This is a genomic window from Paraburkholderia sp. SECH4, assembly GCF_030511745.1.
GTDB classification, from domain to species: Bacteria; Pseudomonadota; Gammaproteobacteria; order Burkholderiales; family Burkholderiaceae; genus Paraburkholderia; species Paraburkholderia madseniana.
The window spans coordinates 1-115,343 of the sequence record NZ_JALOCP010000021.1 but is presented as its reverse complement, the minus strand read 5'-3'; the positions used below and the strand labels follow the sequence as shown (position 1 = coordinate 115,343).

The window sequence follows — 115,343 nt, the reverse complement described above, 5'->3', positions numbered from 1 at the left end:
CTCCTTTAAGCGGACCGGCGGCAATCCGTGCAGGCGGCGCCGGTCCAGTCGGGAAACGCGCTAGTTCTTGCCTTCGGCCTTGAAGACCTTGTTCCAGTCTTTGACCAGAAGATCGAGCGCTTCCTTGGCCGTGCCCTTATCGGCCACCACGTAATCATGCACGCGCTTTTGCATGTCGAGCAGCAGTTCGGCGTAAGCGGGCTCCGCCCAGAAGTCCTTCACGATCGCCATCGACTTCAGGAAGGCCGGTGCAAACGGGGCGCTCTTTGGGAAGTCCGGGGCATCGACCACCGACTTCGCCGCCGAATAACCGCCCAATTGCCACCATTTCTTCTGGACATCCGGCTGCGCGAACCATTTGATGTACTCGAGCGCGTCGTCTTTATGATCCGAGTACGAAACGACCGAGATGCCCTGCCCGCCCAACTGTGTGAACTGCTTCAATTCACGCGGATTGACGAAGAACCCGATCTTGTCGCCGCCGACGTTCGGGTCTTTATAGAGTCCCGGGAAAAACGCAAACCAGTTCATCTGCATCGCCACCTGGCCTGACTTGAACGCGTCGAGTCCTTCCTGCATGTACGCGTTGGTCATTCCCGGTGCCGTGCAACACTTGTAGAGCGCCTTATAGAACTCCAACCCCTTGATCGCGCCCGGTGAATTGACGAAGCCGTCCAGGTGATAAGGCTTCTTCGGGTCTTCGTATTCGAAGCCGAAGTTATAGAGCGCGTTGGTCACGCCCATCGTGATGCCTTCGGAACCGCGCTCGGTGAAGATATACGCGCCGTACACGGTCTTGCCGTCGATCTTGCGGCCCTGGAAGAACTCGGCGGTTTGCTTGAGCTCATCCAGCGTGGTGGGCGGTTCGAGTTCGCGTTTATATTTTTGCTTGAACTCCGCGCGCAACTCCGGGCGCGCGAACCAGTCCTTGCGATATGTCCAGCCGACCGCGTCGGCCATTGCCGGCAATGCCCAGTAGTTCGGCGTATTCTTCGGCCACTCCGAGTAACCGACCACGGTCGCCGGCACGAAGTCGTCCATCGATATCTTGTTCTTCACGAAGAAATCGTTGAGCTTGACGTAGTGCCCATTAACCGCCGCGCCGCCAATCCACTGGCTATCGCCGATGATCAGATCGCATAGTTTGCCATGCGAATTAAGTTCATTGATGAAGCGGTCGGCGTAACTGGTCCACGGCACGAACTCGAACTTCATCTTGATGCCGGTCTTGCTCGTGAAATCTTTCGACAGTTCGACGAGTGCGTTGGCTGGATCCCATGCCGCCCAACATAATGTCAACTGCTTGCCCTGCGCCTGCGCGCCCGTCGCCATGCCGAATCCCAGCGATACGATGGCTGCCGCCACTACCCTTGCTGACGTAAGACGTAACATGTGTCTTCTCCTTGTCTTTCTCGGGTCTCCAACCTGATATGGAACAGCGCCCATGCGCCGGGCACCGCGTTTCGGCTCCAGCGGATTCAGACGGCAATCCGCGTGTCGCGAGCTTCAGGCATGCGCATTCTCACGAAGATAAATTCGGGTTTCCGGCGTTGGGATGGCGAGCGCGCCACGCACGTCGTTAAGAAAATTAATCGCGGCAAGGCCGGCCCAGTGCACGATGCCTCGCACGTCCTGATCGAGAATCACATCGATCGCGCGTTCGGTGAGCTGGCTGCGGGTCTCCGCGGTGCATTCATGGCCGATCACAATCAGACGGGCCTTGTCGCCGGATTCCTGCAATGCCGCGGCAATCCCGGAGATGCCGCCGCCCGTCGCATAGACGCCGACCAGATCCGGATGGCGTGCCAGCAAACCCTGAGCGGCGAGACCCGCACCGTCGTCGTCTTCGGCGAAATCGGGCTCGGCGATCCAGCGCAGATTGCGAAAGTCCTCTTCCAGAACCTGCGAAAAACCAGTGCGCCGCTCCAGTTGATCATGCAGGCGTGACGAGGCGGAAAGCACCGCCACCGTGCCAATGCGGGAACCGAGAAATCTGCCCATCAACAAACCGGCCGTACGACCGGCGACCCGGTTATCGACGCCGACATACGCGGCGCGGCGGCTCGACGGCAGATCGGAGAACACCGTGACGACAGGCACGTTCGCCGCGCTCATGTCTTCGATCAGACGTTCTACCCATGGATAGTCGAGCGGCACGAGCACGAGCGCGTCGTAGCTGGCCACCTGTTCGGCGAATGTGGCCGTGTCGCGCTGACTGGAAAAATCGCAGCGATAGAACGAAGGGATGATGCGGTGTTCGCGAAAGAAGCTGGCGGAGAGCGCGATACCGCGCTCGACATGATCGAGAAAGCGCGAGTTGATCTGGGGAAGCACAAAGGCGACGCGAAACGAACCGGCCTTCGCCGGGCGGCCGCGACTCGCGCGTTCGTCGCGCAGCGTGGCCAGCGCAAGGTGAACGCGCTCGGCAGTTTCCGGACGCACGGCCTGATCGTCGCGCAACACACGATCGACCGTGGCCACGCTAACGCCCGCACGACGCGCAATCATCATACGTGTAGCCGGCATGTGTCTCCTCCGGTGCCGAGCCAGAAGTCGTTTTGTTTTATGAAGGTAGCTTTTTCTGCGCGAAATGCAAGTTTTTTTACTTCGTTAAATCCATCATTTTTGATGGCATGGTGCGGCGCACATGAAGGTGTGAAGCAATTGGCAATGCGATGCCGAACGCTCGCCATGCTGAATCACTTGCACCGCACAAGCGTCAGTTCCCATCCGTCTCGATAGCCGGTTCGCACAGAATCGGAAAGTTGACCGAGTTCGCGATATAGCACTTCTCATGGGCCGTATGATGCAAACGCCCAGCCAGCTCCAGGTCGCCGCCTGCCTGAATGACGACGTGCGGCCGCAGAACGATCTGTGAAAAGCGGCCCTGCTCCGGACTATCGAGCATCGTGCCTTCCGCGTTGTCGCGATAGCTCAAAACAACGATGCCCGCATCCGAACAAAGATGCAGATACCAGAGCTTGTGACAGGCGGACGCTGAGGCGACCAGCAGATCTTCCGGGTTCCACCGGTTCGCGTCGCCGAGAAATGCGGCGTCCGATGACCCGGGAATGTCAGGCTTGTTTCCCGCGGCGATGATGTGGTCTCGACCGTATTCACGGTATCCCGAGGTGCCGCTGCCGCGGCTGCCTGTCCATTGCACCGATACCGCGTATTTGTGCTCGCCGTACGCCATGCCAATCTCCTTCGCTGTTGACCCGGATTTGATTTCGCAACAGGCGCATTCTAAATGCGCGCACCCGTTTTGGTATACCATTATTCCAAACGACAGGAACTCGACGCACATGGACCACAAACTGGATTCGACGGCCGATGCCATCGCCGCCTCACTACGCGAACTGATCGCGACCGGCGAACTGGAGGATGGCGCACGGCTGGTCGAGCGCGAACTCGCCGATCGCTTCGGCGTGAGCCGGGTGCCGATGAGAGAGGCGATACAAAAGCTCGAGGGCGAAGGACTGGTTGAACTCATGCGCAATCGCGGGGCGGTCGTGCGCACCTTGACCGAGTCGGACCTGGACGAGATTTACGGCCTGCGCATCTTGCTCGAAGGCGACGCCATTTTCCACGCGGTCAAACGCATGGACAGTGAGACGTTATCCCGCGCCGAACTCGTTCATCGGCTTCTGGGAGATGCCGATACCGCGCAAAGACAGGGTGAACTGAATCGCGAATTTCATGAACTGCTATACCGGCCGTGTGCAAACAGCCGGCAATTGAAAGCGATCCGCGAGCTGCGCGCTCAGGTCGAGCGCTACGAGCGATTGCAAAGCACGCTGCTCGCCGATACACCGGCGTTCCAGGACGAGCATCTCAAGATTCTCGAAGCATGCGAGACCGGCAACGCACGCCTCGCGCGATCGATGACGGCGGAACATCTCAAGTCGGCGAAGCGCATCGTTCTGCAACTGGTTCGGGCTGAGTGACGACTACTGTCCGAACGCTTTTCCCGTCACGTTCGGTGCGCGAGGATCCGGGCTCATATTCAGGCTGGTGCCGTTCGCCCGCATGTTGTTGAGCGCCGGGCCGGATCCAGTGCCGCCGGCTCCTCCGATCGCTGGGGCGTGGCCCAGGGTGCCCAAGCCTGGCGTTGGGCTCAGCCCGGCCGCGCCCGCCCCCAAACCCGTTCCCTGCCCTGCACCATTCATCCCACCTGCCTGCAAACCGACCATACCATTGGCGTTAAGGTTTGCCGATTGAGCGCAAGCCGCGCCCGTCAGACCCATCATCAGCGCTGCGGCCAACAGGGTCTTTGTCACGATTTTCATAGCCCACTCCATCATGCCGTCGAATTGCCCGACCCATGCTCCCCGCACATCGTAGCGAGGTCGAGCCAACGACGCTCGCAAAGGAACCCGGTCAAACGGTAAGACCGCCCGCCAGCCACTTTTGTTCATCGCTGAAAGCATCCGGTTTCCAGACAGCAACCGGCGCGCGTCTGGCGAAGATTCGCCACAATCGTCTGCAGCGCTTCCTCGACGAATTTACCGACGAAATCTGACCGGCCCATCTTCGTCGGCAATTTGTACAAATGCTTACAAAGCAGCGTGCGTCTGGCGTCCACCGGCCGCGCTGCTGCCGCGTTATTGCAGGCATCTACCCGCGGAGCCCGCAATGAACACGAACCTCACCTCCAGTAATTCGCAGCGCAGCCGTATCCACCCCCTGGTCGCCGGCGCAGCAGTAGCCGTCATCCTCGCGAGCGCCACCGGCATCGCAGCGATGACTGGCCTTCTGCCTACCTCGCACGCCGTTACCGAGCCCGCGCAGCCGGCCACCACGGTCGCCGCGCAGGTTGCCAGCGCTCCGGTCGCCGCGCCCCAGGCGGCCCCGGTTCAGCAACCGGTTCAGCAAACGGTCCAGCAAGCCGCACCGGCACGGCCGCGCGTGCATCACACGCACAGCACGCCCGCCGCGGAGACACCGAGGTACGCAAACAATCAGGGCTACCAGGCACCCTATGAACCCGCGCCGGCAAGGCCGGTCGCCGACCCTTATGCGGGCGAAGTCGTCGCCATCAACACGGTGCAGGCGCCTGAGCCGACCACCGGGCTCGGCGCGCTGGGTGGCGCGGTCGCCGGCGGCCTCGTCGGCAATCAGATCGGCGGCGGACGGGGCAAGATTCTCACCACCATCGCAGGCGCTGTCGGCGGGGGTCTTGCCGGCAACGGGATCGAGCACGCCGTGCGCAAGCAGACCACCTATCAGGTCCAGGTGCGTATGCAGGACGGCAGCTACCGCAACTTCAGCTACCCGACGCAACCGGACGTTCAGATCGGCGAGCGGGTCCACGTATCCGGCGATTCGTTGACGGCTTCTTAACGGGCGAACGCGGGGCAAACGCGGGGCGAACGCATCTGGCGATGTGCTGACGGCTTCGTGAGATTGTGCGCCGGCATGTCGCCCGATGCCGGTTGGCAAAAATGTGGCGCAGCGCCGTGCGCGTTATGATCAACCGTTACGCCAGAACGGCTGATCGCGCACGATGGAGCACGCCTACATCCACCTTTTGCATCTGCTTGCCGGCCATCCGGCGTGGATGCTCACGGTCGTCTTTCTTGCGGCCTTCCTGGAGGCCGTCGCCGTCATCGGCACCTTCATCCCGGGCAGCACTGCGATGTTCCTCGCCGGCGCACTGGCCGGCACCGGCTCACTGAGCCTCGGCTGGGTGTTCCTGTGGGCGATCGCCGGCGCCATCGCCGGGGACGGCATGAGCTTCTGGATCGGTAGCCGCTACAAAGACAGGATCGTCCAGTTCTGGCCGTTTCGCACCCACCCGCAGATACTCGACGCCGGCCACCGTTTCTTTCAGAAACATGGTGCCAAAGGTGTCGTGTTCGCCCGCTTCGTCGGACCACTACGAGCGATCGTGCCGGTGGTGGCAGGCATGCTGGGTATGACGCCGCTGCGCTTCTACGGCATGAATGTACTGTCGGCGCTGCTGTGGGCTCCCGCGCATATCCTGCCGGGCGTGGTCTTCGGCGCCTCGGTGCTGCTGGCCGGCGCGGTGTCGTTCCGCCTCGTTGTCATCATCGCGTTGCTGGTGGGCATCGTCTGGCTGAGCTATCGCGCGATGGAGTTCCTGGTCTCGCATGCCGGTGCGTGGTCGAGCGCGGCGGGACGCTACCTGGGAAGCTGGGCGTGCCGCCACCCAGGCCCGTTCGGCCGATTCGCGCGGCGGCTGCTCGACCCCGAACAGCCGGATGCCAGCAGCATCGTGTTGACGTCGCTGGTCGTGCTCGCGGCGGGTGCGCTCTTCTTCGGCGTGCTCGATGACGTCGTCAGCGGTGATCCGCTGGTGAGCGTGGATCTGTCCGTCTATCACTTCCTGCAATCGGTGCGCACGCCATGGAGCGACACGGTCCTTGCAGGCGTGGCGACACTCGGCAGCGTCTTCACGCTGACGGCGGTGGTCGTGACCGTGGTGGTGTGGATGCTGCTCGAGCGGCGTTGGCGCGCCATCGGCTACTGGCTCGCCGCGGTCGTGTTTTCCCAATTGCTGATTTTCGCCCTGCAGTTCGCCATGCACCGCGCGCCGCCCAATGAACTCCTGTCCGACGCGTACGTGTTTCCGAGCAATCACGTCGCCGCGACGGTGATCGTCTACGGCTTCCTCGCGTTCCTGCTCGTGCGACGGGTCGGCATGCTGGAAGGTTTGCTCGTGGCGACCGCGAGTATGGTGGTCGTGATCATGGTCGCGCTCGCAGGACTTTACTTCGGCAGGTACTGGGTCTCCGACGCGATCGGCGGCGCCGCGCTCGCGTACATTTGGGTAGCCATCGTCTCGCTGACGGCGATATTACGGTATCCGGAAGTGCCGCCCTCACGCGGCTTCATGCCGGTCGTGGTTCTGGTGGTCATGCTCGCGAGCGTGGGCCTGCAACTGAGCGTCAATCCCCTGGCAGCGGCGCCGGACCACATGCCTCACCCGCAGCCCGTGCTGGTCACGCAAGCGCAGTGGACAGTGTCGCTGTGGAAAAGACTGCCATGCTATCGCTCGGACATGGGCGGCGACCACAAGGAACCGCTCACGCTGCAATGGGTGTCGAACCTCGATTCGATCAGGGGGCAACTGCGCGCCCAGGGATGGATCGAGGGCACGGACCTGTCGGCGCGCAGCCTGCTCTCGCTTGCCTCGCCGAACGTCGCGGCGACATCGCTGCCGGTATTGCCGAAGCTGAACAACGGCGTGCCTTCGTCGCTGGTCCTCATGCGCCCCGGCGACACGCGCGACGAACGCGACGTCCTGCGTTTCTGGCCGAGCGGCTATGCCGTGGAGAACGGCGCGTCCGCCACGCCGCTGTGGGTCGGGTCCTTTGCGCACGAACGGCTCGCCCGGGCATCGTGGCCGATTAACATTCTGCGAGTCGACAAGGAAGAGTCATCGCTCGATGCGCACACAAGAGCAAGCGCCGATCTCGGCGCGGCGCTCGTGGCCAGGGTGAGTTGTCAAGGCGTGCCAGTGTCGCTGCTGGCCTCGCCGGTGGAATGAGCGGCGCGTTGCCGATGGTCTGCCTGGGTCTGCCTGGATGTGCGGGTTCGCCGTACCGATCAGGAAATCGCTCTGCGCTCAATCACTTGGCGGCTTTGGCCAGGACTTGTCCACAAGGATATGAACATTTTCTGTGGATAACCTGCGCTATTCGACTCGCACATGCCGGTCGACGTCCATTCGGGAGGCAGCTCGCACGAGCGTCGTACAGCCTGCATCGCAGATGCCGTCCTACGCGCGACGTCATGCTCGAGCGCCCTTCAAGGCGACGCCGGGCGGATCGCGCTGGCAATATCGCGGCTCACCGTTCCGAGCGCCCTGCTGTATGCCGCGACCACACCATCGAAGCCGGCGCCGGTGCAAGGCTCGTGGACCGTGCTTCGGCCGCTTAGCGCCGGTTTCTTCCCCGGCGACGCGACCGACCACAACACGTCAACCGTCACCGCGTCGCCAAGCGCCGCATCGAAGCGCTGGATGTCGAGTTGTACCCGGTAAGCCGACGCCGGATCGCCGCCCATCGCATAGGTGGAGACAAGCGGGACGTTCAGCAACTGCCCCAGGTCGGCGCCTACCACACGCGGGATCTGGCTTTTCAAAGGATCGGCCCAGCGGGCGAATTCGTCGATATCCACCTTGTTGTCACCGGAGCGCACCACGATCTGCGGCCGGTCGACGAGATCGGGCACGGTCACCACCGTGATCAGGACCGCAATCGGCGCTGCAGGCGGCATGTCCGTCTGCGCGGCCGCCGGGCTCAACGTGTAGAAGTCCGACTTGGGCGACGAAGCGCAACCGTACAACGCGGCGAGCGCCAACGCCACTGCTACGATTAAGGATGGGCGCATCATTTCTTATCCTCCAGCTTGCCGCGGATCAGTGCCTCTGGATGGCGCTCGAGATAGTCCGCCAGCGTGCGAATTCGCGGTACGGGCCTATGCAATTGCTCGTCAGACAGGCGGTACACCGTCGAGCGCGGCGCGCACCGTCTTCACGAACAGTTCATCGTTGAAAGGCTTGCGCAGCCAGGCAACCGTACCGGCCGCGAGCGCATGCTCGCGTACGCTGATCTCGTCGTGTGCAGTAGTGAAGATCACGGGCATGCCTTTGCCGGACAAGCGCCGCTGGACTTCGAGTCCATTGAGCCCGGGCATCTGCACGTCGAGAATGACGCAGTCGGGTCGATACGACGGCATCGAGGCGAGAACGTCGAGGAACGCGTCGCCGCTGGCGAACGTTTCGGCAGCGATCCCGATGGAGCGAAGCAAGCGCTTGATCGCCCGGCTCACCGATTCATCGTCATCGACAACGACAACGAATGGTTTGAGTTTTCCCATGGAGAGTAGTCCGGTGTCCGGGAATACGCGGGTCAGCGCACTCCCCCAGACGAAAGCCTACGAGGCGGAAAGGTTCACGGATATTGGACCTTGGTCCCGTGTCGATGGAGTAGGGATCAGGTGCGGGCCGGGTGTGGACCGTGCGGACCTTTTGCGAACCGCACACGGATCGGCCGTGCGGCCCTTCGGCGACACGCGCACCTGAGCAGGCCCCGAACCGGGCCACACTACGGCTAACGGACTGCAATGACTTCAGCGCGAAACGTGGGTTTCGCCCGCACCGCCGAGACCGACTTTGTCCGCGACGCGCACGAGCTGGGCCAGCGAAGTGACTTCCATCTTCGCCATCACGCGCGCGCGATGAGCCTTGATGGTCTTTTCGACCGTGCCAAGCTCGCTTGCCACCTGCTTGTTCAGGCGGCCCGTGACCACGAGCGCCATGACTTCCTTTTCACGCGGCGTGAGCTTGTCCAACCGGCCACGGATCGCATCCAGCTCGCAACGCGCCGCGCGGGTCTCTGCAACGCGTTCGAAAGCGGCTTCGATCGCGCGGAGCAGATCGCAATCGTTCACAGGTTTTGCCAAAAAATCGGTGGCCCCTGCTTTCATCGCGCCCACTGTCATGGCGATATCGCCATGACCCGTGACGAAGATGATCGGTAGCATCGCTTTGAGTTCGCGCTGCAATGTCAGCCCGTCCAGGTCAGGCAATTGCACATCGAGAATCAGGCAGGCCGGAGAATCGACCTCGCGCAACCGTTCGAGAAACGCGCGGGCATTGCCGTATGCTTCGACACGGTAACCAGCGGAGTGGATCAGACGCGCCAACGCACGGCGCACGGAATCGTCGTCGTCGACGACAAAGACAAGTGAATCGGATTCAGTCATGGCCTTTATCGCGACTTATCCTCCGGCGTGGCATCGCCAACCGGCAATGCCACGTAGAATGTCGCGCCTCGATCGTTGTTATTTTCGGCCCATAGTCGCCCGCGGTGCATGTCGATAATGGAACGGCTGATCGACAATCCCAAACCGAGCCCTTGGGGTTTTGATGTAAAAAACGGCTTAAAGATCTTGTCCAGCTTATCGGCGGTCAGTCCATGGCCCCGATCGCGAACAGCGATCAACACCATGCCGTTGTCGGCCGGTTTGAGCGTGACGCACACCATACGGTCGACGGGTGGGACCTCATTCATCGCGTCGAACGCATTCAGCAACAAATTCAGCATGACCTGCTGCAATTGAACCCGATCGCCGCGCACTGGCGGCAATGTCGAGTCGATATCGAGCGTCACGCGCGTACCGCGCACGATCGCATCGCTATGCACCAGCGCCACCACATCGCGCATCACGCCGGCGAGGTCGAGAGGAATCACCTCGAGACCACCCTTCTTGACGACCGCGCGAATCCGCCGGATCACCTCGCTGGCCCGGTAATCGTCCTGGACAATATCGTTAAGAATATCGCGCAACTCGGCCAGATCGATCGGATCGGCCATCATGAAACGCTGCGCAGCCTGCACGTTGCTGAGTATCGCGGTAAGCGGCTGATTCAACTCATGTGCGAGCGAGGAAGCGAGTTGTCCCATCGTCGATACGCGTGTCAGATGCGCAAGATCCTCGCGCTGACGGCGTAACTCATACCGGTCCGTCTTGTCGATGATGAATGCGAGCGTGACGTTTTCACCTTCGAAACGAAATGCACACAGGTCGATGTCGGCACGAAACTCGGTGCCGTCCTTACGGCGCGCGCATAGATCGTCCAGCGGCAAGAACCTGCACAATTGCTGCGTGGCTGGGGGAGCATCCCAGCGTGACGCGTGGCTGTCGAAACGCAGCGCGTGAATCAGCATTTCCACCGGCTTGCCTGGCAGCTCGTTACAGTCATAACCGAAGAGCCGATCCGCTTTCGGATTGACCATTGCCATCACGCCGCGCCCGTCGAGCATCAGCGTCGCTAGCGGCAATAACGCCAGTACCTCACGAAAATAATGCTCGCCGCTTACCTGTTCGTCATTGTCATCGTCAGCGTGTGAATCGTGCACGAGCACCGCTCGCGCGACGTCATCATGAGTTCTCCTGCGCGCGGTTCTCGCGGAGGTCATCATGCGAAGCCGATCCGTAAAACGCCGTCTCGCGCGCGATGCCGGTAGACCGCTATCTGGCGCACCGAAAACCGCGGGAGGGGTGAGAAATTGTTCGGGACGCTGACGTTCCGATTGACGGGGTTGATTTAAGGAATCATGTAGAGCCGCTTTATCCGCCAGTTCGAGATGCGCTGAATGCGCCGCATGCTCACCGGGCATCCCGCGGTCGCGAGAATTCGCTCCGGCAATTGGCGGATTAACACTGCTGAACGCCGCAGATGCGCGATGCCGCAATCCGAGCACCAGCAACCCGAGAATGATCGCGGTTTGCAAAATGACGATAGCAGGCATGACGAAGCTCATGTCCGAACGGCCTCTCAAGATTCGGCACCGCGAGATTGGTTGCCAAAAGTCTTGCTGAACATCGGCGCGAGACTGCGCCTCTTGAACAGCAGGCTCATCGTCTCTTTAGACAGTTAACAAGTCGACGAAGATACGCGCTGTCTGTGGACGCATGCGGAACGAGTGCACCGGTAGGAGTTACATCTGCGGAACGCTTTCAACCGGCAAAATTAATCCTAGTACGGACGGTTAAACATGTAAACGTGATTGAGGTATTTCTTTTGCACATATTTCGGTCCGCCGACGAATGTGACCAAATTCAACCTGTCCAAGTGCTTCATCGATTGGTAACACAGTTTCACATCCCATCAATTGCACCCGTGACCATTGGCCGTGCGATAGCAGGTCTGTCCGCTCGGACTCTTATATACGCCCTTACCGTTTTTGGTCTTGGCTTCCCCGCCTTTGCTCGTCGTTGTTGTCGTGACACCGTTCTGATTCTTTTGCGCCTTCCATGCGTTGCCGGTGTTCGGGTTATAGCCGCCGGCCGCCTGCCCGTTATTGCATTCGGTCATACCTCGCGCATTAGTGGTGCATTCCGCGAATACATTGGATGAAAGCGCAAAGGCTATCAACACGAACAACACTTTCATGGTCGTCTCCTGAGGCAGCAGGCACAAGCACATGCACGGCTACGCCTGCCACGACTTCCAGATTAGCCTCATCCGCTCGCATGCATATTGGACCTTAGTCCTATTGCAGGCAGCAGCATAAGTGGATTTGACCACTATGCCGCATGCAACGAACGATTCGAATCGCACAGTCCCGAAATCACGGCGCTTTCGGTTCGCGTGGCTCTGCTGTGCTCGATGTCCGCACTGTCGATTCACGCACAGGAGATGGAGCCGCGAGCCTATTCTGCTGTGCCGGTGGCTACCAATTTCGCGGTATCCGACTATGCACGTTCGAGCGGCGACGTATCGTTCGATCCATCGTTGCCAATCACCAATGTGCAGGCACATATCAACATCTTTTCGCTCGGCTATTCGCACAGTTTCGGGGTCGCGGGACGTACCGTGAGTACCGCGGTGTCGGTGCCCTATGCGAACGCGAATGCGAACGGCGACGTGAAGGGTGTTTTTCAGCAGCAATACCGCTCGGGTCTCGGCGACGTGCACTTCAAGATCGCGGCGAACCTGCTCGGCGACCCGGCGCTCTCTCCGGAAGAATTTGTGCGACGCGCACCCAGCACGATACGGTGTCACGCTGTCCGTGCCGCTGGCAGCGAAATGGTCCGCCAAACTCGCGTGGTCGCGTGGCCTGGTAACGCGTGTGGGCGGCAATTTCCAGACAATCTCGATCGCGCTTCAATACCACTGGTTCAATTGAGCCCTGTCTGGCAATGCAACTGTGTAGCGGATTCGCAAAAAACGCAGCGCCTGACTCCCACTACCTAATGCCTTTTACCTAGTGTTTTATGCCTAGTGTTTAATGCTTAATGCCCGAGAATATCGAGCGCCGCGCGCATCGGTGCGAAAGATATTTTTACTATTCCGCCGAGCGGCGTATTCATTTCCATGATCAGGAAGATTGCACCGGAAGTCGACAGTGCACACATCACGAGCGCCGTCATCGTCGTGCCGTTGCGAGGTGCAAACAGGCCAAACGTGCCAAAGAGGATCGCCAGCCACGACACCAGAACCACGAGCAACGGTATCGGAATCGAACCCGTTTGCTGAAGAAGCGCGAGCCATCGCGTAGCTAATACATCGTCGACGATTTGCAGCGCCCGCGCCTGCAATTGACGCTGCGTATCGGTGTGCGGCGAGAGTTCCTCCACTTGACGCTGAAATGCTTCTCCGCGGGCCACGGCTTCGGGGCTGCTCAATCTGGCCAGTTGAGCGGGATCGCCGGAAGACATCGCCGCAACCGAAGCCTCGGTTGTGCGTTTAAGCGCGCTGCGAATCTCCTGAGTCTCCGGACCATAGTGGGCCAGCACGCGATCAAGACGAACGATAGCGGCAGCGCTATGCAAAAGCTCCGTATTCATGGTGTCGAAAGAGCCTTTTGCCGACGAAATCAGCAGGCCCAGCACCAATGCGGCCATGGTTGCAACAAGACCGGTCGCCAGTTTGACCACACCGGTGGATTCATCGCTGAGGTGGTGCTGTGGCAGCACGCGGCGCAGATACGAACCAAGCAGCGCACTGCCGAAAACGCACGCGAATACGACTGCCGCATCGACGAGGTGGTTCACCCTGCGGTCCTCCGTCTCTGGTTGCGCACGTGGCGATTCGATATCTTGCGCTCCGCGCTGCAACGTGCAATTGGACCAAGGTCCAATTGTCTTTACGTGCGCGCAACACCACTATTTATTCCACTCGAAGCGTCCCGCAACCGGTATGGGCCGCACCATCACCGCCCTTCGAGGCCGCGAACAATCCGACGCGCCACGGACACAACAACTTCAGCAACAGGCCAAAGCGGTTCTGGTATTCCCCGATATTCTGAAGGTGGGGTTCATTGCCGGCGCGCAAGGCGGCAAGGGGGGTGATGTTCGCCCCCGACGGAACGGTAATGGGCTACTACACCGCGAGAGCAGTCTCCTGGGGATTGCAAGCTGGCGGACAAACCTTCTCTGAAGCCATGTTCCTGATGAGCGATTCAGCCATCAACTACCTCAACGCGAGCGACGGATGGTCGGTCGGCGTCGGCCCGAGCGTCGTGGTCGTGGACGCGGGAATGGGCAAATCGATGACCACCACGACCCTGAAATCCGACGTCTATGCGTTCATCTACGGTCAGCAATGATTGATGGCAGGTCTCGGCGTGCAAGGGCAAAAAATCAGCAAATACACGCCGTGATCCGGCGCGCGGCTCCCCTCGCGCAAGCTGAACGTTGCGCGTGAGGAGCCTTGTCTGGTATCGCGGTCCGATGAAAATCGCCCCATATGACTGGGCGATGCCGCCTTATTGTTTGATACCTTCAGCCTGGATGTGCAGCACCGTTTGCATCCTGAAGCCGTAAGTCTTGCCCATGTCAACGCCAAAGTCCGACCGGTCGAAACTCGCGGTCGAATCTGTGCCGCACACTTCGCGCTTGAGCAGCGGGTTCTGGAAGCACTTGAACGACTCGATCTTCAGATTCAGCGGCTTCGTCACACCGTGCAGGGTCAACTCGCCGATCACTTCGACCGGCACATCGCCCTTGAACGTCATCGACTTGCCCTTATAGACAGCGGTCGGGAATTGAGTGGCATCGAAGAATTTCGGGCTCTTCAACGCCGTATCCAGCGTATTGTTGCCGATATCCACTGACGTCATGTCAATAGTCGCTTCCAGCGTGCCGGTCCTGGCTTCGCGATCGATCTTCACTGTGCCGCTGCTCTTGTTGAACTTGCCGCGCCAGATCGAGACGCCACCGAAGTGATCGGCTTCAAAGCTGGGGTACGTGTGCGTGGGATCCAGTTGATACGTGGTCTCCGCTGCCTTCGCGCCGAACGATGTGCCTGCTGCCAGAGCGGCGATCGCTACGGTCAAAAGTTGCTTCTTCATTGTGATCCTCCTGGGGAGTCTGAGCGGTTTTGCTGCTTACTTTTTGGCTTCAACAATGTGAAACCTGATCGACACTTCGTCGGCGACGACCGACGTGTCTTTCCATTCGCCTGAGCCGATGTCGAACTGGCTACGCTTGATCGGCAAAGTGCCGTCGAAGGTTTGCGTCGCACCCTGCTGCGTGACGGTGACCGGCACCGTCACGTTTTCAGACTTACCCTTGATGGTCAGCTTGCCGCTGACCTTGAACTGGTTGCCGCCAGCCGGTGCAATGGTGCTCGAGACGAATGTGGCGTTGGGAAACTGCGCCGTGTCGAACCAGTCTTTGCCGCGCACCTGTTGGTTGTAGCTTTGGTCGCCGAGATCGTAGCTGGCGGTGTCGATGGTCAGTTGCGCGCTGCCCGCCGTCGGCTTGGCCGGATCGAAGACGAGCTGCGCAGTGAACTTTCTGAACGTCCCGTCGACAGGCACGTTCATCTGCTTCGAGGTGGCGGTTACTGTGCTTTTCGACGTATCGACCTGCGCATGCGCAACACCCAGAAAGGGCGACACGGCAGCCGTAGCGGCCAATATCAGTTGACGGAATCGGGGTTTCATATCTGTCTTGAGCCTCTTGCTACTTTGGAAAATGGATCATGCGGGCGAGCAAGCCGTCACGATCAACTGTGTGGATAAACGATGGCGAATAGCGTATTCAAAGAGAACATATTGTTATCCTCACGATGCAATCGAGCGGCCGCAGGACATTTAGAACAGGTGTCGAATACCCACCATCGCACCGGTTTGACTCACGCCTGGCAATGGCGTCGAAGCGGGCGGCACCACGCCACCGTCAATCGAGAACGCTGCGTTACGCTGGTTAAACACGTGCCCTGCCGTGACGTACACCGCAGTGCCCTTGGACAGGAAGTACATGGCGCGCGCGGCGATCACGGAGCCCCCCGCGGCATTGCTGTTCACGGTGATATGGCCGAACTGTGCGTCAAGCGAAATATATGGAACGGGCAAGTACGATCCACCGACCCACCAATAGTTGCTGGTCGCGTTGAAGACTTTCGGCGTCTGTGCTCCGTGATTGATCCGGTGTTGGAATCCCGCTCCAAAAGTCGAATTGCCAAACTTCACGTAGCCGTCGATGACGGCGCGTGTATCGGTTTGCGAGCTAAGTGGCAAGGGCGAGCCAGTGCCGCCCCCACCGTAGTTGCGATCGATGGCCGCTGCCGCACCCCATTTCCCGGCGTCATATTTCACCATCGCGGACATTGATTTGCAGGCCCGCCAGTCAGTCGGCGATTGGCCGGCGCACCCTCCGGCCGGCACACTATCGGCCACGTCACGTCCCAGTGAATACATCGCGCTCACAGTCAGTCCCGACGACGTGAAGGTATAGGCGATCGAATTGTCAACGCGCGGCTGGGTCAAGTAGGGGTCAAGATCGGCGGCGGCAAAGATATTCGGCGCCAGCGTGTCGCCCGTTAATACCGCCCAGAAGATTTGCGAATATTGCCGCCCGAGGGTCAAGGTCCCCCACCGCCCCGCAAGCCCGACATAGGCCTGCCTGCCAAACAGACGTCCCCCTTGATTCAGCGTGCCCTGTCCGGGAGCAAACCCCGACTCCAATACAAAAACCGCACTCAGACCACCACCCAGATCCTCTTTGCCACGAAGGCCCCACAGCGATGGTAGCGAGGCTGTGAGAGACGGCACGTGCACTGAGCTGGATTTTTGAGCGCCGACGTTCGTCACATATTCGACGCCGGTATCGATGATCCCATATAGGGTGACCGAGCTCTGCGCATGCGATACTCCCGACGCACATGCCGCAAGCGACGGGAGCGTCCACCAAAGCAGCCGGTGCCATGAATGCCCACCTCTGGCCCGATTCAACCGTGCGCTCATTTTCTCGTCTCCAATGTTGTTGAAATCTCAAGACGACGGCACCCCTGCGCCGTCGCGCGTCGAGCCTGCAGCGTGGGGCTGACCGAATATTGATTTGATTCGATTCAGCCGGCTCGGTCAGCGGCTGCTGATCGAACCCATTGCGCGGTTTATGTCGCTATGTCCTGTCACTTTCGCGGCGAGATCATCGACGGCCTGCGGGAGCCGGTCGCCGCGCCACGCGACATGCATGTCGGGCCGGACAAGGACGAGGTCGCGCTCATAGACGGTGCGAAGCGCCGAATCCGCGAGCACGAGCACGTCGAGCGGCGCGCCGAGCGCTTCGAACGCGGCGAGAAGCGGGCCCGCATCATGCCCACCCGTGACGTCGATCAACGTGTAGCGCTCCGGCCGTAATCGGTCCTGGATGGCGCTTCCGTCGGTGAGCCACATATGGGGAAGCCGCGCGCCCGGCCACGTCGTGGGAAGATAGGCACGCAGATCGTGCTGCGGCCCTCCCGGTACATTGTCGATAATGGGCGAGTCCACATAGCGATAGCCCAGTTCCGCTCCGATCATCTCGTTCGACTTGCGCTGCTCCACGTTCGCCACAACGGCCAGGTGAGCACGAGCAGTCGACCCTGCGGGCGTATCGTCCCCGATCTCCGGGCGCACCTCGGCCAACCATGCGCGATATCCAAGCGACGCGTAGCGCGATGCGCCGACGACCCGCTCGCCAATCTGGCGCCGTTCAGCTTCATAGGAGGCCAGCAACCCCGGGCCGCCCCACCCTTGCAGCGTAGCGGCCAACTTCCAGGCAAGATCGGTAGCGTCGCCAACGCCGGTGTTCATGCCAAGACCGCCAGTAGGAATCACGAGGTGCACCGCATCGCCTGCGAGAAACACCCGTCCCTTTCCATAGCGTTCGGCCAGCAGCAGATTCTGCCGCCATTCCGCGCAATACAGCATCTCGTAGGGCAACGCATCGCCGATGATCCGCTCGAACATCCGCCGCATCTCGTCATCGCTCTCGACGGCGGAATGGACCGTCCAATGTCGTGTGGAATCCTGCATGATCATGAAAGTGGGAGGCCCGCCCGCCACCAGATAGTGCCGCCCCCGGCTCGGCCCGTTGCCCATCGGAAGCCGCTCGTAGAGTTGCTCGCAGTAGAACAGGCCCTGCCTCAATCGCGCAATGTCGCCCTCGCCCTCCAGACGGATGCCCAGTTGCTTGCGTACATGGCTCGCGCCACCGTCGCAGCCCACGAGGTAGGCGGCCTTCAAGGTTCTTCTCACACCGTCGGCGGCATTGACCGCGACCAGAACACCATCGTCCTGCTCGGTGAATTCCAGAAACGTCGTACTCCGCATCACCGTGACCGCCGGCAATTGCTCGGCCACCTCAAGAAGAAGCGGCTCCAGTGTGTACTGCGAGATGAGCTGATAGGGCTCGAGCGGAAGGCTGCCGTCGTGGCTCTCGTGCGTGAGCGCGCGAGCCTCCGCCACCGACGGATAGGGCAAGCGCAGAATCGGAGGCTCGGTCATGGAGCGGATGATCTGGATGTCCATGGGGACGTCTTCGGGCATGCCGGCAGCCCGGATGCAGTCCGCGAGATCAAGCCGCCGGAAGATCTCCATGGTGCGCGCGTTGCAACGCTCCATTTTCGGCAGAAACTGAGGCTCTGCCTTTTGCTCGACAAGCACACACGCTATGCCGCGCTTGCCAAGGTCGATCGCAAGTGTCAGTCCTACCGGGCCAGCGCCGACAATGATGACTTGAGTGTCCAAATCCGATCTCCGTTCGCGTAAATCGTCGCTACAATTGTTATTTTTATTAGTAATGCCAATGAAGTTATTGAAGGACGAACTCTGAACCTTTCATATCCAACCAGGCTCGATTGATCCGACTCCTCCCTCACGTCTGCCCTGGTTCAGCGTATGACGCGTTGCTCACTCAGAAAGGAAGCTGACTATCCGAATTCGCCCGGGTAACATTTATTTGATTTTTCAACTACATTTGAAGTGGAGTATAGTTGATTTTTCAAATATACGTACCCATGTAAACCCGCAACCCACCGATGACCATGAAGACACCCAAGCGACCACAAGAACTCGAGCAGGCGATTCCGTTCCTGTTGACACGTGCCGGAGGCCGGATGGGCAACGCATTCGCGAAGGCACTGAAACCGTTCGGCCTGAACCTCAGCGAGTGGCGGGTCTGTGCCTCGCTGCTGTACGTTCCGCACCAGACCTTGTCTGAATTGTCGGTGCACGCGACATCGGATATTTCCGCGCTGTCGAGGATCATTGACCGTCTTGAGAGCCAGGAGCTGGTCAAGCGCGAGAAGAGCACGACGGATGGACGATCAATCAGGATTGCCCTGACAAGCAAGGGAGACGAACTGGCGCTGCGCATCGTCCCGGTCGCGAAGCAACATGAGTCGGTGATACTGAGCGGTTTCACGGCAAACGACGTCCAGGTTCTTCGCACCATGCTGCTCAAGGTGTACGAAAACGCTGGCGCACTTGATGACCTTGTTTGACTTGACTCGACTCGTTCGCGGCTGGAGTGTCATTCTTCGTCCCGTCTTCTTGTCGGCACTCATCCCAAAAAGTAGTTATAATTGAGCGCGTAATCACTCTATATTTATGCAGGCATACGATGGCACGCCCTTTGAGTCCGGAAAAACGCGGCGCCCTGCTGCTGTCCGCAACGCAGACCGTTGCTGAACAGGGCGTGCTGGCCACCACGGCGGGCATCGCCCGGCGCGCCGGTGTGGCCGAAGGCACCTTGTTCACCTACTTCGAGAGCAAGGACGCCTTGTTCCAGGAACTGTACCTGCACCTGAAGCAGGATCTGGCGCGATCCGTGATGCCGGACTATCCGCACGAGGCGGGCTATCGCCAGCGCATGCAGCACGTCTTCGAGCGCTATGTGAATTGGGGGCTGGCCAATGCGGCTGGGCGGTTCGCCCTCTCGCGGCTTTCGGCTTCCGGCCACATACTCGACGACACACGAGCACAGGGAATGGGGCCGTTTCTGGCGGTGTCCCAGATGATGGAAGACGCCGTGCGCGATGGCGTACTGGTGGACGCCTCGATCGCATTTCTTTCGTCCATAATTGAGCACATCGCCGACACGACGATCGAGTACGTCGACAAGCACCCCGAGAGCGCCGAACGTCACCTGCAACTCGGCTTCCATGTCGCCTGGCGGGCAATCACGGTTTAAAAATTTTCGATCATTATTGAGCGCGTACGCGCTCATTATTTGTAAGGAGAACGGTATCATGGCAAATCAGAAGTGGTTCATTACCGGCGCGTCCGGCGGTCTCGGGCTCGCCCTCACGGAAAAAGTACTGGCCCAGGGGCATCCTGTGGTTGCAGCCGTGCGCCGTGTCGAAGCGATGCAGGCGTTGAAGCAGGCCTATCCGGATCTGCTCCAGGTGGAGTCGGTCGACCTCGCCGATCACGAACAGGTTCGGGCCGCCGCAGCGCGCCATTCCGATGTCGACGTGGTCGTCAACAACGCGGGCGGCGCCGTGATCGGCGCGATGGAGGAAATGAGCGAGGCCGATATCGAGCAGCAGATTGCGCTGAATCTGCTGGCACCTATCCACGTCACGCGCGCCTTCCTCGGCGCGTTGCGCGCCAGGAAACGCGGCACGTTCATCCATGTCACCAGCGTCGGCGGACGTGCGGCCTTCCCGGGAGGCGCGCTGTACCACGCCGCGAAGTTCGGTCTGGAAGGTTTTGCCGAAGCGGTGAGCCAGGAAATCGCCGAGTTCGGTATCAAGACCATCATCATCGAACCGGGCTCCATCAAGACCGGCTTCGTGGCCAATATCCGCTGGACCACAGAACTCGATGAATACAAGGACAGCGCGGTTGGGAAGCTGCGCCGCTGGATCGCGGAGAACGGCGACGCATACGCTTCGGGCGACCCCGTGAAAATGGCCGACGCCATCTATACGGTCAGCCAGATGCCGGAGCCGCCGCTGCGCACCGTCCTCGGCGGAGATGCCTATTCGGTGCTGGAAGCCGGCTACACCAGGAGTCTGGCCGCGCTGCAGGCGCAAAAGGACATTGCAGAGTCCGTGATGTTCGAGGGCAAGACCGGCTTCGTGCCCGAGTGAGCGGTGCCGCTACCCCTCTGACGAGGGGTGCGGCGTCTCGTCGAAGCTATGGCATTGCTGCCGTCTTTCATCAATGGATAGGCGTCAGCAGTGCGTAACTTGCGTCAAGCGCGGCGGTAGAGCTGCGACCTGGACCCCAGCCGAGTGCTTCGCGATAGCTGCCGAGGTGTACACCGTGCGGAAGACGTGCTTCGTCCACCTCGACGGCGGCATCGGCCTGCGGCGCGACGAACAGGGCATCCGCCGGACAGTACAGCTCGCACATGAAGCAGGTCTGACAGTCGTTCTGCCTCGCGATCCGCGGAATGCCGCCTTCCACCGCCTCGAACACGTTGGTGGGACATGCGCGCACGCAGATATTGCATCCCGTGCAGCGCGATTCGCTCAAAATTTCGATCATGCATGGGCCCCTTGATGTTCAGCCGGCACCAACCCCGTGTCCACCTCCTTCCTGCGGACCCATACGTCGTCGAGACCTCCGCTGATCAACCTGTGGCGCTGCCCGGCATCGATCGACTTATATTCCGCGCGTCGATGCATGCCGCGCGTCTCGGTACGTACCTGCGCGCTGCGATACATCCAGCGCGCGGTCGCCACCATCGCCGCCGCCTCTCGCGCACGCACGACCTCGTGCGCATCGCGTGCCGGCGAGCTTGCGCGCAAGCTCGCCCACAGTGCATCGAGGCGGCTGAGCGAATCATCCAGCAGGTCGCCGCTGCGCGTCCAGTTACGCTCATAGGGGAACACCTCGTCTTGCACGGCCTTCACGACACTCGCGCTGTCAAAGGACGTGTTGTGCGACGTGTCGCGCAAGCCGACATCGCCCGCGCAATAGAGTCTGCCGATGCCGATGCCGATGCCGGTCCCGGTGCGACGCTTCGCGAGCGCGTGGTCAGCCGCACCGGCACCCGCCCAGAAACCCGACGACATCGCCCATGCTGCGTTATGGCTGCCGCCTCCGGTGAACCCGCCGCAAATCATCTCGCGAGTCGCGGCGTCGCCTGACGCATAGAGACCTTCCACCGACGTCGAACAATCGCGGCCCGTGACATGCAGGCCACCGGTTCCGCGAACCGTCCCTTCCAACCTGAGCGTTACCGGGAAGTGCTGGGTGAAGGGATCGATTCCCAGCCGGTCGAAAGGCACGAAGAAGTTCGGTTGCGCCGTGCGCATCCACACGCGAACCTGTTCGTCGGCTCGATCGAGACACGCGAACACGCGGCGCATCTGCAGCTCGCGCGCAATGACGCTGCGCCCGAATGCCGAGCCCGCTCCCTCAAGCTTCACGCCCTGTTCGTCGTAGAACGTCGCCCACTTATAGAAGAGAGATTTGGTGACCGAAGCGAATGCCGGACCAAGACCATAGGCATTCGAGAACTCCATGCCGGACATCTCCGCGCCCACCTCGGCGGCCATCAAGTGGCCGTCGCCAGTCAGCACGTTGCAGCCGAGCGCGCGGCTCTGAAACGCGCAGCCGCCCGTTGCAATCACCACGGCCTTCGCGCGCACGACCCACGTTTCCCCGCTCTGGCGCTGCACGCCGCGCGCGCCGGCAACCGCGCCGCCCCCATCCACGAGTAGTTCGAGGGCCGGGCTGTGATCGAGGATGCATGCACCGCTCTCCTTCACGCGCTTGCGCATCAGCCGCATATAATCCGGCCCCTGCAGCGATGTGCGCTGCGCCTCGCCGTTTTCGTCGACGGGAAACGGATAGCCCCATTCCGCAAGTTGGTGGACGTTCACCTAGGTTTGCTCAAGGACGCGATCCATCCAGTCGTGTTCCGCAAGCTGGCCTCCCAGATCAAAACGGCTCTGTTTCGCCCGCTCGCGCGTATCGCTCAGCGGCGAGACATACCAGATCGCGGTGCCTGACGGCGCCGTCGCGCCCGACGTCCCGCAGAAGCCCTTGTCCGCGAGCACGACCGTCGCCCCTCTCGCTGCAGCGCTAATCGCGGCCCAGGTGCCGGCCGGACCGCCACCGATGACGAGCACATCGACATCATGACGCGTGGCTGCGGTTGCATCGTCCAGCGCGCCGCCGCTCACAATCGGTTGACTCATGTAAATCTTCTCCCATTAGGGCGAGATCCAAACGGCTCGCGTTCCAACGTCCCGCCGGCTGACGTCCGGCGGCTCACAAGAAAAAACGTCCTTAAAGCGGCCCTTCATCCATGCCGCGAAACGCGTTTATCGTTTATCGTTTATCGCCCGAGACATTTCATTCGCACAGCTCGCGTTTATCGATACTCGCCTCAAACACTCCGAACCGGACTGCCGCATGCAAGCTTCACCCCGAAACCTTTCCCCGGTCGACCGCGCTGAAGACATCTCCGCCAAAGCAGCGGCAAATCTGCCATTGCAGTCGAGCGGCCGCGACCTGTCACACAGGCAGCGGGAGATCATATGGACTGCGTTCCGTAACCATGAAGCCCTGCGCGCGTGGCCGGAAGCCGTCCTCGACGCCCTCGTCGAAGCTGGCTATCTGCGCACGTATGCAGATGGCGAGCTGATTTATCTCGCCAACGATCCTTGCACGGATGTCCACATCATTCTTTCCGGCATGCTCGAATGGGGATGGCCAAGCGCTCAGGGCATTCGAGCCGTCGAGACGTTCATCCCGCCGGGCGAGCTGGCCAATCTCACCGCCGTGATGACCGATCAGCGCTCCATTCATAACCAGCGGGCGCGCGGACTCACCCGGCTTTTTCACATTCCCGCAGATGCGTTGAACGCCGCACTCGAACGCGATCCAACGCTCAACGCAAGCCTGCTCCGGCTACTTGCCACGCGTGCACGCCACCTTCACGACTGCCTCGGCAATCTTGGTTTGATGTCGTTTCGCGCGCGCCTCGCCGGCCATTTACTCGCACTCGGCAAACGCTACGGCCACACTGATAACGATGGCGTGACGCTCGGCATCCGTCTGTCGCAGGAAGATCTGGCTGCGCTGCTCATGGCCTCACGCCAGCACGTCAACAAGGAGCTGCGCTGGTTCATAGACCGGCAACTCGTGCGCGTCCGGTACGGCCGAATCACCTTGGTAGATACCGCCGAACTCGAGTCCATTGTCAGGCAACCACCTGCCCATTCGATTGAACCGTTCGAGCCGCACCGCCCCGCTTGAGCAGCCGTACCAGATCGCTAACGGTACGACCTTTCGCGGTCGTATTCGAACGACGACGGGGTCATTATCCAGGTTGGCTGATTGGGCAATCTGTCGTTGACACGACAGTGCTTTGCTGTTTTTCTTTTATCTAAATCTGTCGCAACCCACTAACACTCAACGCAATCGATCCGATTTCTCGTCGAAGCGCGGCTAAGGAAAACAAGCATCAGACACGATGCCAATGCGGGCACCGCAGCCGCGACAAACAACGCGGTATTCGACCATTGCAGCCTGATCAGTTGTCCGGCCACGACAGGACCGATAATTGAGCCTGCCCGGCCGATTCCCAGACTCCAGCCGACCCCGGTGGCCCGCAGCGAGGTTGGATAGAGCGTCGCGGTCAACGCGTTGACCGCCGGCTGCCCACCGACGATGCAGATTCCGCTTATCAGCACGACGGCATAGCGCAACCCCGTTGATAGATCGGGAAGACCAACCGATGCCACCGAAAATGTCGCCACCAGAAAACTGAGCGCCAGGACACGATAGAAGCCGAAACGGTCCATCAACGGGCCCAGCAGCAGCGCACCCGCAGTACCGCCGATCTGCAACGAGGTGCCGATGAGTACAGCCGTCGACACCCCGTGGCCAACTCGCAAGGAAAGCATCGGAAGCCAGTTCGACAGGAAAAAGAGATCAAGCAGGTTCGCGAAGTTGATCCCCCATAGCAACAGCGTAGTCGTGCCGCGACCGTGGCGAAAGAGCTCGCCAACGGAGGCCTTCGCTTGCGGCTGCCCGCGAACGGCAAAGCGGGTCCCCGGTGCAAGCTGGACGTTCGGCGCGATTCGCCCAAGCCACTGAGCCACCCTTTCCAGGCTGCGCTGTTTGACCACCAGCAGTTGGAGCGATTCCGGCAGATACCTGGCCATCGGGACGGCAATGAGCAGCGGCAATACGCCCCCAACGAAGAACACCGATCTCCAGCCCATCGACGGCAGCAAGGCTGCGCAGAGAAGTCCTCCAGCAATTGCCCCACCCGTGAAGCCACACGAGACCCATGTCATCAGCGACGCCCGATATTTCTGCGGACTGTATTCGCTGACCAACGCGATAGCGTTACCCATCACGCCGCCGATACCGAAACCGGTCAGGAAACGAAGGACAAGAAATTCCGGCACACTCTGAACCAGGGTGGTACCGAGCATGCATAGCCCATAGAAAACAGTCGCGCCGATGAGCACCGGCCGACGCCCCGCGCGATCGGCCATGGCGCCGAGAACGATGGAGCCCGCGAGCATCCCCAGCAAACCGGCACCGAAGATGGGGCCGAGTTCGGCCGGGCTGATGCCCCACGCACGGACAATCGCAGGCGCGACAAAACCCATGGTCTGCACGTCGAACCCATCCATCACCACCGAGCAACCGATCATCACCATGATCCATTTCTGGAAGGTGCTCAGTGGCTGGCTATCGATCAACGCGCCAATGTCGACGATCGAAGCAGGCGCCTGTTCGACTCGCTGCGCAGTATCGGGGGTCACTATTCACCTCACTCCGTTTGCGCATCAAATCGTGCGCCAATGGGTCATTTCTGTCTTCTCGACGTTGCCGGGCGACGCGGATCCGTGCCCGTATGCGGCGAGCCCGGCACAACAGCTTTCTAGAACGGATAAGCCGGAAGTTCGTCGCGGCTCGTCACCCACTGCCATTCCGTGAACTGGTCGATGTTGGTCAGGGTGCTGTAGTTGTGCCCGTTGCCGGACAAACCCAGACCGCCCATCGGACCAAACACCTCGTGCATGACCGTCTGATCATTGATGTGGACGATGCCGGCGTGCAGTCGGTCCGCAATCCGCTGGGCGCGACGCAAATCCGAAGAAGCCACTGCCGCCACCAGGCCATACCGGTTCTGATTGGCGAGCATTACCGCTTCGTCATCGTTCTTGAACACGGTCACCGCGGCGACGGGACCAAAAATCTCTTCCTCGAACGCAGGCATCCCCGGCGCGACGTCCACCAAGACGGTCGGGTTAAAAAACAGCCCGGCGCGAGTCCCACCGGCGAGAAGCTTCGCGCCCTTGCTGACAGACTCCGCGACGATGCGATCGACGTTCGCGGCCTGCCGTTCATTGATGATGGGGCCGAGATGGACATTGCCCTTGAAAGGGTCGCCAACCGATAGAGCCTTAGTTCGCCTGACGAGGCTTTCAATGTAGGCGTCAGCAATGCGTTCATGAACGAGATGCCGGCCCGCGGACATGCAGACTTGCCCCTGATGCAAAAACGATCCCCACGCTCCTGCGCTCGCCGCAGCTTCGACATCGACGTCGTCAAGCACGATGTAGGGATTCTTGCCGCCGAGTTCGAGGCTCGCTCGCTTGAGCAAACCGCCTGCTACGGCGCCGATCGCCTGCCCAACCCGCGTGGATCCCGTGAAGCTGATCATGTTGACAAGCGGATCCCGGACCAGCGCGTCACCGGTTTCCGCCGCACCGGGGAGGACATGGAACAGCCCCTCGGGCAGCCCCGCCGCCTCGAAGAGCCGCGCATACAGGACACCGCCGCTGACCGGCGATTGCGGGTCGGGCTTGAGCAGCACTGCATTGCCGGTGGCCAACGCAGGAGCGATGGCGCGCGCCGCCAGAATGAACGGGGAATTCCATGGAGTAATGACGCCGACCACGCCCATTGGAATTCTGCGCGCTACGCTACGCCGCTCCTTCACGTCGCTTGTCGTGATCATCCCGGTTGGCTGGCTGCCCAATGCTGCAGCCTCGAGAATCTCGCGTATCGCCAACGTCACCTCCAGTTGCCCCTTGGGCCGTATCGACCCGGTCTCGCGGACAATCTGAACGGCGATCTCCTCTTTGTGCACCTCCAGCAAACGGGCGACCTCGCGCAACACATCCCCTCGCTGAGGCCCCGGCGTCGCGGCCCAGGCGCGTTGCGCATCGGTCGCGATCGCGGCGGCCGCGGACACATCGGCAGCCGATGCGCAGCCAATCGATCCCATTTCCGCGCCGGTCGCCTTCTCGGTCACCGGGATTGTCCCCGCGCCTCCGGTCTTCCATCCGCCGCTATAGATTTTGTTACGCCACACATCTGCTGGTGCCAATTCAGTCACGGACATTCGATTTCTCCTGTTCCTTGCATCATTCAAGACCGAACAAACGCAGTGCGTTTTCCCGTCCAATCTTCACGCGATCGGTTTCGCTGATCGAGCATGTGTCGAACCACTGGGACGCCTCGTCATGCGTTTCGAACGGATAGTCGACCGAATACATGATCCGGTCGCTGCCCATTTCCAGCATCGTGGACAGCAGCGTCTGGGTTCTGAAATTTCCGCTCGTCGTGACGTAGACGTTCTCCCTGAGGTATTCGCCCACGCTGCGCTTGCAGGGCAATCCTCGCGGCGCCTTTTGAAGAATGTGGTCGACACGCCAGACGTTGAACGGAATCCCTTCGCCGAGATGGCCAAGAATCATCTGCAACCCAGGATTGCGGTCGAAGAGACCGGACGTCATCAGCCTCAGTGCGTGAATGCTCGTTTCAACCGCGAACGCCCAGGTCGCCGCGGTCAGCCACGGAAAACCATCGTAGATCGGTTCGCGGGAAGGCAACGGATCGCGAGGATGCATATAGAAAGGCTTGCCGAGCGCCGCCGCACTCGCCCAGAAATCGGCGTACTGCGGGGCGTCGTAGTACACGACATTTTCCGCATCGCCCACCTGGGAAAAGCCGTTCACCATGAAGCCGTGGAATCCGAGATCCTTCACGCTCCGCTCGAGTTCACGTGCCGCCGCTTCGGGGTCCTGCATAGGCAACGCGGCAAATCCACCCAAACGGGATGGATGGCGGCCAACATGTTCTGCGAGGACATCATTGGCCCGTCGCGCAACATCGATCGCCTGCTTGATGTCCGGGATACCCTGGATGCCGGGCGAGTTGAGCGACAAGATTGAATACTCAGTTCCGCCCTGCTCCATCCGCTCGAGTCTCTGCTGCTCGATGTCCATCAGATTGGACTTCAGCATTTCCCAAACGGCGGCAGGCGCATAAATTTTCGACTGCTCGATAGTGAGGTCTATCGCAAAGTGTTCTTCAAGTGCAATCTTGTTTCTCATTGATCGGCTCCAATTCAAGGCATCGCAACCTCATCTGCAAAGGGAAGATGAGGCGCATCACACGGGTTTGTCCCAGAAGCTAATTTATTTGATTTTTCAAATATGTTGAGACCGAGTGTACTTGATTTTTCAAGTATGTGTGCACCGCGTAAACCCTGAATCGACTGACTGGCACCCGCACGCAACCCAACGGTCGAGCCGCTGACCAAAGTGGGCCGCTACGAAGCCTAAGGAAGGGGGAGGACGATCATGCAGGCTGATGTAATGACGCGAATGTTCGAGTCACTCAGGCTGCACGGTATGGCACGGGCGCCGAAAAAAAAGCGGTGCGACTCCGATATAACCGGAGTCGCACCGCGACATGCAGAGTTACCTTCGCAAGGTGGAGCAAAGTCCCGTCAGGGTTGCAACCCTGACGGCCCCCCACACCCGTTCAGGCGAGATCGAAGCGGTCGAGGTTCATCACCTTGACCCACGCCGCGACAAAGTCGCGAACGAATTTCGCCTGCCCGTCCTCGCTTGCATAGACTTCGGACAGCGCCCGCAACTGGGCGTGTGAACCGAACACCAGATCGACGCGGCTACCGGTCCACTTCAACTCGCCGGTTTTGCGGTCGCGCCCTTCAAACACGTCCCGGGAGACCGGTTTCCATTCCGTACCCATGTCGAGCAGGTTGACGAAAAAGTCGTTGGTCAGCGTTTCCGGCCGCTTGGTGAAGACACCATGCGAATCCTGCCCGCTCTGGACCTTCAGGGCGCGCAAGCCGCCGATGAGCGCCGTCATCTCGGGTGCGGTCAGGGTCAGCAATTGCGCCTTGTCGATCAGCAACGCCTCAGCCGGGACACTGTACTTGCCCTTCAGAAAGTTGCGGAAACCATCGGCGACGGGTTCAAGCGCTCCGACGGATTCCACGTCGGTCTGATCCTGCGAAGCGTCCGCGCGTCCCGGCGCAAACGGCACGGTCACCGGATGGCCTGCGCTTTTTGCGGCCTGCTCGATGCCGGCGCTACCGGCCAGCACGATCAGGTCGGCCAGCGATACCTTCTTGCCGCCGGACGGTGCGCCGTTGAACTCGCTCTGGATCCCTTCGAGGACCTTCAGTACCTTCGCCAGTTGCTCGGGCTGGTTGACCGCCCAGTCTTTCTGCGGAGCGAGGCGAATGCGTGCACCGTTGGCGCCGCCGCGCTTGTCCGAGCCGCGGAACGTAGATGCCGACGCCCATGCCGTCGACACGAGCTGCGAAACGGACAGCCCTGACGCCAGAATCTTCTGCTTGAGCGAGGCGACGTCCTGATCGTTGACCAGTGCGTGGTCGACCGCCGGGATGGGGTCCTGCCAGATCAGTTCTTCAGCGGGCACTTCCGGTCCAAGATAGCGCACGCGCGGTCCCATGTCGCGGTGAGTGAGCTTGAACCATGCACGGGCGAAGGCATCGGCGAGCTGGTCGGGATTGGCCAGGAAGCGCCGCGAAATCTTCTCGTAGACGGGGTCGAAGCGCAGCGAGAGGTCGGTGGTGAGCATCGTCGGCCGCTGCTTCTTCGAGGCATCGTAAGCGTGCGGAATCGTTTCGCCGGCATCCTTGGCGACCCACTGGTTGGCGCCGGCGGGGCTCTTGGTCAGTTCCCATTCGTACTTGAACAGGTTCTCGAAGAAGCCGTTGCCCCACTTCGTCGGTGTGGTGGTCCAGGTGACTTCCAGTCCGCTGGAGATCGCGTCGGCGCCCTTGCCGGTGCCGAAGCTGCTCTTCCAGCCCAGCCCCTGGTTCTCGAGGCCGGCGGCCTCGGGCACCGGACCCACATTGTCGGCAGGACCGGCGCCGTGCGTCTTGCCAAAGCTGTGGCCACCGGCGATCAGCGCGACCGTTTCCTCGTCGTTCATGGCCATGCGCGCGAAGGTTTCACGAATGTCATGTGCCGCGGCGAGCGGGTCAGGATTGCCGTCGGGACCTTCCGGGTTGACATAGATGAGGCCCATCTGCACGGCGCCCAGCGGGTTTTCCAGGTTGCGTCCGTTGTCGTCGCGGCTGACTTCGCTGCCGTGCAGTGCTGGATCGGCCACGACCACGCCTTCGTCGTCACTGCCGGCAGCACCCTTGCCGTAACGGACATCGCCGCCCAGCCAGGTCTTTTCGTTGCCCCAGTAGACGTCCAGGTCCGGCTCCCAGGTGTCGGCGCGACCGCCACCGAAGCCGAAGGTCTTGAAGCCCATGGTCTCGAGCGCGACGTTGCCGGTAAGAATCAGCAGATCGGCCCAGGAAATTTTCTGGCCGTACTTCTGCTTGATCGGCCACAGCAGGCGGCGAGCCTTATCGAGGCTGACGTTGTCCGGCCAACTGTTGAGCGGCGCGAACCGCTGCTGGCCACGCCCGGCGCCACCGCGGCCGTCGCCGATGCGGTACGTGCCGGCACTGTGCCAGGCCATGCGGATGAAGAACGCACCATAGTGGCCGAAGTCTGCCGGCCACCAATCCTGCGAGTCGGTCATCAGTGCCGCAAGATCCTTCTTCACCGCAGCCAGATCGAGGCTCCGGAACGCCTCGGCGTAGTTGAAGCCGTTGTCCAGCGGGTCCGACTTGCTGGAGTGTTGGCTAAGCAGATCCAGCCGTAGCTGCTTTGGCCACCAGTCACGGTTGGTCGTGCCACCTCCGGCGGCATGATTGAACGGGCACTTTGCATCGTTTGACATGCACTATCTCCTTGGGGAATGTACCCACTACCAGTTCTTCCACGGCGCCTGGCTTCTACGGTGCATCGCCGAACCAGCGCCGGCGGGCGGTCGGGAAATCACATGATGGGCTCTTTTTGATGTATTGGCACTTTCACCCGGCACGCATAGCCTTCGTCCGATGAGGACGTCGTTGCGTGTATTGGACCGGGATGGCCCGCGTCGGCAGGCCTACTGCACATAAAAATATATGTGAGGGAGGCCATTAACAGAATGCGATTTTTGCAATGCTATTGATAGAACATAACTATAACGTGACAGATGCCTTTCATATTTACAGTGACGTGCGCCTTCCCGCGCCGTGGAAAGTGCGGACCTTTTTGTATGTCGATAACTATTGTGGGCACACAAATAAGCATGAACTTCAATTTCTTATCGGAAGGCGCTTCTAGGCCGTTGGCACCAGAGCCAAAAGGACGGAAAGTCTGCACTTTTGGCCGCATTGCAACGAGGAGCCACCAACCGGCGCACGAAACGCTGCACTTTCTTTACGGTGCGGGCGTTTTCGCGTTGCCGTTTATTGGGGCGCCAACAAAGGGGCGTTTCTTTGCCGAGAGTAACGTTGCATAACGGCGCCGGGGTTCGATTTCGAATGCAAAGTGTTTGTGACCAAGACAAGGACATGCATGCGTCGCGCAGGCCAGACAGTGCAGCAATTGGTGCACTGCGACCACTAATGTCAAGAAGATCGAGGATTCCGGCAGTTTTTCACTTGAGATCCCCGGCGGGCGAGCAATCGCGTCCGAATCGCCCTCCTTTCCTTGCGTGCCAGGCATCCGTCGCATGCGCGGTTTTCCTAGTAGGCCTCTGCGTCAGCGTGAGTCCAGCGATAGCAGAACATCTCGGCGTATTCTCCGAGACGATCAGTCGTTTCGAACGAGGCGCGAACTGGCCTACCATTCCACGGCTGCTCGAGCTTGCGGAGCTTTACAACGTACCGGTCGCAAAGCTGCTGGGACGAGGCTCAAACAGGGCCACTGATATCGGTTGCACGATCGCTGACCAGCTTGAGCGGTTGAGTGCTGAAGATCGAACCTGGGTCGGAAATCTCCTTAAGGATCTGTGCGACCGCCTGCCCCAGGCACCCGCTCGCAAATCAACTACACGTGCCAGGGACCGTCGTTAGGCGATCTCCGTCTCGCTGCCTGGACGGCATTGTCGAAAACTCGCAAAGGCGGTACGCATCGGGGACGCAGGCACATGGGTCGACGCGGCTCCGAGCCCAACCTGACGAGGTCCAGACGAGGCATTGCGCTATTGCCCATCACGAAGTTCGGGACCCGCGCTTGATCCGAAACGGCAGGCCAGACGGGCGCCGTCCTCCCGCCATCTGCTCCTGCGCACAACCCCTCCCTTTCAGGATTTGGTAAATTCCTCCCGTTTTTTGCTCCGACATCACCTGACGAATCCGCAATGATCCTTTCCCGGCAACTCCTTGACCTGTCCCAGAACCACCCCGTATCCAGCGATAACGTGCATTACATCCGGATTGACGAGATTCCTGAACCCACCCGTACAGAGTTTCGCGCCTGGCTCCGGCTGGCGCAGTGTCCTGTGATCAGCGGCGAAGGTCCGTGCGCGTACGCGCACGATTTTGAGCATTTTCGGCAGCGGCGTGAAAAACTACAGGGTCGGTGATCGTCGGAGCCTGGTCGAGCGCCGGCTCGCTACACCGGCTTCATTCGACGCGTCCGGGTCGAACGCTGACGCACACGATCGGCGCGGAAATCGGCGGCGTGGATCTGTCCACCGAACTCTCGGATCAACAGTTCGACGAGATCCGTCATGCGTGGCTGGAGAATCTGGTCGTCATCTTCCGCGACCAGCAAATGACGTCCGAGCAGCACAAGCGCCTCCGCCGGCGCTTCGGCGCGTTGCACGTGCATCCGCTCAACGCCGTAAAGCCCGGCAAAGACCCGGAGATCTTCGAGGTCAAGGCTGGCAAGCATTCCAGGAGTGTGGCTGGCGAGGGCTGGCACACGGATGTGTCGTGCGACGCCGAACCGCCGATGGGCTCAATGCTCTACGTCACGCAGATGCCAGAGGGAGGCATCGGCGGCGACACCATGTTCGCCAACATGTACCTCGCCTACGACATGCTGTCGGATCGACTCAAGAGTTTGCTCGAGGGCATGACCGCTATTCACGACGGCGCGATTCCGTACGTCGGCAACTACAAGCACAAGGCACCGGAAGGCGGGTTTCCGACCGCGGAGCATCCGATCGTGGTGCGCCATCCTGAGACGGGCCGCAAACTGCTGTTTGTCAATCGGGGCTTCACGTCCCGCATCGTCCAGCTCACCAGCTACGAGAGCAGGTGCGTGCTCGAGATGCTCTATCGAATGATTGAACTGACGCCACCGCTCGTCTGCCGGATTCCCTGGACGCTGAACTCAATGGTGTTCTGGGACAACCGATGCACACAACACCATGCGGTCTGGGACTACTACCCGCTCAACCGCTACGGGCAGCGCGTCACCATCGCCGGTCAGGCGCCGAGCGCCTGAGAAAGCTATGTAGAACGGAACAATCATGAAACCCATTGCCATCGTTCCTCTTGCCTCGCTGCGCGCCGAGGCCGCAGCAGCAACCGCCGCCACTGCCGCCGCGCAAGCACGCGAGTCAGGTACCGCTGCGCGGTGGAGCGTGGAGGCCATCCTGGCGCTCTACGGCCTGCCCTTCCTGGACCTGATTTTTCGTGCCCAGGAGGTGCATCGGCAGCATTTCGACTCCAATGAGGTGCAGCTTTCGACGCTACTTTCGATCAAGACGGGGGGTGTGCGGACGACTGCGGCTATTGCCCGAGATGGGAGAGCGCGATCTGCGCCGGCGCGCGCGAGATCTGCATCAGCCCTTCGAGCGGGTGGGCGATGTCCTCGATCAGGAAAATAGCGCCGGACACCGATAGCGCACAGACGAAAAGCGTCGCAATAGCAGTTCGGATGTTGGCGCTGACCAGTCCGAAACCGGCGAAGAGGATACCAAGCCAGAGTACCAGCACCGCCATGAATGGCGCTGGAATCGCGCCCTGCCCCGGCTGGATCAGCATCCAGTGCGTTTTCGCCAGGTCGTGACTGCGGGCGAGAGCCTCCGATTGAAGCATGCGCTGCATGTCGTTTCGTGGTGCCAGTTCCCGAAGCTTTTGCTGAAATTGCACTACGTGCGCCAAGCTCTCCGGCGCGTCCACGTTGGCCTTCCCGGTACCTCTCCCGGAATAAAACAGATCCACTGCTGAGGCGTAGGTGCGGTGCAGGGCCTCGCGGGCGTCTTTCGCCTCCGGGCCATAATCGGCCAGCGTGCCATCGAGCATGATGACCGTAGCGGCCGTCTCCGTGAACTCGTCGTTGAGCCGGTCGAAAGAAACCTTTGCCGAGGCGATGAGAAGACCAAGGACGAGAGCGGCGAGCGTCGCCATCAGCCCGGCTCCCAGCTTCACGATGGCAGTCGAATCCTCGCTCAGGTGATGGTCGGGAAGGAACGAACGAAGCGACAAGCCGAGCACCCCGCTGCCGAAGACGCACACAAACACGATCGAGGCGACTACCAATGAACTCACGATTGACCCCGCTGGACGTTCCTCAAGGTGCAGGCACCACGCGGTAGTAAACACCGTTCGCGCCGTAGGCGGGCTGGAACCACGTATTACCGCATAGGTAGTATGTGCCGCCCTGAACCGCGGGCCTTATGCAGCCTGCCGGTAGCGCCGCGTAGATCGCACCCATGGCGAACGTCGTACTGACGGGTGCGGGTGCAGGCGGGGCTGTCGTTGCCCCAGCGACGTAGCCTGCGTTGTAAGCATTCGACGCAGCGGCGTTCGTGTTGGCCGAAGCTATGGCCGCGCCCGCCGCCACACCGACTGCTACGCCCGCTGCGGCTGCGCCGGCGGTAGACCAGCCGCCGCAGTTGTAGCAGCTAGATCCATAATTGTTCACTGTGACCGGAGGATGGTAGGCGGGGTACCTGGCGCCGTAATAAGCGCTATGGTAGGCGGTCGCACCCGAGGCGCTCGTGTAGCTCGTATAACCCGAGCCTGCGGCATGGTAAGCCGAACCGCCATACGCGTTGGTGGCGCTGGTGCCCTGGCCATAGGTGTGGGTCGCGCTCCCGCCATATCGGTTGGTGAAGCTCGTCTGTCCAGATCCTTGTGCGTGCGTTGCGGTGTCGCCGTAGCGGCCGGTCGCGGTCGTGCCTTGGCCGTATGTGTGCGTTTCGCTGCCGCCCCACGCGTTGCTGCGGGTTGTCGACCCCGAACCGGGCGCATGCGACGTGCTGCCTCCGTAATAGTTGGCATGCGACCATGCACCGGCTGCACCCGCTGTGAGCGCCGGGACGAGAAGACCCACCAGACGGATGACGGCTTTCTTCACGATGCGTCTCCTTATTGAGTCCCGGCGTGCTTGCTTCTCGGCGGCGGCTTCATTCCTGGCGCATCGCTCGCGTCCGGACGCGCGAACGCAATGCGGGCCGCGCCAGCTGCTTTGGCGGCATTAAAGGTATCCGCCGGAATGGCGGGATCCAGTTGCCAGTCGGAGAGTTCTAGTACATGGCGCAACTGGGCACGATCATTGAGGTAAATGGCGTAAATACGGCGCGGAAGCTTGTCCTGCGCTCCGATCCAGACCTGTATGAACACATCCCCAGTGACATACGCCACCATGTCCGTTGTCGTGCCGCCGACCACGTTCGATTGACCGATGTAGAAAGCGATCTTCAGTCCGTCGGCGATGTCCTTGTAGGGATCCGCGACGATCACATCGGTAAACGGGAAATAGATTGCCCCGGAATCGAAGGCCACCTGTAACGCGGCGTCGATTGTCGGGGGCGCGTCGGCGATCGCGACCAGGTTCTCCAACGGCGCGAATGCCGTCATGGTTTTGCCGTCGTAATAGAACTCTGACGGTGGCCCGTCGCCGGATGTGATGACCCTAAGCTTGTCCGGCCGCCGGACTGTTACCTCCGACCTGGTGGAATAGACGAGCGGCGGACCGAGGCGGCTCGGACTCTCATAGGAGACGACCGAAGTGAACGACATCGACCTGGCGGCGGCAAGGCGGGCGCTCGCCGCCTTGAGGATGTCGATCGCGCGTGGCTCGAGTCCGGGCTGGAACGCTGGCGCGGCAGGCTTCGCCGCCGGCCTGGCGGCTGCTTTCTGCGTGTGCTGTGTTTGCTGGGCGTTGCCGCTTGCAGCGAGGAAAACGCTCAGCATAACGATGGTTACGCCCCACTTCAATTTCTCGCAGGTCATCGCGGCCTCGGTAAGTAACCCGGTTTCACGGCGTGCCCGACGACATCATGGAATCATGCCGCATTCAAACATCTTGTTGGCAATCGGTGCTGCCACCCTATTGATGAAAGCGGCGCGCATCTGCGGATCGTCGCGCAGCATCTGCATGGCCTCCTGCTCTCTCTCGGGCTTGGGTCGCCCCTGTTTCTGGGCTTTCTCCTGCCACAGTTGCTCGCAGGACGATTGCTGGTACTTTTGAACGAGCTTGTCGGCGACCATGTCCATCATCGGGTATTGAGCGGTGGCGGCGTTCGCGAACAGCAACGCAGGTACCATCGCAAACCACAGGAGACGCTTGATCATGAGCTTGTCCTCATTTCGTCAAAAAATGCGGCACTCGGGAAAGGGCCTGGGATCATCGCTTCCAAAGGGATGGCCTGGTTCTTGATTTTTTCGGGCGCCTCGTCCGCGAACGCGCGGTCAACCGTTTTCGCCTCTAAGATAGACTATGACACCAGCGTGGATGCGCATATTGGACCATGGTCCAATATGCGCTCAATGAAACCGGTCGCTTGTCGTCTATGCGCGATTGATTCCTCCCGGATCCGAGGAGGGGTATTGGGTCGCTAGACCCAACGTGGACGAACGGCGTCGCCAGTTCAGCCTCCGCTTTCAAGCCGTATCCGGTGGACGCTGGCGAAGCCAACCACATCGGGAGAGGAACATGAGCAAGCTGGCCGCCAGGATCAAGCATGAGTTCATGGAGATCCTACCGCCGACGATCTTCTTCTTCGTCATCCTCCACATCGTCGCGATCATTCGCGCGCTGACGACCTGGGGCACCGGGATCTCACTGCCGACATCGGCCTCCGTGACCATTACCGCCCTGATTCTCGGCAAATCGGTACTGATCGCCAACATGCTGCCTTTCATCAACCGCTTTCCCGAGAAGCCGCTGATATGGAATGCCAGCTGGAAGACGGCGATTTACACCCTCGTAGCGTTGTTCGTGCACTACCTGGAGCACCTGTATGACTACTGGAAGGAGGCCCCCGGCCTGGTTGCCGCCAATCATAAATTGCTGGCCGAGTTCAACTGGCCGCATTTCTGGGCGATCCAGATCCTGCTGGTGACGCTGATCGCCAACTACTGCGTGCTCGCTGAACTGGCTCGCGTGATCGGCCGCGACAAGCTCAAGGCGATGTTCTTCGGTCCCATGCCCACGAAACCGACCGGGCAGGCTGTTGGCTAGGTCAGCTTCAGGCAGGACGCGATAGTTTCCTGCAGGCAGGCGATCAAGGGCGTCTCTCGCGCCCCGAGAGGCGCTGCGCACCAGAAGGATTACTTCACGAATGACGCCCGCGAGGTGAAGTGGCGCGACCATCATCGAACTGAACTACGTCGGTGTGCAGGCCGCGAAGAGCACGAACACGTCTTCGTGGTTGACGAGCGTTGTGGACATCGCGCCAGTCTGTGTATCAAGCGCGACACTCCAGGCATAGCCCAGTTCCGTCCCTTGGAGAAGCAATTGTCCATTGCTCGGTTCCATGAACCGGATCTCGGTGCTGCGGTTCGGCCCGACTATGGTTTTCTTCGCAAAGTTGATACGCATGAACTGCGGCGCGCCGAGAATCGCCGGTAGCGTCCGATAGCAGACTTCCCCTACGTCGCAGAAGTGCGCGTCGATCGTCGCACACAGCAGCGGCTTGCTGCCGTCGAAGTCTGCACTGAGCACCCATGAAGGCGTGGCGCAAACAAGGACCGCCACGGCTGTTACCCGCAAACTCTTCAGCATGATTGCTTCTCCTGCCTGTCGTGAATCAGTGAGCGACCAGCGGACCAGGGATCGGGTGGGTGAGGTACGGCGCCTACTCGACGGTGTAGCCGCGACCGGTCATGCATGCTCCCACTGCGCGGTTGTATGTCGAAAGCTGACTCGACGCCTGCTGCTGCATGCCTTGCTGCTGCATGGCCATTTGCTGCTGCTCGCGCCGCATTCGCATGCCGCTGCCCATCGCGCCGACGAGCGCACCGATTCCTGCTCCCTCGCCCCAATGGCCGCCGGCCGCTCCGGTGACCGGGATCGTCCTGGTGACGGAGATGACGGGAAGCTTCACTCTGCTCTTCCCGATGCTCACAGCCTGCTTCACCGCGATGATCGTCCCCATTCTGTTGCGCTGTGAGCCCGTCTACGATTCGCTCGGCGAACGCGCAGCCCATGAACGACAAATCGCCGAGAAGTTCACCGAATAAAAAGGCTAGATTCCACCCACCTGCTCCCTTACGACCCTGGCCATCACGCGCCAGCGGTCGGTTTCCAGCACGGCATTCGCGTCGACGCGCGCGAACAGGTCCAGCAGAGGGGCGACGAGACCCGTCCAGCCCGTCTGATGACTCGCCCCAAGGCCCGCGCCATTGTCACCATGGAAGTACTCGTAGAACAGGATCAGGTCGCGCCAGTGCGGGTCGTCCTGGAATCTGGCCGTCCCGCCGTAGACAGGCCGCCGCCCTTTCGCATCGCGCAGAAACGTACCGGTCAGCCGGCGGACGATTTCCTGCGCCACCTCGAACAGCGTCATGTGCGGCCCCGAACCGGTTGGACATTGAACCTTGAACTCATCGCCGAAAAAACTGTAGAGATTCACCAGTGCCCGGACGATCAGCAAATTGACAGGCATCCACACCGGACCGCGCCAGTTGGAGTTGCCGCCGAACATGCCGGTATTCGATTCTGCCGGCAGGTACTGCACCTTGTACTCCTGACCACCGACATTAAGCACGAATGGATGGTCGAGGTGATAGCGAGAGAGGGAACGAATGCCGTGCGGCCCCAGGAACTCGTTCTCGTCGAGCAGGTAGCCGAGCACGCGCTCGAGTTTGCGCTTGTTGAGGATCGACAGAAGCCTTCGTTCCCTATGGCCGATGTAACCCGCATCGGTCGGGGCCACATGGGCAACCAGCTCGGGGTAGCGTTTTCGAAACTGAATGATCAGCTCCATCAGCTTCGGATAGCGAGTGACAGATTCCGCCTCGAATACAGTCGATGCGCACAGCGGCAACAGCCCCACCATCGACCTTACCTTCAGACGCATCGTCTGGCCGTCGGGGAGCCGCAACAGATCATAGAAAAAGCCGTCCTGCTCGTCCCACATCTCGTCCTGATGTTCGCCGCGACGGTCCATCGCATAGGCAATCCACATGAAATGCTGGACGAACTTGAAGGCGGCCTCCTCGTAGATCGGGTCGTACTCGGTCAGGATGATGGCGATCTCCAGCATGCTCTGGCAATAGAATGCCATCCACGCCGTCCCATCCGCCTGCTCTAGCGATCCGCCGGTCGGAAGCTGCGCGCTGCGGTCGAATACGCCGATGTTGTCCAGACCCAGGAATCCGCCGGCGAAGACGTTGTGCCCCGCTGGGTCCTTGCGGTTGATCCACCAGTTGAAATTGAGCATCAACCCCTGAAACGAGCGCTCAAGGAATCGCAGGTCGGCCCGTCCCAGCTCTTTCTCGTACTTGTACAGCCAGAGCGTGGCCGCGGCATGCACCGGCGGATTCACGTCGCTGAAGTTCCACTCGTAGGCCGGAATCTGCCCGCTTGGATGGAAATACAGGCTGCGCAACATCAATAGCAGCTGCTCCTTCGCGAAATCGAAATCAACCAGCGCGAGAGAGATCGTGTGGAAGGCCAGGTCCCAGGCCGCGTACCACGGATACTCCCACTTGTCCGGCATGGAGATCACGTCGGCGTTCAACATGTGAAACCACTCCGTATTGCGCACGTCGCGACGGGCGGCCTCGATCAATGGATGACTCCGATGCTCGCGCAGCCAGAGCTCGAGATCGAAGTAGTAATACTGCTTGCCCCACAGCATTCCCGCCAACGCCTGGCGGTGTACCCGGCGCTGATCTTCGGTCAGCGATTTGGGCGCGATCCGCTGGTAGAACTCGTCAGCGTCGGCGATGCGGGTATCGATCATGTTCCCGAAGTCGCCGAAGGCATTGTCCATTCTGGTTGCCGTCAGGCGCAGCTGGATGGTGTCGCTGCCGCCGCCGGATACGTCACAAACGTAATGGGCCGCGGCCTTGGTTCCCGTCCTGGCGGGATTCACTGCGTCGCCTTGCCCCGAGATGACGTACGCGTGGAACGCATCCTTGACATAGGGAGATGCGTTGGGTTGGTTCCACAGAAGCCTCGCATTGCTCTCGTTTTCGGTGAAGAGCGTCTCCGGGGCGCCATCGCAATGGAGCCAGTATTCGCCTAGCTCATGGTGAGTGGCACAAATGGCGCCGGGACCCGCCTCGCGCAGCGAGGGCTTGCGATTGTCCTCGCCCCACGACCAGGTGTTGCGGAACCATAGTGTCGGCAAGACCCGAAGCCGGGCCGAGTCCGGGCCGCGATTGTGAACGGAAATGCGAATGAGGATATCTTCCGGACCCGCCTTGGCGTATTCCACGAACACGTCGAAATAACGGTCGTCGTCAAAGACGCCCGTGTCGAGCAGTTCGTACTCGAACTCCTCACGTGATCGTCTTCGGTTGATCTCGACCAGATCCCGGTACGGATACTCCCGTTGCGGGTACTTGTAGAGGTACTTCATGTAGGAGTGGGTGGGCGTGCTGTCGAGGTAAAAGTAGTATTCCTTGACATCCTCACCATGGTTGCCCTCCCTGTTGGTGAGGCCGAAGAGGCGCTCCTTCAGAATCGGGTCACGCTCATTCCACAATGCCAGCGCAAAGCACAGCCGTTGCTTGTCGTCGCACAATCCGCCGAGTCCATCCTCGCCCCACTTGTAGGCGCGTGAGCGCGCCTGGTCATGGGTGAAGTAGTTCCAGGCATCGCCGTTTTCGCTGTAGTCCTCCCGGACCGTCCCCCACTGTCGCTCACTGAGATAGGGTCCCCATTTCTTCCATGGGACTTGAGCCTCACGCGCGGCGTTCAAGCGCGCCTGTTCCGCTACGTCCACGAATACGGGACCCATGCTTTTCCTCCGTGCGGATGGGCTACGGGCGGATCGAAGCGGAGATGTCGCGGCTGACCGTGACGAGGGCCCGGCTATAGGCAGCCACCAACGCATCGTAACCGGCGCCTGCACAGTGCTCTTGCACAGTGCTGCGTCCGCTGCGCGGCGAACCTTTCCCGGGCGGCGACACCGACCACAACACGTCGACCGTGGCCGCATCGCCGAGCGTGCCGTCAAAGCGCTGGACATCGAGCTGCACCCGGTAGGCCGAGGCCGGATCGCCGGCCATCGGGCGGGTGGACACGAATGCGCTGCCAAGCAGACGCGCGAGATCGGCGCGGACCACGTTCGGTATCTGGGTTTTCAAGGGATCCGCCCAGCGGGCGAATTCGTCGATCTCGACCTTGTTGTCACCGGAGCGAACCACGATCTGCGGCCGGTCGACGAGGTCAGGCACCGTCACCACCCCGATCAGCACCGTGACCGGAGTGGCGGCGGGGGCGCTCGCCTGCGGCGCCTGGGGACTCAATGTATAGAACTCCGACATCGGCGACGACGCACAACCGCACAACGCGGCGAGCGCCACCGCCATGGAAATGGGTAAGGATCGGCGCATCATTTCTTATCCTCCAGCTTGCCGCGGATCAGCGCCTCTGGATGGCGTTCGAGATAGTCCGCGAGGGTACGGAAGGCCGCCGCAGTGCGCGCGAGTTCACGCATTGCATCGGTGGTGCCCTGCTGCAACTGCGAGTTCGGCTGCAACGCACCGTTCGCCGAGTCCAGCGCCGTCTGCGCGGCGGCGAGCGTGTCCCGAGCCTGCGGCATCACCTCGGTGCGCAGCTGTTTGAGAAGTGAATCCGCATCCGCCAGCGTCTTTTGCGCGTCCTTGCCGATCCCTTCGAACGGGATCTTGTTCAGCTTGGCCACCAGACTGGTGACCGAATCCTGCAGTGACTGCAGTCCGCCAGGCACGGTCGGCAGTTCCGGCGGGTTCGCGCTCCAGTTCACCTCGGCTTTGGGCGCAGCGGGGAAGAAATCGAGCGCAACATACAACTGTCCGGTCAACAGGTTGCCGGTTCGCAACTGCGCTCGCAGGCCCTGCGAGACCAGCCATTCCGCCATCCGGTGGGGATCCGATGAGAGCCGGCCTCCGGACCCGCCAGACTGGTAACGCGATGTGAACCGCTCCGGATAAAGGCGCACCTCGACCGGAATGCTGAACTGCTTCTTGGCTTGATCGAAACGCGTATAGATCGCGGCCACCTCGCCCACCACGATGCCGCGGAAATCGACCGGCGCACCGACCGTCAACCCGCGCACCGAGTCGTTGAAATTGAAGACATAGCTCTCGATGATGCGGTCATGGCGCTTCATCGCCTCCGCGCGATCGTGGAACAGCATAAATTCGGTACGAACGGCAGCCTCGGACTGACCGGTCGTCTCATCCGGCGTCTGGAACGCAAGGCCGCCGATCAGGATCGCGACCACAGATTGCGTGTTGACCTTGACGCCATCGGTACCCAGGGACACGTCGACGCCGCTTGCGTGCCAGAACCGCGTATCGTTCTTCACGTACTTGTCATAGGGCGCGTTGACGAAGACCCGCAGCGTGACACCCTTGCCGTCCGCGTCGAGTGAATACGAGGTGATCTGTCCCACCTGCAGGCGTCTGAAGAAGACCGGGGAGCCGATATCGAGCGAGCCCATATCCTCGCTCTTCAGCACGAACTCCCGCCCGGGCACGCCGCTGGCGAAAACCGGCGGCGTCTCGAGACCGACATAGTCGCGCCGCGACTTCGTTGAGGCACCCAGATCCATGCCAATAAAGGAACCGGACAGCAGCGTACCGATGCCTGACACGGTGCCCCCGGAAATCCGCGGGCGCACGACCCAGAAACGCGTATCGTCGACCAGCATGCTTGACGCGTCCTTGACCACCTCGGCGGTCGCGACAACGCTGCGGTGGTCTCTCGACAAGGTCACGCTCTTGACCACACCGACATCCACGTTCTTGAACTTGATTTTGGTCTTGCCCGCTTCGAGACCTTCGCCGGTCGTGAAGCTGATGGTGACCGTCGGCCCCTGTTCGAGGACCGCCTTGACCGCGAGCCAGCCGCCGATCAGCACCGCAATGATCGGCACCAGCCAGACGATCTGCATGCGCCAGCGCGAGCGAGGCGTGGCCACCGCTTCAGGAAGCTCTGGTGGCACGGGAGGTCTAGACATGATGATCCTCCATCGCGTCCCAGATCAGGCGCGGGTCGAACGACATGGCCGCGAACATTGTCAGCACGACTACCGAACCGAACGCGACCGCGGCCGGCCCGGCCTGAATCGTGGCCAGCGCGTTGAACTGCACGAGCGCGACCAGAATGGTGATGACGTAGATATCGAGCATCGACCAGCGGCCCACCAGCTCCACCAGCCGATAGATGCGGGTTCGTTGCTGCAGGAGCATGACCGAGCGTCGCTGCGTGGAGATTACGAGGTACATCAGCGCCAGTATCTTCAGCATCGGCACCGCGATGCTGGCGATGAAAACCACCGCGGCGAGCGGCCATGAACCCGAGGTCCAGAGATAGACCACGCCGCTCAGGATGGTGTCCTTCTCCGAGCCGAACAGCGAACTGGTGTTCATCACGGGCAGCGCATTCGCCGGGATATACAGCACGATGGCGGCAATCAGGAAGGCCCAGGTGCGCGCGATACTGTCGGGTTTGCGCGCATGCAGATGGGCGCCGCAGCGCGGACACGCGGCGCCGTGCACATGAGCCGTCGACTTCACCAGCAGGCCACAGCTATGGCAGCTCAGCAGGCCGCAACGCAGGGCGGTATGGGCTGACGCGGCAGCGTCCGCCTCTGTCTTCGAGGCCGCATCGTCGAAGCTGCCCATGCGCCGCCAGAGTGCATGTGGATCGAAGGCGGAGCCGGCCGCCGCCAGCAGCAGCATGAGCGCGCCGAACGACCAGAGCGCGACACCAGGCACGACGCTCGCAATGTGCGCGAGTTTCACGAGAGCCACCAGCATGCCGAGGATCAGCACCTCGGTCATGCCCCACGGCTGCGCGAGATGCATCAGGCGAAACACAAAGTCGGCGTGATACGGGCGGCGGTTCAGTTGCAACGGCACCAGCAGATACGCCATCGCAGTCATCTGCATCAACGGCATCAGGAAAGTGGTCGCTAGCACGAGACCCGCGATCGGCCACATGCCGTCTTTGTAGAGCACGCGAACCGCACCGAGCAACGTCGTCTCGACGAGATCGCCGTTCACCGCGAGTCCGACAATCGGATAGAGATTGCTGATGAAGAACAGCACGACGCAGGTCAGCGTGAAGGCCAGTGCCCGGTCGGTGCTGTCGGGATGCGCGCGATAGAGCTCCGCGTGGCAGCGGCAGCAGCGCAGTGTGCCGTCGGGCGGCACCGCGGATTCGCGCTGCAGCAGATCGCATTCGTGGCAGGCGACGAGAGGGATCGGACCGGCCTCGTTTGCCTCGTTTGTCGTTGCGGTGGTCATTTAGGCTGCTCCGCGCCGGGCGCCGTGGTTGTCGGAGTCGTCGACGGATTCGTTGATTGAGTCCCCGACTGATCGCCAGCCTGACTGGCCACCTGTGCCACCGCCTTCTGCCCCATCACTCGCCCCGTCATCGCCTCGGCCTGCACAACCCAGCCGCCGCCCATCGCCTTGTAGAGACCGATCAGCGAGTTGAACATCAGGCCATTGGTCTGCGTGTAGCCAAGCTGCGCGTTGAACAAACTGCGCTCGGCATCCAGCACCTCGATATAGCTCGTATAGCCGCCTTCGAAACGCAGCCTCGCGAGCCGCGCATACGTACGCAACGCCTCCACCTGGCGCGCCTGCACGACCAGTTGCTCGCGCGACTTCTGCAGCGCGATGAGCGCATCGTCGACTTCCTGGAACGCGGTCTGGATAGCCTGCTGATACTGGACCAGCGCCTGTTGCTGTTGCGCCTCTGCCTGGCTGACCTGCCCGCTGATGCTGCCCGCCGTAAAGATCGGCACCGTCAGCGAGCCGGCGTACGACCAGACGCGCGCGGGTCCGGTGAACAGTTTCGAGAACTCGATACTCGTGGAGCCGAACAGGCCCGTCAGCGAAATCTGCGGAAAATACAGCGCACGTGCGGCACCGATCAGGGCATTGGCGGCGACCAGGTTCTGCTCGGCCTGCAGCAGATCGGGACGGCGCTCGATCAGATCGGACGGCAGACCTGCCGGTACGGCGGGCAGCACCAGTTCGGTCAGTTCGCGTCCGCGCAGGATCGGGCCAGGGTTGCGACCGAGCAGGACCGATAAGGCGTCCTCCTGCTGCGCGATCTGCGTCTCGAGCTGCGGAATCGTGGCGAGCGATGCTTCATATTCGGACTGACTCTGCGCGAGCTCCATCTGCGAGACATCACCGCCGGAAAAACGCGCCTGGAATACTTTCACCGATCCGGCGCGGCTGTCCGTGGTCGCTCTCGCGATCGCCAGTTGCTGGTCAAGGTCGCGCAGATTGATGTAAGCGGTGGCCACCGAGGCGACCAGCGAAAGGATCGTTGCGCGGCGGCCCTCCTCGCTCGCCAGCAGGCTCGCGCGAGCCGATTCGGTCTCCCGCCGCACCCGCCCGAAGAAGTCGAGCTCCCAGCCCACCGTCAGCGGCGCCTGGAACTCGTTGAAGACGGGACTCACGCCCGCCGGCAGCGGCGTCGGTCCGCGCTGCGAGGCACGCTGACGGGAGGCGTCGAAACCGGCGTTGACCTGCGGAAACAGCGCCGAGCGCGTCGTCACGAACTGGCCGAGAAACTGGTCGACGCGAGCGGCGGCGATCTTGACGTCCTTATTGTCAGCGAGCGCGGCCAGAATCAGATCGTTCAGAACCGGGTCCTGAAACTGCTCCCACCACCGCGTATTGGCCGCATCGACGGCTTCACTCGCTTCGAACCGGAAGTTCGCGGGCGTCGGCACGTTCGGGCGGACGTAGTCCGGGCCGAGCAGGCAACCGCCCAGCCCGATTGCCAGCAGCAAGGCGGGGAGCAAACGCAGCGGGAACGCAAAGCCTCGCATGTCAGTCGCCCTCACGTTGCGCGGAAGGCGTGACCGCAGGGCCGCCGGAGCCCGCAGGCTTTACCGGAAGGGGATCGGGACCGGAACCGCCATCACCCGCCTGCCCGCCGCTCGCACCCGGCGTCTTCTTGCCGCCGCTCTTTTCCGACATGGTTTCGAGCACGTAGAAGAACATCGGAATGAAGAACACCGCGATCACCGTTGCGCCCAGCATGCCGCCGATTACGCCCGTGCCGATCGAATGCCGGCTGTTGGCCGACGCACCGAGCGCGATGGCCAGCGGCACGCAACCGAGAATGAACGCGAGCGAGGTCATCACGATCGGCCGCAGCCGCTCGGTTGCCGCCGTCACTGCGGCGTCGTACACCGACTCGCCTGCTTCGCGATTGAGTACCGCGAACTCGAAGATCAGAATCGCGTTCTTGGCGGCGAGCGCGACCAGCATGGTCAGGCCGATCTGGAAATACACGTCGTTTTCGAGGCCACGCAACAGAATCGCGAGCAGCGCCCCGAACAAGGCAAACGGCACCGCCAGCAGCACGCCGAACGGCAGGCTCCACTTCTCGTATTGCGCGGCGAGAATCAGGAACACCATCACGAGACCGAACACGAACACGAGTCCCGAGGTGCCGCCCGATTGCCGCGCTTCGTACGCCTCACCGCTCCAGCCCACGCCATAGCCTGCGGGCATCACCTGGTCAGCCACTTCCTCGAGCGCATTGATGACTTGCCCGGAGCTGTAGCCTGGTGCGCCATTCGCCGTAATCTTGACCGCCGGAAAATTGTTGAAACGCGTGATCAGATCGGGGCCGGTGACGTACTTCGAGTTCACCACCGCCTTCAGCGGCACCATGTTGTTGGTTTTGCTCCGTACGTAAAGCTGGTTCAGATCCTGCGGCGTGAGACGGTACTGCGGTTCGGCCTGCAGGATGACCTGCCACAACCGGCTCGAACGGTTGAACTGCGAGACGTAGAGGGAGCCGAACATCGTCTGCATCGCGCTATACACTTCTTCGATCGGCACGCCGAGCGTTTCCGACTTGTCGCGATCCACGTCCACCAGCAACTGTTGCGACGACGCATTGAACGTGGACGTGACACGCGCCAGTTCCGGCCGGCTTTTCGCCTTCGCAACGAAGTCGTCCACCACGCCGGCCAACTGCGACGTGGTCGCATCGCCCTTGCTCTGAATCCACATCTCGGTGCCGCCCGTCGTGCCGAGCCCCGGAATCGAGGGCGGATTGACCGGCAGGATGATCCCTTCCTTGACCTTGGAGAGATTCTCGTAGGCGTCGACCAACACCGCCTTCGCGTTCTGGGTCCTGATATTGGCGAACTTGTAGCGTTCATCGAAACTCTTGAAGCCGATGAAGAACGTGCTAGCGTTATTCTTGTTCTGGCTGTCGAGCAGGCTGTAGCCGTCGACGATCGTCACGCTGCCTACCGCAGGCTGTTTCATGAAGTAATCGGTCACGCGCCGCGACACGTCGCCGGTTCGATCGAGGCTCGCCGCGTCCGGCATGATGACCGCGCCGAGCAGATAGCCCTGATCTTCAGGCGGCAGGAACGAGGTCGGAATGGTGCGCATCATCACCACCGCCAGCGCGATCATGCCGACGAACAGCAACAGCGCGACCACGAAGCGTTTGATCACCAGTTTGACCACGGACGTGTAGCCGTGCGTCATCTTCGCGAAGTTCCTGTCGAACCACTTGAAGAAGCCTTTCTTCTCATGGTGGCCGGGCTTCAGCAGCAAGGCGGCCAGCGCCGGCGACAGCGTCAGTGCGACCACCCCGGAGAAAATGACCGAGATCGCAATGGTGATGGCGAACTGCTTGTACAACTGCCCCGTAATGCCGCCGAGAAAGGCCACCGGCACAAACACCGCACACAGCACGAGCACGATCGCGACCACTGGGCCGGCCACTTCGTCCATCGCGCGCCTGGCGGCCTCCTTCGGACTGAGTTTGTGCACGTTCATATTCCGCTCGACGTTCTCGATCACCACAATCGCGTCGTCCACCACGATGCCGATGGCCAGCACCATGCCGAATAGCGTCAGCATATTGATCGAGAAGCCGAGCGCGAGCATTCCCATGAACGTGCCCATGATCGACACCGGTACGGCCAGAACCGGAATCAGCGTCGCGCGCAGGCTTTGCAGGAAGACGAACACCACGATCACCACGAGTACGAGCGCTTCAAAAAACGTGTGCACGACATCGGAAATCGACGCGCGCGTGAAGTCGGTAGTGTCCAATGCGATGTCGTATTCGAGGCCTTCAGGAAAGGTCTTTTTCATTTCCTGGAGTGTCGCGTGGACCTGCTTCGAGACGTCGAGTGCGTTGGCGCCAGGTTGCTGATATACCGCGATGACGGTGGCCGGCTTGCCCTGAAAGCGGCTGCGGATCGAATAATCCTTCTGGCCCAGCGCGGCGCGGCCGATGTCCTTGAGACGCACAATCGCGGCATCGCCGTTGGCTGCCCTGATGATGATGTTGTCGAAGTCCTCGGGTTCACTCAGGCGACCTGTCGTGGTCACGGCGAACGACTGCTCGACCGGCGCGCCGGTCGGCGATTGGCCGAGACGGCCCACGGCGAACTGCTGGTTCTGGTTGGCGACCGCCCGCTGCACATCGCCCGCCGTGATACCCAGTTGTGCCATGCGGTCGGGCTTTAGCCAGATTCGCATCGCGTAATCGGGCGTACCGAAGATGGCCGACTGATTCGCACCGGGAATGCGCTTGAGCGCATCGAGCACGTAAATATTCGCGTAGTTGGCGATATACGTCGCGTCGTAGCGATCGCCCGGTGAATAGATGGCGATCACCATCATGAACGCCGACGATTTCTTCTGCACCTGAATGCCCTGTGACTGCACCGAAGAGGGCAATTGCGGCAACGCGAGGTTCACGCGGTTCTGCACGTCCACCTGCGCCAGCTCCGGATTGGTGCCGATCTGGAAGTACGCGTTGACAGTCAGATTGCCGGTAGATGAACTCGACGAGTTCATGTAAATCATGTTGTCCGCGCCGTTCACCTGCTGCTCGATCGGCGCGGCCACGTTGTTGGCCACCACGTCGGCATTCGCGCCGGGATAATTGGCGGAAATCGTGATCTGCGGTGGGGTGACATCCGGATACTGCGCGATCGGCAAGTTGAACATCGCCACCGCGCCGCCGAGCGTGATGACAATCGAAATCACCGACGCAAAAATCGGGCGGTCGATGCAGTAACGGGAGATGTTCATGTCGCGTGTCCCCTACTGCGCGGCGGTCGTGTCGGACGGATGTCCCGTCGAACTACTCCCCCCGCCTCCCGGCACGTTGGCCGCCGCATGCGCGGCCGGCGCCGCGACGATTTTCAGCGGCACATCGGCGGCCACACGGATTGCACCGTCCACCACCACCCGCTCGCCCGGTTGCAACCCCTCGGTGATGAACCAGTCGTCGCCATGCCATTCGCCCACTTCCACGACACGTTGATGCGCCTTGGAGTCGTTGTCGACCACCCACACGAAGTGGCTTTTCGCTCCCTGCAAGACCGCACGTTGCGGCACCAGGATCGCCTTCGGCCGGGAAGCGCCGGACACGCGGGCCCGCACGAACTGGCCGGGACGCAACTGGCCTTTCTCATTTGCGAAAGACGCCCGCACGAGGAACGTGCCGGTCTCGGTGCTGAAGGCGGGATTGGCGAAACTGATATGACCGTGGTTAGGAAACTCGGTGCCGTCCGCCATGATCACCGTGACTTCAAAGTCGTCATTGGCCGGAAACCGCAAACGGCCTGCCGTGATCTCTTCGCGGAACTTCAACAACTCGTTTTCCGAAACGCTGAAGTTGACCCACATCGGATCGAGTTGATAGACATAGGTCAGCAAGCCCGAAGCCGAGGCGGTGACAAAGCTGCCGTCCTGTTGCCTCGCGAAACTGGACAAACCGGTGAGCGGCGACTTGATAGTCGTGTAGCTGAGATTCAACTGGGCGGTTTGGACCTGTCCTTGAGCTGCGATCACCGCGGCTTCCGCCTGCTTTTCATTGCCGGTTGCGTCGTCGAGATCCTTCTGGCTCAACGCATTTTGTGCGGCGAGCGGAATCACGCGCGCGAGATTCGCCTTCGCGACGGTTAGACGCGCCTGCTGCTGGGCGAGCTGGCCTCTGGCGGTTTGCAACGCCGCGTCAAAAGGCTTCGCGTCCATCTGGAAGAGGGTCTGTCCGGCGTGAACCAATTGCCCTTCGGTATAGAGCCGCTTGTCGAGAAAGCCGTCCACCCGCGCGCGAATCTCGACTTCGCGAGAACTCTGCGTTTGCGCGGTGTATTCGAAATCGACTGGGGTGTCGCTCTGCACCACCGGCATCACGGTGACCTCGATCGCTCCGGCGGCGGGCAGCGTAGCGGCTTTGTGACAGGCGGCGCACAGCGCAAGCGCGGCGAGCCCGGCAATCGCAAGACCTAGACGGTTTCTGCTCATGGCTGTCTCCCCGTCCCGATCGATGTCTACTGAACCGTGTAGCCGCGGCCGGTCATGCAAGCAGCCACTGCCCGGTTGAAGGTCGCCATCTGCTGCGACGTCTGTTGCTGACCCGCCTGCTGCTGCGCGGCCTCCGCCTGGTTGGCGCGGCGCTGGCGCATGCCGCCAGCCGCTGTTCCGGTGACCGCTCCGATCGCGGCGCCCTTACCGGCATTACCGGCGATTGCACCCACTGCCGCGCCCAGGGCGGCGCCGCCGGCTGCGCCCTTGACCGCTCCGCCTTGCTTTGGTGCAGCGCCCGGCTGTCCGGATTGCTGTGCAATCGCGACCGGATCGACGCCGGTCGTCTGCTTCGCCCATAGCTGACACTCGGCGGTATCCGTGTCTTGCTTCTGCGCGCTCTGCCCCTTGGCCGGATAGATGATGGGCTGCTGCGCGGCGGCCGCGAACGTCAGCACCCATACCACCAGACCAATTGCGAATTGCTGCATTCGTTGCATGGCTTGAGGCCCTCAATGATCTGCGGTCGACCTGCTTACTGGCTACCGGCGGTCAATGTCCGCGCAACGCGCGAGCGATTTCCCGGCTCTGCCGAGCAGGTTTCCCGATCGCGCGTCCGGCGCGGCGTGCATTACCGAGGTGATTCGGGTTAGAGCATCGGTGGCCATAACCGCACGGGGATATTGCGCACTTCACTATTCAAACTTAACAATTCTCTGCCCCTGAACGCCCAGACCAGCCATCAAACCCTGCTGGCCAAAAATGAACGCATAGACATCTGATTTCATTGTCGTAGTTGTCATCGACCTCGCCATCCCTGCATCCACCACCACGACGCTCGGTCCCACACCAACGGACAATCCGGTGCCACTCGTAAGCTCAGTGATTGCCGAATCGGTCATGAGAAACATCGCCTCCGAAAAGGTTTGTGCGCCTGCCTGCATCCCGTATGAGAGCCCGCGCACTCTGTAATACCCGAGGATCCTGCCATCCGGGCTAAACATCACGCCCTTTCCACCTTGCGCACCGACTAACAACCCAGCCTTGACGATGCTCGGAAACACGACGACGGCTTTCGCCTGGTATTGGAGATCCTTCGCCTTCGGAGTGCTGTCGAATAGTTGCTGCAGTGCCTCACGTGCTTGCGCGTCCATCTCGGGGTCCCCACCATTGGCAACAGTCGGGTTCGTCGAACACGCCACGGCGAACAGAAGGAGGGGGACCGCGAGAATTAGCCGAAGGTACTTGATCATGATGCGTGCTCCATTCTGAAATTGACACCACGGTGTGAAATGCGTTTCCGCCTCAAATTCTTCGCGGGCAACGTGAATAGTGGTGTTTGCGTCCCGTTAAAACAATTGGCCTTTGGTCCCATATCGCCTGAATACGCAAACGCATGGGCTTGCGCTACGGTGGCTGATCGCCTTCAAGGGCAGCGCGTACCGTCTTGACGAACAGTTCGTCGTTGAACGGCTTGCGCAAATAAGCGACCGCGCCGGCCGCGAGCGCGTGCTCGCGCACGCCGATATCGTCGTGGGCGGTGATGAAAATGACAGGTATGCCAGTGCCGGCCAGGCGCCGCTGGACTTCCAGCCCGTTCAACCCTGGCATCTGCACGTCGAGAATGACGCAGTCAGGGTGATATGACGGCATCGACGACAGGACCTCGAGGAACGCGTCGCCGCTTGCGAACGTTTCGGCGGCGATTCCGATTGAGCGCAACAGTCTCTTGATCGCTCGGCTCACCGATTCATCGTCATCGACGACAACAACGAATGGTTTGAGTTTTCCCATTGAACGTAGTCCGGTGTCCGGAAGTGCGCGCGCAAGTGCACTCCTCCATACGACAGACTACGAGTCAGGCAGGTTTGCCGCTATTGGACCTTGGTCCCGAGTAGGTGCTAGAGCGCGAAAAATCCGCCCGCACCGTCCGCCGTTCGCGCCGGAATGTGGCCTAGTGCGACGCGTGTGGTTCGGCGGCAGTGCCGAGGCCGGCCTTCTCGGCGACGCGGACCAGTTCGGCCAGCGACGAGACTTCCATTTTCGCCATCACCCGCGCGCGATGAGCCTTGATCGTCTTTTCGACCGTGCCCAGTTCGCCGGCGACCTGCTTGTTCAGACGGCCACTCACGACGAGCGCCATCACTTGCCGCTCGCGAGGTGTCAGCCTTCCGACACGCAGGACGGGTTTCGGCGCGGATCCTGTCCAGGAATGCGCGGGCCGAACCGAATGTCTCTACCCGATAGCCAGCGAACTGGATCAGACGTGCCAACGCGCGGCACACTGAATCGTCGTCGACGACGAATACCAGCAGATCAGAATGTGTCATGGCCTTTATCGCGACTCGTCGTCCGGCGTCGCAGCATTCGCGGGCAGCGTGACATAAAACGTCGCGCCTCGATCGGTGTTGTTTTCGGCCCAGAGTCGCCCGCGGTGCATGTCGATGATGGAGCGGCTGATCGACAATCCCAAACCGAGCCCCTGGGGTTTTGATGTGAAGAAGGGCTTGAATATCTTATCCAGCTTGTCCGCTGTCAGTCCCTGCCCGTTGTCGCGAACCGCAATGCACACCATGTCACTACCCTGAGGCTTGACCGTTACCACTACCATCCGGTCAACGGGCGGCACATCGTTCATCGCGTCGAATGCGTTGAGCAGAAGATTGAGCATGACCTGCTGCAATTGCACCCTGTCGCCGCGCACGGGCGGCAGTGTCTCGTCGATGTAGAGCATCAAACGCGTGCCTCGCACGATCGCGTCACTGTGCACCAGCAGAACCACGTCGCGGACCACCCCCGCGAGATTGAGCGGCGCGACTTCAAGATCGCCTTTCTTGACGATCGCGCGGATGCGCCGAATCACTTCGCTGGCGCGATAGTCATCCTGAACAATGTCATTGAGGATTTCCCGCAATTCCGCCAGATCGATGGAGTCGGCGGTCATGAAGCGTTGTGCGGCCTGCACATTGCTCAGAATCGCAGTGAGCGGCTGATTCAGCTCGTGGGCGAGCGAGGAGGCGAGTTGCCCCATGGTGGAGACGCGCGTCAGATGCGCGAGCTCCTGACGGTTGCGGTGCAGCTCATAGCGATCTGTCCTGTCGATGACAAAAGCGAGCGTCACGCAATCGTCGTCGAAGCGAAACGCATTCAACCCGATTTCCACGGGAAACACCACGCCGTCCTTGCGCCGTGCGGACAGTTCCTGCAAAGGCGCCGCGCCGCGCAGGTCGGGTAACGCGAACCGGTCCGTCCAGAAGGGTGCGTTGCTTTCGAAACGCAGGTCAGGCACCAGCAGCTCGACAGGTCTGTCGATCATTTCGCTGCATTCGTATCCAAACAGCTTCGCAGCCTGCGGATTGACCATGACCATGCGGCCACGCTCACCCAGCATCAGAATCGCAAACGGGAATAATACAAGCGCTTCGCGAAAACACATCTCGCCGCTCTTGCGTTCCGGAGCGGCTGCCTGGGCATGCGGTATGTCCGTCGATCGTCCGTCACTCGTACAAGCTTCCCGGCGAACCACCCTCGCGGAAGCAGCCGCGCCAGGTTCATCTGTAGATGGATGCCCTGCGCGCGGCCCACGTTGGCCGGCTTCCGTCACACCAGAAACTCCCGCGCCGCGAGATGCCTCCACACCGGTGCCGCCTGACGGACTTGTTTTCGCCAACGAGCGGAAAGAGCCCGCCTGGACCACCGTTCTCGCAATGCGTGCAAACATCGCATCCAGGCTCAGCAGAACGCGCTCTGCGTGCGCAGAACTACCTGGCGGTTTAATACTGGCAATCGATGCCGCCCCCCCTGGCGTCGCGCCAACACCACCAGCAACCACAGAATGAGGGTCGTTTCCAGCACGACAATCACGGGCATGACGATGCTCATCGCCAGACTCCATCTCAAAGGCTGGTACCGGGAGAAGTGCTGAAAGAATTCACTCTGGATTTCGACGAGATGCAATGCGCCATAATCCGGAAGCCGGTTGCCGCAACCAGATCTTGCGAAGTGGCCTGGGCATGCAGAATCATGATTCCCTCGTGACTGGGCGGCCCCGGCCTGCCTCACGGGCGGTCTGCCGGGTCGTCGCCATGACAGCGCATCATCCTTCTATTTATTCAGTGATTGACTAGCAGCAGAATCGGGCACCGCGCGCCCCTAAAAGGGTTCAGTTAGAACTTCCGCGGTCGGATAGAACAAAACGGTCAATTAATCCTAGTCTGCGGTCGGACAATAGTAAATAACGCACGGCACATTCATCTATGTTTTGACCTGAATGCCTGTGTTGTGGATGACTGCTGGATGGGACCAAAGTCCAATTGCCAGCACGCGGCAGTGTATGTAGTTTTAATGACGTAATAGCCGACTCGCTCAGGGATTCGCAGCCGACGCAATTCTTAAGGAATTCTCAATGTATCCGTAAAGCAACACCTAAATGAAACAGAACTTGCGAGAAAAATACCATGGGGGTGGTCGTAGCACGACGAAGCGGCAACGCTTGCGCAAACATTTCTTCACTTGTGGGGTAGTCATGGCAAAAGCACACCAGGCTGAACCATCAAATCCGACCACAAGCTGGGGCAAGTTCGACCATACCGTCATGGTCCTGCAGGGCGGTGGCGCGCTCGGGGCATACCAGGCCGGCGTTCATGCCGGCCTCGCCGAAGCGGGGGTTTCGCCCGACTGGATCGCTGGCGTGTCGATTGGCGCGATCAATGCCGCACTGATCGCGGGCAACCCGCCTGAGCAGCGTGTCGCGCGACTGCGGCAGTTCTGGGAGCGCGTATCGGCGCATGCTCCATTTGTGCCACCCCTGTCGCTCGATCCAGTCCGCCCACTATTCAACTTCATGAGTGCGGCATCCTCAGTCGCTTTTGGTGTGCCGGGATTTTTTTCGCCGCGTCTACCGGCGCCTTTTGCTTCGCCTCAGGGAAACTTCGATGCGCTGAGCCTTTACGACACCGGCCCGCTCAAGGCGTCTCTTGAAGAACTGGTCGACTTCGATCTGATCAACCGGAAGGCGGTCCGCCTTTCGCTGGGCGCCGTCAACGTCAGCACCGGCAACTCGGTCTATTTTGACAATAACAAGACACAGATCGGTCCAGAGCATGTGATGGCAAGCGGAGCACTGCCTCCGGGTTTTCCCGCTGTTCATATAGACGGACAATGGTATTGGGACGGCGGTATCGCATGCAATTCGCCGCTTTGGTACGTGCTGGACGAGGACTACAGGATGAGCGCGTTGATCTTGCAGGTCGACGTATTCAGCGGCGCAGGCGAACTGCCGAAATCCATCAGGGAAGTGCAGGAGCGCATGAAGGACATCCAGTACTCGAGCAAGACACGCGTCAATACGGACCGAGTCAGCGAAATCGAAGAACTTCGCAACTCGCTGCACCGGCTGCTCGACAAGCTGCCACCCGAGCTTCGAACGGACCCCGACGTTCAGAAGCTTGACGCTATCAGCACGCGAGGCGCCGTCGCCCTTGTCCATTTCATCAACCGGCACAACACGCGTTCGTCAAGCTTTAAGGATTACGAATTCTCACGCGCGACCGTGATGGAATTGTGGGACTTTGGGTACAGCGACGCCCGCAGGGCGATCTCCAACCCGCAATGGCGCCATGCTACCGATCTGGGTAATGGCGTGCGCATCTACGACCTGACCAAGTAACACGTCGGGCTATCGCAGCCGACATAAGGAGCATGCAACATGACCGAAGCCGACGTAAAGGAGCGCGCGTTTGCCATGCCGCTCACCAGTCCGGCGTATCCGCCCGGCCCTTATCGATTTGTCGATCGCGAGTTCCTGATCATTACCTACCGGACCGATCCTGACGCCCTGGCCGAGGTCATTCCGGCTCCCCTCGAAATGACCGAGCCGCTCGTAAAATTCGAATTCATCCGGATGCCCGATTCAACGGGCTTTGGTGACTACACGGAAAGCGGCCAGGTGATTCCGGTCAGTTTTCGGGGCCAGCGAGGCAGCTACGTCCACGCCATGTTTCTCGACGACGAACCGCCGATCGCCGGCGGCCGCGAAATATGGGGATTCCCCAAGAAGCTCGCGTCACCTGAGTTGCGAGTCGAAAAGGACACCGTTGGCGGCATCCTGAGATACGGCCCGGTGCCGATCGCACTTGCGACGATGGGTTACAAGCATCGCGCGCTACCGCACGACCAGATCCTCGCGTCGCTGTCCGCGCCCAATTTTCTGCTCAAGATCATTCCACACGTGGATGGCTCGCCACGCATCTGCGAACTGGTGCGCTATTTCTGCGAGGACATCACGGTGAAGGGAGCATGGGAAGGTCCTGCCGCGCTTGAACTGTTCAACCACGCACTCGCGCCCGTTGCGTCGCTGCCTGTCATTGAAGTGATATCCGGCGTGCACATCCTGTCAGACCTCACACTTGGCCTTGGCACCGTGGTGCACGACTACCTCGCCGAATAAAGGTCCGGGTCGCCGAAAAGCCTACGATCTGTCGGCGGCCTGTTATCGACTGGATTAGCTGCGCGCGAGGAAAGCCACAGTAGCACCGCGCGCGCAAACGGCTACTAGCTTCATGCATTCAATTGCATCCCTGACTGTTGGCGCTCCGATAGCATGTCTTCCCACTCGGGCTCTTATACACGCCCTTCCCGTTCTTTGTCTTGGCCTCTCCGCCCTTGCTCGTCTGGGTCGTCGTGACGCCGTTCTGATTCTTTTGGGCCTTCCACGCGTTACCCGTATTCGGGTTATAGCCGCCGGCCGTCTGTCCGTTGCCGCAAGCGGTCTCGCCGCGCGCGTTAGTGGCGCACTCCGCGAACGCACTCGAAGACAGCACGGCGCACGCCAACGTAAGCAGAACCGCGAATGTGCGTACAGAACTCGTCATGACTCTCTCCCAGGAACGACGCGACCGGACTGGCGCATCTTCCAGATTAGTCGCATGCGGTCGAATGCACATTGGACCTTGGTCCTATTGCGAGCAACGATGATCCAGCCTTCTCATACACCAATCAGAGACGAACGTCACGACAATGCCGAAACCATCGATCGACTCGAATCACACAGTCACATCGGGTTGCAAGGCTGAGATCCGTTCGGCAACGCGCGCTGCGCGGCGCTTTCGGCCGGTGCGTGTCGGTGTTGCTTTGCTCTGGTCCGCGTTGGCAAGTGCCCAGGAAATGGAACCACGCGCCTATTCGGCTGCGCCTGTCGGCACGAATTTCGTGGTGTTCGACTATGCACGATCGAGCGGCGGCTTCTCGGTGGACCCTTCGTTGCCGATTGCCAATGTGCAGGCCAAAATCAACACGTATGCATTCGGCTATTCGCACAGCTTCGGCGTCGCTGGTCATACCGCAAGCGTTGCGGTGTCGGTCCCGTACGCCAGTGCGAATGTGACTGGCGACGTCGAGGGTAGGCCGGAGCATGCCTATCGATCAGGACTGGGCGACGTGCGGTTCAGGGTCGCTCTGAATCTGCTGGGCGATCCGGCGCTCACACCGGAGGAATTCGCGCGGCGCAAACCCTCCACGGTCCTCGGTGTCAGTGTGAGCGTCGTGGCACCGACAGGGCAGTACGTGCCGTCCCGCCTGATCAACGTGGGGTCGAACCGATGGTCGTTCAAACCAGAAATCGGATTGTCCCAGCCGATTGGCAACTGGTTCGTGGAGGGCGCAGCGGGCGCGTGGTTCTTCACAGACAACAACGATTTTTTCGGCGGACGCAGGCGCAGCCAGGATCCGATACCCGAATTCCAGTTGCATGGCGGCTACACCTGGCGCCCCGGGCTTTGGCTCGCCGCGGACGCGACGTATTTCACGGGCGGCCGGACAAGCGTGAACGGCGCCCAGGATCAGGACCTCCAGCGCAGTGTGCGCTACGGCGTCACGCTGTCGGTGCCGCTTACCGAAAAGTGGTCCGCAAAGCTCGCGTGGTCGCGTGGGCTGATAACACGCGTCGGCGGCAATTTCCAGACCGTCTCGGTCGCGCTCCAATACCGCTGGTTCAATCGCTGATCGTGCCTGAGTGCGGGACTAGCAGAGCCAACGCCCGCGCGATCGAGCGGCTACTGGCCAAGAATGGCGAGCGCTGCGCGCATGGGCTCAGGCGAGATTCTGACTATCCCATTGAGAGGCGTGTTCATTTCCAAAATCATAAAGATCGCGCCGGCAGTCGACAGTGCACACATGGCTAGCGCTGTCATGGTCGTACCGTTGCGAGGCGCGAACAAACCAAACGTGCCGAAGAGAATGGCTAGCCAGGACACCAGAACCACCAGCAGCGGCACGGGGATCGAGCCCTTCTGCTGGAGTAGCGCCAGCCAGCGCGCGGCAAACACTTCATCGACGATCTGGAGGGCGTGTGCCTGCAATTGACCTTGCACGGCGTTGTGCGGCGAGAGTTCCTCCACCTTGCGCTGGAAGTCCTCTCCCCTTTCCACTGCATCGGGCCCGCTCATTCCCGCCAACTGCGACGGATCGCCGGAAGCGAGCACCTCGATCGACACGGCAGTGATACGTTTAAGCAAGCCGCGAATCTCCTGCGTTTCCGGTCCATATCGGGCCAGGACGCGATCAAGGCGCACGATGTCAACGGCACTATGTACAACTTCGCTATTTGTCGTGTCGAACGAGGCTTTCGCCGACGAGATCAGCAGGCCAAGCACTAACGCGGCCATGGTAGCGACCAGACCGGTCGCCAGTTTGACAACACTGATCGATTCATCGCTAAGGTGGTGTTGCGGCAGCACGACGCGCAGATACGAACCCAGCAGCGCGCTGCCGACAACGCATACGAACACAATCAACGCAACGGCGAGGTGGTTCACCCTGCAATCCTCCGATTCTGGTATTACGCTCACTGTTGCGCATCTTGCTCGCTGCGCGGCTGCATGCAATTGGACCAAGGTCCAATTGCATGCGCGCTGTAGTGAACCTATCTTTTTAGCTGCACCACTGGCGGCAACAGCGACCCGGCCGCCAGCATCCGTACCCCGTGTCTGCTCATTCGCCTTCCGTCCCTGGCACGGGTCGCGCTGCGGAAGTGCCGTGAGGCGGACAGGAGCAAAGCATCGTGACTTCCAGACTGCCCATCCGAATGTTGGCGCTGGCACTCGCGTTGTCGGCCATGCAGCCGATCCGCGCCGCGACACAAGACCCTGGTTGGCCGCGTGAAATGGTCCAGGAGGACGCGACCCTCACCTATTACCAGCCACAGATCGACGACTGGAAAGACTTCAGGGAACTGACCGGTCGAATGGCGATTATGATCACCCCGCGCGGCGGCAAACCACAGGTGGGCGTGATCACGTTGCAAATGCACACTGATGTGGATATCGACAGCCGCAACGTACTTCTAAGCAGTCCGCAAATTACCGGTACCGCTTTCCCCGGTGCGGACCAGGCAACGAGCCAGAAGCTGGATCAAGCAGTGCGAAAATTTCTCAATCCGCAGGCGTCGTTAACCTTGTCGATGGATCGGCTGGTGGCGAGCATCGACAAAAAACAGGCAGCACCCGTCGTAGCCATCAAGAGCGATCCACCGACCATCTTTGTCAGTTTCGGGCCGGCGATACTGCTGTTTGTGGATGGCGACCCGGTGCCCGCGCCGATCCAGAATTCAGATGTCTCATTCGTCGTCAACGCCAGTTGGCCGCTGTTCGTCGACAATGCCGCCCACCAGTACTACCTGTTCACCGGTCAGTCGTGGATGACGTCGACCGACCTGAAAACCGGCTGGGCGGAAACGAAGACGCTCCCAGCCAAGATGACGAAGATTCCCGCCGACCCCACCTGGACGGACCTGAAGCCCTTCATTCCGCCGTCTGCGAAGAACTCGGCGAAGCCGCCGGCGGTCTTCTTCAGCAGTACGCCGGCCGAGCTGATCGTGTTCGACGGCCAACCGGTTTACACCGCAATCCCCGGCACAGGACTGGTGTTTGCGAAGAATACCGATAGCGATGTGTTCGTCTACACGCCGACCAAGACCTACTATTATCTGACGGCAGGCCGCTGGTTTTCGTCGCCCAACCCCAGTGGGCCATGGACGTTTGCAACGAACCAGCTACCGGCCGATTTCGCCAACATTCCTCGCGACAGCGCTGCCTCGCGAGTCCTCGCTTCCGTACCGGGCACGCCGGAGGCCAAGGACGCGGTGCTGCTCGCCCAGATTCCGACCACGGTTGAAGTCAACCCTGCTGCGGCAGCGGCTGAGATCAAGGTCGCATACAGCGGCGAGCCGAATTTCGCACCGATCGAAGGCACCCCACTCGCCTACGCAACCAACACCCCCGACAAGATCATCAAGGTACAGAACCACTACTACCTTTGTTCGCGGGGCGTATGGTTCGATTCGCCGTCGCCGGCCGGCCCCTGGCAAACCAGCAGTTCAGTGCCTCAGGTGATCTATACGATCCCGCCGGCATCGCCCGTTTATAACGTCACTTACGTGACACAACAGGTCGTGCCGGGCGGGTCTATCCAGGCTAGTTATACCGCTGGATATCTCGGCATGTTTATCGCAGGCGCCGCCGTCGGCGCGATCGTTGCGCAAGGCAACGGCTACTACTATCCGCCCTATGTCCGCGTGGGCTACGGGCCGTATCCCATCTACTATCCGCGTCCCGCGCCGTATGGATACCCGACCTACAACCCCTATACAGGCGCGCGCGGCGTACGCGGCAGTGCCTACGGCCCGGCGGGTAGCGCGCAGTGGGGCGCCTCGTACAATCCCTATACCGGTACATACGCGCGCGGCGCCACGGCTTCCGGGAAGTACGGCAGCGCGAGTGTCGCGCAGGCCTATAACCCCTACACCGGCGCTTATGCCGCTACCCGTCAGGGATCGAACGCGTACGGCCAGTGGGGAAGCTCTGTCGTGACGAAGGGGAACCAGTGGGCGGCGACGCAGCACACCACCACAGCGAAGGGCACGGTCGGGACTTATCAGAATTCGGCAGGCGGCAAGGCGGTTGCTGGAAGCACCGCCAACGGCCGTGCCGTAGCCGGTAAGACCGCAAATGGCGACCTTTACGCCGGGCGTGATGGCAATGTGTACAAGAACACCGGTGGGAGCTGGCAGAAGTACGATAACGGTTCCTGGTCCAATGTGAACAAACCCAGCCCGCAGTCGTCGCCGCAAAAAGCGCAAGCCGCGCAGTCCCAGCGCATGCCCCCCGCGACGAATACCGGCGCGACTCAGCAAAACGCGCAGAACTATCAGCAGCAGCGCTCCGCAGCGGCTCAGTCCGGTAAGGCCGGAACCACTCAGCGAAGCGCCCAGAGCTATCAGCAGCAACGCCCCGCGGGAACCCAGCCGGCGAATCCCCGGACCACTCAGCAAAGCGCCCAGAACTTTCAGCAGCAGCGCGGCACGCCAGCACCGCCGAGCAGGGCCGCTGCCCAGCCTCAAAATGCTGCGGGTGGAATCAACCGGACCAGCGCACAGCCCTCCTTTGGAGAGCTGAACAACGACATGCAGAATCGTCAGAGAGGTGCGACCCAGAGTCAACGCTACGCGCAATCGGGAGGCGGTTTCGACCGGAGGGCCAACGGCGCGGGCGGCGCAAGGGGTGGCGGTGGTGGTTTCCGTCGACAGTAGTCCGGACAAAATCCGTCTGGTTCGTCCCCTGACCATCGCGCGGCTTTTGCTGGTCGGAGCAGCCATGACGGTTGTAGTCGCGCTGGCGAAACCTCCCGTTGTTCGTTCGAACACTGACCTGACCGTCGAACAGGTGCGGCGCACGGCCCGGGAAGCAGAGGTCCGCAAGGACGTCGATGTGCCCACCAAGGCACGCATCGCGGAACTATCCCGCGCAACGCTCGCGGATATGGAGCGTGTTCCCGAACTGCGTGCCCAGGCGGAGACCTATCGTCAGTTAATGCGCGATGCGCCGGACCAGATTCGTGACCTGGAGCGGACACTGGAAAAACTGCGCGCTGAATCAGACCAGGCGATTGCCGGCCCTTCGCGTGCCGGCAGCACACTCAACGAACTGGAGCAGGCGCGGGTCCAGGCCGAAACTCGCCAGGCCGCAGCGCGCGCCGAACTCGCGATGCTCGACCTCGAAATCGAACGTGTCGACACGGAGCCCGCGGAGCTGCGCAACACGCAGCGCGAGGCGCAAGCCGGTCTGGAGCGGTTGCGCGAAGAGATCCAGACGGCCTCAGGTGCATCACGTCAGACCTTGCTCACAATGACGGAGATACAGTCCAGGCGGGCTGCGCTGCTGGTTCGTGAAGCTCAGGCTGACGCCTTGCGCAGCCGCATCGATGCGCAACCTCTATTGGCCCGTTTGACGCAACTGCGGCGGGAAGTGATTCGGACGCAATTGCAGCGCGACGATGCTGACCTGAAGCGGCTGGTGGCGCTCGTCGATCAGCGTCGCGTAGATGACGCCCGGCGAGCCGAGGAGGATGCCTCCGAGCGCCAACGACAGTTGGTGGACCGCAGTCCCACCTTGAATCGGTTGGCGGCGGCCAATGTCCAAAGCTCGGCGCAGCTTGCCGGGACGGCGAAAGAAATCGAGTCGCTGCGGCAGGCTCGCGATCGGCGCACGGCGGAGGCGGAACAGCTGGCGGTTGATTTTCAGCGCGCGCGCCTCGGCCTCGCGCGCAGCAAGCTCACGGAATCAATGGCCCGGGTGCTCGCGGAGCGCGCTGCCGCGCTGCCTGAAGCGGAACAGTTCCGTCGCGCGCGCGGCGAACGGGCGCGCGCCGCTGAGTCAATCGCTGCGGCTGCGTTCCAGGTCGAGCGCGAACAACGTCGCCTCGCGAACCCGGACGAGGAGCTCGACGCCGTCATGCGCAAAGAGGCTGCGCGCACGCGCCCGGCAGAACTGGCGGCCGTGCGCGGCGAAGCGTTAGTGCTGATCGCGGATCGCAGGGAACTGCTCGATCGGCTTTCGACTTCGCAGCGAACCTACCTGAACACACTGGATGAACTCGTCGCCGCCGAGGACCAGCTCCTGAGCATCGCGCAAGACTATCGCAGCCTGATCGACAAGGCGCTGTTCTGGGTGCCTGTGGCTCCCCTGTCCGAACGGTCCTTCAGCGATTTGCCGCAGACGCTGTTGTGGCTAGCCTCGCCAACGGGCTGGCGCGAGGTGGGTGAAACCATCGAGGATCAGGCGAAGCAACGCTTGCTGCAGGTGCTTGTCCTGTTTGGCGCCGTGTTCGCCATCCTGGCGACGCGCAAGCGTCTGCTTGCGCGTCTGCGGCACCTGTCTGAGCGCAAGGGAGCAGAGGGCGACCCCGACGTCACCGCCACAGTACAGGCCCTTGGCACAACCCTGCTCGTCGTTGTGCCGCTGCCGCTGGCCATCTGGACGGTCGGCAACCTGATCGTCGCCTCGTCGACGGCTTCAGAATTTGCCAATGCTGTCGGCGAGGGGCTCGACCCAACGGCGTGGGGGGTACTCATAGGGCTGTTCTTCTCAAGGCTGTTTCGTCCTGATGGCATTGCCCAACTGCATTTCGGACTCGAGGCGCAATCCGTGCGCGCGTTGCGCCGCGCGTCACGCGTGTTCACGTTCCTCGTGGTGCCGCTAGGCTTCGTCAACCGAGCCGCATCCCAGTATGACGATCTCATCGTACGGGCCTCACTGGGGCGCCTAACCCATATGCTGGCGCTCATCGTGTTCGCCGGAGTAATCGGCGTGACCTTTCGGCCGGGTGGCCCGGTTCTCTCGCGGTATTTCGGTGCAGGCGCGGAGGACCGGAATGTGGTCATGAAATATGCTGCCTACGTGTTCGCCTGTGTGGTGCCGCTGTCCCTTGCGGTACTGTCAGCGGCTGGCTTTTACAACGCTGCGCAGGTCTTCGGTCGGCTCACGCTGATCAGTGGCCTCGCTGCGGCAGCGATCGCGCTGTTCCATACTCTGACGGCGCGCTGGTTGCGCGACCGGCGCAACCAGCTTGAGCGCGCGCGGACACAGGGCATGGATCGGGAGGCAGACGTCCTCATCGACGGGGCGCGCAAGAACCTGGACCGCCCCGACCTGGCCTCGATCGGAGCCCAGGCGACGCGGTTGTTGCGTGCGTTGTCCGCGATACTTCTGGTGGTTGCCGTGCTGGTGGTCTGGCACGGAGCATTGCCGGGTCTGAGCCTGCTAAACGAGATTTCTCTCTGGACCTATGCCGATGTCGAGGAGGGGCAAACGGTGGAGCGCACCGTCACCCTCGGGGGCGTGATGCTCGCCCTGACGATTGGATTTATCGCAGTCGTTGCGGTCAAAAACATCGGCGGCTTCCTTGATATCGCGTTCCCAGATCGGGCACGGCTCTCGGGCGGCAGCCGCTATGCCATCAGAACCGTGGCCCGCTACGTCATTGTGGGTGGAGCGGTGATGACGGTGTTTAGTGTGCTGGGCGGCAACTGGTCCCGGATTCAATGGCTGGTCGCGGCCATGGGCGTAGGCCTCGGCTTCGGCCTGCAGGAAATCTTCGCAAATTTCGTCTCCGGTTTGATCATATTGTTCGAGCGGCCGATCCGCGTCGGCGATACCGTGACCGTCGCAGACGTGACCGGCGTCGTGACCCGTGTGCAGGCGCGTGCCACGACAGTGACCGACTTCGATCGCAAGGAAGTGGTGATACCGAACAAGACCGTGATCACGGAGCGAGTCACCAACTGGACGCTGAGCGATCACATTACGCGGGTCGTGCTGAAGGTCGGCGTCGCCTATGGATCCGACACCGCGGCTGCGTGCGAATCGATCCTGAAAGCCGTGCTCTCCGTGCCCTCTGTCCTGACGAATCCCGCCCCCAGCGTATTCTTCCTCGCTTTCGGTGACAGTTCACTCGATTTTGAGGCGCGTTTCTTTGTCGAGGGCGTGAATCGACGGATTCCCGCCACCCACGATGTGCTCACAGCGATCGAACGTGAGTTGCGGCAGGCGGGAGTTGAAATTCCGTTCCCGCAGCGCGATGTGCATCTCAAGTCCGCACTCCCGGCGCTGCCGGCGCACGACGCGGTACCGCGCACGGAGGACGGAACTGCAGCGGATGCTACAGCCTCTCGCTAATCAATGGATTACCTGTCATAGCGAGCCTTCTGATCTTGCCGAGCGCCAGATCTCTCGCATTCGCGGACAGGCCGGGCTCAAGCTATTTCGTTTGACCAGGCTCATCCGATTGCGGCAGCGTGCCGGGCGTCTTCGCACTCAATCCCTGTGCACCGCTCGATGTCGTCCTGCGCTGACTCGTGAGAACGCCATATTCGTCGAACTCGAACACGACTGTCGAAGATTGCGTGTCGGCCCCGCCGAAGAGCGGACCGATGAGCGGGATAAAGCTTTCGGGACGAGGCCTCGATGTGACGAATGAATAGATCAGCACGGTCGATCCATCGCTTAGCGTGGTCTGTGCCGTTGGAGATCCAAGCACGGCGACAACCTCGTCAAGGCCAGTCACACCTTGCTTGAAGCTCGACAGCTGCTCTGGTTTGACGTCGACACCCGCCGATATGCATGCTGCCAACGCACTGCACAACACAATCACTGCATAAATACGCTTCATGTCATCACCGCTACTACTCCGGGCGTCGCGCCCGAAATCGCTGAACGCACTTTCCATGCTCGCGTGTTCGCTGCAACCGCGACGCGCTGTCTAGAGGATACATCCCGGCCGGGTTAGGGGGATGAACAAGGTACGCGTGAATTTCTATCATAAGCGTCCGGGTAAACCAGCCTGCTGCGGATATTACAGCGGCAGTGTGTGCGAGATAGCCTGCAGGCAGGCCGTCATCAGCGGACCCGGAACGATGCCAAGCACCAGCACAGCCACTCCGTTCAGCGCAAGCAGCGTGCGGTTGCCGGCGCCGGCCGAGATCGGCGTCGTGTCCTGGGGCGCGTCGAAGTACATCAGCTTGACGATGCGCAGGTAGTAGAACGCGCCGACCAGCGACGTCATCACGGCCAGCACCGCGAGCCACGTCAGACCTGCGTTCACCGTCGCTTCGAGCACGGCGAGCTTCGCGTAGAAGCCAACCGTCGGCGGAATGCCCGCGAGCGAGAACATCATCACCATCATCACGAACGCGAAGACCGGGCTGCGCTGGTTGAGACCCTTGAAGTCGTCGAGCGTCTCGGCTTCGAAATCGCGACGTGCGAGCAGCATAATCATGCCGAACGTACCTGTTGTCGTAACCAGATACACGATGCTGTAGAACATCGCCGAACCGTACGCGCTGGCCGCGCCACCGGCCTTGCCGTCGACAACGCCCGCCAGCAGACCGAGTAGCACGAAGCCCATGTTCGAAATCGCCGAATAAGCCAGCATCCGCTTGATGTTGCGCTGGACGATACCCGTGATGTTGCCGACGATCATCGATAGCGCCGCGAGAAGCACGAGCATTTCCTGCCAGTCAACGGCAAGCGGCAGCAGACCCATCACGAGGAAGCGCAGGCCCCACGCGAACGCCGCGACCTTCGGACCGCCGCCGACGAAGAGCGTCATTGCGGTCGGCGCACCCTGATAGACGTCCGGCACCCACATATGGAACGGCGCCGCGCCCATCTTGAATGCAACGCCTGCGACGATGAAAACCACGCCAAACAGCAGCACGGCATCGTTGATGCGGCCCGAAGCAACCGCCTTCAGTACCTCGCTCAGTTCGAGCGAGCCCGTCGCGCCGTAGAGCATCGAGATGCCGTACAGCAGGAAACCCGTAGCCAGTGCGCCAAGCACGTAGTATTTCATCGCCGCTTCGCTCGATTGCGCGACGTCGCGGCGCAACGCGATCATTGCGTACAGCGATAGCGACATCAGTTCGAGACCGAGGTACAGCATCAGGAAGTGGTTGCCCGAGATCATGATCAACTGGCCGAGCAGCGAGAACATGCCGAGCAGGAACACGTCGTCGCGGAACAGGCCGCGATCTTCGAGGTATCTACGCGAATAGACCAGCGAGACAGCGAAGCCGAGCGACACGACCGCCTTCATCACGCTGGCGAATGAATCGATCACGATCATCCGCGAGAAGAAATAGTACTGGTGCGAATCGAATGACTGGATCGCGAACCACACGCCCGCCGCGGTCGACGACAGGAGCGCGATGAGGTAAGCAAGACGCCGGTTCGTTGCTTCGGAGCAGAAGTCTCCCACCCGGGAGGCGATCGCGATCGCGAGCACTACCAGCGCGTCGGGCAACAGCATGTGTGCGTCTTGCATGATCATTATCTCCCTTATGAAATCAGGTTAGCTTATGATCATCGTGATGGTGCACGACCTACTCCTCGAGCTTGACCATTTCAACGTGAAGCTGGGCCAGTTCCTTCCCGTATGGCTTGTTGCCCAGCCTGTCGTCCGATTTCGAACCGTCAGACGTCGCCTCATACCGATTCTCAGACATCGCCTCACCCCCACAACGGCCAAACCCTGCCTGATTGCGCATCCAGTAAAGTATTGTCGGACCTACTGCTTCCGGCAATTGAACTTTAGGCCAATTGCGCAGTGTATGGAACGGTCGGTTTCCATAGCTTTGCTCGTCCCTCCATGGGACCAAAGTCCAATAGCCTAGGAGCCTCAGTGCAAATACCATCCGTTTAGGGCTATTCCACACGCTGCGGAGCAGGTGGCATGGCGATCTGCTGTCGCCCGTCAGGGAGCGGCCGCGAAGATAATCGCCCAATGACGCACGACAGCGTCCGTGATGCCGATGGCAATGATCGTTTTGCGGTTGTTTGCGGAGAATGAAATGCACCAGAAAACTGACTGTTGTCCGGCGGAGTCCTCTAACAGCGTTGGAAGACGTACCGTACTGAAGACTGCCCTGAGCGTCGCAGCCGTTGGGCTGGCGGGAAGCATGGGGGGCGTTGAATCGGCTTACGCGGCGGCGCTATCGAAGTCTGAGCGAGACAAGTTGACACCGGACCAGATTATCGAGGACCTGAAGCAGGGAAATCGACGTTTCCGTTTGGGGAAAATGCTGCCTCACGATTATTTGACGCAAAAGAGAGCTACTGCCGGCGGGCAATATCCGGCGGCGGTGATCTTGAGTTGCATTGACTCCCGGGCTCCGGCCGAGATCGTCCTTGACACGAAAATTGGAGATACTTTTAACGCGCGTATTGCGGGCAATATCGCTAATGAGGATCTCATTGGAAGCCTGGAGTTTGCTTGTGCGGCGGCCGGCGCTAAAGTTATATTGGTTATGGGGCACACAGGATGCGGGGCAATCAAGGGCGCCATTGATCACGTTGAACTGGGAAACCTGACGGGTCTCCTGGCCAAGATCAGACCGGCTGTGGATGAGACGCAATACTCTGGTGACAGAAGCAGTAAGAATTATGAATTTGTCGATGCGGTGGCGAAAACCAATGTTCGACGCACGATCGACGCAATACGAAATGGCAGTAACGTGCTGGCCCCGATGGAGAAGGATGGAAAAGTAAAAATTGTTGGAGCGATGTATCACCTAAACGGTGGGGTCGTCGAATTCCTGGTCTGAAAATGGACGTGGCGCAGGGAATCCAGGCCGTTCGATTGGTGGAATTGCCAGCACATAGTTCGCGGGGATGGCCAATGGCGCCATCTCTACCCGTAAATTGGCAACAGCAGGAACAACTTGATCACGATCGCATTCGCGATGTCAATGAAGAACGCTCCCACCATCGGTACGATCAGGAAGGCCAGATGGGAGGGGCCGAATCGCCCCGTAATGGCTTGCATGTTCGCGATGGCAGTTGGCGTAGCCCCGAGGCCGAAACCGCAGTGCCCCGCTGCCAGCACCGCCGCATCGTAATTCCGCCCCATGATCCGAAAGGTGACAAAGATTGCGTAGCCGGCCATGGCCATCGCCTGGACTATCAGGATTGCGAGAAGGGGTAGCGCAAGCGTGGCCAGGTCCCCCAGGCGCAAGCTCATCAGTGCGATCGCCAGAAAGAGTCCGAGGCTTATATTGCCGAGCAGCGCTGTTGCGTCCTCGAAGACCTGATACCAGCCGCGCACAGCAAGCCCGTTGCGAAGAACGACGCCAACGAACAATACACACACGAACGCGGGCAACTCGAACGCCGTGCCGTTCAACCAGGACGCGAGCGCCGAGCCGACCGCGAGGCAAACGGCAATGAGCGCCACTGTCTCGATGACTGCATCCGCGGTGATCGGGCGCACCGCTTTGGGCTGCTCGAAGCCGGTCGTGCCTGCGGAATTCGATTCGGGGTTGGGAGCAAGGCCATAGTGCGTGATGAGGAAACGCGCGACCGGACCGCCAATCAATCCTCCGAGTATCAAGCCGAACGTGGCGCAGGCAATCGCGATCTCTGTTGCCGATGCGAGCCCGTGACGTTCTGCAAACACCTTGGCCCATGCGGCACCCGTGCCATGCCCGCCTGACAGGGTGACGGACGCCCCGAGCAGGCCGAGAATGCGCTCTTGCCCCAACGCCCAGGCGAGGCCGATGCCGAGCACATTCTGCATCACAAGCAGCCCGACCACTGCGCCCAGAAAGACAATCAGCGCCCGCCCGCCCGCTTTCAGCCCCGCGATATCTGCGTTAAGACCGATGGTAGCGAAGAACGTGAGCATCAGCGGCACTTGAAGCGCAGTGTCGAAACGCACGTCGATTTTCAAGGCGCTGCGCAGCGCAAAAACCAGCAGCGCGACAAGTAGTCCGCCGACTACCGGTTCGGGGATACTGTAAGCCCGCAGTATGGGTGTCCGGGCGAGGATCCACCTCCCGAGCAGAAGTACGAGCGACGCGGCCATCAGCGTTTCCAGGGTGTCGAGGCTCACGATGTTCCTCTCCGGTTGGTAGACCGATTAGTTAGCCTTGCCTGACGGACTTCCGCTGGTGTCACCCGACGCGAACCTGAGCAACAGATAACCCGTCACGCCCGACAGTGTCGAGCCCACGATGACGCCCAGCCGCAGGGGCGTGAAATATTCGGGGCTGTCGAAAGCGAGGGAGCCGATGAACAGACTCATGGTGAAGCCGACGCCACACAATGCGGCGACGCCAACCAGTTGTAGCCAGTTGGTTCCTTCAGGAAGTCTGGCCAGACCGAGCCGAACCAGCACGGCGCTTGCCCCACAGACACCGACGAGCTTGCCGATGAAAAGACCTCCGGCGATGCCAAGCGGCAGCGGTTCTGCCAGCGCCGTCATCGTAACGCCGGCGAACGAGACACCGGCGTTTGCGAAAGCGAAAATCGGCAAAATACCGAAGGCCACCCAAGGATGAAGGTTGTGCTCGAGCTCGTGCAGGGGCGCGTGGCCCTGGGCGTCCGCTGTCGTTAACGGCACGGCGAAAGCGACTGCAACCCCCGCAAGCGTTGCATGAACACCGGACTTCAGAACAAATACCCACAAGATCACGCCGACAAAAACATAAGGTGCGATTCGCGTGATTTTTAGCAGGTTCAAGCCGATCAACAGCGCAATGGCCACGGCCGCGAAAAGTAACATCGTAATGGACAGGTCTGCGGTGTAAAACAGCGCAATGATCACGATCGCGCCAAGATCGTCGGCAATCGCCACTGCAGTTAGAAATATTTTCAGCGACACCGGTACCCGCTTGCCGAGGAGGGAAAGTATGCCGAGCGCAAATGCAATGTCCGTGGCCGTAGGAATGGCCCAGCCAGTCAGGGTCGCGCCATGTCCGTGGTTAAACAGGAGATAGATAAGTGCTGGCACTACCATTCCGCCCACCCCGGCAACGACAGGTAGAACGACCTGTGCGGGAGTGCTCAGTTCTCCTTCAATCACCTCACGCTTGACCTCCAGCCCGACGAGGAGGAAGAAGATAGCCATCAAACCGTCGTTGACCCACAGCAGTAGCTGCTTCGCGACGGCAAACGATCCAATACGCACTTCCACAGGGATCTTCAGCAGATCGTCATACGCATGTCGAAGCGGCGAGTTACTGCAGATCAGCGCGAGTGCTGCTGCGGCCACTAGCAGCAGGCCGCCCGCCGATTCCAGTCTAAGGAAATCGGCGATGCCATCGGTCGCCTTGCGAATCGCGTTGCCGGTCACAGTGCCCGTCCGTTACCCACGCATTGATTCTTGAAGATCCCAGCCTGCGCCAGCGCGCTGCCTTGATCCAGCCGAGATGGTTCTGCTGAATGCTATTTGCCCGTGGCGTGGCATACGACGAGCAAACGTACCCTTGTGAGCTTGCAGGTCTCACTGAATAGCTTTATCAGTGCCCTGGATCGCGTAAATTTCCTCCCGCTTCACCGCTGCTTCCGCCCAGCGCAGCTCGCCCTTGTTCCACGGCGCTTGCGCAGCGACGGGACATGGGATCCGCATGGATTTGCACGCCCCAACCCATAGGCTATGAGTCTGGTGTAAAGGCCGCCATTGGACCTTGGTCCAATGTGCGTGCCGGAAAGGCACTTCTAGATCATTGAATAGGTAGGGTGAACTGCGAAAGGGGGAGCGCGGAGTGAACGGCCGTTCTCCGCTACAACTCCGACTCTGCCAGTGTCTCAAACTGGCCGAACTCGGTCCGATGCAGGAGACTTGCCCTAACGATTCGCGGAGGCCGGTGAATGGTCCCGGGTTATTCCCAGAGATCGAAAGGTCGGCCGATCCAGCGACGATTAAGAAAAAAGTGGCAGGGATTCGACAGCGGATTGGCGTCGACGTCGCGAGGGCGTGGTTCGACCGGTCCGCGCAGCAGCTTTCCCGTTGGTCGAGCCGAGTCGCCGGTTCAGATCCGACAGCGCTCTACAGACCGAAATGCGGGCTGGCATCTCGGTCAATGTCCGTTCAAGCCGGTCCAGCAGTTCAGGCAGACTCACTTCACCCGCCCCTTTCCGTGCGAACTTCCGCTTCTTCATAAGGCCGCTCCCCTGTATCTGTCGACGATACGCGCTGGCGTCGACGTCAGCACAAATCGTCGAGATCCAGCGACATCTGTTTCTTCGTGTTTGCGCCAGCAGCACCGTCGGAGGCATCTCCCTTTGGCAATGGTGATTTCAGCACATCGATATGGACAACCACATCCACGCCGATCCGGACAATGCCATCGTTCGGCCGCCTCGCAACGAGGTCGTTTTCCACGGGAGCAGCGCTGCCCTCTCTTACCGGCACAGCCAGCCGTTCACGCTGCGTCCGCCAGCATCGACTGACGGCAGCCCGATGCCGCACACCGGCAGGCGTACTGGGCCCGAACCTCTTTATTCGCAGGATCGTCAATCGCCAGTAGATATTCAATGAACAGTTCTTCGCCCGGCTCGATTGCCCGCAGCGTATGAATGAAAATCCGTCCCTGATCCTCGATGGTCTCGCAGTTCGGGGCGCAGGCGTGATTGAGCCAGCGTGCACTATTGCCACCGCGACTCCCGTCGATCACGGTCCCGTCCGATAGTCCGAACAGAAACGTATGTCCATCAACGCCTTCGCGTCGGTGACGGCGCACCGCATTGCGCCATGACGTGATTTCACCCTTGTACTGCAGCACGCGCTCGCCTGCGGCGAGCGGCCGAGCGGCGAACACGCCCCTGCCGTGAACAGACGATCGCCGGACGATCACACGTCTCATGGTGTTCTCTCGATTGACATGCGCGCCAGTATAGAAGCGACATAAATCCGCATCCACACCGACGTGGGTACGTCACTCGCGTCAAGGTTGCGGCAATCGTTTCGGGTTGAAACTGGAAGTTCGTCCTGGCCCAATCAGCTGGTGGTTCGGAACCCGCTCAACTGAAGGCAGCGTCGGACTAGAAAAGCTGGGCGCCTAGCTCACGCAGGCTGTTCCACTTGACGGCGCTGACAAAGGTCTGGCCCGTGGTGTCGAGCGATTCGATCATCGCGCGCTGCCCCCGCGCTTCTGCGATGACGCGCACGATGCGCGTCCGGTAGCGCAACAGCGCCCCGATCGGCGGGCACAAGGCCTCCTGGTGAATCCGCGATCGTTTCTTTTCCATAACAGTATTTGTATATGGATCCAACCGGTTGCAAGACCGATGTACATCTACGGCAACTCTGCACCAGATGCTACCAGGTCGGCCGGGGCGGGTCCAGGCTGTTCACCGGAGTGGCGCATCCGATCGCGGCCTACCGGCCTCCGGCCGCGACGCTCCCGCAAACGTGAGCCGCTGGCACGCCTGCGGCCTGCGGCTGTCGCTGGCTGTCAGTGCCCGTTCACGGCATCCTTGAACGCCTTGCCCGCCGTGAATTTCACCGTCTTCGCGGCAGGGATCTGGATCTCGGCGCCGGTCGCCGGATTGCGGCCCACCCGCGCGGCGCGAGCGCCCGTGGAAAACGACCCGAAGCCGATCAGTTGCACGGTATCGCCTTTTTTGACGGCCGCCGTGACCGCGCCAATGAAAGCATCGATCGCCTCACTCGTCGCGGCCTTGCTTTCTCCGGTCGCAGCAGCGACTGCATCCACCAGTTCCTGTTTGTTCATTGATTTTTTCCTCGTTGAGTGAATGATGATGTCGACACCCTACCCGATCGGCGCGCCTCCGCGCAATCGGCACGCAACTGCACGGGTTTCACGCCCCCGGTGCACCTCCCGATGGCGGCCCGTCGCCGCCTGTCGTACCGGGCGCTCGCGTGTTGAAGGCGCCTGAGGAAATTCGCACATGCAAGGTCAGGGACGCTGACCGCGAAAGGTCAACGGCCTGGGTTCTGCGCCGGAGGCCCGGCCTTCCCCGGGGATCGGCCGGCCGCGACCATCGACTACGCCTCGGACTGCCCCATGCCTTCTGTTGCCTGCGCCCGCGCCTCTCGCGGCTCCGGTCGCGCCCGTCAATCCGGCGACGTCATCCGGTTCATATAAGGGCCAGTGTCCTGAAACGAAGGGTATGATAGCTCTGATTATCCGGGCCTTCATTTACATCATTTTTTGCGTTTTTTCTCAATTCCCTATACTTCGCAAGTCCTCATCCTAAGGAGCGATTGTGGTCGGTGCCCGCCCGCGGTGCGGCAGAAAACCCCGCCGTGTGCCGGTGCAGTGACTATGATGTAGATGTCGTCCGTGCTAGCGAGACGCGACCGCAAAACGGGGCAAGGCGGGGCTGGCGGGAGACTGGCCGCCCGTCCTTGCTCCGCCAGAACCGGGTCCGCGAAGGTGCGGGCCATTTTTTTTGCGCCCTTCCAACCCTGATAACGCAGAGGATTTAATAGGCTGATAGGCGAGGTAACTAGTCGGCTCGTGCTTCAAAACTTTTTGGCAAGGCGCCGAGCGACGGATGCACCCGCCCCGGTGCTGACGACATTGGAGTGGCACTCTATATCGTTCAGATCAGAGTCCAACCTAGCTGCAAGCGTCTGACACCCTCGACTGAGTTTGGAGGCCGCTCAATCGGAATAACTCTGTGCGCAGCGACACGTCTGTGCCTGATGCGGCCTACCCCTTAACCGCAAGAATTTGCGAATGCAGTGCTTCTGCGCGGTCGCCATCCATCGTGCCCTGGTAAATCCCGTAGCCACAACTGCCGCAAGGTCACAGCTTCATCGTGCATTACGTCTAATCTGCTCACGATGCCCACATCCATCCCGCCAGCGGAAAACAGACGTACAGACGGCTTCAGAATTGGGATTCGAGCGCGATCAGCGTGCAAAACGCGCTGATTGAGCGAAAAAACGAAGGCAAAATGAAATCATCGCGAACTAGTCTGTCCAGCTTGCCAAGTGCAGACTTAAATATAGGATTCCGAATTTAATTTGGAATTGGAATCGTGTTTTTTCGCGCCACGCCCCCCAAGAACCAAAGTTCTTGCTGTCAACCGCCTAGGCCCATCTGCAGGTGATCTCCGACCTGATCGATTGGTGCGAGGTCCAGTTCAATCACTTGACCGCCGATGTCACGAACCTGCCTCGTGCAACGACATACGTAGTTCAGATGATCTACAACGTTTTGCATGGTAATCCGCCGACTGCGGCCAGTCGGAGTCGATAAACTCTACTCAAACGACAGTGCCATATTCCATTCCGGGGGACCGAACTTGTCGCCTGGCGACCGCACGACATCCAATAACCTCTTCCCTGTCGCACCGATCCAATGTTTCACCGTCAGGCAGTTCCAGCATTATTACCTGACCAGGGTCCCGATAGCGGTTCGCAAGCGTCGTGCCATGGGAGATCGGCAATATGCGCTCACTGGACGGCCGAAACATGGGCATGCGCTGCAGCACTGCCCGGGCCCCGGTGCGCAATACATGATTGATGCGACGGTCGCCGATGTCTATCTGGTCTCAGTCTTTGACCGGACATTAGTGATCGGACGACCTACCGTCTACCTTGCGATGGACGTGTGGAGCCGTATGATCGTAGGCGTGCACGTTACGCTAGAGCCGCCGTCATTCGAAGGTGTTGCGCTCGTTCTCGAGAATATCGTGACGCCAAAAGATGAGTTTTGCGCACGATATGGATTGCGGATAGGACCCGATTTCTGGCCGTGCCGTTATCTCCCGTCAATCGGATTTCAGACGGACCACGGAAGCGACTATCTGAAAGCGCAAGCCTGGAAAACTGCGACGCAGGATCTGCATGTTTCTATCAGTAATGTCCGCGTCCTTGACCCTCTCATGCGTGGATTGATCGAGCGTCGCTTTGGCATTATTCCTGTGCAGTTCCAGCGCGCGAGCTTTGGCGTCGTCGAGCGCGACGTGACGACCCGAGGTGCTCCCCGCTACGCGCGGGACGCTACTGATACGTTGACTGAGTTCACCCGGAAGCTTCTCAGGGCGATCCTGATCAATATGCGGATGCCGATTGGGCACGAAGGCGCACAACCAGAGATGGTTTTTCAGGGCATAGCAGATACGCCATTCAACCGCTGGTCTTATGGAATGGACAATTTCACAGGTTCTCTGCGTAAGCATTCGATCGATGAAGTCCGGATGGCGACGTGGCCACACTCAACGGCGGTGCCCACTGACAGGGGATTGCTCTGGAACGGTGCGTACTACACGTCCGACCGCATCGAAGAACGGAATTTCACTTCATGGAATCGGAGCTGCGTTCTTTTTTGTGCGAAATGCGGTGCATGTCGAAAGTGCAGCTTAATTTGTGTGTCTACAACTATTGTGAACGCACAAAAAAGTCTGTACCCCGACGTCAAGCGGATGCGGACTTCTGAAGCCTGTGGCTGTCGCTCGCCGCCGTCGAAAGTTTGTAGCTGACATCTCTAGCGTTGTGGTATTTACAAAAAATGCACGCAAGTCCGTACCCCTGAGTAACAACGGGCACTTTGATAGATGCTAAAATTAGGGATGGATCAAACGGATTTTCAAGTGGAAGAGGTAAAAAGGAACGCCAGCCTGGATCGCCAGGCGCTTCATTTTCACAATTGGAATTGCGGTGCCTGACAGACCTGTTAGCGTTTGTTACAAAATAGATGTATGGACCGAAGAGCCGTGGCCAGATCTGCTTCAATTATTCAGGCAGTTGTATGGGAGCTTCGTTAGTCACTTGCTGGATCGACAGTTGCCGACTCGGGACCGCGGATTTCCAGAAGATTCATAACCGTCCGGATCGGCATACCGAGACGGCGCGCGATTGCCGCCGGCATAAGTCCGGAAGCCCGAAGCTTTTTGATCTCCGCCGCATAGTCGGGTCCCCATCTTGTAATCCGCATGCTGTCCAGACTGCCTGCCGACCGGACAAAAGTGAAACACATACCACAGCCGCACGCAGCTTGAATCTTGCTCGGACGCCGACCGACCTTCTCAACTAGGTGTCCAGGTCCGTGTTGCGCAAAGACGCTCGGGCACGCCATTGTCGGCAAGGGTCTTAAAGCTGGCAGGCGCACCACCTGATCGGAAGACATGTGATCGTAGAGATCGCTGAAACGAGAATCCGCTACAAGGTGCGGCTCATCTGCGACAAGCTCCATCAATGCAAGTGCAAGCACCTTTCGAAGCGGTTGCGAATAATCGCTGCCGATCGTCGGAATAAAGTTATCGTAATTCAACCGAGGGACGTGCATGTTCAAGTATTCGTCTCCAAAGCATTCCCTCATGAGTCGCGCAATACAAAGGCTACGCCGACGGGCGCCGAGATACGGAGAGCTCTTTGACATGAAAGCGGCAAACACTCTGGGAAACTCAGATATATCGATAGCATTCTCACCGCTTAGCAGCCTCGCCGAGATTGTTGCAATTTTCTGGCAACCCTTCGTCTGCGTGCTCGTCAGGTCCAGACTGATCGGCTCGGCGCCTAGTGCATCCGCGATGAGTGGAGACAAATAGCCGTGGGCACAGGTATAGAACCTTCCATGAGCGTTGCGAATCTTTCGGATTGGCACCTCCCACAACGGCTCTCCATGCAAGTGGCAATATATGACACCCGGCAGTTGATGGCAGCGCCGCCAGTGCGGCACTTCCCATGCGTGGCGATCCTGCAGCAAGCAGGTCTTACAGTATCTGTGGCCATGCAGACCGGTCCTGAGCGTTGCCGGCGGTTGTTGCTGCTTCGCGACTGACGGTAAATTTCCGGTCATCCGCTTTAAGCAGCGAGAGCTTCTTTCCGGCGAACTCAAGGACGAAAAATACTGGAGAACGGTCATTTTCCGCGCGATCGTTCCAGGTGAGTAGCCCCAGCAGACGCGCGTTTCTCGAGCCACATGATCAAGCCCCATTCCCATCGATGACGCCCTACATACACGCCCGAACAGCCGCTTTACGATCTCATCAACATTGCCGTGTCGGGCCACCTCCAGATACCGTGCCACGATGCCAAAAAGAGGCTCATCCTTCATTTGCTCATCGAGGAATATCGTCATTTCCTCTCCAGTCGCGCTACTTCTCGCGAGCGAATTGTCTCCATGGTGACCGAAGGGCGAAGGCTCGCCGGCCGTGTTGTCGCTCGCCGCGGGCCATGCGAGCACTTCTCAAAGCCACTCTGTCCGCAGGTCTGACCGCGTCCGGTGCGGTCCGGCTTAACGTGCCAAGCGAGAACCAGAGCGCGTGATTTTTCGCAAAGGCAAGATCGGCGTTCCCACAGCTTTCAACGAGTTCAACCCACGTGGCGAGATGCTTCGCGCGTTCTGTGCGTAACTTCCACGGAACGACTTCGACCCTGGCTTCCAGCAATTGCAGGATTTCCGCCCTGCCCAGATCGAATATGCGTGCAAGCTTTGCCGTAGTAAACCCACGGCGGTGTAGAACTGCAATGGCCTTCGCAAAGTCCTGACCATCCTGTGTCGGATATAGCGACGTTGTGCCGCCTGATCCAGCGGGCGCAGCAAGGAAGGAAAAACTGCACGAGCAGAAGTAATGCGATCGACCACCCTTTGCATAGCTAGCGCCGAAGCTGTAAGCACGATTGTCTGCGAAATTTGTAGAATTCGAGAATCCGTACAGTGCTTCCGCTTGAAATCCTCCCACGCTTGGAGACGTATACTTCACCGAATTGTCGGTGCGAAAGGTGTTGTCTAAGTTGTCGTTGTCAAAGGGATGCGTAGCAAACTGTGTCAGCACAGAAGCAGTATCAAGGGGCGCGACAAAATCCTGAATCGCGTTGTACTGTCTGCCCATCGTGAATGAGCCGAAATCCTCGCTAGTTACCCCCATATAGGCGAGGCGCCCGAATTCACGATTACCCTGCTGGAAGGTCCCATTCGTGCTGTTGAAGCCATTTTCAAGCCTAAAAATAGCATTCAGACCTCCACCTAGATCTTCGGTTCCAAGCAGTCCCCAGCGCGAGCCATATTGATTCCCGCTCGTTGCCTGCCAGAGAGACTTGCCTCCTTTTCCGGTGTTGACGTTACTCGTGTACATAAGGCCAGAATCTACGATTCCATATAGTGTTACGCTACTTTGAGCACCGGCCGACCCTGCCACACACGTTAGTAATCCGAACACAATTACTGATTTTTTCATTTATTAGATCTCCAAATATATTTATATAAAGCTAGAAACAGAGAATCGTAACGGCACCTCACACCAACCTACAGAACATCGTTGACGTCGTACAACGCGGCATTCGAATACCGCTTATCGATCTCGCTTCTACCTTTGTGCCATTTGTACTTCAACATCAACAACGCCACCTACGGTGGCCAGCGAAATGAAAGCTACATCTACGCATTATTCCGACCGCTGTTCCACCCAAATCAATTTATCTATCTCGTCCTTGGACGAAACAAAGCCCTCGTTCTCGACAAACGATCTAGCCGACGAGGCCGTACGGTGTCAATCACGGTATCGCTGTTTGCCGAGTCGTCCACGGTGTCGAGACCGACAGTGAAACCGAATTATTCTCACAGCTTGAGCGCATCCAGCTCCCTCCGATCTCCTCCGATGGGCAAGAGGTCTGCCTCTAAGCTGGATTGATCTTATATCCCGGTACCGCGCGAACACAGGTCTCAAACACAGGCATCGCCACAATGTGGCGGATTCGACCGTTCCTGATTCGCAGCCAAGTTTCATCTGACTTGAATTGAAAGTGCTGAGAGGCCCCATCTTCCGGCTCACCGGAGGCGAAGTGGTCAGCGTGCCGCGTCAAATCGAGGTGTTGGCGCGAGCGCTCGACAAGCCGGTGTGCTGCGTCGAGGTCGGATCGGCAGAGACGAATGCGAATCTGGAACGGATCTGCGTCCAGCACCGATGGCGGCATCGGTCGTGAAGTGGTATGAGGATGGCCTTGGGCGCGGGCACCGTAGTGCACCTTATGCCAGTTAGTGACCTTCCCATCCTCACCAGCGCTATGCATGCACATGTGATGCGCGACGGAGTCGGAACTTCGATCAAGCTCCAATATTTTCTGACGATACGAAGTAAAATCTGCGGCGTAGTATTTTTTCGTCACACCCAAACGCAAGTCTGTTTAAAACAGAATCGGTCAGAAGCTGCCATTGGCTAATTGCTTTCTACTCCCAAACACGGCATCCTTTGCCTAGTAGGCGCGGACCTTTTAGGGGGTACCATTTGTGAAGAACGATTGATTACGTGGCAAGTTTTTCCATCGAGAACATATTGACCCACAGTGCACATTCGGAGTGGCGGCGTCGAGTCGGCGCAACATTCGGTCTGAGCGCGAGACGAACTAGATGATCCTCTCCACTCGTTACCTACTGGCGTTTATCGTCAACGTGATATTGCCAGCTGCCGCGTACCGGGTCGCATTCCCGTACTACGGAGCCATCGGGGCACTGATCGCTTCCGCGGTGCCGCTGCTAACATGGATGATCGTCGACCTTGCTCAATTTCGGCACTTCGATGCGCTCAGCGCGCTCGAACTCGCAGGAATTGGCATGTCTCTCCTTCTACTTATAGCAAGCCCGATGCAATGGGGTCGTGCTGCGCGTGAGCCGTTGGTGAGTGGCATTATTGGGTTGCTCTTCCTCGGGTCGATTCTTTTGCGCCGACCGCTTGTCTTCTATCTCGCGCGGTCGACGATGGCACGCGAACGGAAGGGCGGAGAGCTCGAATTTGACGCAATGTGGCACTCTCGCCCGGCGCTCGTAAAGTCGATCCGGATAATGACCGCCACATGGGGTATCGGCCTTGTTGCGGAAAATATGGCGCGGCTTTGGTTCACCTATAACTTAAGTGACGACGAGGCGCACCGCGTCTCTTCGTACATCAGCTACGCTGCGTACGTTGGCCTGACAGTCTGGACCATCTTGTACCGACGTAATTACATCGGAAAGCAGAGCGCGGCATCAATCGTAGGCTGATGACCGACCCCTCTGGACGCATCTGGGTTACGGTAGGGATTGATGCGTACAAGGCGGATGAGTGCTCCGAGCTTGCCACGACAGCGAGACCGAGCACGGCGTCGTCACACTAAATCTATGGGCCTCCCCCATTTTTTCGACCCTGATTTTGGTCACTTGGACACGTTCGGCTTTCCAAAGGCGAATACAGAAATGCGGCTGGATCGCGCGCGGTTCATTTCGTCGAAGGAATGCGCGCGTTCCACGCCGAAATCGCCTTGTCTCGCCCAGATAGATCGGGCGGACAAACAGCAGTTCCGAAGCCCGCGTGCCAAACAGCGTGTCACACCGCAGTGACGATCCCCTACCGCCGCTTCACAGCCACGGTTGTTGTGAACCCCTCATAGTTGTCTCGCGCCACTTGCTCGCATTTCTCACGGTATGCACCAACACCGCCGACGTACGGCATAAACACACGTGGCTTGCCTGGCACATTGGCACCCAAGTACCACGACTTTGCGTGGGAAAATAGAGTCTGCTCCGCTAGGTCATTGACATGCGAAACCCATCTGTCTTCAAAATCTGAGTTGGCATCTATAAAATCCATTTCATTCTTGCGGAGATAGGTAAGGCAGTCAGCGATCCATTCGACGTGCTGCTCAATTGAGACAAACATATTACTGAGCACTGACGGACTTCCCGGTCCAGTCACCATAAAAAGATTGGGAAAACCAGCCGTTGCAAGGCCAAGGTAGGTTCGAGGACCGCCCGCCCACTTTTCCCTGAGAGAATTTCCTCCACGTCCGCGGATATCGATTGCCTGAAGCGCGCCAGTTATCGCATCGAAACCCGTTGCAAATACCAAGCAATCGAGCTTGTAGCTGGCTGCACTTGTCTCAATGCCGCCAGGGGTAGTCTGCTCCACCGGCTCGCTCTTCAGATCAATCAGCGTGACGTTTTGCCGGTTATAAGTCTCGAAGTATTCGATATCAACGCAAATTCGCTTCGTGCCAATTGGGTGATCCTTCGGCGCAAGGGCGTCTGCAGTTACCGGATCGCTCACGGCTTGACAGATTTTTGTTCGCACGAACTTCGCAAGTGTTTCGTTAGCCTTAAGATCGCGCCCAAGGTCCGGGAACACCTGCACCAAACCAGGACCACCTCGGTTCCAGTTTGCTTCGAATATTTCTTCGCGCTCCCCATCCAAAATATCAAGCGCGGACTTATTCTCCTGAGTCCAGAGCGTTCCGGAACCAGACGTGCGCATGCGCTGACGATGCTCACGATAGCGGCTCTTGAACTCAGCGACCTCGTTTTCATCCAGTGGACGATTCTTGGCTGGGACGCTGTAGTTCGCCGTTCTTTGGAACACGTAAAGATGCTTCGCCTGCTTGGCGATTTGCGGAATCGCCTGAATGCCCGTGGACCCCGTGCCGATGACGCCGACGCGCATCCCAGTGAAATCAACGCCTTCCCGCGGCCATCGGGCGGTGTGATACTGCGCGCCTTCGAAGAAGGACAGCCCGCGTATATTCGGTTCACGAGGTAACGAAAGACAGCCCGTCGCCATGATGCAATAGCGACTCAAGATCTGCTCGCCAGTGTCTGTTGTAACCGTCCAGAGATTACACTCTTCGTCAAACGATGCAGAACGCACACGGACGTTGAAATGAATGTTACGCTTCAAATCAAAACGATGCGCTACATGATTCGCATACCGAAGAATTTCAGGTTGCGTTGCGTAACGCTCATTCCATTTCCAATCTTGTTCTAATTCAGGAGAAAAAGAGTATGAATATTGCATGCTTTCCACGTCGCAACGCGCGCCGGGATACCGATTCCAATACCAGGTTCCACCGACGTCAGAGCCAGCCTCGACAACGGCCACGGTGAATCCGCGCCGTCGCAGTTCGTATAGGGCATACATACCGGAAAAACCTGCTCCTACAACCAGGACATCGAATGGACCCTTCCCCTCGGCCGATTCGTTGCCTCCATATCCTTCGTCGTTCATAGCCTTGTGTCTCCTGATTTTTTAAAAACTAAACGCGTGAACGCCCGTTGTTCCACGACGTTAAATTCTTTCAAGCATCAACTGCAAACCGACGCCACTGCGATCAACTGACTGATGGTTCAATTTCTCTGCTACAAAGCGTCTATGATCAGAAAGGATATTGAACTGGTTTATCAATCGCACTAATCCACTGTGTTTGCGTAAACTCCTCAACATTGGCTGGCCCGCCAAAACGCCCGCCGTTCCCCGAGGCACCCATTCCGCCAAACGGAACATGGAATTCGTTGTTTACGGTTTGATCATTGATGTGAATCATTCCGCTACGCAGACGATCGGCAATGGTCATCGCTGCTGGAATCGAACGGGAATGTACGGAAGCAGCAAGCCCATATTCGCTCGCGTGGACGATCTCAATCGCTTCATCAACGGAATCGAATACTGTTATCGGAGCAACCGGACCAAATATCTCTTTCTGAAATGCTGACATCTGAGGTGTCACGTTCATCAGCACCGTGGGTTCGAAAAAGTTGCCTCGACGCGAACCACCCACCACAAGCTCTGCGCCGGCGTCGATCGACTCGATAACAATTCGATGAACGCGTTCTGCCTGCCGCGCATCTATAAGCGGGCCAATATGAACATCACTCGTGCCAGGATTACCAACCACCAGACGACGGGCACGCTCAGCGAGCTTGGTAGCGTACTCGTGCGCAACGCTTCGATGTACGATATGCCGTCCGGTCTGCATACAGATCTGCCCTTGATGCAGAAATGCGCCCCAGGCAGCACAAGATACTGCGCCGTCAATGTCTGAGTCGGCCAGCACAATCATCGGGTTGTTGCCACCGAGTTCGAGCGAGCATTTTTTTAACAGGCGACCGCAGATCTCCCCGATCTGGCGCCCTACATCAGTTGATCCTGTGAACGAGATCATATTTATGGCCGGATGCCTCACAACCGCATCGCCCACTGACGCGTCACCGGGAAGTACTTGCAAAACCCCTTCTGGCAGACCCGCATCTGCGAATAGGCTGGCCAACAAGGCGCCCCCGGTAACTGTACTTTGGGGAGCGGGCTTTAGTATTACCGCATTGCCCAATGCCAACGCGGGAGCGATCGAACGAATCGCCAGCAGCAACGGAAAGTTCCATGGAGCGATAACACCCACAACACCGATCGGAATCCGCCGCCACGTATTGGTCCGTCCCGGCATGGCCGATGGGAACAGCATTCCTGTAGCCTGCATTGGTAACGCGGCCGCCGCCAAGATCTGGTCGTACGCCGCATCTAGCTCCCATTGAGCTTTTGCGCTGATTGATCCACATTCCCTGATATTCCAGAAATTGACCAACTCAGTGCGCGCTTTGAGCAAACTAGCTGCCTCATAAAGCACTGCAGCGCGTTTGTCGAACGACATTGAACTCCAGATACGCTGAGCAGAAGCAGCGCGCTCCGCCGCATCATTAACGTCTCCGACCGTCGCGATCCCCGTTACGCCGATTTCAGCGCCGGTAGCTGGCTCAATAACCGGGGCGCGACCACCGCTTCCTTCTGTCCAATTGCCCACGAAAATTTTTCCGGACCAAGCTTCTTTGCTCGACATACTAGACATTGTCGCCTCCATGGTTCTATATCGTTCGCAACCTGTAATTCTCGCTTTTTTATTGAATCAATGTCATTGATATGCTGTTGATGCTGCCCAACCACACAAAAACATGGCTTTGGATAACAATCATATTTCTCAAGCATGCTTCACCCTCTAAGCCTTACCCCAAATCGGGTTCTAAACTCGCTACATCGGGTTGGGTTCGATAGCCTCTCAAGTTGGTCGGACACAAGCATTCGAAATTCGCCGGAAACGCTTATAGGTAAGCGGTAATTTTCACTTCAATAGCCGCCCCCGGAATCGCGAGGCCACTGACTCCAAGCGAAGTCCACGCCGGACCCGGTCGCTGAACATACCGATCTCTGACAGACATGAACGCCTCCATCTGGTCGAAGATCGCTACTTCGCCAGTGTGATATGTATCGAATGACGCAATATTCGAAAAGTCACCACCAGCTTCTTCGAGAACATCTTTCGCCTGTTCAAAAATCAGTTCTATCTGCTCTTCGAGGGAATCAGCAACAGATCCATCTGGGCGAAATCCAACCAGACCAGACATCAGCAAAATATTTCCACTTAGTGTTGCAGGCGATATATTATATTTATCATATAAATCGCTTCTATTTTTATGGTGTATATAGACGATTCCGGACATAAGCACTCCCTCGCTTAACTTGCTGGCATTACTTTGAATTACGCTAGATGACGATGACTCACCACCGCGGCAAAGATGCGGCGCATGCACCATTCAGATGTGCGCCGCACAGTTCTTTGAGTGATATTCGAACGTCAGCCGGAGCCCAATTTTCTGTTCTGATTGAATTTTCCGAAAGCTAGGCGGATGCATTCGATGAGAGATTCCTCTCCAAGGGAAACCCCAACTCCTTCTGGCGGTCGATCATAATCCTGCACTCTGCTGTCGCGTTGAGCACGCGCTGCGCGTTTTCAACCGTTGCGCGCCCCGCTTTGTCGGGCGTTCCAACGTCGAACGGAGGCTCAGGATCATATTCCATCATGAGCTGTACCGTCCTGGCAGCCTCCTCTCCACGCAAAATCGCAAGCAGTCCAAGACCAAAGTCCAATCCTGCGGTTACTCCGCCACCCGACACTCGATTCCGGTCATGCACCACGCGCTTCTTCACAGGTATCGCGCCGAGAGATGACAGCACTTCGTGCCAGCCCCAATGTGTCGTTGCTTCGTAGCCTTTGAGAAGTCCCGCAGCGCCTTGTATAAGAGACCCCGTGCAGACGGACGTCACGTATCCTGCTCGCTCGCCTCTGTCACGCACAAAGTGCAATAGTTCCAGGTCCATCATCGCGTCGAGGACTCCGACCCCGCCAGGCACAAACAGGACGTCCAGGTCTTTCGGACATTCGTCAAATGTGCACGTCGGCAAAATCTTGACGCCCTGATCGCTTGCAACAGGATCCATTGTTTTCGCTACCAAATGAACGTCAGCGTGAAACCCCAAAGCGGTCGCGGGCCCGATTAAATCCAGAAGCGTCACCCTATGAAACAGTACCATTGCTACGGATAGCTTCTTTTGGCTATCAATATTATTCAGTATATCTAACATAATGACATCCTCGGATCGGTTTCGAATATGATGCATTGCTACTCAATGTGAAGCATTGGTGTGATGCTGGACACGATTGTAGTCTCTCACTACAATGGCACAAAGGACGAAAACTCGTCATTTTAGGACGCTCAATGATCCGCATCAGTTGCTTGCTTTTCGAAGGTTTCGTCCTTCTCGACATGGCCGGACCAATCACGGCATTCGAAACCGCGAGCCAATGCGGCGTCCCAGGCTATTCGATTGAGGTTCTGGGTTCAACCACTGGCAACGTGACCAGCAGTAGCGGAGCTACCGTTGGCACGCTTGATTTCCGTCGGACCCAAGGCTGCGATATCCTCCTCATCCCCGGAGGCTTGGGCGTCCAGAATCGGGAAAACTACGCACATCTTCTTCCCTTTATTCGAAGCGTGGCGGAGAACGGGTGCAAACTGGCGAGCGTCTGTTCCGGGGCCTTTCTTTTGGCGGAAGCCGGACTTCTCGAAGGCAGGACCGCCGCGACACATTGGCGGGAAGCCGCAGAACTTGCCAGGCGATTTCCCTCTATCAACGTGGATGCCGAAAGTCTCTTTGTGCGAGATGGAAACATCTGGACTTCGGCGGGAATATCCTCTGGGATAGATCTTGCGCTTGCCATGATTCAGGATGATTATGGCTTCGAGACCGCGCGACGCGTCGCTCAGATTTTGGTCGTTTCCGTTAATCGCCCTGGTGGTCAGTCACAGCATTCGGCGTTGCTGGAATTGGTAGGGGGTGACAACAGGTTCAACGAGATATTGATCTGGGCTCGTTCACATCTCAATGAATCTCTCGATGTCGAGCATCTAGCAGAGCGTGCCGCATTGAGCGTAAGACAGTTTACGCGGGCCTTCACCGCAACCATCGGTATCGCGCCGGCAAAAGCTATTGAGCGGCTTCGACTCGAAAACGCCCGGACCTCAATCGAGGCTGGGGCGCGGTCTCTTGAGCAAGTGGCTCGTGATAGCGGTTTCGGCAATATCGATCGGATGCGTCGCGCTTTCGTTCGAAGCTTCGGAGTAACGCCACAGGCGATGCGTCGCCACCTATCGCCTGATGATTCAGCTGAGGCTGCCACTGATCACATTCAGTGAAACAATAGACAACCTGAACATCCTCGATGCTAAGTGACAACCCGACCATCATTGACCGGGCCAATGCGCCGAAACGCGCCGCGCAATCTCCATCCGCTCATCCGTCAGTTGCTGTGTCCGTCGCCGCACTTCGGCGACAAGGGCAGCCGGCGCGGATCGCGGAGAGCCACCCGCGAATGGCGGAGACGGGTCGTACTCCATCCCGAGTTGGATCGCATGCGCGATCTGTTCGCCGTGCAACAACCCAGCAATCACAAGGCCGAAATCTAAACCTGCCGTGACGCCGCCCGCAGTGATTCTGTTGCGATCCATCACCACTCGCTCATACACGGGCGTAACTTCGAAGGCGGGAAGTACGTCCATTGCCGTCCAGTGAGTCGCCGCTTTATAGCCTCTCAGTAAACCTGCGGCACCCAACAATAGCGCCCCCGTGCACACCGAAGTCACCCAGCTTACCTGTGCACCGGCCTGTGCCAGAAATGCAAGAACAGGCGGATTCTCCATCAACGGGTTGATACCCGGTCCTCCACCAACGAAGATCATGTCAAGCCTCGGACATCGGTCTATCGTAGTCGTTGGTAGCAGCCGCGCGCCGGTATCGCAGGTCACAACTCCATCGTCAACGCCAATCACATGCACCTCTGCCCCCGGCATTCGGGAGAAAACCTCAAACGGAGCAGCAAAATCGAGGTTGGTCATGCCTTGAAAGACGAGCATTCCGACACTACAACTCACAACGGGACTATCCATTCCTAGTCTCCATGAAAGGGGACGCCTTAAAAACAGAGCGCATTGACATCTCAGATCGAATTGCGCGTGCGATCGCGCATGCCGATGAGGCCCAACGACGAAGCGATAAGAATAGCGCTTAAATACCAAGCAGGTGCCATGCGGTTTCCGGTAACGGCGACGAGCCAAGTATTGACGAATTGTGCGAAACCGCCGAACACGGAAACACCGATCCCATACACCACCGACATGCTGGTAACGCGGTTCGTGCGTGGAAACATTTCCGCAACCATCGTAATGATAGGTGTCATCTGTAATGCCAACAGCATGCCCAGTAACACAAGCACAGCAAACAGACGCAAACTTCCGGGCGCCGCGTTGAGCCACTGCAGGCATGGGAAAACGGCCGTAATCGTGAGTATCCGCGCTGCCACGACTAGCGGCTTTCGCCCGTAGATATCCGAAAGGATGCCCACAACCGGCGCGGTAACGAATCCCGTGAATCCGCATACGACGGCGGCCGTCAGCGCTACACTGGAAGGCATGCCGAGCTGTTTGATCGCATAGGTTGGGATGAAGAAAGTCACGGTGTACGAGGTGGTGATTCCTCCGCCGACAAGCAGGATACCGCTGGTCGCGTTCCACCATTTTCCGTTGCCCAGCAGGCGGCTCGGAGCTCGATCGCCATCCATCATGCTCACATTTGAAGCGGCTGGGCGTAACGTTTCCTCGGTCGATCGGCGAATATACCAACCCACCGGGGCAATCAGTGCACCGAGAAGGAACGGTACACGCCAACCCCAGCGCTCGAAGCTGTTCGACGACATGGCCGTCGTCAATGCGACTGTCACCAACGCTCCCAGCATTACGCCGAGACAAGCGCTGGCGAACTGCCAGCTTGAGTAGTAACCACGCCGCGACGAGGGGGCACTCTCAAGCATCAACGTCGTAGACGCACCGACTTCACCACCCGATGAAAAACCTTGCAACAGTCGCGCAATAACAATCAGAATCGGCGACACTATGCCGGCCTGTTGATAGGTCGGCGCGATACCGAGAAGAAGGGATCCGACCGCCATCAACGCAATAGTCAACATCAGACCCGCCTTGCGTCCTGAGCGGTCCGAGTAGATCCCGATAACCAGCCCGCCGATTGGCCGCATCAAAAAGCCAACGCCGAACGTAGCCGTAACCAGCAACAATTGTCCGGTTGCCGAAGCGGAAGGGAAAAACAACCGGCTGATCAGTACGCCCACAAAGCTGTAGACCGTGAAGTCGAAGAATTCGAGTGCGTTACCAATAGTTGTCGCGAATATGACGTGGCGGGTCTTGTGGGTTGGGAAAACACCATCGATGGCGCTCATTGCTGGTTCTCGTTAGATACACGCCTCTCAGTGCGCCGTCATTGTTGCCCGACGGCCCGAGCAGTTAGGAGGAGTGGAACATGTGTAGGGAAGCAGGCCCAGCGGGGACACACTCGCAATTCGTAGAATGCCGTGTCCGCAAGCCTGGCGTGACTAGCTGCTGCGGATTACGGCCACGCATTCGAGCTCAACGAGCATCGCCGGATCCGGCAGGGCTGCCACGATCACCGTTGTTCGTGCTGGATAGGGAGCAGGACCGAATGCGAGGCCGTACAGACGGTTCATCTCGGGGATGTCCTCTGCCCTGGTAAGATAAATCCCCACCTTGACGACGTTCTCGAGGCAGCTCCCGGTTCTTGCGAGGATCGCAGCAAGACTTTGCAAAGCTGTCTCAAACTGAACGGTGAACGACGGATCGAGTTCCATGTCATCGTCGTAACCGGGCGTGCCGGAGACGAAAACCCAGTCATCAACACGGCATGCGGACGACAGCGGGGGGATTTTTGCGTGCGAAATTGTCGGCGGGAAGTGGTAAATCATCGGCACCTCTTTGATCGAATGAGTCAATCATAGAGGTGCCGAAAGGGCACACGTTACCCGCGAATCTGATTCCTGCCGAAATGCACATGCAATTGCCGAAATCCGCTCATCGGGAACAGCGATGACCAACGAATCGCAATGTCTCGACAGGCGATTCCCCGAAGCGCTTACGATAATGTGAGGCGAAATTGCCAAGATGCCCGAAGCCCCATTTCTTCGAGATCACTGAGACCGTATGGGTCCCAGCCAGCAAATCGTCTCGGGCACGGTCGAGGCGAACGCCACGAATGAACTCAGCTGGGGTCATGTTGCGGAATGTCCGGAACCCGTTGAACAGCGCACGTACGCTCACGTTTGCGTGAGCTGCCAGCAACTTCGTCGACAGCATTTCTCCGGCATGTTCGAGCACGTACGCTTCTGCCCGCTTGACATGTCTTGGAGCTGGGAGTGCGCATGGCCGCCGGACTTCGTCCCAGAAATTGTGGCGCTGGCCAAAGACGAGCGCCGACACAACGGTGTTCTCGATCGACGCAAGTAACTTCGGTGAAAATTCGGTGGACGATTCATTGATCAAACCGCCGAGCATACCGGCAAATGGCGCCCAGCTATGCCATGCGCTTGAGTCCAGAGCCATGTCGTCTGCAAAGCGCAGCTCATGCCCCAGAGGCGTGCCGAGCACTTCCTCCAGATACTCTCGAATACTATCGACGCGAACACGCAAAATCAGTGCGTCGAAGTCCGCATCACACGTAAAACGCTCGACCCGACGTACATCAATAACACCATAGCGTGCTGCATCAATAGACACTTCGCCACCCGCATATACCGCACTTGCACGGCCCTTGATTGGCATCTGGACTAGCAGAACCTCGTCCCGATCCCAGGGTGCAATGCTCACGTTTGCGCCGTACGATAGCCGGTTGACGGTTAGATTCTTGCTGATTCTGAGTTGGCTAAACCGCAAATCCATCTGCGCACGACCCACAGTCGAAATCTTATGGCGGGACCATTCCCGGCAGAGGATTTCGGTGGATTCGATCAGCGAACTGGCACGGAATTCGGACACGCTCATGCGAATACTCCGACGGAAGGTGGACGCCGTCTGGGGGCGGGATGCGGCACTCAATGGAGTGAGCAGACGAGTCACGGTAACGCACCAGAATTTCCCGGACAACACTCGAAAACTCCAGGTTCCCGACCGACGCTGGAAGATTACCTGGCGTATCAACAGCAAGTTTCGGCAAGAAGGTTCGGCAATCGGCACCTAACTTCGACATCATTTTTGTAAATCTTCACCCATGCGTACGATTCGCTCGTCAAACGAGACTGTGCCGATAGTCCCGAAGCCAAACGCTTATCTCTTCCTGCGAGAACGTGTCCATGTCATCTAAAAGAGCTCCGTTTGGAGCGATGTTGTTCGCCTCACTTCTTGCCGGATCCGCTCCGGCGATTGCGCAGTCATCAGTGACGCTTTACGGCGTCCTTGATATGGGCATGACGTACTTCAGCAATATCGCAGGCAGTTCCGCATTGCGGGAAACCAGCGGGGTGGCCAATCCAAGCCGCTGGGGACTCACTGGCAAGGAGGATCTCGGCAGCGGCACGAACGCCGTCTTTCGTCTCGAAGGCGGCATTAACCTAGCCAATGGAGCCTTCGCCACAAGTGGGCAGGAATTCAACCGCATCGCGACAGTTGGATTGCAAAACGTCAACTACGGCACAGTCACATTCGGGCGCCAACCGGACTTCATGATCCGGTTATTGCCGGTCATCGTCGGGCCGATCTACGCCTATCATCCAGGAGACTACGATCGCATTGCAGGTGAGTTCCTCAGCAATACCGTGTCCTACGAAAGTCCCAGATGGGCAGGAATTCATTTGGGGGCACTATATAGCTTCGGTTCATCGACCGCGCCCGCGTCCAACACCGGCCGCGGCCTAAGTTTCCTGATCGACTATCTCGGTGGGCCGCTGACTGTGATCGCCGCGATGACGGATCTGAACGGCGTCAATATCAATCCCGCCTCCATTGGCCTGACAAGGGCCTTCGGCGAAGAGCTCGCGCCAACGCTGGCAACGGGCATCAATCTCGACAATCTTTCGACATATGCGGCCAGTGTCTCGTACAAGATCGGACCGTGGCTCGCCTCGGCCGCCTATAGCCGGACTTATCTGCGGGCGCTATCGGTGACGGAGATGCTGCAGACCGGCAATTTCTCCCTCTTCTACTATGTATCTCCCGCACTTATCGTCTCGGCAAACTATGCACGCTCAGTCGGACTCAACGGACGATGGAATGTCGGATCAGCCACGGTGGATTACTTTCTCAGCAAACGCACGGACGTTTATCTGTCGACGGCGTATCAACGTGTGGGAAGCGAAGGGCAGCACGCGGCCCTGCTGTTCCAGACGCCTTCCTCCAGCGCATCACAGTTAGCTGTCCGCGTTGGTATGACTCATCGATTTTAAGTATTGGTTCACGATAAGAGGATGAGAGATATGAGCATTGACCGCCACCACTGGGATACGCTGCGCGCACCGGAGTTTCTGGAAGGGAAGACGGCAAGCGACATCGCGATTGTACCGATTGGTTCGACGGAACAGCACGGACCACATCTACCCGTCATGGTCGACTCGCGACTAGTTGCTGAAGTTGCTGCACGCGCCGCGAGCATCACTACCGGCAATGCTCGCGTCCTGGTGACACCAGTGTTGTGGGTTTCCATGGCCGAACATCACATGGTGTTCCCAGGCACGCTGACACTCGATTTCGACACTTTCCGGAGCGTATTGCGATGCCTCGTTAAATCCCTTCAGGTGCAGGGTTTTCGGCGCATCTTGCTGCTCAACGGGCACGGCGGGAACATCGCTGCCTTGTCGATCATCGTCGACCAGCTAACGAAAGAACTGGGTGTACCTCTGATGACCGCAACGTATTGGAACGTATCAGCCTCGGAGTTCGGCAATATTCTTGAGGGACAGCGAAATCTTCTGCATGCCTGCGAGGCGGAAACATCAATGATCATGGCGTTGCACCCGGAGTTCGTAGACGTTGAAGCGGCGCTAACGGTCCATGCTCCCGTTGGCGGATTTGGCGAGGTAAGGGGAGCACACCGGAGCCGCACCATGGTCGAAATATCACCTTCTGGCGTGGTAGGCAGCCCGTCTCTTGCGAGCCCAGAAAAAGGCCAAGCGCTACTCGACGCCGCCGCAAGGGCGTTGGCGGAACGACTCAGTGACGATACCTGGTGGGGCAATTCTGAACCGGTAACGCGATGACTATCTGGGCGTTAGCGCGAGTAGTGACCTATACGGTCATTCACCGACCGCCCCAAGCAAGTCTCTAAGCTGCGCAACCAAGTTGTCAATCAGATTGGGACTGGCGCGCGTCGGATGGCTCGGCCCGGCGCCGTCAGTTTTCCGGCAGCCGCCTGTGCACCGTGTGTCGGGACAAACCCACGGGTCGTGTAATCCAGCCTGCGAACGGAGAGACGAGCATGGGATCCTCGCCAGAGACGGTGACCCATTTTCCGGAAGCAGAGGATTGCGCTGACAGACGAACCGTCAACTCGTCAAAATTTCAGCCATACGTTCACCGATAATCACGCAAGGCGCCATCGTATTTCCCGTCGTGACACGCGGCATGATCGACCCGTCCGCAACGTACAGGCTCTTCAACCCATGTACCGCAAGGTTGGAATCGACCACCGACATTTTGTCTGTTCCCATTCGGCAGGTACCCGTTGAATGGCCGTAAGATTCTGCCGCATTACGAAGAAGCGTGGCAACTTTAGCTTTGCTGACTGCTCCCGGAGAAACCTCTCGTTTAACGAGATCTCGCATCTCCGCCGAGTTTCCTATTTCACGGCATAGCTCCACGCCGCGTGTCAACGCCTCAACGTCGTCCGGATGCTGCAAAAAGTTCGGTTGAACCAGAGGCGATGCATTTGGATCTGACGAACGGAGTTGCACGGTGCCTCGGCTCTTCGGTCTGACGAGTCCTGGAGCAATCACGAAACCATTCTCCGGCATCCTGTAGAGTTTGTGCATTCTTTCACCGGCGACAGGGATTTCAAGGAGAAACGGCTGAAGATCCGGCTCAGCCAGTTCTCGCCGGCTCTTCCAGAAGAATGTCCACTCGGCTGCGTTGTTGCGTGGCGCGAGCGGCGTCTTATATTCCCAAATGCAACCCTCCACGATCGGATGATCCTGGTAGTTTTCACCAACGCCGGGCAAATGGTGATGCGAGCTGATTTCAAATTTCTTCAGGGCGTTCTGATCACCAATACCAGATAGCATCAGAACCTTCGCCGTATTGATGGCCCCCATAGAAAGCACTACCTTCCCGGCTTGAATTCTGTGCAATTGATCGCGCCATTTGAATTCAACACCGTCGGCATCATCACCCCGAAGAAGAACCTTACTTACAAACGCCCCACTCAAAACCGTCAGATTTGGTCGTGTCAGCATTGGCCTCAGGTATGCACTGAACATGTTGTGACGACGCCCTTCCTTGATGATCACGTTGGGCATTGCACTTCCGCCCTCGCCTTCCATCATCTCGCCGTTCATGTCGTCAAATGCAGGAATGCCAATGCGAGCCGCCGCCTTCTGAGCCATCGTCGCGACAGGACTAGGGTCCTTCAATTGCTGGATCCACACAGCCCCCCCCGTGCCTCTCCGCGCCGGATCTGGCGTACCTTGCCAGTTCTCGATTCTCTTATAGATCGACAGAACATGATCATATCCCCAGTTACGATCCCCACTCTCCTTGGCCCAAAACTCGAAGTCGTTCTTGTGACCACGGGCCCACACCATTGCGTTGATGCTACTACCGCCTCCCAGGGCGCGCCCCATAGGCACAACAACCGAACGCTGATTCAGCGCTTCCGTTGGCTCCGATCTATAATCCAAATCAGTAGGACTACCAATATTTTTGAACCAAATTCGAGGATCAACGAGCCCTGGAGCCTCGTCGCTCCCACCGGCTTCCAGGAGCAACACTTTTACTCTCGGATCCGCAGCGAGCCTGGATGCGACAACGCAGCCACTCGATCCAGCCCCGCAGACGATGTAGTCATAGCGACTCTCCAGCGACCTGGCCCGCTCCAGTTGATTTGAGAATGCTGCGCTCGATTCGGCAGCTATGACTGTGGCGCTTGCAGCTGACATGCCGGCGGATACGCAGAGTCGAATGAACGTCCGCCTGTCAATTCGCCCCAGAAGCAGCGCCATGTCTAGCGCGGCCAGACGATTTGGCTTATCGGAAGAGGCGTCTTTTTCTTTAATCATGCTGCACCATATTAATTTTTAGAATTGAGAAATGACATCGAATATCGCCATCGTGACGGGCGCCGTCCTACCGTTTTGGTACGAACCAAGCCGCATCAGTAGACGTTTGTACGGTGATCGATTTGAGTTGGCTGTATGCGTTGAGAGTGTCCCGGCAAAACTCGCGCCCCAGCCCGCTGTCGTTATATCCACCGTACGGTGATCCTTCAACGAGATTGAAGAACCGATTAATCCAGATTGACCCTGCGTTCAGCCGATCAGCCGCATTCAGCGCATTGCGCAGCCCTGATGAGTAAATGCCCGCAGCGAGTCCGTAGCGGCTGTCATTTGCTTCCGCCAGCATCGATTCGTAGTTATTCCATTTGATAACCGAAAGCACTGGGCCGAAGATTTCCTCCTGGGCTACGCGCATATCGTTCTTCACCTCAAGAATAGTCGGCTCTATGAAATATCCATACTCGTTACCGGAAACGGTAACCCGACGTCCGCCACAGACGAGTCTTGCACCTTCATCGCGCCCGATTTCCAGATAGTTCAGTACACGTTTCCCTTGCTCCGGCGTCACAAGACAGCTAACAATCGTACTCTCCGCCAGCGGGTCACCGACCTTCGCACGGCCAAACGACGCAACGAGTTTTTCAAGAAAAACGTCGTAGATATCCGAATGTAGGAAAAGTCTGGTACCTGCGAAGCACGCCTGCCCGTTCGCAAATATCGAACCAAAAGTAACGTTGTCGACGACCTCGTCAATGCTTTCGATATCCGGAAAAACGATATTTGGGCTCTTGCCACCCAATTCCAATGTGGCCGGAATGAGCCTCTCAGCAGCCGCTCCGCCAACAATCCTTCCCGTCTCAGTGCTGCCTGTGAACGCGAGCTTCCTGACTTTCGGATGCGCGGTTAGTGCGGCACCGGCTTCAGCGCCAAGACCTGGCACAATGTTCACGACACCGGGCGGGAATACCGCCGCGATGTGGCGAGCCAATTCCAATGTTGACAGCGATGCGTTCTCGTCTGGTTTGAGTACAACCGTATTTCCGGCCGCCAAGGCGGGTGCCAGCTTCATCGCGACCATGATCGCCGGGGCATTCCACGGAATGATTTGCCCGCACACGCCTAGTGGCTCGCGCTTTGCTACGAGATGCCCCCCTTGAATGGGGCGACCAAAATCCTCGTGAGCCAAGATAACCGAGGCAAAGTAACGGAAGTGTCGTACGGCGATTACCTGATCGATGCGTGTCTCGAAGAGCCGGCGACCGATATCCCGTGCATCGATCTGTGCAAGTCGCTCCGCGTCGGCCTCAATCAGATCAGCAAACCGGTGAAGCATTCTTGCCCTGTCTTCGAATCCGAGAGCCTTCCATGCGGGGAAGGCCGCCTCAGCGGCACAGACGGCCGCATCAATCTCCTTTTGCCCGCAACGAGCAATCTCGGCAAGATGCTGGCCAGTGGCCGCATTGATCGCCGGAAAGCTCGGACCCGAGAGCAGTTGCAGCTCGTTATTAATGAACGCGCCGTAGCTCTTCTGCAATTGAAGATCCATAATCATTCCAGTTTAGGTTTGAGCACTAATTTTTTTAACGACAACTACGATTCAAACGACCCTATCCGGTCAGATGCCGAATCGAGCAAGTGGCCGCTCTTCTTCTTTGCTCTTCCGGCGCGTCTCCGTTGACAGCACTGCAGCTTCAGGGCCGATCAGCGACCGAAGACGCAACTGCTCGAAGCGCTCGAAGTCTGCCTGCCTTTTCGAGAGCAGGGTCCCAACCACCGATGCCACAAATCCAGACGGCACTGCAAAAATAGCCGGGTCCATCAACGAAATGGGCGAAGGATTTGAGCCGTGCCACAGCAAAGGCCCAAACGCGACCCCGACAACGGACGCAACCAGACCGACGAGAATTCCGGACACTGCGCCTGTCGGAGTGAACCGTCGCCAGAAGAGCGCCAGGGTCAGGGCGGGAAAATTGGCGCTGGCAGCGACTCCGATTGCCAATGTTGACAGCGCGAGAATCGGTGGTGTCTTGCCGGCTGCTGAGATGGCGATAGTTACTACAGCCATAATTGCGGCAATCATGAACGACACATAGCGTCCTCTCTTGATGCCAGAGGAACCCTCCGCAGCATTGTCAACTCGCCCGCGCGAAGGCCAAAGATCGCAAACCACGGCACTCGAAGCATTTACCAGGAGGCCCGACATCACAGCGAGAATGGTCGCGAAGGCTACCGCAGCAACTAGCCCCAACATTAGTTGTCCGCCTATCGTCTCCTTGCCTCCGCCCAGAACGCTGGCAAGCATCGGCGTTACAACGTTGAGATTCCCCCCTTTTGCAATCGACGCGAGTTCTGGGCCAAGATATGAGCGTGCCGACAAACCAACAATGATGACCCCCAGAACCGAAAGTCCAAGCACGATTACCGTCATGGAGGCCGACTTTCTCGCAGAGATCGCGTCAGGCACGGTGAATATCCTCATCATCACGTGCGGCAGACCAATTAAGCCGAACATTAGAGCCATACCAATTGAAGCGAAATTCCAGCCGTTCTTGAAGAAGTTTCCTGGTACTGCTGGATCGAGGTGTCCCAAAGGAGCCGTTACTTGATCTATCCAGACATCGATGCCACCCATGGCAGGTATACGCACTAGCGCTAGCAATACGAGCGAAGCGAGCACGGCAAGGAGCAACGACGCCTTTACCACCTGAACCCAAGTTGCGGCCAACATGCCCCCAAGTACTACATAGGTGACGACGATCGCGCATGTCAGCACTACAGCTGCTGGAAAGCCGATGCCAGCAAGGAGTTGAAAGAGTGACCCCGCAGCAATGAGCTGAGCCAGGAGATACAAACCTGTAATCACCAAGGTCGACAACGCCAAAACGACCCGGATCGATGGCGAGTTGAAACGACTGGTCAAGATGTCTGTCAGCGTAAAGTGCCCAAGGTTACGCATACGCTCTGCATAGAAGAGAAGGACCGGCACAAAGGCAATCGTCGGAATTATCAAAAATACTATGCAGTCGAACCCAAAAAAACATATCAAACCCGTGCCGCCAAGAAACGTAGAGGCAGAAAGAAAATCACCACTGATCGCGAGCGCATTACGCACTGGACCGACTGATCGACCTGCCGCCCAGAAGTCTTCTGCGGTGCGGGTACGTCTGCTGGCAAGATAAGTTAGCAAAAAAGTGGCGCCGAGCAACACGGCGAATATTCCAAGCGACCAGGTGTGCCCGTTCATTTCTGCACCCCATGATGGCCGCGAGAGATCAGTTCAATAGCATCCTTTCGCAAGGGATCCAGTACTGTTCGAGAATAGTGATTGAAAATTCCAGTAATGACCACACCTGCCATTAACATAACAGCCGCCAGTATCCAGCCCAAAGGGATCTTCCCGAAAATTTTGATAACCATTAGTTCTGGACTGAGCTCCGATGCGGCAAAAAATGCGAGTATCATCAAAGCAAATGAAAGACCAAGCGAGCCAGCGATCCAAGCTTGTCTTAAGGCCAACAGTTCAAGCACGACAAACGCATCACCAGATGATCTGGCAATTTTCAAATTATCACTCATTACACTGCACTCCTAATAAACAAAATATCAAATCAATCTATCGAAAGCCAACCACGGTCTCGAATCAATAAATCTGGAGTGGTCCCCGCGCGTCAATTCTCCAAATATCGACCAGTGTGTCATGATCGATCAGATGAAAGTAGTCGTGCAGACCCACCGTAGGGTCGCAGTGTGGAACTACAATATCGACATGGTCTCCGAGCTTTATATTTTCTATTTTTGGCCCGCTAATGCGGCCGTATTCGTCACCAAAAAATTCGTATCGCGTCGATGAGTCATCTCTTATTTGAGGCAACGGACCGTCCGTCGATAGGCTCTTGAATCCGGCGTTTATTGTCAGATGCTCCCGAGCATTGGCACTAATAACAGCGGATCGAACGAAAAGAGCCGGGCTGAATGGGTTCTCGTTCTTCTGCAAAAGTTTTACGTTTGAGTATTCAACATCCATGAAAACGTAGGAACCGAACTGGACCTCAGTCATCAATCCCATCGACAAGTCCAAGTCCATAGTGCCCGTCCCACCACCCGAGACGATTCTCGGCGCAGCCCGTTCAACTCGCAATATCTCGATTATTTCTCTCAGATTCTCTAGTTGAGCACGATACGCAGTTTCTCGACTGTCAAATTCCTCGATGTGTTGAACCATGCCTGAGTACGCCTGGATGCCGACGTACGTCATCCCGCGCGACTGCTGAGTTCTCTTTGCAAGAGTAACTACATCGCCGCCACGAGCGCCCGTTCGCCTCATGCCAATATCGACGTCGATTAGGACGTTCAGGTTAGCGCCGGAGTCATCGATAGCTCGCTCCCAGAGTTCCAGTTGAGATGCATGATCAACTACGATCCCTAACGTGATTTCACTTGCCAACGCCACCAATGCAGAGATCTTCTGCCGTTCCGTAACCGGCGTTGTCAGCAGAATGTTGTCGATTCCGAGACGACCGAGAGTAATTGCTTCGTTCGCCGTGGCACAACATATTCCTACTGCTCCAGCTGAGATCTGCTCGCGAGCTACTTGAGCCGATTTATGTGTCTTTGCGTGCGGCCTTAGCGCCACGCCGGCGGCGGCACATCGCTCGGCCATTGCATACAGGTTTCGGAAGAACGTATCTTTCTCAAGTACCAAGGCCGGACCCCACAGGTCCCCGGCGCGTCCGAATTTCCCGATAAGGGCATCGTTTGGCATCTTAGGCATTTTGAGCGGGTCTCCGATACCACGTTTAAAAGATGGGCCTCGTGAACTCTCGGGCCGGAAATGCGTTAATGAATATCATGACCAGTGGCCCGACTTACCCGTCCGGTCAGAACAGTTCCTGGTAAGACATCCAAGTTTTCCCCGTTTCGATGCACGGAATTTCCTGCGACAATAACCTCGTGTATGCCCGATGCAAGGCGGTACGGTTCTTCAAACGTGCTTTCGTCGACAATGACCGCAGGATCGAACAGCACCAGGTCTGCGATGAAGCCATCTTTAATTTCTCCTCGCTCCTGCAGCCCGAATCGTCGAGCCGGCAAACTCGTCATCTTGGCGATCGCCTCTTCAATGGACAGGATTCCGCTTCGAACGAAAGGTCCCAAAACGCGTGGGAACGTCCCGAACGTACGGGGATGCGTACCGTCAAGCGAAGGCATTCCATCCGACCCAACCATACAGAGGCAATGCTTAATCACCCGCCTCTGAGTTGCCATCGTCGACAGCGTCAGGACGATGCCTGCGAGACCCTCAGAGTCGCGCATGACTCTTGCGGCCGCCGCGGCCGGAACTATGCCCATTATTTCTGAGATATCCAGAATCGACTTGCCAATTAGCTCTGGTTCACAGTTTCTGTTTATAACAATCTGGTCGTATCCAATAGGCCGCACGAAACTGTCAATCTCCGGAGTCATCCGCGCTATCTCGGTATCGCTTGACAGTCTCCGTAGCATTTCCTCGGAACCACCAGAGACGACCCACTTCGGAAAGATCAAACCGAGTCTTGACATACCCTGTTCATATGGATACCTATCTAATGCAACATCAATTCCTCGAGAAATTGCCCGGTCAATCGCATCAAGCATGATTTCAGCGAGACCCTGGGCATCTCTTCCAGTTGGCGATAGATGCGATAATTGCAACCTCACGCCGGTAGCCTCCGCGATCGAAATCAGTTCATCCATGCTCGATATCAGCGTCGAAACATCGTAGCCTCGGAGGTGAACTGAGACTACGGCATCATGTTCCGCTGCAACTTGGCATAGGGATTGAATCTCAGCTTCTTCCGCGTAACTACTCGGGTGGTACATTAGTCCGAATGACAATCCGGATGCCCCCTGTTTCAGGCACCTCGCGAGTAGTACCTCCATCTCAGTGAGTTCTTCGGCAGTAGGCAAGCGCAAGGCCATTCCCATAACCGCTGAGCGCAGCATCATGTGCCCCACCTGACCGACGACGTTGGCTTGGCATCCAGCATCCAGCACCGCTGCTCGAAATGAGGCCCAATCCGGCCATCCGACGCCCTGCTCCACGTCAAGCTTCCTGGGGGCGATAAGACTCGTGAGGTCCGGCGTCAGATGAGCATTCCGGCTTGTAACCGGAAAGGCCGAAAACCCACAATTGCCAAAGATCTCCGTAGTTACCCCTTGAGATACTTTGTCGTTAAGTCTTGCACCCATGACCGCCACCAGGTCGTTATGGGAATGTATGTCTATAAAACCTGGCGCAACGGCAAGACCTTCGGCGGGAACGATTCGCTTCGCCTGAGGCATCGCAGCGTCGCGGAGGATTTGGATGCGGTCCCCGTCTATCGCCAAGTCGGATCGGTAGGGCGGACGACCCGTTCCATCGACGATCGTGCCTCCCAAGATGAGGCAATCTACCATGTCCGCACTCGGGACGTAGTAAGACGCTCGGCTCCGTTTTCCGTCACAAGAATCGGATCCTCGAAACAGCTGCAACCCATGTGCGTGGGAACAATCATAGGTTCAATGAAGAACGTCTGTCCTGCCTCAAGGGGCTTCGGATTGTTGGGTATGATCAACGGGTCCTCAACCAACGTCAGTCCAAAGCCGTGACCGGTACACCAGTCCCATTCGGAGAAGCCCCATTTGCTCACAACAGCTGACATCGCCTTGATAATTTCGCCGGGCATTACACCAGGACCAGTCGCCCGAATGCCAGCTTCTTCGGCCTCAGCGCAAGCCTCAAGAAGCCTGATCTGTTCAGACGTCGCTTTCCCAGCGACTGTACTGCGATTGTGATCCGAGATATAGCCACACATTTGACCATGAAGGTCGATCGAAACGAGGTCCCCGTCCTTGATAACCTTGCCCGGAAGCGCGAACACATTCTTCATGGCACTTCGGACGCCAGCGACACATTTCGGACCCAGCGGGTTCAGTTCACATCCATACGCCGCCATCTCTTTCTGAGCAGCGGCCGAGAGGTCGCACTCCGTAAACCCGGGCTTGGCGATGTCAAGCGCCGCCTCCATCCCGGCTGAGGTCGCCACGGCAAGCTTGCGAATGATCTGGATCTCGAGCGGAGACTTGATTCTGCGTAGTGAGAACAGGAGATCCGATACGTCAACCAGGTCAGCTTTTGGAAGTTTTTCGCGTAACGCTTTGTCGAACATCGCCGGGATACGGCGTCCGCCGACATAACCGATTCTTCCTTCGGCGCGATTTGCCTCCTGCAGACCATCGACGACGTAATCGATGATGCTCTTTTGTTTGAGAACGGTTCCAAATGCTTTTAGCGGTCTGAAATCGGGTACCCAGCAAGTCTGGATATTCGAGTGCATCGGTTCGCCGTGAAAAATGCTATTCGTGATAACGACCGGATCGTTCTTTGTGGAGACGATCGCGAAGCTGTCACCAAATGCACTCGACCACCCTGTCAGGTACCGCACGTTTGCGTCGTTGTTGGGACCACCGTAAATGATGGCGATATCGATGCCGGCTGAGTCCATGAGCGAACGAAGCTTTTCCAGTCTCGTTCGATACTCATAGACCGGAAATTCGAGCTCAAGGACCTTCTCACGCTCATCCCATGTGTAGGGCCAGCGCCCTTCAACGTCGGTTTCGAATGTTGACAACATCTGCCTTCTCCATTTGCTCAAGTATTAGTCCGATGGCAGTCCCGACTCTTGATGACGCTTCCTATCTGAATCGGTTTTGCCGTTGGAACGGTATGCACTGCTCTCACGCGCGTTGGCCCCGGGCTCATGGGCATTAGCGAGGTAGTTCGTTCAGAAGCTGCCCGCCATCGGTAGCACCAGATACGGAAGCAGATCGGCATATGTCATAACCGGCATGACGACGGTCTGAACCGGACCGCAGCATTCGGCGGTAGCACTTCCACTGTGGGAGGTGATCTCTTGCCGGCTTACGGAGCCCGCCCCCGTTTGGTCCCACTCAGTTCCAGCCACCCCATACCCGGGCGGACACGTACCTGCCTCGCGTTGCGAGCAGTTACCGCATCTACAGACACCTTTACCCATTGTTCGCCCCCTCTTGCATGTCGCGCTATCAGTCACGCCCGACTCTTAAAAGATCTCCGCAAAGATCTTATAAATACTCTGTACTGCCCCTTTCGTGCATTTGTAGGGGTATTACAATCTAGTTTTAGCCTCCAAATTCGTCTTGTCAAGTGCCTTTTGGAGTTGTTCACTTTGCAGGGGTGAGCCGTCACCACCGATCTGGAGGGAGCTCAACAGGCGGGGGCACCTGCGCAAAGCACGTAGAGGCGTACGACACCCTCACGTATGGATCAGCCTGCCGTGGGCCGCCATGCGAAGGAAATCACCGCCATCGCAACGGCGAACATGCCGGTGAATACGGGGTGTTGGATTGCTTGCGGGAAACTGGCTCGGCGGCGTCGGAGGTAGAGTCGCCCAAGAAATAGTTGATATCTATCGACTCCCAATCGGTGCCGATGAACCATGCGGCGAGGGGAAAGGTTCGATCGGCAGGGATGTCACTTTTGATACCATTGAGCTCTACTGTGCCGATAGGCTGGAGGCGGTCAGCGCCGAGACAGGTCGCTGCGATTTTTGCTGTCTTCTCGCAAGCGCAGGTAGTTCTACAACTTGGCAGTGGACAAAAACATCGGCGCCCCCGTCTCACGCGCCAGGAAGATCCGAATAAATTTTACGATCAGTAGTCCATAGTATATGAGGCGAAAAACACCATTCGTGCGTGGACTTCAGTCACTAAAGACTAGCCAGATACATTGGAGAAGTCGCGTTGCAGCGGAACTCCACTCACGAACTAGATATCCAAAACGCCCGATTTCGCAGGGACACGAGCCCGTTTGACGGCTGGCGCAGACAAACCATCGAGAGCCTGGACAGTCGTACGACTGAGGTTCGAACTATTGATAATCGTATCCATAACAATGGAATAACCGTTCTCAATGTGCTTGCGTGCAAGGCGTTCAGCCTTCACTCCATCACCCGACTCAAGTGCATCGATCATAAGACGGTGATCGTCTTGCATGATTTTCACGTCGGCGTTCCGCACCAGCCCGAAATAGTAGACTCGGTCGATGTCGCTCAGAATTTGTCCAACCAACGTAGCGACCTTCTCGTTGCCACACGCATTCATGATCAACATGTGAAGACGCCGGTTGGCCTCAATAACAAGTGCCTCCGCAGCCTTGTCACCTGCCTTTACTTCGCGTCCCGCATCGTCTGCAGCGCGCCGCAAGGCAGCGATATCCACTCGCCCAGCGGCGAGCCTGACCGCAGGGGGCTCGACCATCAAACGCAACTGAAAGCTGTTTTTGACATCGGACAGGGTGATCGGCGCGATCTCGAAACCTTTCCGGTGTATCGGTTTCACGAGCTTCAGTTGGATCAGCCTGTCCATAGCCAGCCGGATAGGGACACGCCCGAAGCCATAGTCCTGCTCCAACTGTGGCTCAGAGACGATATCGCCAGGCGCCAGTTCACATTGCTTGATTGCCCGTGAGAATACATCGAACGCCTGGTCGCTCTGTCTTTCCTGGGGAGCGCGCCCTGCATCCTTCGCCTGCACCATAATAACTAACCTTTTCGGGGAAACTTTCAATGCTTTCGAGCCGTGTCGCCACCGTTTCGATGCGCTCCCGCCAGTTCGCGCTATTACCGCGCCGGCGGAATCAAAGCAAATTGCACGGCTTCACTAGGGATATTACTGACAAACCATAATACCCCTAAAGTGAGAGGTAGTGCTGGCCTTCAAAAACAACGGGACAGCGTGCCAAAGTCGGGAGGTCGATTTCCTCAAGCCGGCCTGGCGATGCTGACCCGATGCATTTGCCTCGACGTGAGGCGACTATCTCGAACGCCGAGATGCGGCAGGGCGAAAATTCCCGGCCCCGAACCGGCCCCTGACCTGCACCACGCAGTGCCCCCCCTTCGTCAGTCCCCCCCGCTCAAATCTCTATATACGGTCACAGAGATCGACGTTTGGTCATGATTCGGCAACTCACTGCACAGTCCGGCAACTAACGGCGCCACCTCATTTGGCGTAGCGCCAACAGCCTCTAAGATTGCGCCAATTAACAGATCAAGTTCTCAAGGCTTGCTTAATCGTCAGCAGTTCCAGCTCAGACTACTCCCGAGCCAAGTAGACGTTATGCCCCTTGTCGAACTGAGTCGAGCAGCACCGGCACTGCGTGCATTCCGAAAACCGCTAATGGCACCTGTGAGCGGAAGGAGAAAGTATTCGTCGCAACGATCGTTCAAGATCGGCGTGGTCCGAATTATTGCAAGGCAATTCCGATGAGTTCGCATCACATCTCTTTGACCAGGAAGTAGACATTGTCATGACCGAGAATAACTGGGATTACATCATCGTCGGTGGAGGCTCTGCCGGTTGCGTCTTGGCAAACAGACTCAGTGCTGATTTACGAAATTCAGTTCTGCTTCTCGAAGCTGGGGGCCCTGACTCGTCACCGGTTGTCCGTGTCCCGGCTGGCGAAATGAAGGCAATCATGAGCCGGAAATATAACTGGACCTACATTGCTGAACCGGATCCGTCCCGAAACAACCGGGCCGATATGTGGCCTGCCGGTAAGGTCTTGGGAGGTGGCAGCTCGATCAACGGCATGATGTATGTACGGGGGAACAGGCGGGACTACGATCACTGGGCGGAACTTGGGAATAACGGGTGGGACTATGAGTCGGTGTTGCCCTACTTCCGCCGCGCAGAGACGAATGAAAACGGAGAAAACAAATTTCGAGGAGGGAGCGGGCCGCTTTCCGTGTCCAACAGCAGGGCACCCCATCTTCTCACCGATGTCTTCGTAAAGGCCGGCGTTGAAATCGGATTGCCCTACAACCCGGACCCCAACGGGGAAAGACAGGAAGGCATAGGTCGTATTCAAGCAACCCAAAAGGACGGCTGGCGGCACAGCACCTCTCAGGCCTACATCCGCCCAGTCCGCAGTCGGAAGAACCTTACGATTGTCACGGATGCGTACTGCGAGCGCGTCATCGTTGAAGCAGCGAGGGCGACCGGCGTCACATACACGCACCAGGCATACTCCAGAACGGCCTTTGCCCGCAAAGAGGTCATTGTGAGTGCCGGTGCAATTGCAAGCCCCAAGCTGTTGATGCTGTCCGGCATCGGTCCGGCCGCGGAGTTGCGGGACCACGACATTCAAGTCATGCATGATCTGCCGGGTGTTGGAAAAAATCTTCAGGAACATCCCGGGATCATGATGAGCCAGCATGTGAATGTCCGTACGCTCAATATGGAGGCGACCCCACTACGGACGATCTGGCACGGCTTGAACTTCGTGCTGCGTGGCCGAGGGCCAGGTACGGCTTCCATCGGCCACGCAGCGGCTTTCGTGCGAATTGATCCCGACTCTGACGGGCCAGAGGTGCAGATATCCTACGCACCTATCGTCTATGACTTCAACGACGGCGGGCTGACCTTGTACAACCGGCCGGCCATCTGCGCTGCGGTAAACGTTTGTCGGCCCGAGAGCCGTGGCAGCATCACACTCGCGTCGAAAGATCCCTACGCTCCACCGCGCATCCGACACGAACTGGTCGGCTCAGAGCGCGACATGCGCCTGCTGATAGAAGGTTGCCGGATCCTTCGCCGCGTGTTCAATGCAGACGCTTTCACGCCCTACCGGATTAACGAGAGGCTACCCGGCCCCGAGGTCCAAACCGAGGATGAGTGGCGTTCATTCATCAAGCGTGATGCATTCCTGATGTATCACCCGGCCGGTACGTGTCGGATGGGAGCCGATCCTTTAGCGGTGGTTGATTCCCGCCTACGTGTTCATGGCATTCACGGGTTGCGCGTTGTTGATGCATCCGTCATGCCGATGCTGCCAAGCGCAAACACCAACGCCCCCACGATCATGATCGCTGAGAAAGCGTCGGACTTGATTCTCGAAGATGGAGCCAACAAATGAATTCCGTTGTGACCAAAGCAGACTGGCAAGCAAGGGCTCAGACGCTTTGCATCCCCGACAAGCCGTTCATAAACGGAAGGTTCGTATCATCACGATCCGACTCGACTTTCTCTCCAATCAACCCTGCAACGGGAGAGGAGATATGCAAGATTGGAATCGGCTCATCGCTCGACGTTGACGAAGCGGTTACGTCCGCCAGGGACGCATATGAAGATGGCCGCTGGCGCAGCGCTCCGCCGCTTCGGAAGAAGCAGGTTCTGCTGCGCATCGCCGATCTAATCGAGCAACATGGCGACGAGCTTGCCCTGCTAGATGTGCTAGAGATGGGAAAGACGATCTCCAATGCAAGAGCCGAACTGGCGTTCTCCTCGGGTTTCTTCCGGTACTACGCCGAAGCAGTTGACAAGCTCTATGGCGACGTAGTGCCATCTGACCTGTCAACGCTCGGATATCACCTCTATGAGCCACGCGGCGTAGTCGGCGCTATCACCCCTTGGAACTTCCCGCTGATCATGGCGAGTCTCAAAGCAGCGCCAATCCTGGCAGCAGGAAATTCACTCGTACTAAAGCCGTCGGAAATCGCATCCACGTCCACGTTGAGGCTTGCCGAGATCGCTGTGGAGGCAGGACTCCCCCCCGGCGTATTCAACGTTGTGCCGGGTCTTGGCCGCACCGTGGGCGAGGCAATAGGTCGGCACATGGACGTAGACATGTTGAGCTTTACGGGCTCCACGCGCACAGGGCGGCAACTACTGCGTTATTCAGGAGAATCAAATGGGAAGGCACTCCTGCTCGAACTTGGAGGCAAATCGCCGCAGGTAGTCGGCGCCGACATGCGGCCCGACCTGGAGGCAATGGTCGCCCAGATTATTCACGAAGCTTTCTGGAATCAGGGACAGTGGTGTGTAGCGCGATCAAGATTGATCGTTGAGGAACCGTTCCACGATGAGCTGGTTGAAGCGATCGTGCGAGCCTCTGCGCGCCTAGTCCCCGGTGACACCCTCGATCCCGACACCACCTTTGGCGCCATCGCCACCTTAGGCCAAATGGCACGCGTAAGGTCATACATCGATGCCGCCTACGACGAAGGAGCACGACTCCTCTCTCCTGAAGGGAAGATTGATGGATGTTTCATGGCACCTATGGTCTTTGGTGACGTCTCTCCAACCATGAAGATCGCAAAGGAAGAGATATTTGGACCGGTTCTTTCTGTGCTCACGTTCAAGACTTTCGACGAAGCTCTTCGAATCGCAAATGACACGTCCTACGGCTTGGCTGCGACCGTCTGGACGAAGGATATGACTCGCGCACACGCGGCAGTCCGCGATCTAAGGGCCGGCAAACTTGCAGTTCGCAGCAGGCCTGGAGGCGGCGAACAAACTGGATTTGCGCTTTCGACCGAGCCGTGGGGATCGTCCGGGTTCGGTGTCGAAGGCGGCATGAACGGTCTCAGGAGCTACTGTCGCCTAAAGGGCGTCGAGTTTGTGTGCGGCTGAGTTCTCCCCGCGGAGGGCACAGACGCGTGAATACCGCAAGCATGCCGCATGAGCAACGCAGTCTAAACTATCGTGTCGCGTAATGATCGATGCGTGTGCTTTCGGTGTTCATGAGTTGGGGACGTGCCGAATAACTTTCGATAAGCGGCGGAGAAATTGCCAATATCGGCATAACCTGCGAGGTCCGCCACGCGGGTACTGTCACGTTGTTAAAGGTCGCGTGAGCGAAGACTGTAACGTTAGTAGTCCGTATTGATTAAGCAAAACGATTCAGCATTGGAGTGCCGGTCACTGGTTCCCATGCTTCGAAGGCCTTCGTGCGCACCTGCCGCTTCTCGTGTGCGTTCGCGTCGTAGCGACAGTGCATAAACAGATTTTCCACCTGATCGTGGACCGACGTGAATCGCTGCAGATGTCTTGCAGATTTGAAGCGGCGCATCACCTTCTCGCGCACTCGCGTTGGCTGATGCGAGTTTTCGGCCCGGTTGTTCAATCCTTTGTGCTGCCGGTGTTCCGAGTTCAGCCCAAATCCCTGTTCGCTGCGGCGTAGCTCTTGAGCTTGTCGCTGATTAGCACACACGGTGCGCGGCCGTGCTTTTTGAGTAATTTTCGCATGAGGCGCCTGGCCGCATGCCGATCGCGCCTGCTCTGCACCAGTACGTCAAGCACCGCACCGTGTTGGTCCACCGCTCGCCACAGCCAGTGCTTCTTGCCGTTGATGGTGACCACCACTTCGTCGAGGTGCCACTTGTCGCCTCGGGTCAGCGCGGTAGAGCGAATGCGCCGGACGATACTCAGGCCGAACTTCACCGACCAGCGTCGCACCGTCTCGTAAGTAAGATCAATGCCGCGAGCAGTCAGCAACTCCTCGACCATGCGCAGGCTCAGCTGAAAACGATAATACAGCCACACTGAGTAGCTGATTCCGTCGGGCGGGAAACGGTAGCCCGAATAGGAGATGACATCGTTGGCAGGTGCGTTGTGTTGCAGATCGGTTCGCTCCATACCCGCAATTGTCGCTGCATTTCCGGCAACATTCCAACAACGTGACAATACCCGACAGCGTTCGACTGCTCTCCGACGGCGATTGCACCCGTTCTACCCGGTAGCCCGTCCAGCAGCCCAGTGCCTGTAGTACTTTGCGATCCACCGATTTGGCCTCCAACAACCGTTTCTGGCGGCGTCAGATTACCAACTGCCTCGAAAACCTCCACGGTTTTCCACGATGAACCTTTTCAATGCCACTAGACCGTCTTGCCTTATGGGCGTCATTCTGCGCGGGGCTTGATCTCGCCGAAGCTAGCAGCTCAATGATTGCGCGGGTGCACACGCCTTGGACCAGCGTGTCCCAGTTCGGGGCACACCCCTCGAGAGCAATGGTTGCGGAGACTTACCGTCTCCGAATCACTATTGTTTATGAGCTTGCCAGACTCCGCGTCCATTTGGTTGACACGGTTGGGATCTAACCAAATTTTGGAAATAGGACTGCATCACGGAATACCTGAGAACCGCGTGGTATGCGGCCGCTTGGGCGCACGACTTGCCGGCAGACGCGCTGGTGCAACGAACGATTATCGAGACCGACCTAGTCCTGTTCCGAGATTCAATGGATGCACCGATCGCCACAAAGTGCATGCTGGGGCGAGAAGCAACCTCGCAAATTGCTTCGGCATCGGCGAAGTCCGTCTTGTTGCCCTTCACAAAGGGTCGGACAAATTGCGGCGCGATCAGGCGCACCTGGTGCGCTAATGCCCGCACGCACCCGCGCAGGCCTCCATGGCGATCGTGCTGGCCGGACAACCAGCCAGCAACACCAACAACTGAGCGCGCGTCACCTTCTTGCACCATGCCTCGTGACCGTGACGGTCCTGCGCATGCAGAAAGAAGCCGTGCTTGCCTAGGTCGATTCCGATCAACGTTGCGATGCCCGTGATGATCTCCCAGAAAGGAAACAGCCCGATCAGCGTGCGCTGATCGGGCTGCCTCGGTCAGGCTGACCATCTGATTAAAGCTGACACAAGTACAGGCGTTGCAAAGTAGAGGCGCACCATGCTTGAAGTGAAACTGGTCGACAGCTAGATCGTTGCCGATGACATTCGGGCTTTCGAATTTGCTCACCCGTCAGGTCTGCCCTTGCCGGACTTTTCGGCGGGCGGGCAAGACTACGCTCGACTGGCAGACTCAGCGACGGTGGGATGCACGCTGCGGCCACGCTGTGTCGGCACATCCTCGCCTATATTTTTTAGGAAAACTGTCAAAAGTTTCGTTATGTTGTCTACATTTTCGACTGAAGCCGATCTTCCACTATGTAAACCAATATAGTTCTCCCAGCGCCTGAGTATGAGCGCACTCATCAAGCTAGGAGACGTAATGAACGACACCCTCACCAAAGATCACACTGACATCCGAGCGGACAAGCGCGTCGTGCGCAAGGCAGGTTCGTACTTCGTCAGTCCGGATTCTATTCCATGGACATCCTTCCCGTTTCCAGATACACAATTCAAACTCCTCAGTGTGAACTTCGAACGCGGTTCGATGACCTTGATCCTGCGTGCAGGACCTAAAGCTCTCACGCCATTGCACAAGCACATCGGGGCCGCCGAGTTGTTTGTACTGAATGGCTGGTTCTCCTACGAGGAGGGCAAGGGCACCAAGGGCGATTTTGTCTACGAAGCGGGAGGAGTGATCCACATCGCCGAAGCGGGCAATGGGGTGGAAGCGCTCATTGTTTTCCAGGGACCCATTGTCGGGCTGGACGACAATCACGGCGTGACCGGAATCATTGACGCAGAGCTGGTATACGCCTTGGCAAAGGCAAACAATGCGACAGCCCACATCGACAATTCGCTAGCTGCAATGGCGGACTCGATCTAAGCACTGCCTTCTGCTCATGCTGCGCCGACCGAGTATTGTCACCACCCTCCCCGTGCCGGACAGCGTAACGGCGCGACGTCATTCAATGACGAGTCGCACACAAATCGCCTAACCCACGAAGCTAGGCGAACAATCCGATTTGACCAGTCGGATTGTGAGCGACAAGGGCAGCGTGCAATGCGCTGCGGGAGTGTCGCCGCGCATGACAGATAGTTCATGCCGGCGACGTGACTCAGTACTGTCGAAATTTGAACGGGCGTTTTACGTTCTGAGTGGTCCAACTTGCTATTCCAGCAGCACGACGCCCGTCCGAGCATCGGTCAACACGATGTTGTCGCTTCTGCCTCGAAACGAAGGGTCGTGCATTTAAGCATGGCCGAGACTGGCTGCCTCGGCCTTTACTAGTGCAGTTATTTACAGATCAAGTCAAATGGAAATCATTTCTGATAGTCTTAGTCAAACGCGTGATATCAATGTCGCAATGGTAATGTTCCCTGGATTCACGCTATTGGATCTGGTTGGCCCGCAAACGACGCTTAGTTTCCATACCAAAGTACATTTAGTCGCCGAAACGATGGACCCAGTAGCGAGTGACAGTGGCGCGCAGTTGCTGCCAACCTGCACTTTCGCAACGTGCCCTACTGATGTCGATGTTCTGTTCGTCCCTGGCGGCTTCGGTACGGCGGACGCTATGGAACACGACGCGACCATCTCGTTCTTGCGAGATAGGGGTGCGACGGCACGATTTGTGGCGTCGGTCTGCACCGGTTCGTTAATTCAGGCAGCAGCAGGGTTGCTTGACGGATATGAAGCCACGACTTACTGGGCGCACCTCGACATCCTGGGGATTCTTGGCGCAAAGCCCGTACATCAACGAGTGGTGATCGACCGTAACCGGATATCGGGTGGCGGAGTCACCGCTGGCATCGACTTCGGCCTCTCTCTGCTTGCCGCGCTGCGAGGCGAGGAAACAGCGCAAATGATGCAGCTTTTAATGGAATACGATCCTGCCCCCCCGTTCAATTGCGGAACACCCGCGAGCGCCGGATCGGCGCTGACAGTCTTGGCAACGGCAGCTTTGGGCGATGGCATTGAGAAACCGCGGGCGGCGGCACGCAGAATCCGCGAGAAGGAATCTATCCGTTAGAAACCTCAGAACGCGCCGACGCCGTTGCAGCAATGAAAGAGCGGCCGTTCGGTCCCTGGAAGACTCGGGTTGGCGTCACCAGACGCCTTGTGAAGATATGGGGACGATGAAGATTAATCGGATCGTTCCGTCGGGGCTCACTGTCCGCTGCTCATCTCTCGCCCCCTGAACGGACATGCCATGAGCGTCAGCGAATACACCTCCCGCTCGCTTGAAGAATCCACTGAGATCCTCTCGCGAGAGTGGTCGCGTCATAGTATCTCGATACCGAGAAATGAACAGATCGACCTGCAATTCTGTCACCGGTCAATCGGCTCGAGTATGTCTCTAAGCTGCCTTTCCTATGGGGCAAACGTCGCGATCACGCCTTGTGATCGCGCCGATGTACTGCTCGTCGAAATGCCACTGAGTGGGCAAGCTCGAGTCCGCTACAAGAGTGGCGAAGTCGAGGTGAATCCTGGCAGGATCGGTATCATCGACGTGAAGCGGGTCATTGGCTTTGAGGCGGAGAAGGATTTTGAAGCGGTCGTGCTCAGGGTCGGCAAGGCCCATGTACGCTGTTGCATCGAAAAATTGCTCGGCACCGCATTGCACGGCGAATTGACATTTGCACTCGAAATCGTAGAGGGCACGCAAACGTGGGAATCGTGGACCCCAATGTCAGGCTTGCTGAGAGGTATGGCCGCAGCTCGCCGAGCGAATTGGCCACCGCTGATGCTGAAGTTCTACGAAGATGCAATCATGGCCGCTCTAATCTTCGGCCAACCACACAGTTTTTCCGAGAGAATCCGTCAACCGGCCTCGCTGCTTCGGCTCAGCGGGAAGTCCGACCAATTCTAGGCGCGCATATAGCGCGGCAGGCGACTATGCGAACGGCCCCCTCAATCTCGAGGTTTTCACTACAAGCGTTGGAGGCAATTCAATAACTCCAGGACTAGACGCTGGACTGGCGAATTTCCTTGGTCGTTCGCTTGTTGTGGATCGATCACTAGTCATCGCGTTGCGGAAGACAGATATATATGGCGTAGGTGGGTCGCTTGACATCGGAAACTTCACGATCAGAAGTAATGCGACCAAGGTCTTCTTCACCGATTCAGAGGGAAAAAACAAATCGTCCATAAGCAACATCGAAGCGTCGGTCTTATTCAAAGTTCATCCTGATTTGTTCGTCAATACTGGCTTTGTCCATAGCTACACTACCGGCGCCAACTGGAACACCTATGATCTCTCGGTAGATTACCCTCGGCGGGCGTCGGGTTGTGGGGACTCGCGGCAAATCAGGCTCGTTGCCCGTCGCGGCTTCATCAAGTCCGAGCGGCAACCGCGTTCGCTTCAAGATCGACTGACGACCACTGGCTGCCCTACCGCAAGGGATGGCAAGCCGGCAAGGTCGGCTTGCCGCGGCTCGTGGGCACCCGACGGCATCCTGATGGAGCTGCATCTGCCCGCCCACCGCCGGTAGCAACAACTTTAGTTGAAATCTAGACACAACTTAGTTGTGTAAGCGTCATCCGGTTCCTATAAGGGCCAATGTCCGCAAACGAAGGGTATGATAGCTCTGACTATCCGGGCCTTCATTTGCAGTCGGCCGCATCAATAGGCCACACCCAATTCGCCTCCGTTGCACAGCTTCTGCAGTCCCGGTTGTGCAGCGGCTGCATTCATTTCGGCCGAGTGTGAACGGCTGTGAGAAGCCGACACTAAACGGCGGCGTCGATCAGAGATGCGGAATGGTCACGCTCTGCTGAGCGGTTTGGGAATGGTTTGCGCGAAGAGCGGGGGCGCTACCGGGTGCGTCGGAAGGAGACCGTAGGGCGAGTGCAGACGCACCCGACGCGGCTCGTTTCAGGAAGTAGTGACGCTCAGGTCGAGATGCGGTAGAAGAAGGCTTACCGCCGAAGAAACAGGCCCGACACCGGCTCAAACCGCCAAGTTCACTCCGATGTCGAGCCCTACACGCGCATGGGGCACGGGTGCCGGTCCAGTATGGCACGGCCCATCAGTCCCGTCGATAGCGTTTCGGCATTGACGGGGATTGCCGATGCCGGCCACCGGCCGCCTTTTTGTGTGCGCCCGCTGCCGGGCGCAGGTCATCGTTTGCCGCCGTTGCGACCGCGGTCAGATCTACTGCGACGACGACTGCTCTGAGGTCGCGCGTCAAGCCAGCATGCGCGAAGCTGGCCAGCGCTATCAGCGCAGTCGTCACGGCCGCTTTGCGCACGCCGAACGGATGCGCCGCTATCGCAGCCGCCAGAATAAAGTGACGCATCACGGTTCCGCTGTGCCTGCCACCGATGCTCTACTGGCACCGACTTCGACGACGTCGGCGGCAAGAGCAGCGGTCCCCGCCACCGCCCCATCTGCGCCTGAGCATTGTCATTTCTGTCACTGCGTCTGTCCGGCCTTCGTGCGCATCGGGCCACTACGCCGTCGGGTCTTCCGTGATGTTCGTACTGCTACTTACTGCACAGGAAATGACCCATGACCATCGAAGTTGAACTGGAGGCGCAGATCCTGCGCTACTACCACGTCGAGAAGTGGCGCTGCGGCACCATCG

95 protein-coding genes and 4 pseudogenes are annotated in these 115,343 nt (G+C 58.8%); 29 read left to right on the top strand and 70 right to left on the bottom strand.

The genetic code is table 11. The annotated features are described in order from the left end of the window. Positions 1–60: 60 nt before the first annotated feature. The 3 genes from M0D67_RS25665 to M0D67_RS25655 form a co-directional block, all read right to left on the bottom strand. A complete protein-coding gene (locus M0D67_RS25665) occupies positions 61–1,392 on the bottom strand; it encodes an ABC transporter substrate-binding protein (RefSeq protein WP_154564341.1) in 1,332 nt (443 codons plus the stop codon). Between the two features lie 114 nt (positions 1,393–1,506). Beyond that, positions 1,507–2,526 (bottom strand): LacI family DNA-binding transcriptional regulator, encoded by a 1,020-nt coding sequence (locus tag M0D67_RS25660; protein ID WP_171928806.1) that lies wholly within the window; start codon positions 2,524–2,526, stop codon positions 1,507–1,509. 193 nt (positions 2,527–2,719) lie between these two features. Continuing rightward, positions 2,720–3,196 carry an OsmC family protein gene (locus M0D67_RS25655; protein ID WP_266240264.1) on the bottom strand — a complete coding sequence of 159 codons (477 nt, stop codon included), beginning with the start codon at positions 3,194–3,196 and terminating at the stop codon, positions 2,720–2,722. Positions 3,197–3,305: 109 nt separating this feature from the next. On the opposite strand from M0D67_RS25655, the gene M0D67_RS25650 reads away from it, so the two are divergent. Further along, the gene (locus M0D67_RS25650; RefSeq protein ID WP_266240263.1) at positions 3,306–3,947 is read left to right on the top strand and encodes a GntR family transcriptional regulator; all 642 of its coding nucleotides are present in this window, start codon (positions 3,306–3,308) and stop codon (positions 3,945–3,947) included. A 3-nt stretch (positions 3,948–3,950) separates the two neighbouring features. Here M0D67_RS25650 and M0D67_RS25645 read toward each other — a convergent pair whose 3' ends face one another. Beyond that, positions 3,951–4,289, bottom strand: coding sequence for a hypothetical protein (locus tag M0D67_RS25645; protein WP_154564347.1), 339 nt, complete (start codon positions 4,287–4,289; stop codon positions 3,951–3,953). Between the two features lie 346 nt (positions 4,290–4,635). Between M0D67_RS25645 and M0D67_RS25640 the strand changes: the two genes are divergently transcribed. Together M0D67_RS25640 and M0D67_RS25635 are read left to right on the top strand one after the other, a co-directional pair. Beyond that, on the top strand, positions 4,636–5,343 hold the full coding sequence (locus tag M0D67_RS25640; protein ID WP_266240262.1) for a glycine zipper 2TM domain-containing protein: 708 nt from the start codon (positions 4,636–4,638) through the stop codon (positions 5,341–5,343). A 163-nt stretch (positions 5,344–5,506) separates the two neighbouring features. Next, positions 5,507–7,513, top strand: coding sequence for a bifunctional DedA family/phosphatase PAP2 family protein (locus M0D67_RS25635; RefSeq protein ID WP_266240261.1), 2,007 nt, complete (start codon positions 5,507–5,509; stop codon positions 7,511–7,513). 260 nt (positions 7,514–7,773) lie between these two features. Here M0D67_RS25635 and M0D67_RS25630 read toward each other — a convergent pair whose 3' ends face one another. The 5 genes from M0D67_RS25630 to M0D67_RS25610 all read right to left on the bottom strand — a co-directional run bounded on the left by M0D67_RS25630 (position 7,774) and on the right by M0D67_RS25610 (position 11,929). Beyond that, the gene (locus tag M0D67_RS25630) at positions 7,774–8,361 is read right to left on the bottom strand and encodes a membrane integrity-associated transporter subunit PqiC (RefSeq protein ID WP_266240260.1); all 588 of its coding nucleotides are present in this window, start codon (positions 8,359–8,361) and stop codon (positions 7,774–7,776) included. A 99-nt stretch (positions 8,362–8,460) separates the two neighbouring features. Further along, positions 8,461–8,847 carry a response regulator transcription factor gene (locus M0D67_RS25625; protein WP_266240259.1) on the bottom strand — a complete coding sequence of 129 codons (387 nt, stop codon included), beginning with the start codon at positions 8,845–8,847 and terminating at the stop codon, positions 8,461–8,463. 252 nt (positions 8,848–9,099) lie between these two features. After that, the gene (locus M0D67_RS25620) at positions 9,100–9,735 is read right to left on the bottom strand and encodes a response regulator transcription factor (protein WP_154564357.1); all 636 of its coding nucleotides are present in this window, start codon (positions 9,733–9,735) and stop codon (positions 9,100–9,102) included. A gap of 5 nt (positions 9,736–9,740) precedes the next feature. Beyond that, positions 9,741–10,955 (bottom strand): ATP-binding protein, encoded by a 1,215-nt coding sequence (locus tag M0D67_RS25615; RefSeq protein WP_266240258.1) that lies wholly within the window; start codon positions 10,953–10,955, stop codon positions 9,741–9,743. Between the two features lie 689 nt (positions 10,956–11,644). Next, positions 11,645–11,929: a hypothetical protein gene (locus M0D67_RS25610; protein WP_054039195.1), complete on the bottom strand. Its 285-nt coding sequence runs from the start codon at positions 11,927–11,929 to the stop codon at positions 11,645–11,647. Positions 11,930–12,145: 216 nt separating this feature from the next. Between M0D67_RS25610 and M0D67_RS25605 the strand changes: the two genes are divergently transcribed. Continuing rightward, positions 12,146–12,733 carry a hypothetical protein gene (locus M0D67_RS25605; protein ID WP_266240257.1) on the top strand — a complete coding sequence of 196 codons (588 nt, stop codon included), beginning with the start codon at positions 12,146–12,148 and terminating at the stop codon, positions 12,731–12,733. A 38-nt stretch (positions 12,734–12,771) separates the two neighbouring features. Here the strand turns inward: M0D67_RS25605 and M0D67_RS25600 are convergent, their stop codons facing one another. Next, the gene (locus tag M0D67_RS25600; RefSeq protein WP_266240256.1) at positions 12,772–13,533 is read right to left on the bottom strand and encodes a hypothetical protein; all 762 of its coding nucleotides are present in this window, start codon (positions 13,531–13,533) and stop codon (positions 12,772–12,774) included. Positions 13,534–13,853: 320 nt separating this feature from the next. On the opposite strand from M0D67_RS25600, the gene M0D67_RS25595 reads away from it, so the two are divergent. Continuing rightward, positions 13,854–14,087, top strand: coding sequence for a hypothetical protein (locus M0D67_RS25595; RefSeq protein ID WP_266240255.1), 234 nt, complete (start codon positions 13,854–13,856; stop codon positions 14,085–14,087). Between the two features lie 159 nt (positions 14,088–14,246). Here the strand turns inward: M0D67_RS25595 and M0D67_RS25590 are convergent, their stop codons facing one another. The 4 genes from M0D67_RS25590 to M0D67_RS25575 all read right to left on the bottom strand — a co-directional run bounded on the left by M0D67_RS25590 (position 14,247) and on the right by M0D67_RS25575 (position 18,497). Continuing rightward, a complete protein-coding gene (locus M0D67_RS25590; protein ID WP_266240254.1) occupies positions 14,247–14,831 on the bottom strand; it encodes a YceI family protein in 585 nt (194 codons plus the stop codon). A 36-nt stretch (positions 14,832–14,867) separates the two neighbouring features. Next, positions 14,868–15,428 carry a YceI family protein gene (locus M0D67_RS25585; protein ID WP_266240253.1) on the bottom strand — a complete coding sequence of 187 codons (561 nt, stop codon included), beginning with the start codon at positions 15,426–15,428 and terminating at the stop codon, positions 14,868–14,870. A gap of 150 nt (positions 15,429–15,578) precedes the next feature. Continuing rightward, positions 15,579–16,730 (bottom strand): porin, encoded by a 1,152-nt coding sequence (locus M0D67_RS25580; protein ID WP_266240252.1) that lies wholly within the window; start codon positions 16,728–16,730, stop codon positions 15,579–15,581. Between the two features lie 117 nt (positions 16,731–16,847). Beyond that, positions 16,848–18,497 carry an FAD-dependent monooxygenase gene (locus tag M0D67_RS25575; protein WP_266240251.1) on the bottom strand — a complete coding sequence of 550 codons (1,650 nt, stop codon included), beginning with the start codon at positions 18,495–18,497 and terminating at the stop codon, positions 16,848–16,850. 296 nt (positions 18,498–18,793) lie between these two features. Here M0D67_RS25575 and M0D67_RS25570 point away from each other — a divergent pair, with 296 nt between their 5' ends. The 3 genes from M0D67_RS25570 (at position 18,794) to M0D67_RS25560 (ending at position 20,845) form a co-directional block, all read left to right on the top strand. After that, on the top strand, positions 18,794–19,252 hold the full coding sequence (locus M0D67_RS25570) for a MarR family winged helix-turn-helix transcriptional regulator (protein ID WP_128576601.1): 459 nt from the start codon (positions 18,794–18,796) through the stop codon (positions 19,250–19,252). Between the two features lie 119 nt (positions 19,253–19,371). After that, complete coding sequence (locus tag M0D67_RS25565) at positions 19,372–19,941, top strand: TetR/AcrR family transcriptional regulator (protein ID WP_266240250.1); 570 nt, start codon at positions 19,372–19,374, stop codon at positions 19,939–19,941. Between the two features lie 58 nt (positions 19,942–19,999). Continuing rightward, positions 20,000–20,845, top strand: coding sequence for an SDR family NAD(P)-dependent oxidoreductase (locus M0D67_RS25560; protein WP_266240249.1), 846 nt, complete (start codon positions 20,000–20,002; stop codon positions 20,843–20,845). Between the two features lie 70 nt (positions 20,846–20,915). Here the strand turns inward: M0D67_RS25560 and M0D67_RS25555 are convergent, their stop codons facing one another. After that, entirely contained in the window at positions 20,916–21,245 is a 330-nt protein-coding gene (locus M0D67_RS25555) for a ferredoxin family protein (RefSeq protein WP_154564380.1), read from the bottom strand. Further along, positions 21,242–22,906 (bottom strand): annotated as a pseudogene (locus M0D67_RS25550) (FAD-dependent oxidoreductase). Before M0D67_RS25550 ends, M0D67_RS25555 begins: the two are co-directional and overlap by 4 nt. A gap of 217 nt (positions 22,907–23,123) precedes the next feature. Here M0D67_RS25550 and M0D67_RS25545 point away from each other — a divergent pair. After that, positions 23,124–23,969, top strand: coding sequence for a Crp/Fnr family transcriptional regulator (locus M0D67_RS25545; protein WP_154564384.1), 846 nt, complete (start codon positions 23,124–23,126; stop codon positions 23,967–23,969). A 149-nt stretch (positions 23,970–24,118) separates the two neighbouring features. Here the strand turns inward: M0D67_RS25545 and M0D67_RS25540 are convergent, their stop codons facing one another. From M0D67_RS25540 to katG, 4 genes are all read right to left on the bottom strand, one after another. Continuing rightward, entirely contained in the window at positions 24,119–25,492 is a 1,374-nt protein-coding gene (locus tag M0D67_RS25540; protein WP_266240248.1) for an MFS transporter, read from the bottom strand. 119 nt (positions 25,493–25,611) lie between these two features. Beyond that, positions 25,612–27,144, bottom strand: a complete 1,533-nt coding sequence (locus M0D67_RS25535; protein WP_308112598.1) for an aldehyde dehydrogenase family protein — start codon at positions 27,142–27,144, stop codon at positions 25,612–25,614. Next, the gene (locus M0D67_RS25530) at positions 27,104–28,075 is read right to left on the bottom strand and encodes an amidohydrolase family protein (protein ID WP_266240247.1); all 972 of its coding nucleotides are present in this window, start codon (positions 28,073–28,075) and stop codon (positions 27,104–27,106) included. Before M0D67_RS25530 ends, M0D67_RS25535 begins: the two co-directional genes overlap by 41 nt. A 433-nt stretch (positions 28,076–28,508) precedes the next feature. Further along, the gene (gene katG / locus M0D67_RS25525; RefSeq protein WP_154564390.1) at positions 28,509–30,761 is read right to left on the bottom strand and encodes a catalase/peroxidase HPI; all 2,253 of its coding nucleotides are present in this window, start codon (positions 30,759–30,761) and stop codon (positions 28,509–28,511) included. Between the two features lie 631 nt (positions 30,762–31,392). Here katG and M0D67_RS42135 point away from each other — a divergent pair. From M0D67_RS42135 to M0D67_RS25515, 3 genes and pseudogenes are all read left to right on the top strand, one after another. Further along, positions 31,393–31,926 carry a helix-turn-helix domain-containing protein gene (locus tag M0D67_RS42135; protein ID WP_367892355.1) on the top strand — a complete coding sequence of 178 codons (534 nt, stop codon included), beginning with the start codon at positions 31,393–31,395 and terminating at the stop codon, positions 31,924–31,926. A 508-nt stretch (positions 31,927–32,434) separates the two neighbouring features. After that, positions 32,435–33,307: a TauD/TfdA family dioxygenase gene (locus M0D67_RS25520; RefSeq protein WP_266240246.1), complete on the top strand. Its 873-nt coding sequence runs from the start codon at positions 32,435–32,437 to the stop codon at positions 33,305–33,307. 25 nt (positions 33,308–33,332) lie between these two features. Next, positions 33,333–33,607, top strand: a pseudogene (locus M0D67_RS25515) (biotin synthase); the annotation flags it as partial. Here M0D67_RS25515 and M0D67_RS25510 read toward each other — a convergent pair. Genes M0D67_RS25510 through M0D67_RS25495 form a run of 4 tightly spaced genes read right to left on the bottom strand, consistent with a single transcriptional unit; the run spans position 33,595 to position 36,387 of the window. Beyond that, on the bottom strand, positions 33,595–34,356 hold the full coding sequence (locus M0D67_RS25510) for a DUF4239 domain-containing protein (protein WP_154567629.1): 762 nt from the start codon (positions 34,354–34,356) through the stop codon (positions 33,595–33,597). The pseudogene M0D67_RS25515 and the gene M0D67_RS25510 overlap by 13 nt on opposite strands. Before the next feature lie 22 nt (positions 34,357–34,378). Next, positions 34,379–35,167 carry a hypothetical protein gene (locus M0D67_RS25505; RefSeq protein WP_168436028.1) on the bottom strand — a complete coding sequence of 263 codons (789 nt, stop codon included), beginning with the start codon at positions 35,165–35,167 and terminating at the stop codon, positions 34,379–34,381. 11 nt (positions 35,168–35,178) lie between these two features. Further along, positions 35,179–36,045 (bottom strand): DUF2092 domain-containing protein, encoded by an 867-nt coding sequence (locus tag M0D67_RS25500; RefSeq protein ID WP_266240245.1) that lies wholly within the window; start codon positions 36,043–36,045, stop codon positions 35,179–35,181. A gap of 45 nt (positions 36,046–36,090) precedes the next feature. After that, the gene (locus M0D67_RS25495; protein ID WP_154567627.1) at positions 36,091–36,387 is read right to left on the bottom strand and encodes a hypothetical protein; all 297 of its coding nucleotides are present in this window, start codon (positions 36,385–36,387) and stop codon (positions 36,091–36,093) included. A 361-nt stretch (positions 36,388–36,748) separates the two neighbouring features. Between M0D67_RS25495 and M0D67_RS25490 the strand changes: the two genes are divergently transcribed. After that, complete coding sequence (locus M0D67_RS25490; RefSeq protein ID WP_154567626.1) at positions 36,749–37,276, top strand: hypothetical protein; 528 nt, start codon at positions 36,749–36,751, stop codon at positions 37,274–37,276. Between the two features lie 144 nt (positions 37,277–37,420). Here the strand turns inward: M0D67_RS25490 and M0D67_RS25485 are convergent, their stop codons facing one another. The 15 genes from M0D67_RS25485 to M0D67_RS25415 form a co-directional block, all read right to left on the bottom strand. Continuing rightward, positions 37,421–37,819: a hypothetical protein gene (locus tag M0D67_RS25485; RefSeq protein WP_154567625.1), complete on the bottom strand. Its 399-nt coding sequence runs from the start codon at positions 37,817–37,819 to the stop codon at positions 37,421–37,423. A gap of 73 nt (positions 37,820–37,892) precedes the next feature. Further along, positions 37,893–38,192 carry a hypothetical protein gene (locus tag M0D67_RS25480; RefSeq protein ID WP_266240244.1) on the bottom strand — a complete coding sequence of 100 codons (300 nt, stop codon included), beginning with the start codon at positions 38,190–38,192 and terminating at the stop codon, positions 37,893–37,895. Positions 38,193–38,282: 90 nt separating this feature from the next. Then, entirely contained in the window at positions 38,283–41,006 is a 2,724-nt protein-coding gene (locus M0D67_RS25475) for a glucosidase (RefSeq protein ID WP_266240243.1), read from the bottom strand. 22 nt (positions 41,007–41,028) lie between these two features. Further along, complete coding sequence (locus tag M0D67_RS25470; protein WP_266240242.1) at positions 41,029–41,607, bottom strand: membrane integrity-associated transporter subunit PqiC; 579 nt, start codon at positions 41,605–41,607, stop codon at positions 41,029–41,031. Next, positions 41,604–43,214 carry an intermembrane transport protein PqiB gene (locus tag M0D67_RS25465; protein ID WP_266240241.1) on the bottom strand — a complete coding sequence of 537 codons (1,611 nt, stop codon included), beginning with the start codon at positions 43,212–43,214 and terminating at the stop codon, positions 41,604–41,606. The genes M0D67_RS25470 and M0D67_RS25465 overlap by 4 nt, the downstream gene beginning before the upstream one ends. Next, positions 43,207–44,505, bottom strand: a complete 1,299-nt coding sequence (locus M0D67_RS25460) for a paraquat-inducible protein A (protein WP_154566528.1) — start codon at positions 44,503–44,505, stop codon at positions 43,207–43,209. Before M0D67_RS25460 ends, M0D67_RS25465 begins: the two co-directional genes overlap by 8 nt. Next, positions 44,502–46,052, bottom strand: a complete 1,551-nt coding sequence (locus M0D67_RS25455; protein WP_171926677.1) for an efflux transporter outer membrane subunit — start codon at positions 46,050–46,052, stop codon at positions 44,502–44,504. Before M0D67_RS25455 ends, M0D67_RS25460 begins: the two co-directional genes overlap by 4 nt. Before the next feature lies 1 nt (position 46,053). Further along, positions 46,054–49,302 (bottom strand): efflux RND transporter permease subunit, encoded by a 3,249-nt coding sequence (locus M0D67_RS25450; protein WP_171926676.1) that lies wholly within the window; start codon positions 49,300–49,302, stop codon positions 46,054–46,056. Positions 49,303–49,314: 12 nt separating this feature from the next. Beyond that, entirely contained in the window at positions 49,315–50,523 is a 1,209-nt protein-coding gene (locus tag M0D67_RS25445) for an efflux RND transporter periplasmic adaptor subunit (protein ID WP_266240240.1), read from the bottom strand. Between the two features lie 26 nt (positions 50,524–50,549). Continuing rightward, positions 50,550–51,023, bottom strand: coding sequence for a YMGG-like glycine zipper-containing protein (locus M0D67_RS25440; RefSeq protein WP_266240239.1), 474 nt, complete (start codon positions 51,021–51,023; stop codon positions 50,550–50,552). 195 nt (positions 51,024–51,218) lie between these two features. Beyond that, positions 51,219–51,776, bottom strand: coding sequence for a lipid-binding SYLF domain-containing protein (locus M0D67_RS25435; RefSeq protein WP_266240238.1), 558 nt, complete (start codon positions 51,774–51,776; stop codon positions 51,219–51,221). A 154-nt stretch (positions 51,777–51,930) separates the two neighbouring features. After that, on the bottom strand, positions 51,931–52,317 hold the full coding sequence (locus M0D67_RS25430) for a response regulator transcription factor (RefSeq protein WP_154566534.1): 387 nt from the start codon (positions 52,315–52,317) through the stop codon (positions 51,931–51,933). Between the two features lie 160 nt (positions 52,318–52,477). Further along, positions 52,478–52,666 (bottom strand): LuxR C-terminal-related transcriptional regulator, encoded by a 189-nt coding sequence (locus M0D67_RS25425; protein ID WP_233468850.1) that lies wholly within the window; start codon positions 52,664–52,666, stop codon positions 52,478–52,480. Positions 52,667–52,858: 192 nt separating this feature from the next. Beyond that, a complete protein-coding gene (locus tag M0D67_RS25420; RefSeq protein ID WP_266240237.1) occupies positions 52,859–53,959 on the bottom strand; it encodes a sensor histidine kinase in 1,101 nt (366 codons plus the stop codon). A 296-nt stretch (positions 53,960–54,255) separates the two neighbouring features. Further along, a complete protein-coding gene (locus M0D67_RS25415) occupies positions 54,256–54,405 on the bottom strand; it encodes a hypothetical protein (RefSeq protein ID WP_266240236.1) in 150 nt (49 codons plus the stop codon). A 643-nt stretch (positions 54,406–55,048) separates the two neighbouring features. On the opposite strand from M0D67_RS25415, the gene M0D67_RS25410 reads away from it, so the two are divergent. Together M0D67_RS25410 and M0D67_RS25405 are read left to right on the top strand one after the other, a co-directional pair. Continuing rightward, positions 55,049–56,191, top strand: a complete 1,143-nt coding sequence (locus M0D67_RS25410) for a patatin-like phospholipase family protein (protein WP_154566536.1) — start codon at positions 55,049–55,051, stop codon at positions 56,189–56,191. A 39-nt stretch (positions 56,192–56,230) separates the two neighbouring features. Beyond that, positions 56,231–56,971, top strand: coding sequence for an acetoacetate decarboxylase (locus M0D67_RS25405; protein ID WP_266240235.1), 741 nt, complete (start codon positions 56,231–56,233; stop codon positions 56,969–56,971). 118 nt (positions 56,972–57,089) lie between these two features. Here the strand turns inward: M0D67_RS25405 and M0D67_RS25400 are convergent, their stop codons facing one another. Beyond that, the gene (locus M0D67_RS25400; RefSeq protein WP_266240234.1) at positions 57,090–57,395 is read right to left on the bottom strand and encodes a hypothetical protein; all 306 of its coding nucleotides are present in this window, start codon (positions 57,393–57,395) and stop codon (positions 57,090–57,092) included. A 145-nt stretch (positions 57,396–57,540) separates the two neighbouring features. Between M0D67_RS25400 and M0D67_RS25395 the strand changes: the two genes are divergently transcribed. After that, a complete protein-coding gene (locus M0D67_RS25395; protein WP_308112597.1) occupies positions 57,541–58,524 on the top strand; it encodes a transporter in 984 nt (327 codons plus the stop codon). 50 nt (positions 58,525–58,574) lie between these two features. Here M0D67_RS25395 and M0D67_RS25390 read toward each other — a convergent pair whose 3' ends face one another. Then, positions 58,575–59,336, bottom strand: a complete 762-nt coding sequence (locus M0D67_RS25390) for a hypothetical protein (RefSeq protein WP_266240233.1) — start codon at positions 59,334–59,336, stop codon at positions 58,575–58,577. 245 nt (positions 59,337–59,581) lie between these two features. On the opposite strand from M0D67_RS25390, the gene M0D67_RS25385 reads away from it, so the two are divergent. Next, positions 59,582–62,107 (top strand): hypothetical protein, encoded by a 2,526-nt coding sequence (locus M0D67_RS25385; protein ID WP_266240232.1) that lies wholly within the window; start codon positions 59,582–59,584, stop codon positions 62,105–62,107. Between the two features lie 64 nt (positions 62,108–62,171). Beyond that, complete coding sequence (locus M0D67_RS25380; RefSeq protein WP_266240231.1) at positions 62,172–65,531, top strand: mechanosensitive ion channel domain-containing protein; 3,360 nt, start codon at positions 62,172–62,174, stop codon at positions 65,529–65,531. A gap of 82 nt (positions 65,532–65,613) precedes the next feature. On the opposite strand, the gene M0D67_RS25375 is transcribed toward M0D67_RS25380, so the two are convergent. Further along, positions 65,614–66,024, bottom strand: coding sequence for a hypothetical protein (locus M0D67_RS25375; RefSeq protein ID WP_154566543.1), 411 nt, complete (start codon positions 66,022–66,024; stop codon positions 65,614–65,616). 183 nt (positions 66,025–66,207) lie between these two features. Further along, positions 66,208–67,677, bottom strand: coding sequence for an NADH-quinone oxidoreductase subunit NuoN (nuoN, locus tag M0D67_RS25370; protein ID WP_266240230.1), 1,470 nt, complete (start codon positions 67,675–67,677; stop codon positions 66,208–66,210). A gap of 487 nt (positions 67,678–68,164) precedes the next feature. Here nuoN and M0D67_RS25365 point away from each other — a divergent pair, with 487 nt between their 5' ends. Continuing rightward, positions 68,165–68,956 carry a carbonic anhydrase family protein gene (locus tag M0D67_RS25365; RefSeq protein WP_233465140.1) on the top strand — a complete coding sequence of 264 codons (792 nt, stop codon included), beginning with the start codon at positions 68,165–68,167 and terminating at the stop codon, positions 68,954–68,956. Positions 68,957–69,042: 86 nt separating this feature from the next. On the opposite strand, the gene gltS is transcribed toward M0D67_RS25365, so the two are convergent. The 6 genes from gltS to M0D67_RS25335 all read right to left on the bottom strand — a co-directional run bounded on the left by gltS (position 69,043) and on the right by M0D67_RS25335 (position 73,891). Next, the gene (gene gltS / locus M0D67_RS25360) at positions 69,043–70,245 is read right to left on the bottom strand and encodes a sodium/glutamate symporter (protein ID WP_171926690.1); all 1,203 of its coding nucleotides are present in this window, start codon (positions 70,243–70,245) and stop codon (positions 69,043–69,045) included. A 24-nt stretch (positions 70,246–70,269) separates the two neighbouring features. Beyond that, entirely contained in the window at positions 70,270–71,484 is a 1,215-nt protein-coding gene (gene nhaA / locus M0D67_RS25355) for a Na+/H+ antiporter NhaA (RefSeq protein ID WP_266240229.1), read from the bottom strand. 855 nt (positions 71,485–72,339) lie between these two features. Beyond that, positions 72,340–72,516, bottom strand: a complete 177-nt coding sequence (locus M0D67_RS25350) for a hypothetical protein (protein WP_266240228.1) — start codon at positions 72,514–72,516, stop codon at positions 72,340–72,342. Positions 72,517–72,556: 40 nt separating this feature from the next. After that, positions 72,557–72,997 carry an SET domain-containing protein gene (locus M0D67_RS25345; RefSeq protein WP_171926669.1) on the bottom strand — a complete coding sequence of 147 codons (441 nt, stop codon included), beginning with the start codon at positions 72,995–72,997 and terminating at the stop codon, positions 72,557–72,559. A 178-nt stretch (positions 72,998–73,175) separates the two neighbouring features. Then, the gene (locus tag M0D67_RS25340) at positions 73,176–73,382 is read right to left on the bottom strand and encodes a hypothetical protein (protein ID WP_266240227.1); all 207 of its coding nucleotides are present in this window, start codon (positions 73,380–73,382) and stop codon (positions 73,176–73,178) included. Positions 73,383–73,588: 206 nt separating this feature from the next. Further along, complete coding sequence (locus M0D67_RS25335; RefSeq protein WP_266240279.1) at positions 73,589–73,891, bottom strand: HU family DNA-binding protein; 303 nt, start codon at positions 73,889–73,891, stop codon at positions 73,589–73,591. Between the two features lie 1,519 nt (positions 73,892–75,410). Between M0D67_RS25335 and M0D67_RS25330 the strand changes: the two genes are divergently transcribed. Next, positions 75,411–76,589, top strand: coding sequence for a hypothetical protein (locus tag M0D67_RS25330; RefSeq protein WP_266240226.1), 1,179 nt, complete (start codon positions 75,411–75,413; stop codon positions 76,587–76,589). A gap of 281 nt (positions 76,590–76,870) precedes the next feature. On the opposite strand, the gene M0D67_RS25325 is transcribed toward M0D67_RS25330, so the two are convergent. Beyond that, the gene (locus M0D67_RS25325; protein WP_266240225.1) at positions 76,871–78,190 is read right to left on the bottom strand and encodes a TniQ family protein; all 1,320 of its coding nucleotides are present in this window, start codon (positions 78,188–78,190) and stop codon (positions 76,871–76,873) included. Positions 78,191–78,206: 16 nt separating this feature from the next. Beyond that, a complete protein-coding gene (locus tag M0D67_RS25320; RefSeq protein ID WP_266240224.1) occupies positions 78,207–79,289 on the bottom strand; it encodes a porin in 1,083 nt (360 codons plus the stop codon). Positions 79,290–80,458: 1,169 nt separating this feature from the next. On the opposite strand from M0D67_RS25320, the gene M0D67_RS25315 reads away from it, so the two are divergent. Further along, positions 80,459–81,088: a VC0807 family protein gene (locus tag M0D67_RS25315; RefSeq protein ID WP_266240223.1), complete on the top strand. Its 630-nt coding sequence runs from the start codon at positions 80,459–80,461 to the stop codon at positions 81,086–81,088. A gap of 343 nt (positions 81,089–81,431) precedes the next feature. Here the strand turns inward: M0D67_RS25315 and M0D67_RS25310 are convergent, their stop codons facing one another. From M0D67_RS25310 to M0D67_RS25295, 4 genes are all read right to left on the bottom strand, one after another. Beyond that, positions 81,432–83,081, bottom strand: coding sequence for an NAD(P)/FAD-dependent oxidoreductase (locus M0D67_RS25310; RefSeq protein WP_266240222.1), 1,650 nt, complete (start codon positions 83,079–83,081; stop codon positions 81,432–81,434). 148 nt (positions 83,082–83,229) lie between these two features. Then, the gene (locus M0D67_RS25305; protein WP_308112596.1) at positions 83,230–84,693 is read right to left on the bottom strand and encodes a benzaldehyde dehydrogenase; all 1,464 of its coding nucleotides are present in this window, start codon (positions 84,691–84,693) and stop codon (positions 83,230–83,232) included. Positions 84,694–84,943: 250 nt separating this feature from the next. Next, positions 84,944–85,342: a Rid family hydrolase gene (locus M0D67_RS25300; protein WP_266240221.1), complete on the bottom strand. Its 399-nt coding sequence runs from the start codon at positions 85,340–85,342 to the stop codon at positions 84,944–84,946. A 178-nt stretch (positions 85,343–85,520) separates the two neighbouring features. Next, a complete protein-coding gene (locus tag M0D67_RS25295) occupies positions 85,521–86,300 on the bottom strand; it encodes a DJ-1/PfpI family protein (RefSeq protein ID WP_266240220.1) in 780 nt (259 codons plus the stop codon). 98 nt (positions 86,301–86,398) lie between these two features. Here M0D67_RS25295 and M0D67_RS25290 point away from each other — a divergent pair, with 98 nt between their 5' ends. Beyond that, positions 86,399–87,376, top strand: a complete 978-nt coding sequence (locus tag M0D67_RS25290; protein ID WP_266240219.1) for a GlxA family transcriptional regulator — start codon at positions 86,399–86,401, stop codon at positions 87,374–87,376. Between the two features lie 48 nt (positions 87,377–87,424). On the opposite strand, the gene M0D67_RS25285 is transcribed toward M0D67_RS25290, so the two are convergent. From M0D67_RS25285 to M0D67_RS25270, 4 genes are all read right to left on the bottom strand, one after another. Further along, positions 87,425–88,126, bottom strand: coding sequence for a DJ-1/PfpI family protein (locus M0D67_RS25285; RefSeq protein WP_266240218.1), 702 nt, complete (start codon positions 88,124–88,126; stop codon positions 87,425–87,427). A gap of 50 nt (positions 88,127–88,176) precedes the next feature. Continuing rightward, positions 88,177–89,469, bottom strand: coding sequence for an MFS transporter (locus tag M0D67_RS25280; RefSeq protein WP_266240217.1), 1,293 nt, complete (start codon positions 89,467–89,469; stop codon positions 88,177–88,179). 153 nt (positions 89,470–89,622) lie between these two features. Next, positions 89,623–90,009, bottom strand: coding sequence for a RidA family protein (locus M0D67_RS25275; RefSeq protein ID WP_266240216.1), 387 nt, complete (start codon positions 90,007–90,009; stop codon positions 89,623–89,625). A 106-nt stretch (positions 90,010–90,115) separates the two neighbouring features. Then, positions 90,116–91,081 (bottom strand): AraC family transcriptional regulator, encoded by a 966-nt coding sequence (locus tag M0D67_RS25270; protein ID WP_266240215.1) that lies wholly within the window; start codon positions 91,079–91,081, stop codon positions 90,116–90,118. Positions 91,082–91,419: 338 nt separating this feature from the next. Here M0D67_RS25270 and M0D67_RS25265 point away from each other — a divergent pair, with 338 nt between their 5' ends. Together M0D67_RS25265 and M0D67_RS25260 are read left to right on the top strand one after the other, a co-directional pair. Beyond that, positions 91,420–92,478 (top strand): porin, encoded by a 1,059-nt coding sequence (locus M0D67_RS25265; RefSeq protein ID WP_266240214.1) that lies wholly within the window; start codon positions 91,420–91,422, stop codon positions 92,476–92,478. 30 nt (positions 92,479–92,508) lie between these two features. Next, positions 92,509–93,288 (top strand): creatininase family protein, encoded by a 780-nt coding sequence (locus M0D67_RS25260; RefSeq protein WP_266240213.1) that lies wholly within the window; start codon positions 92,509–92,511, stop codon positions 93,286–93,288. A 285-nt stretch (positions 93,289–93,573) separates the two neighbouring features. Here the strand turns inward: M0D67_RS25260 and M0D67_RS25255 are convergent, their stop codons facing one another. The 8 genes from M0D67_RS25255 to M0D67_RS25220 form a co-directional block, all read right to left on the bottom strand. Next, on the bottom strand, positions 93,574–95,301 hold the full coding sequence (locus M0D67_RS25255; RefSeq protein WP_266240211.1) for a GMC family oxidoreductase: 1,728 nt from the start codon (positions 95,299–95,301) through the stop codon (positions 93,574–93,576). 67 nt (positions 95,302–95,368) lie between these two features. After that, the gene (locus M0D67_RS25250; protein ID WP_266240209.1) at positions 95,369–96,844 is read right to left on the bottom strand and encodes an aldehyde dehydrogenase; all 1,476 of its coding nucleotides are present in this window, start codon (positions 96,842–96,844) and stop codon (positions 95,369–95,371) included. A 69-nt stretch (positions 96,845–96,913) separates the two neighbouring features. Beyond that, the gene (locus tag M0D67_RS25245) at positions 96,914–98,542 is read right to left on the bottom strand and encodes a cation acetate symporter (RefSeq protein ID WP_266240206.1); all 1,629 of its coding nucleotides are present in this window, start codon (positions 98,540–98,542) and stop codon (positions 96,914–96,916) included. Continuing rightward, a complete protein-coding gene (locus tag M0D67_RS25240; protein ID WP_266240204.1) occupies positions 98,539–98,874 on the bottom strand; it encodes a DUF485 domain-containing protein in 336 nt (111 codons plus the stop codon). The genes M0D67_RS25245 and M0D67_RS25240 overlap by 4 nt, the downstream gene beginning before the upstream one ends. Before the next feature lie 64 nt (positions 98,875–98,938). Further along, positions 98,939–100,069, bottom strand: coding sequence for a DSD1 family PLP-dependent enzyme (locus tag M0D67_RS25235; protein WP_266240202.1), 1,131 nt, complete (start codon positions 100,067–100,069; stop codon positions 98,939–98,941). A gap of 65 nt (positions 100,070–100,134) precedes the next feature. Then, complete coding sequence (locus M0D67_RS25230; RefSeq protein ID WP_266240200.1) at positions 100,135–101,619, bottom strand: amidohydrolase family protein; 1,485 nt, start codon at positions 101,617–101,619, stop codon at positions 100,135–100,137. 107 nt (positions 101,620–101,726) lie between these two features. After that, positions 101,727–102,950, bottom strand: coding sequence for a Xaa-Pro peptidase family protein (locus M0D67_RS25225; RefSeq protein WP_266240198.1), 1,224 nt, complete (start codon positions 102,948–102,950; stop codon positions 101,727–101,729). A 1,171-nt stretch (positions 102,951–104,121) separates the two neighbouring features. After that, positions 104,122–104,892 (bottom strand): GntR family transcriptional regulator, encoded by a 771-nt coding sequence (locus tag M0D67_RS25220; protein ID WP_266240196.1) that lies wholly within the window; start codon positions 104,890–104,892, stop codon positions 104,122–104,124. 769 nt (positions 104,893–105,661) lie between these two features. Here M0D67_RS25220 and M0D67_RS25215 point away from each other — a divergent pair. Both M0D67_RS25215 and M0D67_RS25210 read left to right on the top strand, forming a co-directional pair. Further along, positions 105,662–107,269 (top strand): GMC family oxidoreductase, encoded by a 1,608-nt coding sequence (locus M0D67_RS25215; protein ID WP_266240194.1) that lies wholly within the window; start codon positions 105,662–105,664, stop codon positions 107,267–107,269. Beyond that, positions 107,266–108,765, top strand: a complete 1,500-nt coding sequence (locus tag M0D67_RS25210; RefSeq protein ID WP_266240192.1) for an aldehyde dehydrogenase family protein — start codon at positions 107,266–107,268, stop codon at positions 108,763–108,765. Before M0D67_RS25215 ends, M0D67_RS25210 begins: the two co-directional genes overlap by 4 nt. A gap of 256 nt (positions 108,766–109,021) precedes the next feature. On the opposite strand, the pseudogene M0D67_RS25205 reads toward M0D67_RS25210, so the two are convergent. Further along, positions 109,022–109,770 (bottom strand): annotated as a pseudogene (locus M0D67_RS25205) (IS6 family transposase). A gap of 618 nt (positions 109,771–110,388) precedes the next feature. Then, positions 110,389–110,699, bottom strand: a pseudogene (locus tag M0D67_RS25200) (IS110 family transposase); the annotation flags it as partial. Between the two features lie 436 nt (positions 110,700–111,135). Between M0D67_RS25200 and M0D67_RS25195 the strand changes: the two are divergent. From M0D67_RS25195 to M0D67_RS25185, 3 genes are all read left to right on the top strand, one after another. Then, positions 111,136–111,639, top strand: a complete 504-nt coding sequence (locus tag M0D67_RS25195) for a cupin domain-containing protein (protein WP_266240190.1) — start codon at positions 111,136–111,138, stop codon at positions 111,637–111,639. A 430-nt stretch (positions 111,640–112,069) separates the two neighbouring features. Beyond that, positions 112,070–112,786 carry a DJ-1/PfpI family protein gene (locus M0D67_RS25190; RefSeq protein WP_266240188.1) on the top strand — a complete coding sequence of 239 codons (717 nt, stop codon included), beginning with the start codon at positions 112,070–112,072 and terminating at the stop codon, positions 112,784–112,786. 180 nt (positions 112,787–112,966) lie between these two features. Then, entirely contained in the window at positions 112,967–113,626 is a 660-nt protein-coding gene (locus tag M0D67_RS25185) for a hypothetical protein (RefSeq protein WP_266240186.1), read from the top strand. 1,159 nt (positions 113,627–114,785) lie between these two features. On the opposite strand, the gene M0D67_RS25180 is transcribed toward M0D67_RS25185, so the two are convergent. Next, the gene (locus M0D67_RS25180) at positions 114,786–115,055 is read right to left on the bottom strand and encodes a hypothetical protein (protein ID WP_266240184.1); all 270 of its coding nucleotides are present in this window, start codon (positions 115,053–115,055) and stop codon (positions 114,786–114,788) included. Positions 115,056–115,343: the final 288 nt, after the last annotated feature.

What these genes read in the sequence shown, in the direction of transcription:
- M0D67_RS25565 (WP_266240250.1), top strand. Translation starts at nt 19,372, where the DNA reads ATGGCACGCCCTTTGAGTCCGGAAAAACGCGGCGCCCTGCTGCTGTCC.
- M0D67_RS25560 (WP_266240249.1), top strand. Translation starts at nt 20,000, where the DNA reads ATGGCAAATCAGAAGTGGTTCATTACCGGCGCGTCCGGCGGTCTCGGG.
- M0D67_RS25245 (WP_266240206.1), bottom strand. Translation starts at nt 98,542, where the DNA reads ATGAACGGGCACACCTGGTCGCTTGGAATATTCGCCGTGTTGCTCGGC.
- M0D67_RS25490 (WP_154567626.1), top strand. Translation starts at nt 36,749, where the DNA reads ATGAGCAAGCTGGCCGCCAGGATCAAGCATGAGTTCATGGAGATCCTA.
- M0D67_RS25620 (WP_154564357.1), bottom strand. Translation starts at nt 9,735, where the DNA reads ATGACTGAATCCGATTCACTTGTCTTTGTCGTCGACGACGACGATTCC.
- M0D67_RS25255 (WP_266240211.1), bottom strand. Translation starts at nt 95,301, where the DNA reads ATGATTAAAGAAAAAGACGCCTCTTCCGATAAGCCAAATCGTCTGGCC.
- M0D67_RS25305 (WP_308112596.1), bottom strand. Translation starts at nt 84,693, where the DNA reads ATGTCTAGTATGTCGAGCAAAGAAGCTTGGTCCGGAAAAATTTTCGTG.
- M0D67_RS25375 (WP_154566543.1), bottom strand. Translation starts at nt 66,024, where the DNA reads ATGAAGCGTATTTATGCAGTGATTGTGTTGTGCAGTGCGTTGGCAGCA.
- M0D67_RS25410 (WP_154566536.1), top strand. Translation starts at nt 55,049, where the DNA reads ATGGCAAAAGCACACCAGGCTGAACCATCAAATCCGACCACAAGCTGG.
- M0D67_RS25215 (WP_266240194.1), top strand. Translation starts at nt 105,662, where the DNA reads ATGACCGAGAATAACTGGGATTACATCATCGTCGGTGGAGGCTCTGCC.
- M0D67_RS25545 (WP_154564384.1), top strand. Translation starts at nt 23,124, where the DNA reads ATGCAAGCTTCACCCCGAAACCTTTCCCCGGTCGACCGCGCTGAAGAC.
- M0D67_RS25340 (WP_266240227.1), bottom strand. Translation starts at nt 73,382, where the DNA reads ATGGAAAAGAAACGATCGCGGATTCACCAGGAGGCCTTGTGCCCGCCG.
- M0D67_RS25250 (WP_266240209.1), bottom strand. Translation starts at nt 96,844, where the DNA reads ATGGATCTTCAATTGCAGAAGAGCTACGGCGCGTTCATTAATAACGAG.
- M0D67_RS25495 (WP_154567627.1), bottom strand. Translation starts at nt 36,387, where the DNA reads ATGATCAAGCGTCTCCTGTGGTTTGCGATGGTACCTGCGTTGCTGTTC.
- M0D67_RS25425 (WP_233468850.1), bottom strand. Translation starts at nt 52,666, where the DNA reads ATGGCGCTCGTCGTGAGTGGCCGTCTGAACAAGCAGGTCGCCGGCGAA.
- M0D67_RS25345 (WP_171926669.1), bottom strand. Translation starts at nt 72,997, where the DNA reads ATGAGACGTGTGATCGTCCGGCGATCGTCTGTTCACGGCAGGGGCGTG.
- M0D67_RS25640 (WP_266240262.1), top strand. Translation starts at nt 4,636, where the DNA reads ATGAACACGAACCTCACCTCCAGTAATTCGCAGCGCAGCCGTATCCAC.
- M0D67_RS25665 (WP_154564341.1), bottom strand. Translation starts at nt 1,392, where the DNA reads ATGTTACGTCTTACGTCAGCAAGGGTAGTGGCGGCAGCCATCGTATCG.
- M0D67_RS25465 (WP_266240241.1), bottom strand. Translation starts at nt 43,214, where the DNA reads ATGTCTAGACCTCCCGTGCCACCAGAGCTTCCTGAAGCGGTGGCCACG.
- M0D67_RS25195 (WP_266240190.1), top strand. Translation starts at nt 111,136, where the DNA reads ATGAACGACACCCTCACCAAAGATCACACTGACATCCGAGCGGACAAG.
- M0D67_RS25455 (WP_171926677.1), bottom strand. Translation starts at nt 46,052, where the DNA reads ATGCGAGGCTTTGCGTTCCCGCTGCGTTTGCTCCCCGCCTTGCTGCTG.
- M0D67_RS25320 (WP_266240224.1), bottom strand. Translation starts at nt 79,289, where the DNA reads ATGAAAAAATCAGTAATTGTGTTCGGATTACTAACGTGTGTGGCAGGG.
- M0D67_RS25445 (WP_266240240.1), bottom strand. Translation starts at nt 50,523, where the DNA reads ATGAGCAGAAACCGTCTAGGTCTTGCGATTGCCGGGCTCGCCGCGCTT.
- M0D67_RS25225 (WP_266240198.1), bottom strand. Translation starts at nt 102,950, where the DNA reads ATGTTGTCAACATTCGAAACCGACGTTGAAGGGCGCTGGCCCTACACA.
- M0D67_RS25310 (WP_266240222.1), bottom strand. Translation starts at nt 83,081, where the DNA reads ATGAACGACGAAGGATATGGAGGCAACGAATCGGCCGAGGGGAAGGGT.
- M0D67_RS25475 (WP_266240243.1), bottom strand. Translation starts at nt 41,006, where the DNA reads ATGGGTCCCGTATTCGTGGACGTAGCGGAACAGGCGCGCTTGAACGCC.
- M0D67_RS25585 (WP_266240253.1), bottom strand. Translation starts at nt 15,428, where the DNA reads ATGAAACCCCGATTCCGTCAACTGATATTGGCCGCTACGGCTGCCGTG.
- M0D67_RS25645 (WP_154564347.1), bottom strand. Translation starts at nt 4,289, where the DNA reads ATGAAAATCGTGACAAAGACCCTGTTGGCCGCAGCGCTGATGATGGGT.
- M0D67_RS25260 (WP_266240213.1), top strand. Translation starts at nt 92,509, where the DNA reads ATGAGCATTGACCGCCACCACTGGGATACGCTGCGCGCACCGGAGTTT.
- M0D67_RS25420 (WP_266240237.1), bottom strand. Translation starts at nt 53,959, where the DNA reads ATGTGTTTTCGCGAAGCGCTTGTATTATTCCCGTTTGCGATTCTGATG.
- M0D67_RS25400 (WP_266240234.1), bottom strand. Translation starts at nt 57,395, where the DNA reads ATGACGAGTTCTGTACGCACATTCGCGGTTCTGCTTACGTTGGCGTGC.
- M0D67_RS25655 (WP_266240264.1), bottom strand. Translation starts at nt 3,196, where the DNA reads ATGGCGTACGGCGAGCACAAATACGCGGTATCGGTGCAATGGACAGGC.
- M0D67_RS25275 (WP_266240216.1), bottom strand. Translation starts at nt 90,009, where the DNA reads ATGATTTACCACTTCCCGCCGACAATTTCGCACGCAAAAATCCCCCCG.
- M0D67_RS25630 (WP_266240260.1), bottom strand. Translation starts at nt 8,361, where the DNA reads ATGATGCGCCCATCCTTAATCGTAGCAGTGGCGTTGGCGCTCGCCGCG.
- M0D67_RS25590 (WP_266240254.1), bottom strand. Translation starts at nt 14,831, where the DNA reads ATGAAGAAGCAACTTTTGACCGTAGCGATCGCCGCTCTGGCAGCAGGC.
- M0D67_RS25450 (WP_171926676.1), bottom strand. Translation starts at nt 49,302, where the DNA reads ATGAACATCTCCCGTTACTGCATCGACCGCCCGATTTTTGCGTCGGTG.
- M0D67_RS25325 (WP_266240225.1), bottom strand. Translation starts at nt 78,190, where the DNA reads ATGACGATATTCCTCGATGAGCAAATGAAGGATGAGCCTCTTTTTGGC.
- M0D67_RS25440 (WP_266240239.1), bottom strand. Translation starts at nt 51,023, where the DNA reads ATGCAACGAATGCAGCAATTCGCAATTGGTCTGGTGGTATGGGTGCTG.
- M0D67_RS25430 (WP_154566534.1), bottom strand. Translation starts at nt 52,317, where the DNA reads ATGGGAAAACTCAAACCATTCGTTGTTGTCGTCGATGACGATGAATCG.
- M0D67_RS25315 (WP_266240223.1), top strand. Translation starts at nt 80,459, where the DNA reads ATGATCCTCTCCACTCGTTACCTACTGGCGTTTATCGTCAACGTGATA.
- M0D67_RS25500 (WP_266240245.1), bottom strand. Translation starts at nt 36,045, where the DNA reads ATGACCTGCGAGAAATTGAAGTGGGGCGTAACCATCGTTATGCTGAGC.
- M0D67_RS25380 (WP_266240231.1), top strand. Translation starts at nt 62,172, where the DNA reads ATGACGGTTGTAGTCGCGCTGGCGAAACCTCCCGTTGTTCGTTCGAAC.
- M0D67_RS25625 (WP_266240259.1), bottom strand. Translation starts at nt 8,847, where the DNA reads ATGGGAAAACTCAAACCATTCGTTGTCGTTGTCGATGACGATGAATCG.
- M0D67_RS25405 (WP_266240235.1), top strand. Translation starts at nt 56,231, where the DNA reads ATGACCGAAGCCGACGTAAAGGAGCGCGCGTTTGCCATGCCGCTCACC.
- M0D67_RS25220 (WP_266240196.1), bottom strand. Translation starts at nt 104,892, where the DNA reads ATGGTGCAGGCGAAGGATGCAGGGCGCGCTCCCCAGGAAAGACAGAGC.
- M0D67_RS42135 (WP_367892355.1), top strand. Translation starts at nt 31,393, where the DNA reads ATGCAAAGTGTTTGTGACCAAGACAAGGACATGCATGCGTCGCGCAGG.
- M0D67_RS25290 (WP_266240219.1), top strand. Translation starts at nt 86,399, where the DNA reads ATGATCCGCATCAGTTGCTTGCTTTTCGAAGGTTTCGTCCTTCTCGAC.
- M0D67_RS25610 (WP_054039195.1), bottom strand. Translation starts at nt 11,929, where the DNA reads ATGAAAGTGTTGTTCGTGTTGATAGCCTTTGCGCTTTCATCCAATGTA.
- M0D67_RS25395 (WP_308112597.1), top strand. Translation starts at nt 57,541, where the DNA reads ATGCCGAAACCATCGATCGACTCGAATCACACAGTCACATCGGGTTGC.
- M0D67_RS25460 (WP_154566528.1), bottom strand. Translation starts at nt 44,505, where the DNA reads ATGACCACCGCAACGACAAACGAGGCAAACGAGGCCGGTCCGATCCCT.
- M0D67_RS25635 (WP_266240261.1), top strand. Translation starts at nt 5,507, where the DNA reads ATGGAGCACGCCTACATCCACCTTTTGCATCTGCTTGCCGGCCATCCG.
- M0D67_RS25365 (WP_233465140.1), top strand. Translation starts at nt 68,165, where the DNA reads ATGGCAATGATCGTTTTGCGGTTGTTTGCGGAGAATGAAATGCACCAG.
- M0D67_RS25555 (WP_154564380.1), bottom strand. Translation starts at nt 21,245, where the DNA reads ATGATCGAAATTTTGAGCGAATCGCGCTGCACGGGATGCAATATCTGC.
- M0D67_RS25300 (WP_266240221.1), bottom strand. Translation starts at nt 85,342, where the DNA reads ATGTCCGGAATCGTCTATATACACCATAAAAATAGAAGCGATTTATAT.
- nuoN (WP_266240230.1), bottom strand. Translation starts at nt 67,677, where the DNA reads ATGCAAGACGCACACATGCTGTTGCCCGACGCGCTGGTAGTGCTCGCG.
- M0D67_RS25265 (WP_266240214.1), top strand. Translation starts at nt 91,420, where the DNA reads ATGTTGTTCGCCTCACTTCTTGCCGGATCCGCTCCGGCGATTGCGCAG.
- M0D67_RS25660 (WP_171928806.1), bottom strand. Translation starts at nt 2,526, where the DNA reads ATGCCGGCTACACGTATGATGATTGCGCGTCGTGCGGGCGTTAGCGTG.
- M0D67_RS25605 (WP_266240257.1), top strand. Translation starts at nt 12,146, where the DNA reads ATGTCCGCACTGTCGATTCACGCACAGGAGATGGAGCCGCGAGCCTAT.
- M0D67_RS25185 (WP_266240186.1), top strand. Translation starts at nt 112,967, where the DNA reads ATGAGCGTCAGCGAATACACCTCCCGCTCGCTTGAAGAATCCACTGAG.
- M0D67_RS25595 (WP_266240255.1), top strand. Translation starts at nt 13,854, where the DNA reads ATGGGCTACTACACCGCGAGAGCAGTCTCCTGGGGATTGCAAGCTGGC.
- M0D67_RS25470 (WP_266240242.1), bottom strand. Translation starts at nt 41,607, where the DNA reads ATGATGCGCCGATCCTTACCCATTTCCATGGCGGTGGCGCTCGCCGCG.
- katG (WP_154564390.1), bottom strand. Translation starts at nt 30,761, where the DNA reads ATGTCAAACGATGCAAAGTGCCCGTTCAATCATGCCGCCGGAGGTGGC.
- M0D67_RS25295 (WP_266240220.1), bottom strand. Translation starts at nt 86,300, where the DNA reads ATGCATCATATTCGAAACCGATCCGAGGATGTCATTATGTTAGATATA.
- M0D67_RS25435 (WP_266240238.1), bottom strand. Translation starts at nt 51,776, where the DNA reads ATGATCAAGTACCTTCGGCTAATTCTCGCGGTCCCCCTCCTTCTGTTC.
- M0D67_RS25615 (WP_266240258.1), bottom strand. Translation starts at nt 10,955, where the DNA reads ATGATGACCTCCGCGAGAACCGCGCGCAGGAGAACTCATGATGACGTC.
- M0D67_RS25190 (WP_266240188.1), top strand. Translation starts at nt 112,070, where the DNA reads ATGGAAATCATTTCTGATAGTCTTAGTCAAACGCGTGATATCAATGTC.
- M0D67_RS25280 (WP_266240217.1), bottom strand. Translation starts at nt 89,469, where the DNA reads ATGAGCGCCATCGATGGTGTTTTCCCAACCCACAAGACCCGCCACGTC.
- M0D67_RS25650 (WP_266240263.1), top strand. Translation starts at nt 3,306, where the DNA reads ATGGACCACAAACTGGATTCGACGGCCGATGCCATCGCCGCCTCACTA.
- M0D67_RS25485 (WP_154567625.1), bottom strand. Translation starts at nt 37,819, where the DNA reads ATGCTGAAGAGTTTGCGGGTAACAGCCGTGGCGGTCCTTGTTTGCGCC.
- M0D67_RS25240 (WP_266240204.1), bottom strand. Translation starts at nt 98,874, where the DNA reads ATGAGTGATAATTTGAAAATTGCCAGATCATCTGGTGATGCGTTTGTC.
- M0D67_RS25180 (WP_266240184.1), bottom strand. Translation starts at nt 115,055, where the DNA reads ATGCGTCACTTTATTCTGGCGGCTGCGATAGCGGCGCATCCGTTCGGC.
- M0D67_RS25270 (WP_266240215.1), bottom strand. Translation starts at nt 91,081, where the DNA reads ATGAGCGTGTCCGAATTCCGTGCCAGTTCGCTGATCGAATCCACCGAA.
- M0D67_RS25415 (WP_266240236.1), bottom strand. Translation starts at nt 54,405, where the DNA reads ATGAGCATCGTCATGCCCGTGATTGTCGTGCTGGAAACGACCCTCATT.
- M0D67_RS25480 (WP_266240244.1), bottom strand. Translation starts at nt 38,192, where the DNA reads ATGGGGACGATCATCGCGGTGAAGCAGGCTGTGAGCATCGGGAAGAGC.
- M0D67_RS25530 (WP_266240247.1), bottom strand. Translation starts at nt 28,075, where the DNA reads ATGAGAAACAAGATTGCACTTGAAGAACACTTTGCGATAGACCTCACT.
- M0D67_RS25580 (WP_266240252.1), bottom strand. Translation starts at nt 16,730, where the DNA reads ATGAGCGCACGGTTGAATCGGGCCAGAGGTGGGCATTCATGGCACCGG.
- M0D67_RS25570 (WP_128576601.1), top strand. Translation starts at nt 18,794, where the DNA reads ATGAAGACACCCAAGCGACCACAAGAACTCGAGCAGGCGATTCCGTTC.
- M0D67_RS25235 (WP_266240202.1), bottom strand. Translation starts at nt 100,069, where the DNA reads ATGCCTAAGATGCCAAACGATGCCCTTATCGGGAAATTCGGACGCGCC.
- M0D67_RS25230 (WP_266240200.1), bottom strand. Translation starts at nt 101,619, where the DNA reads ATGCCTCAGGCGAAGCGAATCGTTCCCGCCGAAGGTCTTGCCGTTGCG.
- M0D67_RS25210 (WP_266240192.1), top strand. Translation starts at nt 107,266, where the DNA reads ATGAATTCCGTTGTGACCAAAGCAGACTGGCAAGCAAGGGCTCAGACG.
- M0D67_RS25285 (WP_266240218.1), bottom strand. Translation starts at nt 88,126, where the DNA reads ATGGATAGTCCCGTTGTGAGTTGTAGTGTCGGAATGCTCGTCTTTCAA.